The sequence below is a fragment of the Rhizobium sp. H4 genome (assembly GCF_003013335.1).
Lineage (GTDB): Bacteria > Pseudomonadota > Alphaproteobacteria > Rhizobiales > Rhizobiaceae > Rhizobium > Rhizobium sophoriradicis.
Genome location: NZ_PSOW01000002.1, coordinates 171716 through 282925, shown reverse-complemented (window position 1 = coordinate 282925; position 111210 = coordinate 171716). Strand labels below are relative to the sequence as shown.

Annotated in this window: 106 protein-coding genes and 3 pseudogenes (1 of these 109 running past the window's edge); 62 read left to right on the top strand and 47 right to left on the bottom strand. The window is 61.7% G+C overall.

Going from position 1 to position 111210, the window contains the following annotated elements; all coding sequences use genetic code 11:
• Nucleotides 1–183: 183 nt before the first annotated feature.
• A complete protein-coding gene (locus C4N04_RS04110) occupies nucleotides 184–645 on the bottom strand; it encodes a tRNA (cytidine(34)-2'-O)-methyltransferase (RefSeq protein WP_096762338.1) in 462 nt (153 codons plus the stop codon).
• A 384-nt stretch (nucleotides 646–1029) separates the two neighbouring features.
• On the opposite strand from C4N04_RS04110, the gene C4N04_RS04105 reads away from it, so the two are divergent.
• Nucleotides 1030–2886, top strand: coding sequence for an ABC transporter ATP-binding protein (locus tag C4N04_RS04105; RefSeq protein WP_077990044.1), 1857 nt, complete (start codon nucleotides 1030–1032; stop codon nucleotides 2884–2886).
• Between the two features lie 94 nt (nucleotides 2887–2980).
• Here the strand turns inward: C4N04_RS04105 and C4N04_RS04100 are convergent, their stop codons facing one another.
• Nucleotides 2981–3211, bottom strand: coding sequence for a CopG family transcriptional regulator (locus C4N04_RS04100; protein ID WP_077990045.1), 231 nt, complete (start codon nucleotides 3209–3211; stop codon nucleotides 2981–2983).
• Nucleotides 3212–3372: 161 nt separating this feature from the next.
• On the opposite strand from C4N04_RS04100, the gene C4N04_RS04095 reads away from it, so the two are divergent.
• Nucleotides 3373–5286, top strand: a complete 1914-nt coding sequence (locus tag C4N04_RS04095; RefSeq protein WP_086156323.1) for an ABC transporter ATP-binding protein — start codon at nucleotides 3373–3375, stop codon at nucleotides 5284–5286.
• Here C4N04_RS04095 and C4N04_RS04090 read toward each other — a convergent pair.
• The gene (locus C4N04_RS04090) at nucleotides 5242–6174 is read right to left on the bottom strand and encodes an endonuclease/exonuclease/phosphatase family protein (RefSeq protein ID WP_106795482.1); all 933 of its coding nucleotides are present in this window, start codon (nucleotides 6172–6174) and stop codon (nucleotides 5242–5244) included. The genes C4N04_RS04095 and C4N04_RS04090 overlap by 45 nt on opposite strands.
• Before the next feature lie 286 nt (nucleotides 6175–6460).
• Here C4N04_RS04090 and petA point away from each other — a divergent pair, with 286 nt between their 5' ends.
• From petA to C4N04_RS04070, 4 genes are all read left to right on the top strand, one after another.
• The gene (petA, locus tag C4N04_RS04085; RefSeq protein ID WP_009982651.1) at nucleotides 6461–7039 is read left to right on the top strand and encodes a ubiquinol-cytochrome c reductase iron-sulfur subunit; all 579 of its coding nucleotides are present in this window, start codon (nucleotides 6461–6463) and stop codon (nucleotides 7037–7039) included.
• Between the two features lie 14 nt (nucleotides 7040–7053).
• A complete protein-coding gene (locus C4N04_RS04080; RefSeq protein WP_038690382.1) occupies nucleotides 7054–8334 on the top strand; it encodes a cytochrome b N-terminal domain-containing protein in 1281 nt (426 codons plus the stop codon).
• Nucleotides 8335–8359: 25 nt separating this feature from the next.
• The gene (locus tag C4N04_RS04075; protein WP_038690380.1) at nucleotides 8360–9241 is read left to right on the top strand and encodes a cytochrome c1; all 882 of its coding nucleotides are present in this window, start codon (nucleotides 8360–8362) and stop codon (nucleotides 9239–9241) included.
• 275 nt (nucleotides 9242–9516) lie between these two features.
• Entirely contained in the window at nucleotides 9517–10062 is a 546-nt protein-coding gene (locus tag C4N04_RS04070) for an adenine phosphoribosyltransferase (protein ID WP_010058411.1), read from the top strand.
• Between the two features lie 27 nt (nucleotides 10063–10089).
• Here C4N04_RS04070 and C4N04_RS04065 read toward each other — a convergent pair whose 3' ends face one another.
• Together C4N04_RS04065 and C4N04_RS04060 are read right to left on the bottom strand one after the other, a co-directional pair.
• Entirely contained in the window at nucleotides 10090–10557 is a 468-nt protein-coding gene (locus C4N04_RS04065; protein WP_077990027.1) for a MaoC family dehydratase, read from the bottom strand.
• The gene (locus C4N04_RS04060; protein ID WP_106795481.1) at nucleotides 10554–11036 is read right to left on the bottom strand and encodes a MaoC family dehydratase; all 483 of its coding nucleotides are present in this window, start codon (nucleotides 11034–11036) and stop codon (nucleotides 10554–10556) included. Before C4N04_RS04060 ends, C4N04_RS04065 begins: the two co-directional genes overlap by 4 nt.
• A 194-nt stretch (nucleotides 11037–11230) precedes the next feature.
• Here C4N04_RS04060 and C4N04_RS04055 point away from each other — a divergent pair, with 194 nt between their 5' ends.
• Nucleotides 11231–12310 (top strand): hypothetical protein, encoded by a 1080-nt coding sequence (locus C4N04_RS04055; RefSeq protein ID WP_106795480.1) that lies wholly within the window; start codon nucleotides 11231–11233, stop codon nucleotides 12308–12310.
• A 20-nt stretch (nucleotides 12311–12330) separates the two neighbouring features.
• On the opposite strand, the gene ychF is transcribed toward C4N04_RS04055, so the two are convergent.
• Nucleotides 12331–13434, bottom strand: coding sequence for a redox-regulated ATPase YchF (ychF, locus tag C4N04_RS04050; RefSeq protein ID WP_106795479.1), 1104 nt, complete (start codon nucleotides 13432–13434; stop codon nucleotides 12331–12333).
• A gap of 324 nt (nucleotides 13435–13758) precedes the next feature.
• On the opposite strand from ychF, the gene clpS reads away from it, so the two are divergent.
• A complete protein-coding gene (gene clpS, locus C4N04_RS04045; RefSeq protein ID WP_004680128.1) occupies nucleotides 13759–14070 on the top strand; it encodes an ATP-dependent Clp protease adapter ClpS in 312 nt (103 codons plus the stop codon).
• 7 nt (nucleotides 14071–14077) lie between these two features.
• On the opposite strand, the gene C4N04_RS04040 is transcribed toward clpS, so the two are convergent.
• The 5 genes from C4N04_RS04040 to C4N04_RS04020 all read right to left on the bottom strand — a co-directional run bounded on the left by C4N04_RS04040 (nucleotide 14078) and on the right by C4N04_RS04020 (nucleotide 19240).
• On the bottom strand, nucleotides 14078–14539 hold the full coding sequence (locus C4N04_RS04040) for a GNAT family N-acetyltransferase (protein WP_106795478.1): 462 nt from the start codon (nucleotides 14537–14539) through the stop codon (nucleotides 14078–14080).
• Complete coding sequence (gene pth, locus C4N04_RS04035) at nucleotides 14536–15267, bottom strand: aminoacyl-tRNA hydrolase (RefSeq protein WP_106795477.1); 732 nt, start codon at nucleotides 15265–15267, stop codon at nucleotides 14536–14538. Before pth ends, C4N04_RS04040 begins: the two co-directional genes overlap by 4 nt.
• Nucleotides 15268–15357: 90 nt before the next feature.
• Nucleotides 15358–16071, bottom strand: a complete 714-nt coding sequence (locus C4N04_RS04030) for a transporter substrate-binding domain-containing protein (RefSeq protein WP_106795476.1) — start codon at nucleotides 16069–16071, stop codon at nucleotides 15358–15360.
• Between the two features lie 24 nt (nucleotides 16072–16095).
• On the bottom strand, nucleotides 16096–18447 hold the full coding sequence (locus C4N04_RS04025; protein ID WP_106795475.1) for an EAL domain-containing protein: 2352 nt from the start codon (nucleotides 18445–18447) through the stop codon (nucleotides 16096–16098).
• Nucleotides 18448–18631: 184 nt separating this feature from the next.
• Nucleotides 18632–19240, bottom strand: coding sequence for a 50S ribosomal protein L25/general stress protein Ctc (locus C4N04_RS04020; RefSeq protein ID WP_064684342.1), 609 nt, complete (start codon nucleotides 19238–19240; stop codon nucleotides 18632–18634).
• Nucleotides 19241–19616: 376 nt separating this feature from the next.
• Between C4N04_RS04020 and C4N04_RS04015 the strand changes: the two genes are divergently transcribed.
• Entirely contained in the window at nucleotides 19617–21149 is a 1533-nt protein-coding gene (locus C4N04_RS04015; RefSeq protein ID WP_106795474.1) for a hypothetical protein, read from the top strand.
• Between the two features lie 315 nt (nucleotides 21150–21464).
• Here the strand turns inward: C4N04_RS04015 and C4N04_RS04010 are convergent, their stop codons facing one another.
• The 6 genes from C4N04_RS04010 to lgt all read right to left on the bottom strand — a co-directional run bounded on the left by C4N04_RS04010 (nucleotide 21465) and on the right by lgt (nucleotide 27454).
• On the bottom strand, nucleotides 21465–22397 hold the full coding sequence (locus tag C4N04_RS04010; RefSeq protein WP_010058894.1) for a ribose-phosphate pyrophosphokinase: 933 nt from the start codon (nucleotides 22395–22397) through the stop codon (nucleotides 21465–21467).
• 105 nt (nucleotides 22398–22502) lie between these two features.
• Complete coding sequence (locus C4N04_RS04005) at nucleotides 22503–23321, bottom strand: hypothetical protein (protein ID WP_009997191.1); 819 nt, start codon at nucleotides 23319–23321, stop codon at nucleotides 22503–22505.
• Nucleotides 23322–23423: 102 nt separating this feature from the next.
• On the bottom strand, nucleotides 23424–24575 hold the full coding sequence (locus C4N04_RS04000; RefSeq protein WP_009997190.1) for a Xaa-Pro peptidase family protein: 1152 nt from the start codon (nucleotides 24573–24575) through the stop codon (nucleotides 23424–23426).
• Between the two features lie 5 nt (nucleotides 24576–24580).
• Nucleotides 24581–25375, bottom strand: coding sequence for a peptidoglycan editing factor PgeF (gene pgeF, locus C4N04_RS03995; RefSeq protein ID WP_106795473.1), 795 nt, complete (start codon nucleotides 25373–25375; stop codon nucleotides 24581–24583).
• A 112-nt stretch (nucleotides 25376–25487) separates the two neighbouring features.
• Entirely contained in the window at nucleotides 25488–26588 is a 1101-nt protein-coding gene (locus tag C4N04_RS03990) for a class I SAM-dependent methyltransferase (RefSeq protein ID WP_009997188.1), read from the bottom strand.
• A gap of 17 nt (nucleotides 26589–26605) precedes the next feature.
• Nucleotides 26606–27454, bottom strand: coding sequence for a prolipoprotein diacylglyceryl transferase (lgt, locus tag C4N04_RS03985; RefSeq protein WP_077991720.1), 849 nt, complete (start codon nucleotides 27452–27454; stop codon nucleotides 26606–26608).
• A 203-nt stretch (nucleotides 27455–27657) separates the two neighbouring features.
• Here lgt and C4N04_RS03980 point away from each other — a divergent pair, with 203 nt between their 5' ends.
• The 4 genes from C4N04_RS03980 to C4N04_RS03965 all read left to right on the top strand — a co-directional run bounded on the left by C4N04_RS03980 (nucleotide 27658) and on the right by C4N04_RS03965 (nucleotide 29989).
• A complete protein-coding gene (locus C4N04_RS03980) occupies nucleotides 27658–27918 on the top strand; it encodes an accessory factor UbiK family protein (RefSeq protein ID WP_009997186.1) in 261 nt (86 codons plus the stop codon).
• 390 nt (nucleotides 27919–28308) lie between these two features.
• Complete coding sequence (locus C4N04_RS03975) at nucleotides 28309–28809, top strand: YbjN domain-containing protein (protein ID WP_106795472.1); 501 nt, start codon at nucleotides 28309–28311, stop codon at nucleotides 28807–28809.
• 1 nt (nucleotide 28810) lies between these two features.
• Nucleotides 28811–29638, top strand: a complete 828-nt coding sequence (gene proC / locus C4N04_RS03970; protein ID WP_009997185.1) for a pyrroline-5-carboxylate reductase — start codon at nucleotides 28811–28813, stop codon at nucleotides 29636–29638.
• A 9-nt stretch (nucleotides 29639–29647) separates the two neighbouring features.
• Nucleotides 29648–29989 carry a tRNA-binding protein gene (locus C4N04_RS03965; protein WP_009997183.1) on the top strand — a complete coding sequence of 114 codons (342 nt, stop codon included), beginning with the start codon at nucleotides 29648–29650 and terminating at the stop codon, nucleotides 29987–29989.
• A gap of 8 nt (nucleotides 29990–29997) precedes the next feature.
• On the opposite strand, the gene C4N04_RS03960 is transcribed toward C4N04_RS03965, so the two are convergent.
• On the bottom strand, nucleotides 29998–30699 hold the full coding sequence (locus C4N04_RS03960; protein ID WP_106795471.1) for an MBL fold metallo-hydrolase: 702 nt from the start codon (nucleotides 30697–30699) through the stop codon (nucleotides 29998–30000).
• A gap of 285 nt (nucleotides 30700–30984) precedes the next feature.
• On the opposite strand from C4N04_RS03960, the gene C4N04_RS03955 reads away from it, so the two are divergent.
• From C4N04_RS03955 to C4N04_RS03940, 4 genes are all read left to right on the top strand, one after another.
• Nucleotides 30985–31602: a DUF1236 domain-containing protein gene (locus C4N04_RS03955; protein ID WP_096762349.1), complete on the top strand. Its 618-nt coding sequence runs from the start codon at nucleotides 30985–30987 to the stop codon at nucleotides 31600–31602.
• 468 nt (nucleotides 31603–32070) lie between these two features.
• Nucleotides 32071–32562, top strand: coding sequence for a MarR family transcriptional regulator (locus tag C4N04_RS03950; protein WP_106795470.1), 492 nt, complete (start codon nucleotides 32071–32073; stop codon nucleotides 32560–32562).
• Nucleotides 32563–33264: a response regulator transcription factor gene (locus tag C4N04_RS03945; RefSeq protein WP_038690340.1), complete on the top strand. Its 702-nt coding sequence runs from the start codon at nucleotides 32563–32565 to the stop codon at nucleotides 33262–33264.
• A 174-nt stretch (nucleotides 33265–33438) separates the two neighbouring features.
• Nucleotides 33439–34815 (top strand): ATP-binding protein, encoded by a 1377-nt coding sequence (locus C4N04_RS03940; protein WP_009993233.1) that lies wholly within the window; start codon nucleotides 33439–33441, stop codon nucleotides 34813–34815.
• Here C4N04_RS03940 and C4N04_RS03935 read toward each other — a convergent pair.
• Nucleotides 34812–35270, bottom strand: coding sequence for a helix-turn-helix domain-containing protein (locus C4N04_RS03935; RefSeq protein WP_106795469.1), 459 nt, complete (start codon nucleotides 35268–35270; stop codon nucleotides 34812–34814). The two genes, C4N04_RS03940 and C4N04_RS03935, sit on opposite strands and share 4 nt — an antisense overlap.
• A 35-nt stretch (nucleotides 35271–35305) precedes the next feature.
• Here C4N04_RS03935 and C4N04_RS03930 point away from each other — a divergent pair, with 35 nt between their 5' ends.
• The gene (locus C4N04_RS03930; RefSeq protein ID WP_106795529.1) at nucleotides 35306–36178 is read left to right on the top strand and encodes an oxidoreductase; all 873 of its coding nucleotides are present in this window, start codon (nucleotides 35306–35308) and stop codon (nucleotides 36176–36178) included.
• A 62-nt stretch (nucleotides 36179–36240) separates the two neighbouring features.
• On the opposite strand, the gene C4N04_RS03925 is transcribed toward C4N04_RS03930, so the two are convergent.
• The 3 genes from C4N04_RS03925 to C4N04_RS03915 all read right to left on the bottom strand — a co-directional run bounded on the left by C4N04_RS03925 (nucleotide 36241) and on the right by C4N04_RS03915 (nucleotide 38441).
• Nucleotides 36241–36702, bottom strand: coding sequence for a BA14K family protein (locus C4N04_RS03925; RefSeq protein ID WP_009997151.1), 462 nt, complete (start codon nucleotides 36700–36702; stop codon nucleotides 36241–36243).
• A gap of 148 nt (nucleotides 36703–36850) precedes the next feature.
• Nucleotides 36851–37066, bottom strand: a complete 216-nt coding sequence (locus tag C4N04_RS03920; RefSeq protein ID WP_003561293.1) for a cold-shock protein — start codon at nucleotides 37064–37066, stop codon at nucleotides 36851–36853.
• Nucleotides 37067–37550: 484 nt separating this feature from the next.
• On the bottom strand, nucleotides 37551–38441 hold the full coding sequence (locus tag C4N04_RS03915; RefSeq protein ID WP_106795468.1) for a DMT family transporter: 891 nt from the start codon (nucleotides 38439–38441) through the stop codon (nucleotides 37551–37553).
• Between the two features lie 260 nt (nucleotides 38442–38701).
• Here C4N04_RS03915 and C4N04_RS03910 point away from each other — a divergent pair, with 260 nt between their 5' ends.
• Nucleotides 38702–39022, top strand: coding sequence for a hypothetical protein (locus tag C4N04_RS03910; protein WP_245425530.1), 321 nt, complete (start codon nucleotides 38702–38704; stop codon nucleotides 39020–39022).
• A gap of 104 nt (nucleotides 39023–39126) precedes the next feature.
• On the opposite strand, the gene C4N04_RS03905 is transcribed toward C4N04_RS03910, so the two are convergent.
• The 4 genes from C4N04_RS03905 to C4N04_RS03890 all read right to left on the bottom strand — a co-directional run bounded on the left by C4N04_RS03905 (nucleotide 39127) and on the right by C4N04_RS03890 (nucleotide 45361).
• Complete coding sequence (locus C4N04_RS03905; RefSeq protein WP_077991733.1) at nucleotides 39127–40269, bottom strand: PQQ-dependent sugar dehydrogenase; 1143 nt, start codon at nucleotides 40267–40269, stop codon at nucleotides 39127–39129.
• Nucleotides 40270–40327: 58 nt separating this feature from the next.
• Nucleotides 40328–41089 carry a class GN sortase gene (locus C4N04_RS03900; protein WP_077991735.1) on the bottom strand — a complete coding sequence of 254 codons (762 nt, stop codon included), beginning with the start codon at nucleotides 41087–41089 and terminating at the stop codon, nucleotides 40328–40330.
• On the bottom strand, nucleotides 41079–43451 hold the full coding sequence (locus C4N04_RS03895) for a marine proteobacterial sortase target protein (RefSeq protein WP_077991737.1): 2373 nt from the start codon (nucleotides 43449–43451) through the stop codon (nucleotides 41079–41081). Before C4N04_RS03895 ends, C4N04_RS03900 begins: the two co-directional genes overlap by 11 nt.
• A gap of 236 nt (nucleotides 43452–43687) precedes the next feature.
• On the bottom strand, nucleotides 43688–45361 hold the full coding sequence (locus C4N04_RS03890; RefSeq protein ID WP_106795467.1) for a glycosyltransferase family 39 protein: 1674 nt from the start codon (nucleotides 45359–45361) through the stop codon (nucleotides 43688–43690).
• Between the two features lie 236 nt (nucleotides 45362–45597).
• Between C4N04_RS03890 and C4N04_RS03885 the strand changes: the two genes are divergently transcribed.
• The 5 genes from C4N04_RS03885 (at nucleotide 45598) to C4N04_RS03865 (ending at nucleotide 49528) form a co-directional block, all read left to right on the top strand.
• Nucleotides 45598–46800 carry a pyridoxal phosphate-dependent aminotransferase gene (locus C4N04_RS03885; RefSeq protein ID WP_077991744.1) on the top strand — a complete coding sequence of 401 codons (1203 nt, stop codon included), beginning with the start codon at nucleotides 45598–45600 and terminating at the stop codon, nucleotides 46798–46800.
• Nucleotides 46801–46896: 96 nt separating this feature from the next.
• Nucleotides 46897–47157: a type II toxin-antitoxin system prevent-host-death family antitoxin gene (locus C4N04_RS03880; RefSeq protein ID WP_010047316.1), complete on the top strand. Its 261-nt coding sequence runs from the start codon at nucleotides 46897–46899 to the stop codon at nucleotides 47155–47157.
• A 2-nt stretch (nucleotides 47158–47159) separates the two neighbouring features.
• A complete protein-coding gene (locus tag C4N04_RS03875; protein ID WP_077991745.1) occupies nucleotides 47160–47546 on the top strand; it encodes a type II toxin-antitoxin system VapC family toxin in 387 nt (128 codons plus the stop codon).
• A gap of 181 nt (nucleotides 47547–47727) precedes the next feature.
• Nucleotides 47728–48630, top strand: a complete 903-nt coding sequence (locus C4N04_RS03870; RefSeq protein WP_096762354.1) for a glycosyltransferase family 8 protein — start codon at nucleotides 47728–47730, stop codon at nucleotides 48628–48630.
• 28 nt (nucleotides 48631–48658) lie between these two features.
• The gene (locus C4N04_RS03865; RefSeq protein WP_009996310.1) at nucleotides 48659–49528 is read left to right on the top strand and encodes a hypothetical protein; all 870 of its coding nucleotides are present in this window, start codon (nucleotides 48659–48661) and stop codon (nucleotides 49526–49528) included.
• Between the two features lie 72 nt (nucleotides 49529–49600).
• On the opposite strand, the gene C4N04_RS03860 is transcribed toward C4N04_RS03865, so the two are convergent.
• Nucleotides 49601–50698: a calcium:proton antiporter gene (locus C4N04_RS03860; protein ID WP_077991747.1), complete on the bottom strand. Its 1098-nt coding sequence runs from the start codon at nucleotides 50696–50698 to the stop codon at nucleotides 49601–49603.
• Nucleotides 50699–50929: 231 nt separating this feature from the next.
• On the opposite strand from C4N04_RS03860, the gene C4N04_RS03855 reads away from it, so the two are divergent.
• Nucleotides 50930–51211 carry a DUF2188 domain-containing protein gene (locus C4N04_RS03855; RefSeq protein ID WP_077991748.1) on the top strand — a complete coding sequence of 94 codons (282 nt, stop codon included), beginning with the start codon at nucleotides 50930–50932 and terminating at the stop codon, nucleotides 51209–51211.
• Nucleotides 51212–51213: 2 nt separating this feature from the next.
• On the opposite strand, the gene C4N04_RS03850 is transcribed toward C4N04_RS03855, so the two are convergent.
• Nucleotides 51214–51729, bottom strand: coding sequence for a GrpB family protein (locus C4N04_RS03850; protein WP_106795466.1), 516 nt, complete (start codon nucleotides 51727–51729; stop codon nucleotides 51214–51216).
• Between the two features lie 155 nt (nucleotides 51730–51884).
• Nucleotides 51885–52786 (bottom strand): annotated as a pseudogene (locus C4N04_RS03845) (LysR family transcriptional regulator).
• 96 nt (nucleotides 52787–52882) lie between these two features.
• Between C4N04_RS03845 and C4N04_RS03840 the strand changes: the two are divergent.
• Nucleotides 52883–53923, top strand: a pseudogene (locus C4N04_RS03840) (NAD-dependent epimerase/dehydratase family protein).
• Nucleotides 53924–54008: 85 nt separating this feature from the next.
• On the opposite strand, the gene C4N04_RS03835 reads toward C4N04_RS03840, so the two are convergent.
• The 5 genes from C4N04_RS03835 to trxB all read right to left on the bottom strand — a co-directional run bounded on the left by C4N04_RS03835 (nucleotide 54009) and on the right by trxB (nucleotide 58875).
• Complete coding sequence (locus C4N04_RS03835; protein ID WP_106795465.1) at nucleotides 54009–54809, bottom strand: aminoglycoside phosphotransferase family protein; 801 nt, start codon at nucleotides 54807–54809, stop codon at nucleotides 54009–54011.
• Nucleotides 54810–54886: 77 nt separating this feature from the next.
• On the bottom strand, nucleotides 54887–56011 hold the full coding sequence (locus tag C4N04_RS03830) for an alkene reductase (RefSeq protein ID WP_106795464.1): 1125 nt from the start codon (nucleotides 56009–56011) through the stop codon (nucleotides 54887–54889).
• 125 nt (nucleotides 56012–56136) lie between these two features.
• Entirely contained in the window at nucleotides 56137–56430 is a 294-nt protein-coding gene (locus C4N04_RS03825; protein ID WP_077991754.1) for a metalloregulator ArsR/SmtB family transcription factor, read from the bottom strand.
• 551 nt (nucleotides 56431–56981) lie between these two features.
• The gene (locus C4N04_RS03820; RefSeq protein ID WP_004671024.1) at nucleotides 56982–57878 is read right to left on the bottom strand and encodes a LysR family transcriptional regulator VtlR; all 897 of its coding nucleotides are present in this window, start codon (nucleotides 57876–57878) and stop codon (nucleotides 56982–56984) included.
• Between the two features lie 22 nt (nucleotides 57879–57900).
• Nucleotides 57901–58875: a thioredoxin-disulfide reductase gene (trxB, locus tag C4N04_RS03815; RefSeq protein WP_106795463.1), complete on the bottom strand. Its 975-nt coding sequence runs from the start codon at nucleotides 58873–58875 to the stop codon at nucleotides 57901–57903.
• A gap of 231 nt (nucleotides 58876–59106) precedes the next feature.
• Between trxB and C4N04_RS03810 the strand changes: the two genes are divergently transcribed.
• The gene (locus tag C4N04_RS03810; protein WP_106795462.1) at nucleotides 59107–59574 is read left to right on the top strand and encodes an Lrp/AsnC family transcriptional regulator; all 468 of its coding nucleotides are present in this window, start codon (nucleotides 59107–59109) and stop codon (nucleotides 59572–59574) included.
• Between the two features lies 1 nt (nucleotide 59575).
• On the opposite strand, the gene C4N04_RS03805 is transcribed toward C4N04_RS03810, so the two are convergent.
• Together C4N04_RS03805 and C4N04_RS03800 are read right to left on the bottom strand one after the other, a co-directional pair.
• The gene (locus C4N04_RS03805; protein ID WP_106795461.1) at nucleotides 59576–60922 is read right to left on the bottom strand and encodes a sigma-54 dependent transcriptional regulator; all 1347 of its coding nucleotides are present in this window, start codon (nucleotides 60920–60922) and stop codon (nucleotides 59576–59578) included.
• Between the two features lie 4 nt (nucleotides 60923–60926).
• Nucleotides 60927–62801 carry an ATP-binding protein gene (locus tag C4N04_RS03800; RefSeq protein ID WP_077991760.1) on the bottom strand — a complete coding sequence of 625 codons (1875 nt, stop codon included), beginning with the start codon at nucleotides 62799–62801 and terminating at the stop codon, nucleotides 60927–60929.
• A 224-nt stretch (nucleotides 62802–63025) separates the two neighbouring features.
• Here C4N04_RS03800 and C4N04_RS03795 point away from each other — a divergent pair, with 224 nt between their 5' ends.
• Nucleotides 63026–64360, top strand: a complete 1335-nt coding sequence (locus C4N04_RS03795; RefSeq protein ID WP_096762360.1) for a dicarboxylate/amino acid:cation symporter — start codon at nucleotides 63026–63028, stop codon at nucleotides 64358–64360.
• Between the two features lie 368 nt (nucleotides 64361–64728).
• Here C4N04_RS03795 and C4N04_RS03790 read toward each other — a convergent pair whose 3' ends face one another.
• Complete coding sequence (locus tag C4N04_RS03790) at nucleotides 64729–65787, bottom strand: glycosyltransferase family 4 protein (protein WP_106795460.1); 1059 nt, start codon at nucleotides 65785–65787, stop codon at nucleotides 64729–64731.
• A gap of 27 nt (nucleotides 65788–65814) precedes the next feature.
• Nucleotides 65815–66291 (bottom strand): transcription elongation factor GreA, encoded by a 477-nt coding sequence (greA, locus tag C4N04_RS03785; protein ID WP_017965278.1) that lies wholly within the window; start codon nucleotides 66289–66291, stop codon nucleotides 65815–65817.
• Between the two features lie 252 nt (nucleotides 66292–66543).
• Between greA and C4N04_RS03780 the strand changes: the two genes are divergently transcribed.
• Nucleotides 66544–67776 (top strand): putative DNA modification/repair radical SAM protein, encoded by a 1233-nt coding sequence (locus tag C4N04_RS03780; protein ID WP_077991768.1) that lies wholly within the window; start codon nucleotides 66544–66546, stop codon nucleotides 67774–67776.
• The gene (locus C4N04_RS03775) at nucleotides 67776–69230 is read left to right on the top strand and encodes a UdgX family uracil-DNA binding protein (protein WP_077991769.1); all 1455 of its coding nucleotides are present in this window, start codon (nucleotides 67776–67778) and stop codon (nucleotides 69228–69230) included. The genes C4N04_RS03780 and C4N04_RS03775 overlap by 1 nt, the downstream gene beginning before the upstream one ends.
• A 100-nt stretch (nucleotides 69231–69330) precedes the next feature.
• Here C4N04_RS03775 and carB read toward each other — a convergent pair whose 3' ends face one another.
• Together carB and C4N04_RS03765 are read right to left on the bottom strand one after the other, a co-directional pair.
• Entirely contained in the window at nucleotides 69331–72819 is a 3489-nt protein-coding gene (gene carB, locus C4N04_RS03770) for a carbamoyl-phosphate synthase large subunit (protein WP_038690297.1), read from the bottom strand.
• A 171-nt stretch (nucleotides 72820–72990) separates the two neighbouring features.
• Nucleotides 72991–74019: a zinc-dependent alcohol dehydrogenase family protein gene (locus C4N04_RS03765; RefSeq protein ID WP_077991771.1), complete on the bottom strand. Its 1029-nt coding sequence runs from the start codon at nucleotides 74017–74019 to the stop codon at nucleotides 72991–72993.
• Nucleotides 74020–74503: 484 nt separating this feature from the next.
• Between C4N04_RS03765 and C4N04_RS03755 the strand changes: the two genes are divergently transcribed.
• The 4 genes from C4N04_RS03755 to C4N04_RS03740 all read left to right on the top strand — a co-directional run bounded on the left by C4N04_RS03755 (nucleotide 74504) and on the right by C4N04_RS03740 (nucleotide 78647).
• Nucleotides 74504–75424, top strand: coding sequence for a neutral zinc metallopeptidase (locus C4N04_RS03755; protein WP_009995918.1), 921 nt, complete (start codon nucleotides 74504–74506; stop codon nucleotides 75422–75424).
• 232 nt (nucleotides 75425–75656) lie between these two features.
• Entirely contained in the window at nucleotides 75657–75863 is a 207-nt protein-coding gene (locus C4N04_RS03750) for a hypothetical protein (protein WP_009995917.1), read from the top strand.
• Nucleotides 75856–77100: a TCR/Tet family MFS transporter gene (locus tag C4N04_RS03745; RefSeq protein ID WP_106795459.1), complete on the top strand. Its 1245-nt coding sequence runs from the start codon at nucleotides 75856–75858 to the stop codon at nucleotides 77098–77100. The genes C4N04_RS03750 and C4N04_RS03745 overlap by 8 nt, the downstream gene beginning before the upstream one ends.
• A gap of 143 nt (nucleotides 77101–77243) precedes the next feature.
• Complete coding sequence (locus C4N04_RS03740; protein ID WP_106795458.1) at nucleotides 77244–78647, top strand: MATE family efflux transporter; 1404 nt, start codon at nucleotides 77244–77246, stop codon at nucleotides 78645–78647.
• A gap of 15 nt (nucleotides 78648–78662) precedes the next feature.
• Here the strand turns inward: C4N04_RS03740 and C4N04_RS03735 are convergent, their stop codons facing one another.
• Complete coding sequence (locus tag C4N04_RS03735; protein WP_009995004.1) at nucleotides 78663–78983, bottom strand: antibiotic biosynthesis monooxygenase; 321 nt, start codon at nucleotides 78981–78983, stop codon at nucleotides 78663–78665.
• 239 nt (nucleotides 78984–79222) lie between these two features.
• Between C4N04_RS03735 and C4N04_RS03730 the strand changes: the two genes are divergently transcribed.
• The 3 genes from C4N04_RS03730 to C4N04_RS03720 all read left to right on the top strand — a co-directional run bounded on the left by C4N04_RS03730 (nucleotide 79223) and on the right by C4N04_RS03720 (nucleotide 84407).
• Entirely contained in the window at nucleotides 79223–80320 is a 1098-nt protein-coding gene (locus C4N04_RS03730) for a branched-chain amino acid ABC transporter substrate-binding protein (RefSeq protein ID WP_077991774.1), read from the top strand.
• A gap of 83 nt (nucleotides 80321–80403) precedes the next feature.
• Nucleotides 80404–82872: an adenylate/guanylate cyclase domain-containing protein gene (locus C4N04_RS03725; protein WP_077991775.1), complete on the top strand. Its 2469-nt coding sequence runs from the start codon at nucleotides 80404–80406 to the stop codon at nucleotides 82870–82872.
• 359 nt (nucleotides 82873–83231) lie between these two features.
• Nucleotides 83232–84407 (top strand): sulfite oxidase, encoded by a 1176-nt coding sequence (locus C4N04_RS03720; protein ID WP_183738707.1) that lies wholly within the window; start codon nucleotides 83232–83234, stop codon nucleotides 84405–84407.
• An 82-nt stretch (nucleotides 84408–84489) separates the two neighbouring features.
• Here C4N04_RS03720 and C4N04_RS03715 read toward each other — a convergent pair.
• From C4N04_RS03715 to carA, 3 genes and pseudogenes are all read right to left on the bottom strand, one after another.
• Nucleotides 84490–84705: pseudogene (locus tag C4N04_RS03715) on the bottom strand (hypothetical protein); the annotation flags it as partial.
• 11 nt (nucleotides 84706–84716) lie between these two features.
• Nucleotides 84717–86030: a hypothetical protein gene (locus C4N04_RS03710; protein WP_077991777.1), complete on the bottom strand. Its 1314-nt coding sequence runs from the start codon at nucleotides 86028–86030 to the stop codon at nucleotides 84717–84719.
• Nucleotides 86031–86398: 368 nt separating this feature from the next.
• A complete protein-coding gene (gene carA / locus C4N04_RS03705; protein ID WP_077991945.1) occupies nucleotides 86399–87604 on the bottom strand; it encodes a glutamine-hydrolyzing carbamoyl-phosphate synthase small subunit in 1206 nt (401 codons plus the stop codon).
• Nucleotides 87605–87874: 270 nt separating this feature from the next.
• Here carA and C4N04_RS03700 point away from each other — a divergent pair, with 270 nt between their 5' ends.
• Nucleotides 87875–88327, top strand: coding sequence for a GatB/YqeY domain-containing protein (locus tag C4N04_RS03700; RefSeq protein ID WP_077991780.1), 453 nt, complete (start codon nucleotides 87875–87877; stop codon nucleotides 88325–88327).
• A 1-nt stretch (nucleotide 88328) separates the two neighbouring features.
• On the opposite strand, the gene C4N04_RS03695 is transcribed toward C4N04_RS03700, so the two are convergent.
• Nucleotides 88329–89216, bottom strand: a complete 888-nt coding sequence (locus C4N04_RS03695; protein ID WP_077991783.1) for a hypothetical protein — start codon at nucleotides 89214–89216, stop codon at nucleotides 88329–88331.
• A gap of 322 nt (nucleotides 89217–89538) precedes the next feature.
• On the opposite strand from C4N04_RS03695, the gene C4N04_RS32465 reads away from it, so the two are divergent.
• The 16 genes from C4N04_RS32465 to C4N04_RS03620 all read left to right on the top strand — a co-directional run bounded on the left by C4N04_RS32465 (nucleotide 89539) and on the right by C4N04_RS03620 (nucleotide 105143).
• Nucleotides 89539–89673, top strand: coding sequence for a hypothetical protein (locus C4N04_RS32465; protein ID WP_280954329.1), 135 nt, complete (start codon nucleotides 89539–89541; stop codon nucleotides 89671–89673).
• A gap of 213 nt (nucleotides 89674–89886) precedes the next feature.
• Entirely contained in the window at nucleotides 89887–91887 is a 2001-nt protein-coding gene (dnaG, locus tag C4N04_RS03685) for a DNA primase (RefSeq protein WP_106795457.1), read from the top strand.
• Complete coding sequence (recQ, locus tag C4N04_RS03680; RefSeq protein ID WP_106795456.1) at nucleotides 91887–93752, top strand: DNA helicase RecQ; 1866 nt, start codon at nucleotides 91887–91889, stop codon at nucleotides 93750–93752. The genes dnaG and recQ overlap by 1 nt, the downstream gene beginning before the upstream one ends.
• A gap of 105 nt (nucleotides 93753–93857) precedes the next feature.
• Nucleotides 93858–95045, top strand: coding sequence for a glycine C-acetyltransferase (locus C4N04_RS03675; RefSeq protein WP_106795455.1), 1188 nt, complete (start codon nucleotides 93858–93860; stop codon nucleotides 95043–95045).
• Nucleotides 95046–95225: 180 nt separating this feature from the next.
• Nucleotides 95226–96263 (top strand): L-threonine 3-dehydrogenase, encoded by a 1038-nt coding sequence (gene tdh / locus C4N04_RS03670; protein WP_077991798.1) that lies wholly within the window; start codon nucleotides 95226–95228, stop codon nucleotides 96261–96263.
• Between the two features lie 10 nt (nucleotides 96264–96273).
• The gene (locus C4N04_RS03665) at nucleotides 96274–96621 is read left to right on the top strand and encodes a GFA family protein (RefSeq protein WP_106795454.1); all 348 of its coding nucleotides are present in this window, start codon (nucleotides 96274–96276) and stop codon (nucleotides 96619–96621) included.
• Nucleotides 96622–96796: 175 nt separating this feature from the next.
• Nucleotides 96797–97003, top strand: a complete 207-nt coding sequence (locus tag C4N04_RS31515) for a hypothetical protein (protein WP_125461986.1) — start codon at nucleotides 96797–96799, stop codon at nucleotides 97001–97003.
• Nucleotides 97004–97092: 89 nt separating this feature from the next.
• Nucleotides 97093–99150, top strand: a complete 2058-nt coding sequence (rpoD, locus tag C4N04_RS03660) for an RNA polymerase sigma factor RpoD (protein ID WP_004677699.1) — start codon at nucleotides 97093–97095, stop codon at nucleotides 99148–99150.
• Between the two features lie 344 nt (nucleotides 99151–99494).
• Entirely contained in the window at nucleotides 99495–99788 is a 294-nt protein-coding gene (locus C4N04_RS03650; protein WP_010033023.1) for a GYD domain-containing protein, read from the top strand.
• 86 nt (nucleotides 99789–99874) lie between these two features.
• The gene (locus tag C4N04_RS03645) at nucleotides 99875–101008 is read left to right on the top strand and encodes a DUF930 domain-containing protein (RefSeq protein ID WP_245425528.1); all 1134 of its coding nucleotides are present in this window, start codon (nucleotides 99875–99877) and stop codon (nucleotides 101006–101008) included.
• A 100-nt stretch (nucleotides 101009–101108) separates the two neighbouring features.
• Nucleotides 101109–101270: a hypothetical protein gene (locus C4N04_RS31755; protein WP_199852441.1), complete on the top strand. Its 162-nt coding sequence runs from the start codon at nucleotides 101109–101111 to the stop codon at nucleotides 101268–101270.
• A complete protein-coding gene (locus C4N04_RS03640; protein WP_106795451.1) occupies nucleotides 101267–102052 on the top strand; it encodes an APH(3')-II family aminoglycoside O-phosphotransferase in 786 nt (261 codons plus the stop codon). The genes C4N04_RS31755 and C4N04_RS03640 overlap by 4 nt, the downstream gene beginning before the upstream one ends.
• Nucleotides 102053–102139: 87 nt before the next feature.
• The gene (locus tag C4N04_RS03635; RefSeq protein WP_077991803.1) at nucleotides 102140–102940 is read left to right on the top strand and encodes an AraC family transcriptional regulator; all 801 of its coding nucleotides are present in this window, start codon (nucleotides 102140–102142) and stop codon (nucleotides 102938–102940) included.
• A 160-nt stretch (nucleotides 102941–103100) separates the two neighbouring features.
• Nucleotides 103101–104000, top strand: coding sequence for a DMT family transporter (locus C4N04_RS03630; protein ID WP_106795450.1), 900 nt, complete (start codon nucleotides 103101–103103; stop codon nucleotides 103998–104000).
• A gap of 3 nt (nucleotides 104001–104003) precedes the next feature.
• Nucleotides 104004–104696: a phenylalanine--tRNA ligase beta subunit-related protein gene (locus C4N04_RS03625; protein WP_106795449.1), complete on the top strand. Its 693-nt coding sequence runs from the start codon at nucleotides 104004–104006 to the stop codon at nucleotides 104694–104696.
• Between the two features lie 93 nt (nucleotides 104697–104789).
• Nucleotides 104790–105143, top strand: coding sequence for a DUF427 domain-containing protein (locus C4N04_RS03620; RefSeq protein WP_106795448.1), 354 nt, complete (start codon nucleotides 104790–104792; stop codon nucleotides 105141–105143).
• Nucleotides 105144–105162: 19 nt separating this feature from the next.
• On the opposite strand, the gene C4N04_RS03615 is transcribed toward C4N04_RS03620, so the two are convergent.
• The gene (locus C4N04_RS03615) at nucleotides 105163–105408 is read right to left on the bottom strand and encodes a hypothetical protein (RefSeq protein ID WP_097604746.1); all 246 of its coding nucleotides are present in this window, start codon (nucleotides 105406–105408) and stop codon (nucleotides 105163–105165) included.
• Nucleotides 105409–105461: 53 nt separating this feature from the next.
• On the opposite strand from C4N04_RS03615, the gene C4N04_RS03610 reads away from it, so the two are divergent.
• The 5 genes from C4N04_RS03610 to C4N04_RS03590 all read left to right on the top strand — a co-directional run bounded on the left by C4N04_RS03610 (nucleotide 105462) and on the right by C4N04_RS03590 (nucleotide 108258).
• Nucleotides 105462–106133 carry a DUF922 domain-containing protein gene (locus C4N04_RS03610; protein WP_106795447.1) on the top strand — a complete coding sequence of 224 codons (672 nt, stop codon included), beginning with the start codon at nucleotides 105462–105464 and terminating at the stop codon, nucleotides 106131–106133.
• Nucleotides 106134–106333: 200 nt separating this feature from the next.
• Nucleotides 106334–106687 (top strand): DUF1428 family protein, encoded by a 354-nt coding sequence (locus C4N04_RS03605; RefSeq protein WP_097604751.1) that lies wholly within the window; start codon nucleotides 106334–106336, stop codon nucleotides 106685–106687.
• Between the two features lie 92 nt (nucleotides 106688–106779).
• Nucleotides 106780–107202, top strand: coding sequence for a secondary thiamine-phosphate synthase enzyme YjbQ (locus C4N04_RS03600; protein ID WP_097604754.1), 423 nt, complete (start codon nucleotides 106780–106782; stop codon nucleotides 107200–107202).
• Between the two features lie 180 nt (nucleotides 107203–107382).
• Nucleotides 107383–107688, top strand: coding sequence for a hypothetical protein (locus C4N04_RS03595; RefSeq protein WP_106795446.1), 306 nt, complete (start codon nucleotides 107383–107385; stop codon nucleotides 107686–107688).
• A gap of 228 nt (nucleotides 107689–107916) precedes the next feature.
• Nucleotides 107917–108258 (top strand): hypothetical protein, encoded by a 342-nt coding sequence (locus tag C4N04_RS03590; RefSeq protein WP_039621117.1) that lies wholly within the window; start codon nucleotides 107917–107919, stop codon nucleotides 108256–108258.
• Between the two features lie 476 nt (nucleotides 108259–108734).
• On the opposite strand, the gene C4N04_RS03585 is transcribed toward C4N04_RS03590, so the two are convergent.
• Nucleotides 108735–109472 (bottom strand): SIMPL domain-containing protein, encoded by a 738-nt coding sequence (locus C4N04_RS03585; protein WP_106795445.1) that lies wholly within the window; start codon nucleotides 109470–109472, stop codon nucleotides 108735–108737.
• 474 nt (nucleotides 109473–109946) lie between these two features.
• Between C4N04_RS03585 and C4N04_RS32060 the strand changes: the two genes are divergently transcribed.
• The 3 genes from C4N04_RS32060 to C4N04_RS31750 form a co-directional block, all read left to right on the top strand.
• Complete coding sequence (locus C4N04_RS32060) at nucleotides 109947–110213, top strand: hypothetical protein (RefSeq protein WP_245425526.1); 267 nt, start codon at nucleotides 109947–109949, stop codon at nucleotides 110211–110213.
• Nucleotides 110214–110252: 39 nt separating this feature from the next.
• Complete coding sequence (locus C4N04_RS32055) at nucleotides 110253–110498, top strand: hypothetical protein (RefSeq protein WP_245425524.1); 246 nt, start codon at nucleotides 110253–110255, stop codon at nucleotides 110496–110498.
• Between the two features lie 447 nt (nucleotides 110499–110945).
• On the top strand, nucleotides 110946–111210 hold the 5' portion of the coding sequence (locus C4N04_RS31750; RefSeq protein ID WP_199852445.1) for a hypothetical protein. 98 nt of this gene lie beyond the right edge of the window; the window shows 265 of its 363 coding nt (coding positions 1–265); it begins with the start codon at nucleotides 110946–110948; its stop codon lies beyond the right edge, outside the window.

Here is a 111210-nt window from a genome sequence, read left to right as displayed (position 1 = left end):
TTATTCTTCCTTCATCTGTTGGCGAGACCAGGCTTGAGTGACGCCTCTCCAAGCCGCTGAAATCGCAGCCGTCCTGCGATATTTTTTGATTGCCCGGCTAATAAATATAGGCCGATCCGGCGGATTGGCAATGTCAATTTCCGACGCATTCCGGGGCTTGGGCCCATTCCGCGCTGGCCGCGCTCAAGTCCAGACGGTCTGGCGCATCGCTTCGCCGACGATCATCGCGGCCGAGACGGCGACGTTTATGGAGCGCTGGCCTTCGACCATAGGGATCAGGATACGGGCATCGGCCCTTTCATGCACATGGTCCGGGACGCCGGCGCTTTCCCGGCCGAGAAGCAGGATGTCGTCTGAACGGAAGGTGAAATCGGAGTAGCGATCCGCTGCCTTGGTCGAAGCGAGGATCAGGCGGCGGCTGGTCGTGGCGCGCCATGCTTCGAAGCGATCCCAACTGACATGGCGGGTCAGCGCGGCGGCGGCGATATAATCCATTCCCGATCGTTTCAGGTTGCGATCGGAAACGTCGAAGCCGGCGGGCTCGATCAGATCGACCGCGAAGCCGAGGCAGGCGGCAAGACGCAGGATCGTGCCGGTATTGCCTGCTATATCCGGCTGGTAGAGTGCCAGTCTGAGGTCGGTCATGATGCGCCGTTTGTTTCGTCGGGATGCGAGACACCTAAAGCAACCGGCATTCTGCTGCAACAGGGCGCATTTTGGCCCAGATACGGTCAATTTACGCCATTAAGGGGCTGGAAATTTCGCGATTTTCGCGTTATCGATGCACGTCTTCAATCGCCAGCAGGGAGGGCCGACATGAATATTTTGCTCATTATGCGCTTTCCCGCCGTGATGCCGATCAAGGCGACATGGCGCCGCTAGTGCGCGTTTCTTCCTGAAATCCCCTTTTGATCCATTGTGCGGCTGTTTCAGCCTCGCCCCTTGAACGTTCGGTTCCCATATGTGCTTGCAGTGCGCTCAGGTGGCGCGAAGCCGGGAGCCGAGACGCTGATGTTTCGGAGCAATTTCATGTTTGGCTGGTTCGAACAGCGACTCAATCCCTTTCCGAGCGAGGAGCCTGTCGCTCCGCCCAAAGGTCTTTTTGCCTTTTGCTGGCACTACAGCAAGCCGGCAGCACCCTGGCTCGGCCTGATGGCGTTGCTGACGGCGTCGATCGCCGTCGGCGAAGTGGCGCTCTTTCAATTTCTTGGCGACATCGTCGACTGGCTGACCAATGCCGACCGCGCCACCTTCCTGCAGACGGAAGGCCACAAGTTGTTCTGGATGGCGGTGCTGGTGTTGGTCGGCCTGCCGCTGGCGGCCGGCCTGGATTCCCTCATCATGCACCAGATGCTGCTCGGCAATTACCCGATGATGGCGCGCTGGCAGATGCACCGCTTCCTGCTGCGCCACAGCATGACGTTCTTCGCCAATGAGTTTGCCGGGCGTGTCGCGACAAAGGTGATGCAGACCTCGCTTGCCGTGCGCGAAACGGTGATGAAGGTCCTCGACGTCTTCGTTTACGTCGTCAGCTATTTCCTGACGATGATCATCGTCATTGCGGCCGCCGACTGGCGACTGATGATCCCGATCCTCGTTTGGCTCGCCATCTATATCAGCATCGTCTCTTATTTCGTGCCGCAGCTTCGCAAGATCTCGGCGCAGCAGGCGGATGCACGTTCGATGATGACGGGACGCGTGGTCGACAGCTACACGAACATCGCCACCGTCAAGCTGTTTTCGCATGCGGGCCGCGAGGAGGTTTATGCCAAGCAGGGCATGGACGAGTTCCTGCAGACCGTGCACAGGCAGATGCGCAAGGTGACGCTCTTCCACATCAGCGTCTACGTGAACAACTGCGTCGCGCTCTTTGTCGTCTCGGGCCTGTCGATCTGGTTCTGGCTGAACGGTGCGATTTCGGTCGGTGCGATCGCCATCTCCATCGGTCTTGCCATGCGCGTCAATGGCATGTCGCAATGGATCATGTGGGAAGTCTCGGCCCTGTTCGAGAATATCGGCACGGTCTACGACGGCATGGAGATGATGAGCAAGCAGCACGACATCGTCGACAAGCCGGGTGCGCCTGCCATGACGGCGAAGAAGGGCGCAATCCACTACGAACGCATCCGCTTCCACTACGGCAAGAGCAAGGGCATCATCGACAACCTGTCGCTCGACATCAAGGCGGGCGAGAAGGTTGGTCTCGTCGGGCGCTCCGGTGCCGGCAAGACGACGCTGATGAACCTGCTGCTGCGCTTCTACGACCTGGAGGGCGGCCGCATCACCATCGATGGCCAGGATATATCCGGCGTCTCACAGGAAAGCCTGCGCTCGCTGATCGGGGTAGTAACGCAGGATACCTCGCTACTGCATCGCTCGATCCGCGACAACATCGCCTACGGCCGACCGGAGGCGACGGACGCCGAAGTGATCGAGGCCGCCAAGCGCGCCAATGCTTGGGAGTTCATCGAAGGGCTCGTCGACATGCAGGGGCGCCAAGGGCTCGACGCGCAGGTCGGCGAACGTGGCGTCAAGCTGTCCGGGGGCCAGCGGCAGCGCATCGCGATCGCTCGCGTCTTCCTGAAGGATGCGCCGATCCTGGTGCTCGACGAGGCGACCTCGGCGCTCGATTCTGAAGTCGAGGCAGCGATCCAGGAAAACCTCTTCGCGCTGATGGAAGGCAAGACGGTGATTGCGATCGCCCACCGGCTGTCGACGCTGACCGAGATGGACCGGTTGATCGTGCTCGACAAGGGCCGGATCATCGAAGCCGGCTCGCATACCGAACTGATCGAAAATGGCGGCATCTACGCCGATCTCTGGAACCGTCAGTCCGGCGGCTTCCTCTCCGATCATGCGGAAGAGGCGGAAGAGGCGGCGGAATGATCAAAAGGCCCTCCCTGGGAGAGCAGGGAGGGCCTTTTGAGTTGTTAAACTGTTTTCTACTTGCCAATGGGGAACAGGGCGCCGTTTCCCCTGTTCAAAGACTGTCAGCCCAGTCAATCACCCGGTCATGTTCGACGACCACAATGGTGTTGGCGGCCGCGAGCGTGCGCAGCGTGCTGATGCGGCGGCGTTCCTCGGTGTCGAGCCAGGCGGCGATGGCCTCGGCGACGATCAGATCGCGCGGCAGCGCCAGGTCGGCGGCCAGGGCATCCAACCTTGCTGCGAGCGGAAGCGGAATATGCGCATCGAGCATTTTCGTTTCCATGGCCTTCCCTCCGTTGAAGCGCGATCCTATCGTCAGATTGTGACCGGTTGGCGAGCAATCAATGGCGATGCCGCCGATGTTACCGATCATTACAAAAATATAAGATTGCGACCCCTTATCATTCCCTTTGCCGCTCTGCCCATTCCGCCTATATCGCTTCCATGTTTCTGCGACCCATCTTCCGCCTGTTCGAGACCTGGATCGATCCGTTCCGCCCGCGCGCCAATCTTCAGCCGCCGCAGGCAACGCTCGGCTTCATCTGGTTCTATATCGGCCAGACGAGGATGCCGTTCATCGCCATGCTCATACTTGGCGGCGCATCGGCGGCAATCGAAGCCGCACTTTTCTGGTTCGTCGGACGCCTCGTCGATATTCTCGCCAGTATTACGCCCGGTGCCGGCTGGAGCGGTCTTCTCGCGGCCCATGGCGGCGAACTGTTCGGCATGCTCGCCCTGATCGGGCTGGTGCGCTTCGTCGTCGCCTTTCTGATTGCCCTCGTCGATCAGCAGGTGATCACCCCGGGCTTCTACAATCTAGCACGTTGGCAATCTTATCTCCACGTCTCAAGGCAATCATTGTCGTTCTTTCAGAGCGATTTTTCCGGGCGCATCGTCACCAAGGTCTGGTCGGCCGGCCAGGCAACCGGCGATCTCGTCACCTCGCTGATGGAAAGCGTCTGGTTTGTCGGAATATATGCGGTCACGACGCTGGTGCTGGTCGCCCGGCTGGACTTTTCCCTTGCCGCCGTCGTGCTGTTCTGGCTTTGCGCCTTCAGCCTGCTTGCCCGCCACTTCGTCCCGCGGATTCGCCATCATTCCCGCGAGACGGCGGAAGCCGGATCGATGCTGAACGGCAGGATGGTCGATTCCTACAGCAATATGCAGACGCTGAAGCTGTTTGCCCGCGACGAAGAGAGCGACCGCTACATGCGCCAGGGCTTCGATATCTATCAGGATACGGTGCTGCGCTTCACGCGGTTCATCACCGGGGTCAGGGCCTCGATGGCGCTGCTCTCCGGCCTGATGATCGTGACGATGGCAGGCTTGAGCGTAGATCTCTGGCTGCGCGGCATGGTCAGTTCCGGTGCGGTGGCATTCTCGCTGGCACTGGTGCTGAGGCTGAATTTCCTGCTCGGACGGCTGATGACGCAGTTCAACGGCATCATGCGCAATCTCGGCACCATCCAGAATGCCGCCGAGTTGATCTCCCAGCCACTCGGGCTCGTCGACCGCGCCGATGCGAAAAGCTTGGTGATCCGCCAGCCCGGCATTCGGTTCGAGAATGTCTCCTTCCGCTATGGCAAGGATCAGCAGCCGGTCGTCGAGAACTTCTCCCTGACCATCCGCCCGGGCGAAAAAGTCGGGATTGTCGGCCGTTCGGGCGCGGGAAAATCGACGTTGATGAACCTGCTGCTACGGCTCTACGACCTCCAGGAGGGCCGCATCCTCGTCGATGGCCAGGACATATCGGCCGTAACCCAGGAAACGCTGCGGATGCAGATCGGCGTTGTCAGCCAGGATACTTCGCTGCTGCATCGTTCAGTGCGCGACAATATCTTGTTCGGACGGCCGGACGCCGGCGAGGAGCGGCTGATCGAGGCGGCGCGGCGCGCCGAAGCCATCGATTTCATCGCCCGCCTGCAGGACCAGCAGGGCCGCAGAGGCTTCGATGCACATGTCGGCGAGCGCGGCGTCAAATTGTCGGGCGGCCAGCGGCAGCGCATCGCCATTGCCCGGGTGATGCTGAAGGACGCGCCGATCCTGGTTCTCGACGAAGCGACGTCGGCGCTCGATTCGGAAGTGGAAGAAGCGATCCAGTCCAATCTGCATCGGATCATGGAGGGCAAGACCGTCCTTGCGATCGCCCACCGGCTGTCGACGATCGCTGCGCTCGACCGGCTGATCGTCGTCGATCTCGGCCGGATCATCGAGGAGGGCAGCCACGACGAACTGCTGCGCCAGGGCGGGCTCTATGCCGAACTTTGGGCGCGGCAGTCCGGCGGCTTCCTCGCGGCGGACGAGGATCTCGGCTCAGGGGTCGATGGCGAATTCCGCCATGAGGCCAAAATGGTTTGATCCATAGCTGTCGGCGATGCGGCGGACCGATTTCAGCCGCAGGGGCGCTTTGCTGAAGATGTGGTCGATCGGAATGCCGAAGGGGCCTGCTGCGATCGGCCATGTCGCGGGTTCCAGCGACACCGTGCCCAGGCCCTGGCTGCGCATAAGAGACTGCACGTCAGGCGCCAGGATCGAAGTGTTAAAATCACCGGCGAGCACGAGCGGTCCCGGCAGGGAGGGAATAACCTCCGCAAGATCTGCAATTTCCAGGCCGTGGAATTCGTCGTAATAGGGCTTGGTCAGGTGCGCGGCGAGGAAATTGACCTTCCGGCCGTCGAAATCGATGGTCGAAATCGTCAGCCGGTTGCGCCAGAGGAGGCCGAGGTTACGGATGCGGGGCTCGATGAGCGGGCGCTTCGACAGGACGAGCGTATCGCATTGCTCCATGCCGATGCCGCAGCCGACGTAATAGGGGTAGGTCTTCAGGAGCCGCGGCAGTTCGGACAGCAGCGGCTCGGCCTCGAGGATATTGACGACGTCAGCGCCCGAGGCGATGACCATGTCGGCAATTGCAGGGCCGTTTGCGAAATTATCGTTCTCGATGTTGAAGGACATCAGCCGGAAGATAGCCGGGCGGCTCTCGTCGACGGCGGGCTCGACGAATTCGCGCGCCATCACCACGCCATGGACGGCAAGGACCAGCGACACGGCGAGCGTCAGCAGCGCATACCAGTGCCGCTTGACCAGGAGGGCTGCGAGGGAAGCGGCCGCTGCCGCCACAGCCAGATGGACCTGGAAGCTGTAAAAAAGGGAAAGCAGATAGAAATTCGTGACGTAGCGCAGCGAGACAATAGCGAGGACGAACGTGGTGAGGACGCTGAATACGCAGAAAATCGTGTCTCTCATTCGCTTTGGTCCGGCTCGCTGGCTTGGCTGCCGATGCGCCTATCACGCCGGCTTTTTTGTTGCAATGCAGCATAATCGCGAGCTGGTGTTTGCCTTAGAAAATTGATCGGAAATTTCCCGCGACATTGTGCCCTCGTGCCCTTGTCAAGGCTGGACATAATTTGCGATCAAGCTTAGAACGCGCCGGATTGCCGGGGAATCTATGGCCGAATTGTGTCTGGATCGATTCGTCGGCAGAGGGGGCAGGGCGGAATTCCGCGATAATTGCGCAGAGGATGGTTAAGCCGTGAGCGAACACGAAACGACAAGCGAGGCTTCGACAGAGCCCACTCGCCGTGATTTCCTTTATCTCACCACCGGTATGGCGGGTGCTGTGGGCGCCGCTGCGGTTGCGTGGCCGTTCATCGATCAGATGCGCCCGGATGCGTCGACGCTGGCGCTGGCTTCTATTGAGGTCGATGTCGCAAGCCTCGAGCCCGGCATGTCCTTGACCGTGAAATGGCGCGGCAAGCCGATCTTCATCCGCAATCGCACACCTGAGGAAGTGAAGGCCGCAGCCGATGTTCCGCTGGCCGACCTCAAGGATCCTGTTGCCCGCAATGCAAACCTTCCCGCCGAAGCTCAGGCGACGGGTGTCGACCGTTCGGGCGGCGCGGGCAAGGAAAACTGGATCGTCATGATCGGCACTTGCACCCATCTCGGCTGCGTTCCGCTCGGCCAGGCCGGCGAATACAATGGTTGGTTCTGTCCCTGCCATGGCTCGGTCTACGACACGGCCGGCCGCATCCGGAAGGGTCCTGCGCCTGAGAACCTGGCGATCCCGACCTTTTCATTCGTGTCCGATACCAAAATCAAGATCGGTTGAGGGGAGACTGATTCATGAGTGGCCATTCCAGCTACGAACCATCAACCGGCTTCGAGAAATGGGTCGATGCGCGCCTGCCGCTGCCGCGCATGGTCTATGACAGCTTCGTGGCATATCCGGTTCCGCGAAACCTGAACTATGCCTATACCTTCGGAGCCATGCTCTCCGTCATGCTGGTCGTGCAGATCCTGACGGGCATCGTGCTCGCCATGCATTACGCCGCCGACACGATGATTGCATTCAACTCCGTCGAAAAGATCATGCGCGACGTCAACCACGGCTGGCTGCTGCGCTACATGCATGCCAACGGCGCATCCTTCTTCTTCGTCGCCGTCTACCTGCATATCGCCCGCGGCCTCTATTACGGTTCCTACAAAGCGCCGCGTGAAATCCTCTGGATCCTCGGCGTCGTCATCTACCTCCTGATGATGGCGACCGGCTTCATGGGCTACGTCCTGCCCTGGGGCCAGATGTCCTTTTGGGGCGCGACCGTCATCACCGGCTTCTTCTCGGCCTTCCCGATGATCGGTGAATCGCTCCAGCAGTTCCTGCTCGGCGGCTTTGCCGTCGAACAGCCGACGCTGAACCGCTTCTTCTCGCTGCACTACCTGCTGCCCTTCATGATCGCCGGCGTCGTCGTCCTGCACATCTGGGCGCTGCACGTCACCGGCCAGACCAACCCGACGGGCGTCGAGGTCAAGACGAAGACGGACACGGTGCGCTTCACGCCCTATGCGACGATGAAGGATGCGCTCGGCGTATCGGTCTTCCTGCTGGTCTATGCCTATTTCGTCTTCTACATGCCGAACTTCCTCGGCCATGCCGACAACTACATCCCGGCCGACCCGTTGAAGACGCCGGCCCACATCGTTCCGGAATGGTACTTCCTGCCGTTCTACGCGATGCTGCGTTCGATCACCTTCAACATCGGCCCGATCGACTCCAAGCTCGGCGGCGTGCTGGTGATGTTCGGTGCGATCATCGTGCTGTTCTTCCTGCCCTGGCTCGACACGTCCAAGGTTCGCTCGGCGGTCTACCGTCCCTGGTACAAGCTTTGCTTCTGGCTGTTCGTGATCAACGCGATCATCCTCGGTTGGCTCGGATCGCAGCCGGCGGAAGGTGACTTCGTCTGGATCTCTCAGGTCTGCACGCTCCTCTACTTCGCCTTCTTCCTGGTTGCCATGCCGGTGCTCGGCCTGATCGAGACGCCGCGCCGCATTCCGAACTCGATCACCGAAGCGGTGCTCGAGAAGCGCAACAAGACAGCTGCCGCCGGTGCAGCGGCCAATGCGTAAGCGCGCGACGGAAGGGAACAGAAACATGAAAACGCTTGTTGCAAGCATTCTCTCGCTCGCTGTCGTTGCCGGTCTCAGCGGCGCGGCTCTGGCCGAGGAGGCGCCCGCCAACGGTGCGGCTCCGGCCCATCACGCCGAAGGTGAGACGCCGCATTATCCGCTGAAGCACCCGAAGGAGGAGGATTGGTCTTTCGCCGGTCCGTTCGGCCACTACGACAAGGGCCAGCTCCAGCGCGGCCTCAAGGTCTACACGGAAGTCTGTGCAGCCTGTCATTCGATGAAGCTCGTGCCTTTCCGCACGCTCGGCGAACTCGGCTATTCCGAGGCGCAGGTGAAGGCCTTCGCCGCGAATTATGAAGTCCAGGATGGTCCCAACGCCAGCGGCGAGATGTTTACCCGCAAAGCGGTTCCTTCCGATTACTTCCCGTCGCCTTTCCCTAATGCTGAAGCCGCGGCTGCTTCCAACAATGGCGCGGCTCCGCCCGATTTTTCGCTGATCGCCAAGGCCCGCTCAGTCGAGCGTGGCTTCCCGCAATTCGTCTTCGACATCTTCACCCAGTATCAGGAAAGCGGCCCGGATTACATCCACGCACTGCTGACCGGCTATGAAGAGCCGCCGGCGGGTTTCCAGGTGCCGCAGGGTGGACATTATAACCCTTACTTCAATGCTGCTGCCGTTCTCGCCATGCCGAAGCCGCTCTCCGATGGCCAGGTGACCTATGACGATGGCGCGCCGGCGACCGTCGAACAGTATTCGAGGGATGTCACCGCCTTCCTGATGTGGGCTGCCGAGCCGCATCTCGAAGAGCGCAAGCGCACCGGCTTCATGGTCATGGTCTTCCTGGCGATCTTTACGGTGCTGATCTATCTGACGAAGCGCTCGATCTACGCCAACAAGGAACACTGAGCGTTCCATTCCGAATTCGAAGGGCGGCTTGCGAGCCGCCTTTTTTGTTTGTTCCGCTCCCGCCAATTGATAGGGTGCGGGTGAAACACGAATGAGTTAGAGCACGATGTCGTCGAACTCGCTCACACTTTTCGGCGTCATGCTCTAATGCATGTCGCCCGGAGGTGTGCCACGCTTTCGGGACAACACGCAAAAAAAATGCGCTAAAGCGCGTCGCTTGAATCAGGTTTGACGCGGCGCGCTTTGGTTTCATGCCTCGCAGATATGGACTTTCGATGGACAAAAATACGACTTCGGAGCTTGCAGCCAGCATTCGCTCCATTCCCGATTACCCCAAGCCCGGCATCATTTTCCGCGACATCACCACGCTGCTCGGCAACCCCCGCGCTTTCCGCCGGGCGGTCGACGAACTTGTTCAGCCCTATGCAGGCACGAAGATCGATAAGATCGCCGGCATGGAGGCGCGCGGCTTCATCCTCGGCGGTGCGGTGGCGCATCAGCTTTCCTCAGGCTTTGTTCCGATCCGCAAGAAGGGCAAGCTGCCGCACGATACCGTGCGCATCGCCTACAGCCTCGAATATGGCGTCGACGAGATGGAGATGCACCGCGATGCGGTGCAGCCCGGCGAGAAGGTGATCCTGGTCGATGACCTGATCGCCACAGGCGGCACGGCGGTGGGGGCTACGAAGTTGCTGCGCCAGATCGGCGCGGAGGTGGTCGGCGCCTGCTTCGTCATCGATCTCCCCGATCTCGGTGGCCGCAGGAAGCTCGAAGAGCTCGGAGTCGTCGTGCACACGTTGGTCGAATTCTCCGGGCATTGATCCTTCTTCACCCCGGCACCAGCGGCGTCAGTCGAAATCGAGGACGCCGCTCTCGAAGCGCATCACAGCCTCGCCATTCTGATTGACGCCTTCGCAGAGGATCGTGTTGAGGTGCCAGCCCGGCCGCGACGCGAGCGGCCGGCTGGAGAGGAAGGCGACGGAATAGGTTACGACATCGCCCGCAAAGACGGGCCGCAGCCATTGTAGTTTCTGAAAGCCGGGTGAGGGGCCGAGCTTGGGTGACGTCTGGCCCTTTTCGGCGAGCATGACGCTTTGCCTTTGCCAGAAGGCGAGGAAGGTTCGCATCCAAGCGGCGGTGGTGTGCCAGCCGGAGGCGCAGAGGCCGCCGAAGAGGGTATTTTTCGCGGCCTCCTTGTCGACATGAAAACGCTGAGGATCATAACGTGTCGCGAAGCGGATGATGTTTTCCTCGGTAAAAGTGTATCTGCCGATCTCGGCCTTCTCGCCGACGGCGTAAAGCTCGGACATTCTCATCGCGACACCTCCGGACCCATACCGTCTTCAGGGCGCGTGCGGATCATGACCGAATTCTCCGAAAGGCAGACGAGTTCGCCGCGCTGATTTTCCACCACATGACGGAACTTGACGATGCCAATGCCAAGGCGCGAGCGCATCAGCCGGGCTTCGAGGACGGTCGAGTGGCCGTCCAGCGTGTCGCCGGCCAGCACCGGTTTTCGCCATTCCATCAGATCGATGCCCGGAGCGCCCTCGCAGTGCGCGTTCAGAATGTAGCTGTCGGCCATCATGCGCATCAGCATCGATGACGTATGCCAGCCGGAGGCGGCGAGCCCGCCGAGGATGCTGGCGCGGCCGGCGGCCTCGTCGAGATGCATCGGCTGCGGATCGAATTCCCTGGCAAATTCGATGATCTCCTCGGCAAGCACCGGCTTCGGACCTAGGGTGAAGCGCTGGCCGGGTGGGAAATCTTCGAAGAAAAGCTTTTCTGCCGACATTCGCTCCTCCGCCGTATGCAGGGCCTAGAACAGGATGATTTTAGGCCGAATCGGCCTAGAAATCTGAATCCTGTTCTACATTAAAGAGTTAGAGCATGATGTCGCCCGAAAACCGCTCACACTTTTCGGCATCATGCTCTAGTGCTTACAATAGCATCCGCGTGAGCTCAATGATTCCGGGGAGATAAACCGGCATGACGGGACTGAAGTCGATACTCGACGAGGCTGCGCGCCAGGGGCTGATTTCGCCGGAGGCAGGCGGACGGCTTCTGCCCTTCCTGACCGAGCGCGGCGTGGCGGTTGTCGAGCCGCAGCCGGCAGCCGCCGACGGACCGGCATGGTCGGACACGGAGACGCCGCGCTTCGTGCGCGGTTTTCACGACGTGCTGATCACCATCGGCGTCGTTGTGGCGCTCGCGGGCCTCTGGGGGCTTTCTGCACTTTATGCCGTGCTGCCCGCGATCATCGTCCTTTCTGAAATCCTGGTGCGCCGCCAGCGGCTCGCTTTGCCGGCCGTCAGCCTGACGATCGCCCTGTTCTGCTGGACTTGCCTGCTGATGTCGCGATTTTTCCCGCCGTGGACGCCGACCGCAACATCCTTCGGAGCGGAGGCGACGCAGTTCGTCGCAGGTTTCCCGATCATTCTCGGCGCCTATTATGCTCGCTACCGCGTACCGCTTTCGCTGGCGCTCTGCATCATGTCGGTGCTTGCCTTCGTCCTCACCCTGCTTTTGCGCCTGGTACAGTGGGCAAGCGGCAATCCGGCGTTTTTCCTCGATCATCCCGCCGTGCTGGCGCTGGTTGCCCTGATCTGCGCGGTAGGATTGTTTGCGCTGGCGCTCTATTTCGATCTCGGCGACCGGCTGCGGCGGACGACGCGTTCGGATATCGCTTTCTGGCTGCATCTCGGCGCGGCGCCGGCGCTGCTCTATAGCACCGTTTCCCTGCTGTCGTTCGGAGCAGATATTCGTATTGTCGACGTCGCGAACATGTCGTCGCGGACACCCGTCGTCGTTGCGACGGTGGCGGCGCTGATGCTGCTCGGTCTCATCATCGATCGCCGCGCCTTCGTCACTTCGGGACTGCTGTCGCTCGGCGTTGCGATCTTCGGCGTCTTCCGGCAGGGAAGCGCCACGGTCGACACCTACATCTTCACCACGCTGATCATTGTCGGCGCGGTCGTATTAATCATCGGCACCGGCTGGATGCCGCTTCGGCGGCTGGTGCTCAGGACACTGCCGCCGGCCATCGCAAACAGGCTGCCGCCGGGTTAAGGCGGCAGCGCTCTCTTATTTTAGGTATTGAAACGGAAATGGATGACGTCGCCGTCCTGGACGACGTATTCCTTGCCTTCGTCGCGCGCCTTGCCGGCATCCTTGGCGCCGACTTCGCCGTTATATTTGATGTAATCGTCATAGGCGATGGTGTTGGCGCGAATGAAGCCGCGCTCGAAATCCGAATGGATGACGCCGGCGGCCTGCGGCGCCTTGGTGCCGCGCTCGATCGTCCAGGCGCGCGTTTCCTTCGGGCCGACGGTGAAATAGGTGATGAGGTGGAGCAGCTTGTAGCCGGCGCGGATCAGCCGGTCGAGGCCGGCCTCGTCAAGGTCGAGGGCGGAGAGGAATTCCTTGGCCTCATCCTCGGGAAGCTGAGCGACCTCAGCCTCGATCGCCGCCGAGATGACGACGGTTTCGGCGCCTTGTTCCCTGGCCATGGCGGCGACGGCCTCGGTGAATTCATTGCCGGTCGAAGCATCGGCCTCGGCGACGTTGCAGACATAGAGCACCGGGTGCGAGGTCAGGAGGTTGAGGCCCTTAAGGATGGTGATCTCCTCGGCATCGAGCGTCGGCAGCAGGGTGCGCACCGGCTTGCCCTCGTTGAGCAGCTTCAGCGACGCTTCCATGATCGGCAGCATCGCCATCGATTCCTTGTCCTTGCCGGTGGCACGCTTGCGCGTCTGCTCGGTGCGGCGTTCCAGGCTTTCGAGATCGGCGAGCATCAACTCGGTCTCGATCGTCTCGGCATCGGCAACGGGATTGATGCGGCCCTCAACATGGGTGATATCGCTGTCTTCGAAGCAGCGCAGCACATGCACGATGGCGTCGACCTCGCGGATATTGGCGAGGAACTGGTTGCCGAGGCCCTCACCCTTCGAGGCGCCGCGCACCAGGCCGGCGATGTCGACGAAGGAGATGCGGGTCGGGATCAGTTCCTTCGACTTGGCGATATCGGCAAGCTTGCGCATGCGCGGATCGGGTACGGCGACTTCGCCGGTATTCGGCTCGATCGTGCAAAAGGGATAATTCGCCGCCTGTGCCGCCGCCGTCTTGGTGAGCGCGTTGAAGAGGGTCGATTTGCCGACGTTCGGCAGACCGACGATGCCGCATTTGAAGCCCATGGCTAAAACCTGCTGTTCTTGAATTTCTTGCTGGTGCCTATGGGATAAAGGAGCAATATGGTCAAGTCTTAGCGAGCTTTTAACCTTGCTCACTTGCCCAAGGAACGGCGCCGGCCTATTTTCGAGGGCGATCGCGGTTTCGATGCATTACGGATTTCGTCAGATGCACGGTCGCTCCTGCCGGCCGCACATCCGGCCTCAACCCGGCGGCCAATTTCCTCCTGATCGAGGAGGGCAGCCACGGCGCACCGTCGAAAATTCGTCATCGACAATGATTAGTTGTTTGAAGATTCCTGACCATGTCATCAACGGGTGGATTTTCCGATGAGTGACAACGACGTTGCCCTAAAACCGAAGACCAAGGTGAAGCCGAAGCTGGACAAGCCGAAGCTCTACAAGGTCATCCTCGTCAATGACGATTATACGCCGCGCGAATTCGTCATCGTCATCCTGAAGGTTGTCTTCCGCATGAGCGAGGAGACCGGCTACCGGGTGATGATGACGGCGCACAAGCTCGGTTCCTGCGTGGTCGTGGTCTGCGCCAAGGATATCGCCGAAACCAAGGCCAAGGAAGGCATCGACCTTGCCAAGGAGATGGGCTTTCCGCTGATGTTCACGACGGAGCCGGAGGAATAGCCGGGGCTCAGAGTCGGCGGATTTGATAGCCGGTCTTGTCCTGCACGAAGCCACAATTCTCGTAGAAGCGCAGCGTGGCCGGGTTCTTCGAGCCGGTGAGCAGCATCACCTTATAGCAGCCGGCCCTCCAGGCCTGTTCCACCGCATGGCCGATGACGGCACCGGCATAGCCGCGCCGGCGATGGTCGGCATGGGTGACGACATTTTCGATCAGCGCATAAGAGGCGCCGCCTCGCGTCAGGTTCGGCACGACGATCATCGTCACGGTGGCGGCTGCGAGATTGCCGGCAAAGCCGATGAATAGGGTCATGCCGGGCTGGGCGAGTATGGTGCAGAAGCGCTCTTCGGCCAGGGCCTTGTCGAGAACCGGATCTGTCGGGTTCAAATGCCGGTAGAGGACGGTCAATCCCGGAAGATCGTCGGCAGTTGCGGGACGGATGGCGAAATCCTGGTTCGGCATCGGATTCATTCCCCCTTATTGCCGAACATTTTCTTCAGCATCTCGGCCATCGGACCGGTGGCGGGGAGTTTCGGCTGATTGCTGCTGCGGGCCTGGCGGATATGCGACTGGCCTGCCGGCTTCTTCTCGCTGTCCTTGCCTTCCTTGCGCGGCTTTTCTTCCTCGGCCTTGCCGCCGAGCGCCAGCGCGATCTTGTTCATCAGCTGCGAATCCTCGTTTCGCACCAGCATGTCGGCATTGTCGGCCAGCGTGTCGAGAAGTGGTTCGAGCCAGACCTTGTCGGCCTTGGCGAAATCACCGAGCACATGGTTCTGCACCATTTCCTTGACGCCGGGATGGCCGATGCCGAGGCGCAGCCGCCGGTATTCCTTGCCGCAATGGGCGTCCAGCGACCTGATGCCGTTGTGGCCGCCATGGCCGCCACCGGTCTTCAGCCGCGCCTTGCCGGCGGGAAGGTCGAGCTCATCATAAATCGCGACAAGGTCGGCCGGCTGGAGCTTGTAGAAGCGCATCGCCTCGCCGACGGCCTCGCCGGAGAGGTTCATATAGGTCTGCGGCTTGATCAGCAGCACCTTCTCGCCGGCGAGTTCGCCTTCGGCGATCTCGCCCCTGAACTTCTTCGACCAGGGCGAAAAGCTGTGGCGCCGATGGATGGCGTCAACGGCCATGAAGCCGATATTGTGACGGTTGCCGGCGTATTTGCCGCCGGGATTGCCGAGACCCGCGATGATCAGCATGGCCTGTCATTCCTTGCTTGTTGTTCTGCGTTCACCACCCGGAAATGGGAGCAAAGTCAAGCGGAAAGGGCATCGGCCCGTCTGGCTGCGTCAGTCGGACAGGTTCATGCCGTATTTCAGGAAGATCTTTTTCTGTTCGCCATCGGCGATCAGCTTGTCGAGCGCTGATTGCATCTTGGCGCGCAGATCGTCCGGAAAGCCTTTTTCGCAGGCAATGCCCATCGGCTGGGCCGAGAGCACGGTCACCATCTCCACTGGCTGGTCGGCCTTCAGCTTGTCGAAATAGAGTTCGGAGATCGGCATCATGTCGATACGGCCGCTCAGCAGCTTGCGCAGCGTGGCGTTGAAGTCGCTGGCGACGTCGAGCTTGGTGAAGCCCTTCTCCTTCAGGATGGTCTCGGTGTAGTCCTCCCGCTGCGTGCCGATCGTATATTTCTTCGCCTCGTCGAGATTGCCGGCGGTGATGCCCGAGCCCTTGCGGGTGATCAGGATATTGCGATCGATCAGCAGCGGCTCGATCCATTTGAACAGCGGGTCGCGGGCGCCGTTGTGGGCGGTGGCGAAAACGCAGGTCATCGGCGCCGTGCGGGCGAGGCCGAAAGCGCGCGCCCAGGGCAGGACTTCGATCGTGTAGTCGACGCCGATCGCGGCCATCACCTTTTCGACCTGCTCGACCGTCGCACCCTTGATCTCCTTGCCGTCGCGATAGTTGAAGGGGGCGTAATCCTCGGTCGTGAAATTGATCGTCTGCGCATGGGCAGCGCAGGGCAGCGCCAGGCATGCAAGGAGCAGGAGCTTTTTCATCGGATCATCTCCTTCGTTCTTCGTTTACGAGGCGCGTGCGACGGCCGATTGCGCCATCATCAGTTCCTCGATGAGCTTGGCTGCGTGCTGCGGGCGATGGAAGAGGTAGCCCTGGCCATAGTCCAGCCCCATCTGGTGGAGCGTGCGGCATTCCTCTTCGGTCTCGATGCCCTCGGCGATGACGGTGCAGTTCATCTTGTGGGAGAGGGTCGTAATGCCTTCGATCAGCATGCGGCTCTTCTGGCGCACGTCATCATCGCCGTCGTTGATCGCGCGGGTAAAGGACTGGTCGATCTTGATGATGTCGACAGGGAAGCGGTTGAGGTAGCTCAGCGACGAATAGCCGGTGCCGAAATCGTCGAGCGCGATGCGGCAGCCGAAGCGGCGAAGCTCCGTGACGATCATGCGGATCTCAGGGTTGTCATGCATCAGCACTGCTTCGGTGATCTCGACGACGATGCGTTCGGGGCGGATGCCGTGGCGGCCGACAATCGCGGCAAGCCGGGCCGGCAGCGCCGGTTCGAACTGCAGCGGCGAGAAGTTGATGGCGATATAGGTGTCCTGCATGCCCGATATGCGGGAAATTTTCGCGAGGTTGGCGATCGCCTTCTCCATGATGACGTTGCCGACGCGGACGATCTTTCCTGTTTCTTCGGCGACGCTGATGATCTCGGCCGGCGGCATCAGGCCCTTCTGCGGATGGTTGAGGCGCATCAGCGCCTCGAAACCGGCAATGCCGCGGCCGTTCAAATTGACGATCGGCTGCAGGAAAGCGTCGAACCAGTTGTCGACGAGGCCGGCTTCGATATTGGCCTCGATTTCGGCGCGGCTGCGGGCGCGGTCGAGCATGGCATTGTCGAAGAGCTGCGCACCATTCTTGCCGTCGCGTTTCTTGGCATACATCGCCATGTCGGATTTCTGCAGCAGTTCGGCGGCGGTCGCGGCATGATGCGGATAGATGGCGATGCCGATCGAAGCGCTCAGATGCATGTCCGGGGCAAATGGCGTTTCGAAGACCGAGGCGATTTGCTCGCACATCGCCTTGGCGCGCCTTTCGGCGTCCTTCGCCGGCAGCAGGATGGCGAATTCGTCTCCGCCGAGACGAGCCGCCTCGTCGAAGGGAGCAAGATGGGTCTTCAGGCGCGCAACCAGCTCGATCAATGCCCTGTCGCCAGCGGCATGGCCCATATTGTCGTTGATCCACTTGAAGCGGTCGAGATCGACGAAGAGGCAGGCGAGCTCCTGGCCGGCGGCGTCTGCCGCAGCGATCTTGCTGTCGAGCACGGCTTCAAAACCCTGGCGGTTGAGAAGCCCGGTCAGGTGATCGGTGATTGCCTGGCGATGATTGCGGTCCTCGGACGCCTTGAGCTCGGTCACATCGGTCATGACCGACAGGGAGAGGCGATCTTGAGCGCCGGCGCCGGCTTCCGATTCCATGATAAGGACGTCCATGGTGCGGCCGTCCAGGCAGACGAACTTGACGGTAACCGCCATGCCGCTCTCGGCCCGGCGGCGCTTGACGAACTTGTCGCGGGTGTTTGCCGTGACGAGATCGGCGAAGTTGCGGCCGATGACGGCGGCGCGATTATAGCCGGTGGCAAGCAGCCAATAATCGCTGACGGCGGTAATGCGGTCTTCCTCGTCGAGCGAGAAGAGCATGGCGGGGGTGAGATTGTAGATATCGGTGGCGCGGCGATGGGCGAGCTTCAGCTCCTTCTCCTCGCTTTCGAGCTTGGTCTGCATCTCGTTGAAGCTGCGGGCAAGCCGTCCCATCTCGTCGTTCGACTGCCAGTCGACGTGATGGCGGGAGCCGAGCTGGCGGGTGGCCTCGATCGCTGCCGTCAGCCGCATCAGCGGCTGGATGACGAAGAAGCGGTTGCCGATCAACGCGGTGCCGAAAACGGTCAGAACTGCGAAGATGAAGATCGAAATGAAGACGACCTCTTCCTGCTTCAGACCGGAAAACAGGCCGATAGTGGGATAGTAGACGCTGATACTGCCGAGATTCTTCGGGCCATCGACGGTGTTGTAGATGATGGCACGCGACACCTGCACGAGCTTGCCGTCGAAGGAGCGGGGAATGGTGGACTGGCTGACGTCGAGCTGGCCTGACTGGTCGCGCACTTCGACCTTGACGATGGCGCCCTGGGAAACGACCGTCGCGCTGATCTGAGTGACGCTTTCTTCATCGAGGTCCCAGAGGGGCTTTGCCAGCGCCTGGGCATTGGCGACAAGAAGAACCGAGATATGGTCGCGTATTTCCTTGTCGGCCCGCTCCGAAGAAAGAAAAAGAAAGAGAACAAAGAGAGGAGCGACAAAAACAAGCAGCGCTCCGCAAACAATCCCAAAAAACCTGTTCTCAACGGAATTGTTCATGGTTCCGTTTACTCCCCCAGGCCGGCCATATTTGCTGTCGCGCGTTCGGGCCGGCTTCTTCGCAGCTGACGAGGCATGCTTTCACGAATATGTTAAATGTTGCTGAAACGGGGGTCTGCGGGCAACGAGAAGCCCGCCTTCCTGGGGGAGGCGGGCCATATGTATTATAAATGGAGTGAAGCGATCAGGCTTCGGTTTCGCCTTCTTCGGCGCTTTCGTCGACACCGGCAGCCGGAGCGACGATGGTCGCGATGGTGAAGTCGCGGTCGATGACCGTGGTCACGCCCTTCGGCAGGGTGACTTCCGAAATGTGGATACTGTCGCCGATCTTCTTGCCGCTGAGGTCAATGTCGAAGAATTCCGGGATCGCATCGGCCGGGCAATGAACTTCGACCGAGTGGCGGACGATGTTCAGAACGCCACCGACCTTGAGGCCCTGGGACTTCTCTTCGTTGATGAAGTGAACCGGGATTTCGACGGTCACCTGAGTGTTGCCGGAGACGCGGAGGAAATCGACATGCATCGTGAAATCGCGGACCGGATCGAGCTGGTAGTCCTTCGGCAGAACCTTGTACTTCTTGCCGTCGACTTCGATGGTCGCGACGGTGGTCATGAAACCGCCGGCGTGGATGCGCTTCGTCACCTCATTGGTGTTGAGAGCGATGGCAATGGGGGCCTGCTTGTCACCATAGATGACAGCGGGAATTAAACCGTTGCGGCGAAGTTCACGGGCGGACCCCTTACCAACCCGTTCGCGCGCCTCGGCCTTGAGCTCGTAAGTTTCCTGGCTCATGGCTATTCCTTTCGAGGTTATTTGGAGAGTTCGTCGGCGGGCAAAAGCCTTGTTCCGTCGAACCAGAGGCGGGTTTCCCCATCCTCATCCGCGTTGCCTCCAAGGGTGTCTACACGGACCGGTGGCCTATATTATAAGTCGCTCGGAAACGCAAGTTGCTGATTGCGGCGAGGCTGCCGCCTTCGCAGGCGTCACCGGCCATGTCTGGGAATGAGCCCCGGCAACATCAACAAGCGCAGGCCGGGCTTCGGCTCAAAGATACGAACCTCATGAAATCACTTCAAAACCGCGTCCGTCCAGGGCCACTTGGCTTGACATCGCCGGGCTTCGCATCTTTGGATGGCCGCTCAAAAAGCGGCTGAGGAGAAACCAGACTATGCGTCTCAAACTTGTCACGGCAACGAGCTTGCTTGCCCTTTGCGTTTTTACCACGGCCGAGGCCGTGGAGATCAATCAGGATGGCGCCAACACCGTCAGGGACACTCTGACAAAGTTGCTTCCAGATGATCTGGCGAAGAGCGGCTTCATCACCGTCAATCCGGCGGGCATGCGCTACGAGATCATTTATGATCTGGCGAAGCTGCTTGCCAAAGTCGATCCGGCGACCTTCACCATCAACGGCCTTACCCCGTTCTCGACATTCGCCACGCCGCTCGACAATGGGCTTTGGAACATCGAAGGCGACGACAGTTTCAACGTCTCCGGCCATTTTAGAGACCCGGATCAGAAAACTACGAATTTCACCTATTCCATCGCTTCGATCGTCTATAGCGGTGTTTTCGACCCAGCAATCAGCTATCTGCGCTCAGGCACCTTCGCGGTCAAGGACGTCAAGGTCGCCAGCAAGTCTGAAACCGAGGAAGTTCATGCCGCCATCGCCAGCATGGACCAGAAGCTGAGTTCGACGGACAGTGCAGGCGGCAACGGACGCATCGATTTTGTCGGCAGCGCCTCAATGTCTGGTTTTGTCGAGCAGGTTTCCGGTCTGCAAATGCCGCCCATCGAAATTCGTGCCGGCTCAATCAATGTCGATGCCAAGGTGAATGGCCTGCCGGCGAAGCAGATTCGCGAGATGGTCTTCTTCATGCTCGACCATCTCGATGAGAAGGAATTGAGCTCGGAAGATACCGACAAGATAAAGACAATAGCGAAGGAAGCATTTCCGCTTCTGACCTTGTTCAGCGAGACGATCGGGGTCAACGACCTGTCCGTCACGAACGAGATGGGCAAGGGCGGCGCCAAGGCATTCAACTACAACCTCGCAATTGAAGGCCCGAGCGACGCCATGCGTTTCGGCTTCGGCATGAACGCGGAGGAGATCAGCCTCGACACGCCGCTAATGCCGGCAAATTACGCGACATTCATGCCGACCAATTTCGATTTCCAGGTCGCTGTTCCGAACCTGGATTTCGCAAGCTTCGGCAACGACCTGATGGCGGTGGATTTCAATGACAAGGCACCCGAGAAGACCGGCGAGGAGATGGCGAAGAAGCTCTTCCGCGACGGCCTTCTCAAGGTGGAGTTCCCGAAGATCAGCGCCAAGTCGAATGTCTACGACGTCGATATGACGGGCAAGATCGAAGGCCGGGTCGACACCGAAAAGGACTATTCTATGGAGGCGACGATCCTGGCGCGCGATCTCGACAAGACGATCGCGGCAGTTCAGGAACTTGCCAAGACCGATCCCGATCTCAACCAGGTCTCCTTCGGCATCATGATGGTGAAGGGCTTTGCCAAGACCGATCCCGACGGTCGTTCGCGTTGGGACATCAGCGTCAGCCGCGACGGCGCGGTCACGGTCAACGGCCAGATGGTCAAGGGGCCGGACGCTCCGGATCAAGATCAGGGGCTGGAGCCAGACCAAGAGCAGGGCCAGGACGCGGTGCCTGCGCCGCCGCAGCAGCCTTGAGCGTCGTCAATCGGGATAAGAAAGAGGCCGGCCTTGCGCCGGCTTCAGCGTTTTGACCAACTCCGTTCTGACTCGGCGTTGAGCCACGGCTGTATGGTTGGTCTCGACGGGCTGCCCCACCCTAGCCCTTGCCGGGGTGGAGTCACGGTTCTCGACCCGTCCTGCGGACCCCCGTAAACGGGGCGAGGGGAGGTGCCGAATGCAGCGTCGAGGGTAAGGAAAGCCGGTACGGCATATCCCTTCGCCCCGCCTACGGGGCGGGCGGCGCTCACTCAGAACGACACTTTTCTACTGCTCTGTGAACGCCGGCTCTTTTTAATCGAAGAGGCTGGAGACGGATTCTTCCTGGCTCGTCCGGCTGATGGCTTCGCCGATTAGCGGAGCAGTCGTCACAACGCGAATATTATGGGCAGACTGCACGGCCGTCGTCGGCTGAATCGAGTCGGTGATGACAAGTTCACGCAGCTTGGACGAGGTGACGCGGGTGACGGCGCCGCCGGACAGGACGCCGTGGGTGATATAAGCCGTGACGCTAGAGGCGCCCTGGGCAAGCAGTGCATCGGCCGCATTGCAGAGCGTGCCGCCGGAATCGACGATATCGTCGATCAGCAGGCAGTCCTTGCCGGTGACGTCGCCGATGATGTTCATGACTTCGGATTCACCCGGCCGGTCGCGACGCTTGTCGACGATCGACAGAAGACAGTCCAGTCGCTTGGCAAGCGCACGGGCGCGAACGACGCCGCCGACGTCAGGCGAGACGACCATGACGTTGCTCAGGTCATAGTGGCTCTTGATGTCGCGCGTCAGGACCGGCAGCGCATATAGATTGTCCGTCGGAATGTCGAAAAAGCCCTGGATCTGACCGGCGTGGAGATCGAGCGTCATGACGCGGTCGGCGCCGGCTTCGGTGATCAGGTTCGAGACGAGCTTGGCTGAGATCGGGGTGCGGCCGGAGGCGCGGCGGTCCTGGCGGGCATAGCCGAAATAGGGGAGCACGGCCGTGATGCGGCGGGCTGACGAACGACGCATGGCGTCGATCATGATCAGCAGTTCCATCAGATGGTCGTTGGCAGGGTAGGACGTCGGCTGTACGAGGAAAACGTCCTCGCCGCGGACGTTTTCCTGAATTTCGACGAAGATTTCCTGATCGGCAAACCTTCGGACGCTGGCTTTCCCCAAGGGAACGTTGAGATAGTTGCAGATCGCTTCGGCGAGTTGCCGGTTCGAATTGCCTGCGAAAACCTTCATGTTGGTCCGCCTGTTATGCGCTGATAGCCGCGCTTTTTAGTCAGCTTCCCCGTGAATGCAAGGGCAAAGGCGCCACAGGCTTTGATATTTGCAAAAAGTTTGTGACTAACCGCCCCGCGCCTGCCGCCAGGAGGTGAATTCCGCGATGGTTTTCGAGGCGATCTGCTGCATTACCGAAGCCGGAACGCCCGCCCAGGGGTCGGCCGCGGCTGTCGGCACGCTTTCCTGCCCCTGGATGCGGTGCAGGCGGGCGCCGCCGCCGTCGAGAATGTCCCAGACATAGACCACGGTGACCTTGCCGTCGTCGCTGAAGGCGGAGAGATAGCCTTTGAGGATATAGTCGCTGCTCGTATCGTTCGAACTCTTGATGGAAAGGCCATGCGCCCGCGCCTCGGCGCCGAGCTGGCGCGAGAGCGGCGTTACAGCCTGCACCGGCGCGCCGATGATCGGCAGGAAACGCACGGTATTGCCGCGGGCGGAAGAGGCGCCGGGCGTGAGGGCGGCGGTCTGCTGCGGCTGCGCGTCAAGAGTCTGGCTGGTCTGCGCCTGAGACCTGGCACCGGTGGCGGCCGGTGCCAGCGCTTGTCCTTCGATCGGGGCGGAGGCGGCGGGCGAGGCTCCGCTCTTCGACAGGGCGTCTGCCTGCTCCTGCATCGTTGTCGGCGGGGCGCCGCTGCCGGACCGATAGGCTCCCTGCGATTGATTATAGGCCGGATGATAGCCATTCGGCTGCGAGCCCGCGGCGAAAACCGGTTGACGCGTGCCCGCCAAACCTTCGGCCTCACGCTGGCTCACGGGGCTTGACGGCGGGGCTCCGGAGGAATCGCCGATGCCGACCTGCGGCGTCAGCGCGTCGGTGGTATTGCAGGCGGTGAGCAGGGCCATGACGAACAGGAGCGTGGGCACAGTCGCAGCTCGCGTCATCCGGTGATCCGTCCTTCCCACAATCGCATCAGCCCGCCCGAATTTATGCGGGCGGGGATGGTCCTCTGTCAATTCCGGATTCTCATCCGTCAATCCCGGGCTTCAAAGGCCGATAAAATCGAGCGGATGACGAGACAGTGCGCGCGGCGCATCCGCTGTCGTCAGATAGGTCTGTCCGAGCGTCATCGCGGTCCCGGTATCGGAATCGGCGATGATCATGTGCACGAAGAGCGACATGTTTGGCTCGATCGGCTGCGGATTGCCGACATGGAACATCTGATGCTCCATCCAGGACGGAGAGAAGCGGGCTCCGAGCGAATAACCGCAGGCATTCAGCCGGTGGCGGGTGAGGCCGCGCTCGTCCATGATCCTGGCATGCATATCGAAGACGTCGCCGAAGGTGTAGCCGGGCTTCAGCACGGTCTCGATCGCTTCGATGGTTTCTCGGCAGGCATTGTAGATTTCGCGATGGCGTTGCATCGGCTCGCCGATGACGATCGTGCGCATCATGGCGGCATGATAATGCGCGTAGGTGCCGGCCCATTCGAGCGTCAGCTGGTCATTGGCGTCGAGCTTGCGGCGGCCGGCCTTGTAGCGGCAGAGCAGCGCGTCGGCCGCCGAACCGATGATGAACTCGTTGGCGGGATAGTCGCCGCCGCCGGAAAAAACCGCTCCCTGCATGGCGGCGAGGATGTCGGCTTCGTCAGCGCCCGGTTTCGTCAGCCGGATTGCGGCGTCGAGCGCGTCGTCGGCGAGCGCGGCGGCCCGTTCGACATAGGCGATCTCGGTCGGGCTCTTGATCAGGCGAAGACGGCTGACGAGATAGGAGGCATCGACGATCTGGCCGAAAGTGGTCAGCTGCGCGTCGAGCAGGCGGGCGACGCGGCCGGTCATGCCGTGCGTATCATATTCGACGCCGATGCGGGTGCCGAGCAGATCCATCTCGATCAGCAGGTTCTTCAGGTCGAGCGTCGGATCGGCATTGACCCGGTCGACCCAGATATGGATGTCGTCGAGGACCGAGGTATGCTTGGCCTGGCGAAGATCGGCCGAACGGGTGATTAGCGCCATGGTGCCGTCGCTCTTGACGATCAGCGTCTGGAAGAAGCAGTAGCCGAAAGTGTCGTAGCCGGTCAGCCAGTACATGCTTTCCTGGGCGAAGAGCAGCAGGGCGTCGAGCTTTTCTTCCTTCATCTTCTCGGTGAGGCGTGCAAGTCGGCTTGCGAACTCGGCCTTTTCGAAGTGCAGTGCCATTCTGCTCAAGTCTCCCTGATTGATATCGCTGAAATCTGGCGGCCGTAGTCCGGCTCCTTGCGATGTGTCGTCCGGCGATAGGAAAAGAAGCGCTCGCTGTCCGGATAGGTGCAGAGGCCGAGGCTTTCGGCTCGCACGCCGGCCTGGGTCAACCGTTCGATGGTCAGTGCCGGCAGGTCGAACATGGCGTGGCGGGGCGTCGCGGAGGGTATGAAGAAGCGTTCGTAGTCCGGATTTTCGGTGATGAAGCGGTCGACGAATTCCGGGCCGACCTCATAACTTGCCTGACTGATCGAGGGACCGAGGCAGGCGACGATGCTGTCGCGGTTCGCTCCCAGCGCCTCCATGGCGGCGATGGTATTTTCGAGCACGCCGGTCAGCGCACCCTTCCAGCCGGCATGGGCGGCGCCGATGACGCGATTTTCGGGGTCGGCGAAGAGGATCGGGCCGCAATCGGCGGCGAGCACACCGAGCACAATGCCGCGGGTTGCCGTCACCAGCGCATCAGCGTCGGGACGGGAGCCGTCATAGTCAGCGCCAACCGTGACGACATCGGGGGAATGCACCTGGTGCACGGTTGCCAGCCGCTCGATCGGCAGGTCGAACCAGGCGGCGACGCGACGGCGGTTCTCCATGACTTTTTGCCGTTCGTCGCTGGAGCCGAGGCCGACATTGAGGCCGCGATAGATCCCTTCGGAAACGCCGCCGCTCCGGGTGAAATAACCATGGCGGATGGCGCCGCCCGTCGCATCGTTCAGCAGCGCGCTTTCGATCGGTGCTGGAGAGGCCGCGTCCTGCATCTGTGATTCCGGGCTTTTTCGAGAGGTTTGTTATTGTCCCGAGCGCATCGCATCTGCGGCGCGCTTCAAGTTGCTGTTTCGCGCGGATGTTGGCTCAGCCGCGTGCGCCCTGTCAATCCACCGGACGAAAGGGCATGAGATCTACGGCCGGATGCGAGACGGCCATCGCCTTGAACAGTTCTCCCATCCGGCCTTCACCGGCGCCGGCAAGCCTGTCGACGGCCGTCTGGATGACCTGCTGGGTCTGCGGTTCGCGATCGCGGCCGAGTGCGGCGGCGCGCTCGAGGATGCCGAGGCCGGTCAGAAAGTCGCCCTGATGCAGGGCGCCGTTCAGATGCAGGCCGGCTGCCAGCGCCGTTTCGGCAAGCTGCTGGAAATCGACGTGGCTCGTCAGATCGGCTTCGCCGGGATGGGCAAGCGGCGGGTCGAATTCATGCATGCGCACTGCCTGCAGCGTATCGCCGAACCCGGTGACGAGATGGCCGTAGTCGATGACCAGCGCCGTGCCGCCGAAGGCGCGCAGCCGCTCGCAGATCGCCATCATCACGGCCTGCCGGGCGGGCGAGATCTCGAAAAGCGTGCCGAGCGGCAGGTTCTGCACCGGTTCGGGCAGCAGAGCCGGATCGAGGCCGGCGACGCCGGCGGCGAAGGTCAACTCACCGTCGGCGTCGAGCCCGACCATGCGCTCGCGAAAACCTGTCTGCGTGCGGATGAACTGGCGGATCGGGATCGCGTCGAACAATTCATTGGCGGCGATCAGGGTGAAGCCGGCCGGGACTTCGTCGAAGCCGTCGTGCCAGGCGATTTTTTCGCCGTAGTCTTCGAGCGTCTGCTTCTGGACGTCGCGCAGGCGCTCGCTGGTTTCGACAAGATGCACGGTCATGGTGTCGAAAAGCGGTGGGGCGATGCGCGAGATGACGCGCAGCATGTCTGATATCATCGTGCCGCGGCCAGGCCCGATCTCGACGAGGCGCACATCCGCCGGCGTGCCGTGGCGCTGCCAGGCATGGACGATGAAGACGCCGATCATTTCGCCGAAGATCTGGCTGATCTCCGGAGCGGTGACGAAGTCGCCGGAGCGGCCGAAGGGCTCGCGGGTGCGGTAATAGCCATGTTCGGGATCGGCCAGGCAGAGCGAGAAATAATCGGTGACGCTGATCGGACCGTTGGCCTGGATGATCGCCTTGATTTTTTCGCCGAGGGCGGTGCTCATCTCGTTTATCCGCCGTGTCAGAGCTGCAGCGCAGCCTGGCGGCGGGCGCGCAGCATCGCCCAGAGGCCGAGCAGAATCATCGGCGAGGAGAGAACCATGCCCATGGTCAGCCAGTTGGTGCCGAGGAGGTAACCGAGCTGGGAGTCGGGCTCGCGGAAGAATTCAACGAAGATGCGTGAAAGCGCATAGCCGCAGACGAAGACGCCGGAGATGAAGCCCGGGCTTTTCAGTACGCGCATGCCGTAGACGAGGGCGGCGAGCACCAGAAGCAGGACGATACCTTCGAGGCCGGCCTCGTAGAGCTGGCTCGGGTGGCGGGCGAAAGGACCGCCGGTCGGGAAAACCACGGCCCAAGGCACGTCGGTCAAGCGGCCCCAGAGCTCGCCATTGATGAAATTGGCGATGCGGCCGAAGAACAGGCCGAAGGGAACGACCGTGGCGACGATGTCGAACAGGCTCCAGACCGGAATTGCGTGGCGGCGGGCAAAGAGGATCATGGCAACCGTCGTGCCGGCCAGGCCGCCATGGAACGACATGCCGCCGTTCCAGATCTGAACCGCACGAACGGGATCATGCAGGACGGCTGTGAGATCATAGAAGAAGATATAGCCGAGGCGACCGCCGAGGACGACGCCGAGGGCTGCCCAGACGATGAAATCGTCGAGCTGCACTCTCGATATCGGCGACGCGTTGCCGGGCCAGAGACTGTCATTGGCGGCGATCCGGCGCGCATAGGCCCAGCCGAGCAGAATGCCGGCGACATAGGCGAGACCGTACCAGTGAATCGCCAGCGGACCGATCGAAAAGGCGATCGGATCGATGTCCGGGAAAGGCATGATGGCAAGGAGATCGGCGGCTATCGGCAAGGTTTTCCCATCCGTTGAAGTCGGCGGAACATGCCGCTGCGATCCCGGACGGTCAAGTCCATTGTTCGTGATCTCGCTTCCGCAACCCGGCCCGGCGACGACTATGCCGTGCAAAGCGCTTGCATCCCTGGTGGCGAAGCACTACCTCAATCTTCGAGGCCCTGAAGGGCCGAATTCACCGCATCCGAAGGGAGAAAAACGCCATGACGACCGGAACGAACCGCATCATGGATGAGTTCGCCAAGCTGATGACCGACGCGGCAGGTGCTGCCCAGGGAGTCCGCAAGGAGATCGAGACGGCTTTCAACGCCCAGGCCGAGCGTTGGCTGAACAGCATGGACGTCGTCAAGCGCGAGGAATTCGAGGCCGTGCGCGAGATGGCGATCAAGGCACGCGACGAAAACGAGGCGCTTGCCGCCCGCATCGCGGCTTTGGAAGCGAAGCTTGCCGGCGAGGGTCACTGATATCCCGGTACGGTGCAGACGCGGCGTTGCCTTCATGTCACACGTCGCGTCTGTCACAAAAAATTCCAGGTGAGTTTTCCACCTGTGGACACTGCCAAAAAAGCCAATTCGCAGAGTCGCTTATTCTCCCTTCTGAATTGAGTTTCGAAGAGCTTTCCACAACGGCCCGTCCGTATTTTCCTCTGAGGGGGCTGGCAGGTGGCAAGGGTCATTATAGACTGATTTTAAATGATGATTCGAAGCGACTTGGTAAGCTCCGGGCAGGTTATCTGCGTTAAGTCTGGCAGCGGTTCAACGATCATCCAGTGGTAGTTTCCGGTATTTGCGTGTGTCTTTCTTGTGTTCGTACACGAAGTTAGGTCGCATTCATTCCGGTCAAGAAGGTGCTGCATGAACCTGATGGAATTGGAAGGCGAGCGTCAGTCGAACCCGGTCGATATGATCGAGTACGTGGCCTCCAACAATGACTGGTCGTTCGAACGGTCCGGCGAGGACGAGATCGCGATGACGGTCGAGGGGCGCTGGGCGGACTATCATGTCTCCTTCTCCTGGATGGAGGAATTCGAGGCGCTGCATCTTGGCTGCGCATTCGATATCAAAGTCCCCGACATCAGGGTCAACGAGGTGGTCAAGCTGCTCTCGGCGATCAATGGGCAGGTGCTGATGGGGCATTTCGACCTCTGGCGCCAGGAAGACGTCGTCATCTTCAGGCAGTCGCTGCTGCTTGCCGGCGGCGCCGAGCCCACCAACCGCCAAGTGGAAGTGCTGCTTTCCAGCGCGCTCGACACCTGCGAGGCCTATTTCCAGGCCTTCCAGTTCGTCGTTTGGTCCGGCATGGATGCGGCCAAGGCAATGGAAGCGGTGCTGTTCGAAACGGTCGGCGAGGCATAAGATGCCAGCCAAGGCTTTCTCCGCGAAACATCCCGTCGTTCTGATCGGGGCCGGCAACATGGGCGGAGCGATGCTCTCCGGCTGGTTGAAGAGCGGCGTTCCGGGCTCGGCCGTCATCGTCGTCGATCCCGGCCCGTCACCGGCGATGCTGGCGACGATCGGCGAGGCGGGAGCGACCCATCTCGCGGCCGTTCCGGCAGCGTTGAAGGCAGGCGTATTGTTCCTTGCGGTGAAGCCGCAAGTGATGGAGGGGGTGTTGCCGGCGGTGAAAAGCGCTGTCGGGCCGGAGACGGTCGTCGTCTCGGTCGCTGCCGGCAAGACGCTCGGTTTTCTCGAAAAGCATCTCGGGAAAGCCGCCATGGTGCGGGCCATGCCGAACACGCCGGCCATGGTTGGCCGCGGCGTCACCGGGGCCTATGCCAATTCAGCGGTCAGCGATCAGCAGCGTGAGCGCGTCCATTCCCTTCTGCGCGTCTCCGGCCCGGTCGAATGGGTGCCTGGGGAAGCCGATATCGATGCCGTGACGGCGCTTTCCGGCAGTGGGCCGGCCTATGTCTTCTATCTCGTCGAATGTATGGCGGAAGCGGGCCGGAAGCTCGGCCTGCAGGCGGACCTCGCCATGCGTCTTGCGCGGGAAACTGTCGCGGGGGCTGGTGAACTTTTGCACCAGTCCCCCGACGATGCCTCGCGGCTGCGGCAGAATGTGACTTCTCCCGGCGGAACGACGGCGGCAGCACTCGCGGTGCTGATGGCCGAAAACGGCATGCAGCCTTTGTTCGACGCGGCACTCGCGGCAGCGCGCAAGCGGGCCGAGGAACTGGCCGGCTGAGAGACACCCATGGCCGAAGAGATCACCTACGCCGATTTCGATCGTGTCGACATCCGTGTCGGCACGATCGTCGAGGCCAGTCCCTTTCCGGAAGCGCGCAAGCCGGCGTTCAAGCTGGCCATCGACTTCGGCCCTGACATCGGCATAAAAAAATCATCGGCGCAGATCACCGTGCATTATACGCCGGAAAGCCTGGTCGGCCGGCAGGTGCTTGGCGTTGTCAACTTCCCGCCACGCCAAATCGGGCCGTTCCGCTCGGAAGTGCTGACGCTGGGCTTCGAGGATGAGAACGGCGCGATCGTGCTCGCCGCGGTCGAACAGCCGGTGCCGAACGGCCAGAAGATGATGTGAGCCTGAGCTCACATCCTTTCATCGGGCATTTCGCTTGATTTTCCCGCATCCGAGCCGTCACGCGCTCTGATCTCCTGCAGGAACGGATTGCTGCGCCGTTCATCGCCGATGCGGCTGCCAGGGCCGTGGCCGCAGATGAAGCCGACCTCGTCGCCGAGCGGCAGGACCTTGTCGCGGATCGAATCCAACAGTTGCTGATGATTGCCGCCCGGCAGGTCGGTGCGGCCGATCGAGCCGTTGAAGAGCACGTCGCCGAGATGGGCGAAATTCTGCGCGCGGTTGAAATATATGACGTGGCCGGGCGCATGGCCGGGCGCATGATAGACCTCGAACTCGTGGGCGCCGAAGGAGACTCTGTCGCCATCCTTCAGCCAGCGGTCCGGCAAGACGTTGCGCAAACCTGAAATGCCGTAGTTGGCCGCCTGGGTTTCGATGCGCTGCAAAAGCGGCAGGTCGTCCTGGTGCGGGCCGACGATGTCGACGCCGAGGGCCTCCTTCAACTCCTTGGCGCCGCCGGCATGGTCGAGGTGGCCGTGCGTCAGCCAGATTTCCTTGATGGTCAGGCCGCTTTTCTCGATCGCCTGGAGAATGAGCGGCACGTCGCCACCCGGATCGACGACGACGCCTTCCTGGGTGTCGGGATCGAAGAAGACCGTGCAGTTCTGCTGAAAAGGTGTCACCGGAATGATGCCGGCCTGGAGCATGCCCATAAGTGCCTCGCTTGGTGTCTCGGGTGCTCAGGTATAGTTAGAAACGGTGGCGAGGACAGCCGGAATCTGCCGCTCTCACGATCTGTTTCACGGCAAAAACACCGACTGCAACACAAATTTATAGGGCTGTCCGCCAATCAGAAGCAGCGGAAGAATCAAGTTTGTTTCGGTTTTTCAAAACCTTGCGCGGAGCTCTCCGGAGCCGCCGATTTGTCGGATGCAACGCGGGGGAACATCGTGGAACGCCGCGCGTTGTCCGGCCATCGAAACCAAGGAGACGCTCACATGACCTTGAAGAGAAACATCCTACTGGCTGGAGCCGTGCTCCTGGCGACCGGCGGTCTGGCGCAGGCGGAGATGGTGGCGACCACGGTCAACGACCTCAACGTCCGCGCAGGTCCGGGTCCTCAATATCCGGCAGTCGGCCTTGCCACCCGCGGCTCGACCGCAGTGCTCGATGGCTGTATCGAAGGCAGCCGCTGGTGCCGTGTCGACGTCAACGGCATACGCGGCTGGGTCTACGCCGATTATCTGCAAATGGAGTATGGCGGCACCCAGGTGATCGTCGAGCAGCATCGCGCCGAAATCGGCGTTCCCGTCGTCACGTACGAGTCGACCGCCAGCGTCGTCCCGGCTGACCCGCAGCCGGCGCCGGGCGACGAACTGATCGGCCCGGTCGGGGCTGTCGAGACCATCACTCCGCCGGAGACGGTTCGCACTTATATCGAAACCAATCCGACTGAGACGGTGCGGCTCGGCGGCGATGTCGTCGTCGGTGCGGAGGTGCCGGCTGATGTCACCTTCCAGACCATCCCCGACTATGAATATCGCTATACCAGGATCAATGACCGTCCCGTGCTGGTCGATCCCGGCACGCGCCGGATCGTCTATGTCTATCAGTGATATGATCGATCAAAGCTGAAGCGAGGCGGCCCGCGGGCCGCCTTTCGTTTGATGGATACTTCGCGACCCCCGGCGGTTCGCTGTCTCTTATCCGGCACCTTCAGCCGAGAACCTCGGCGGGTCATGGAAAAGACGTCGATATTGGCGTCTTCCAGGCGGCGAACGCCGTTGAACCATATTTCACCATCCAGCTGGTCGACGGGAACTGAAGCCGTCTTTGAACCTCCTCCGGCACTTCAAGCGCCATGCCTGTTGATTGTTGTCCCCATTACGTTTTATCCAAAGACGCAGGGGGAAATTGCGCGGTGCGCCGGAGTGCCGATGGGCCTTGGTTTCAATGAAATGCCAAGGAAATGAAAAATCCGTGCGGGGCTCGGTTCCCGCAGAAGCTGGCAGCGACGCAAATAGTCAACAAAAATTGACCCCGCGAAGACTTCCCGCAGTGCGTGGAAGAGAAAGGAATGCCGAGTGTCACGACAGACCGGTCCGAAAGCGGGCGAGCCGGAGCCGCTGGCCACGCCGATGGAAGATACCGAGACGATCGATTTCGAGATCATCGAGCTGTTCTTCTTCGCTTATCGCGACTTCGTTTCCGATCCCGACGCCATCCTCGAAAAGAGCGGTTTCGGCCGAGCGCATCATCGTGTCGTGCATTTCGTCAACCGCAATCCCGGCATGACGGTGGCCGATCTTCTCGACACGCTGAAGATCACCAAGCAGAGTCTTGCAAGGGTGCTGAAACAGCTGATCGATTCGGGCTATATTCGCCAGGTGGCCGGACCTGAGGACCGGCGACAGCGCAAGCTTTATCCAACGAAATCGGGGCGCGAGCTGGCGCTTGCGCTTGCAGAGCCGCAATCGCGCCGCATTGAGCGGGCATTCGAAGGAGCCTCTGCGCAGGTGCGGGAGGGCGTGAAGGCCTTCCTCGGGGGCATGCGGGACAGAAAGAAGGCGGATTGAATGGCGGTCAAAACAGGTATTTCCGATGATGCGGCGCATCTGCTGGTGGTCGACGACGACTCCCGCATCCGCGCGCTGCTCAATCGTTATCTTGCGGAGAACGGTTTTCGCGTCACCGTCGCGGCCGACGGCGCCGAGGCGCAGCGCAAGCTTGCGGGTCTCGATTTCGATCTCATCATCATGGACGTGATGATGCCTGGTGAATCCGGCATCGACGTCACCCGTGGGCTTCGCGCCATCAAGAACGTGCCGATCATCATGCTGACTGCGCTGGCGGAATCGGGCAACCGCATCGAGGGCCTTGAGGCCGGCGCTGACGACTATCTCTCCAAGCCCTTCGATCCGCGCGAGCTGGTGCTGCGCATCAACAACATCCTGCGCCGCAACGCCGGGGGTGAGGGGCTGAAAATCGAACAGGTCATGTTCGGGCCCTATACTTTCTCCTTGACCCGCAAGGAGCTGAAGAAGTCCAGCGAGGTGATCCGGCTCACCGATCGCGAGCAGGAAATCATGCTGCTCTTTGCGCGGCGCGCCGGTGACACGATCCCCCGCCACGAACTGATCGGCAACGACACCGAGGTCGGCGAGCGAACGATCGACGTGCAGATCAACCGGCTCAGGCGCAAGATCGAGGAGGATCCGGCCAACCCCGTCTGGCTGCAGACCGTGCGAGGGATAGGATACAGGCTGAGCATCGACTAAAGCGTCGCGACCTTTCAGATTCGCTTGTCGCGCTTTAGATCTTTGTTTTTGCGCGTATCGCAAAACCGCTGCACAGTTTTGCGCGACATGCTTTAGTTTGAGGAAGCGGAACATGATGCCGATAATGGTATACACTTTCCGGCACCATGCTCTGAAAGACCAGGACCGACGCTGATGGCGACAATCGACAGCTTGCGGCGGGAAGACCGCGCTCCTGCTGCGGGCTGGCGCTGGATCGGCCGCTGGCTGCGGCGCCGATTGCCGACCGGACTTTACGCACGCTCGCTGCTGATCATCATCATCCCGATGGTGCTCCTGCAATCCGTCGTCGCCGCCGTGTTCATGGAGCGCCACTGGCAGATGGTGACGGAGCGGCTGTCGCTCGCCGTCACCCGCGACATCGCCGCGATCATCGAGATCGTCGAGACCTATCCGCAGAATTCGGACTATGGCGAGATTATCCGGATTGCGCGTGACCAGCTCAACCTGCAGATATCGATCGAGCCCGACGGTGACCTGCCGCCGCCGCGGAACAAGCCGTTCTTCTCGATCCTTGACGGCATCCTCAGCGACGAAATCACCGACGAGATTCGCCGGCCCTTCTGGATCGATACGGTCGGCAACTCGAATCTGGTCGAGATCCGCATCAAGCTGGAAAACAAGATCCTCAGGGTGCTGGCGAAACGCAGTCAGACCTATGCCTCGAACACCCATATCTTCATCGTCTGGATGGTCGGCACGTCGCTGGTGCTGATCGGCATCTCGATCCTGTTCCTCAGGGGACAGATACGCCCGATCCTGATGTTGGCGCGGGCGGCCGAAAGCTTCGGCAAGGGGCAGAAGCCCGATAATTTCTATCCGCGCGGCGCCGACGAGGTCCGCCGCGCCGGCCTTGCCTTCATTCTGATGCGCGAGCGCATCGAGCGGCAGATCGAGCAGCGCACGGCGATGCTCTCCGGCGTCAGCCACGATTTGCGCACCATCCTCACCCGCTTCAAACTGCAACTGGCGCTCGCCGGCGACAATCCCGATCTGCATGGTCTGAACGATGACGTCAATGATATGCAGACGATGCTGGAGGCTTATATGGCCTTCGCGCGCGGCGAGGTCGAAGAGGATGTCGGCGAACTGAAGCTCAGCGAGATCTTCGCCAAACTCGAATCCGATTTCGCCCTGCACGGCAAGACATTCGCCTATTCGATCGAAGGCGACGACGAGATATCGGTCAGGCCGAACGCCTTCATGCGCCTTGTCACCAACCTGGCCTCGAACGCGCGCCGTTATGCCAACAGGCTCGACATCGAAGCCAAACACAACGCCAAATGGCTGACTGTTATCTTCGACGATGACGGACCGGGCATTCCGGAGAAGAACCGCGAGGACGTGTTCAAACCGTTCTTCCGGCTGGATGCGGCGCGCAATCTCGATGCGTCAGGGACCGGACTCGGTCTGGCCATCGCCCGTGACATTGCCCGCAGCCACGGCGGCAACGTCACGCTCGGCGACAGCCCGCTCGGCGGCTTGAGGGCGACCATCCGCATTCCCGCTTAAACGGTGGTTGCAGTGAGCTTAACGGCGTTGCGCGCATCGAAATCGCCGAGGCGCTCGACGATCCATCGCCAGAGCGTTGCGACCTGCATGAGGAGGTCACGGCCGAGCGGCGTCAATTCGTATTCGACGCGCGGTGGTACCTCGGGATAGAGGGTACGAATGATGAGGCCGTCGCTTTCGAGGGTGCGCAGCGTCTGCGTCAGCACTTTCTGACTGATGCCCTCGACTCGCTCCAGCAGACGCGAGAAACGTAATGGCGCGCCGGCGTCGGAGAGCACGTGCAGGATGCGCAGCGGCCATTTCGCCGCCGCCCGCTCGATCAAGGCGCGTGCTCGCGCATCCTGTTCATCCGTCATGTCACTGCAGAAATCGAATGTGTCGCAAGCCACCTTTGTTACCTCGAGGTGCGTATGGATCGTGTTGGTGCCTTCTTTCGATTGGAAACGATAGAACATACATGGGCAAGGAACCAATGAAGAAGAGGTTTCCGATGTCGAAGGTTTGGTTGATTACGGGGAGTTCGCGCGGTCTCGGCCGGGCGCTGGCGGAGGCAGTCCTGGCCGCCGGCGACAATCTGGTGGCGACGGCACGCAATCCCGCCCAACTTGCCGATCTTTCCGAGCGCTATGGCGGGCAGGTGTTGACGCTGGCGCTTGACGTGACGAACGAGGCCGCAGCGGCTGCAACCGTCGAGGCAGCCGTCAAGAGGTTCGGCCGTATCGACGTGCTCGTCAACAATGCCGGCTATGGCAACGTCGGCTCGATCGAGGATACCAGCCTTGCCGATTTCCGCGCCCAGATCGAGACCAACCTGTTCGGCACGATCATCATGAGCAAGGCGGTGATCGCCTTGATGCGGGGGCAGGGGGCGGGCCATATCATTCAGTTCTCCTCCGTCGGCGGGCGTATCGGGCCTGCCGGCCGCGGCGCTTATTCAGCGGCAAAATTCGGCGTCGAGGGTTTCTCCGAAGTGCTGGCGAAGGAGGTTTCGCCATTCGGCGTCAGGGTGACGGTGGTCGAGCCCGGCGGCTTCAGGACGGATTTCGCCGGCGCTTCGACGGTGCTTGCCGAGGGTCGGGCGGAATATGCGGAAACGGTCGGCGCCACGGTGCGCTTTCAGCGCGAGTATGACGGTCGTCAGCCCGGCGATCCTGCCAAAGCGGCTGCGGTCATTATCCACATTGCCGGTCTCGAAGAGCCGCCGTTCCGGCTGTTGCTCGGCAGCGATGCGGTACGCAACGTCGAGAAGGCGGATGCCGCGCGCATCGCAGCCGACCGGGAATGGCGCGCCGTCAGCGTCTCGACCGATTTCGAGCCTGATGCCGAGGTGGGAGCGATGCCTTGGGAGAAGAAGGCCGGGTGAAGGGGGTCCAAAAGCAAAAGCGCCGCTGAGAAGCGGCGCTTTGTACCAGAGAAGTCGAGCGTTCAGCCGGCGGTGCAGAAGTGGCTGCGGCCGTCATAACCGATATAGGTGCCCGTGCGCGGATCGAACGAGCGGTAGCGATAGGAGCAGTAACGCTGCCATTGCGGCGACCAGGGCTCCACCGCCGTGCGGGCCGGCGCATAGTATCGCGGCTGCTCGACATATCGCGGCTCTTCGACATATACGCGGCGGGGGGCGCGATAGACCGGTGCCGGCTCATAATAATCCGGTTCGTAGGCCGGGTCGATATAACGGCGCTCTTCGTACACCGGGCCGTTATTGGCATTGGCGATGGCGGAACCGACGATCAGGCCGGTCGCAAGACCGACCGCACCGCCGACAAGCGCATCGTTGCCGCCGTGGCGGCGCCAATGGCGATCGCGAGCAGATGCCTCGCCGATGGCGGAGAGGGTAAGTGCGGCGGCCGTTGCCGTCAGCAGGAGAGTTTTTGCGAGCCTGTTCATCAGCAGAGTGTCCTAATCCCGGGAACCGAACCGGTTCCTTTCTCGATAATGCTAGTCCTACCGTTGGCTAGCTGAACGAAGGCTGAATGACAAAACCCGGCATTGCTGCCGGGCTTCAACTCGAAATTCGACAGCCTTGTTAAGGGTTTCAGCCCGCAATCTGCAGATTGACGGCCTTGGGGCCCTTGCCGCGGCGATCCGGCTCCGTGTCGAAGCTTACCTTCTGGTTTTCCGTCAGACCGGCCAGCCCGGAGGCCTGGACGGCAGAAATGTGAACGAAGATATCGGCGCCGCCCCGGTCCGGCTTTATGAAGCCGAAGCCTTTGTCGGTATTGAAGAATTTTACAGTGCCAGTCTCGGCCATGCGTCAGGTCCTTTTCTCTCTGCCCGCCATCCACACGGGCAGCATCATAGCATTGCCTCCTTGCGGGAGGTGTTGGCAGGCAATTCTTGAAATGTGAGAAAAAGGTCCCCTCTACCTCGGCCTGCCCCAGACAGGACTTTCGCCTGCCTTTTTGGAACCGGCTGACCGGAATATTAGCGTTTCCGGCGCGCAAATACTTAAGGACTTCCCATGCTCGCAAAATGCCCGAACGAGGCAAGAGTGCGGCGTTTCCGGGATTTTGGCAAGCAAAAGTTTTCTAACGTGTCGTTCAGGGCACACTCCCGCCAACAGCCTGTTTGCACAAAACGCAAAATTTCCTTCGCCGGAGGGGGATGATTAACGCTTTATATCGTCCGCAATATAAATTTCGAGCAGATTTTGCCAAAAATGCAACGTGAACGCGTCTTTCCGGTTAGGCGAAATTTTTTTCGGATTGCTTATGCTCCCATATTTGGACGCGTGTTCAAGCGGCCCGCAGGCTCCGGCGGGTGAAGCTCGGCACGAGTTCGACCACAAGCATAGCGATAAACATTAGCGCGCAACCTGTATAGCCGGTCGCCGACATCGACTCGCCGAGCAGCAGCGCTGCCAGCGATGCGCCGAAGAGAGCTTCGGAAGAGAGAAAGATCGCCGCCTGCGAGGGCGTCGTGTAGCGCTGGCCGATCACCTGCAGCACGAAGGCCAGGCCGGAGGAGAAGATGCCGACATAGAGGATCTGCGGGGCTGCGGCCCATATGGCGGGAAGGCTGATCGGTTCGACGGCTGCGGCAATGATGAGCGCGCAGACCGCGGTGACGGCGAATTGCGTGGCGGAAAGCGCGAGCGGCCTTGCGGTCTCGGAAACCGTCGTGCCGGCAAGAGTGATCTGGATCGACCAGAAGACGGCGCAGACGACGGTCAGCAAATCGCCTGACGTCAGCGCCGAGAGATGACCGCCGGACAGGAGATAAATGCCCGCGACAGCCATCAGGGCGCCCGGCCAGATGATCCAATGCGGGGCACGGCGCAGGAAGAGCACGGCGATCAGCGGCACGAAGACGACATAGAGACCGGTGATGAAGCTGGAATTCGTCACCGTCGTCGTCTGCAGTCCTACCTGTTGCGTGGCGGCGCCGCCGAAAAGGGCAAGGCCGGTCAGCATGTAGAGTCCCGCATGCCGCTTGCTTGTCTTCGCCTTGGCCTTGCGCGCTTCGAAAAGGACGAAAGGCAGGACGGCAAATGTGGCGACGGCAAAACGCAGGCCGATGAACCAGAAGGGTCCGATCGCCTTCATCGCCGTCGACTGCGCGACGAAGCCGCCGCCCCAGATGGCGGCTGCAAGCAATAGGAGGAGATTCGCCTGAACGCGCGTCATGTCGTCCTCGAAGGGGGAAGGGGATGTGCCCCAGCGGTTAGCAGTTGTGTTTCCGTTCGGCAAGGGTGAGGTTTTGGCGGCTGACCGATGACGATCGGTAGCGTCTTGCGCGAACTCCACTTTGCTCTGAAACTTCTACCAGTTGGTGATCCGCTCTGTTCTCCAACCGCCCCGAGATCATGTTCCTGTGGAACAAAAGATGGTTGCGATGGCAATGCCTCCTGATTGCGTAGATGGTTAGAGCATATCAAGTGAATGTAATGGAGCGCTTTTTTATGGGCGGGAAATATTTAAGCTTTATTGCGCTGTTCGGTCTTCTGGTCGTTGCTACTGAACCGGCAAATGCCCGCGATGCTGTAAAAAGTGGAACAATAGAGCGGAACGGTTCGAAATTCAGTTACCGGGTTATCGTCCTAACTTCGAAAAATCGCAGAATTGAAGTCACTCACAGCGGGAAGAAATATATAGGCCCGCTGGCTGAGATGTCGTTTCGTGACCGCCATTTGCAGGTTTTCGAGATGGTGGCCAGGCTGATCAAAACCACCTGCCAGGACGGTGTCTCCTCGCTCGGAGATATTTGAGTGAGCAAGGATCCGGAACAGGATGAGGACCCTGAGGCTAGGCACCCTCAATACTTCATCTGGGAATATCGCTGTAAATAGCCGCCTCGAGGCTGACCGGGAACTCAGTCGTTGCTCGCCTGCGCCCTGGAAACCCTGAGCAGCGCGCCGTCGTCCTCGTCCGTCACCATTAGCAACGCGCCGTCGGGCGCGACGACGACGTCGCGGATGCGGCCGTAATTACCCTCGAACAAACGCTCCTCGGCAACGAAGGCGCCGCTCTTATCCCGCTGCATGCGCGAAAGCAGCTGGAATTTCAGCGCCGCTACGAGGAAGTCGCCATCCCATTCCGGGAACATGGCGCCGCGATAGACGGCGAGCGCGCCGGGCGCAATTGACGGATCCCAGTACTGCAGCGGCTGCTCCAGCCCTTCCTTGGCGGTACCTTCGCCGATCTCGGCGCCGGAATAGTCGCGGCCGTAGGTAATAATCGGCCAACCGTAATTCTTGCCCGCTTCGGGCTGGTTGATTTCGTCGCCGCCGCGCGCGCCGTGTTCGACCGTATAGAGCTTGCCGTCCTTGGCGTCGAAGGTGATGCCCTGCGGGTTGCGATGGCCCTTCGACCAGATCTCCGGCAGCGCCTTGCCGCCGTCCTTGAACGGATTGTCGGCGGGGATGCTGCCGTCGGCATTGATATGGATGATCGCGCCGGCATTGTCCTGCCAATCCTGGGAACGGGCGCGGTCGCCGCGGTCCCCGACGCTGATGAACAGTGTGCCATCACGGGCAATCGCGATCCGCGAGCCATAGTGAATGTTGGTGGATGTGAAGCGCCGCATGCCGAACAGAGGGGTTACAGCCTCGAGCTTCTTCTCGTCAGCAGAAAGCTTCGCGCTGAAGGCTCGGGTGCCGGAGCCCTGGTCATTCGCCATGGCGGCGGTGAAATAGAGCTTTCTGCTCGTGGCAAAATCCGGGGCGAGCGCCAGATCCAGTAGCCCACCTTGGCCGCGGGCACTGACCTTGGGCACGTTAGCAATCGGATCGGACAGTTTGCCGTCGCGGATAATGCGCATGCGGCCGGGCCGCTCGGTAACGATATAGCCGCCGCCGGGCAGTGCCTCGACCGCCCAAGGATGGTCGAGACCATCGGCGAGTTTTTCGACACGAACAGCGGGACCCTGTGTATTGACGGTATCGGCCGCGTTGGCCGATATGGCGCCTGCGAACGCCAGCGCTGCAGCGAAATGGAAGGCGGATACTCTCTTCATCTTGCTCCCCGTCGTCTCTTCATGCTGAACGTGGAGCGGGCAGGGGACGGCTTCAACCTCATTCGCTTTGCAATAACGGCTTTGTGTTTGCCGGTTGAACGGAGCCGGTCGCCTCGCCGTCGACCAATTCCGCTTCGACGATGTAGCGCAGCGACCCCGGTTCGGTCGCATCGAAGGGCCAGCAGGTGGTCAGCGCCAGGCGGCGACCGTCGGAGGCGGGATCGATGCCGCTCGCATCCCATGGGGCGATGCGGCCTTCGCCGGCCTTGAAGGTCAACAGCTTGCCGTCGCGGCGGGTGATTTCGATGGTATCGCCGGGCCTTACATATTGGAGCCAGCGAAAATGCGTGTCGCGATGGGCGGCGATGACGGAGGTGCCTTGCTCGCCCGGCTGCGGCGTGTTGGCGAGCCAGGCGGGACCGAAGGCGAGGGCCTCGCCGGAGGCGCCGGAGAGCACGATGGCCTCCTTGCCGAGGCGCGGCGCGCGCACCTTGGCTTCCGTGGTAAAATCGGCCCAGGGCCAGGGCTTCATCTCTTCGCCGTGCAGTTCGGCGGCGAAAGCGCGCTTCAGCAGGACCTGCGAGAGCTCCGCCTTCGCCTTCAGCAGGACACCGTCGCCGATCAGCGCCAGGCCGTAAAGGGCAAGACCTGAAATGGCGAAGGCGATCGTCTTTTCGATCGGCGAAAGGCGCCAGAGGAAGAAACCCTTCTTCTGGCGCGCCTTCGGTCTGTCATGGGCCGTGGCCGCGGCCATGGCGAGTTCCAGATAGGTCGGAAGTGGCTCGAATTCGGCCGCTTCCTCGTTGCCGCTAGAGGCCATCGCGCTTGGCTCCGGCCTTGACGAGGCCCTTGATGCGGCGGCGCCAGATGGCGAGCCCGCTCGCCGCCGTCAGCGCCAGCAACAGCATGGTAAGCCCGCGCATGATCTGCTCGTCGGCCCGGGTCGCCGTCTGCGGCAGGTTCACGGTCGAACTCTTCTGAGCGATCAGCGTGGCGGCTTTCGCCGTCGGCACTGCGGCCATCATGTTTGCGATCTCTGGCGATGCGGCAGGCTCCTGCGTGACGGCTACGGCTTGTTCCGGTGCTGCATTTCCTGCCGGATCCGCGGCGGCCCGGCGTGTCGCGCCGTCTGTTTCGCCGAAGATCTTTCCGAAGTCCCAGCCTTCGGGCAGGTTGATTGGCAGCTTTGCCGAGCCGAGCGGCTCGTTTACCGGCCGCGACGGCGTGACGTCGACGGCGACGAGGCTGGTGACGCGGGAGACGAGATGGTGGGCAAGCGCCACCGCCTCGATATCCTTGTCGAGCCCGGCAGGATCCTGGCGTTGATAGGCGCGGGCCTCGAAATCGTCGATCTTGCGCCGCGCCCAGAGCTTGGAGATGCCGTTGCCGTCGGCGGCGTGAGCGATATCCATCTCCACGCGCCAGGGCTGGTCGCCCGTCTTGCCGACGATCTGCAGCTTGCCGGCGGGCTTGTCCTGCTGCAGCTCCGCGGTCAGCACGACGGGCTCGCCGCTATAAAGATCCGGCATCGGGTTCGGCGTGATGTCCTCGGCTTCCACGCCTTCGAAGGTGGCGGCGATATCGGTCATGGCGGGGTTCTGCAGCTTGGCGAAGAGTTCGCCCATGCGGCTTGCCACCTGATCGGCCGAGCCGATCTGGGTGAAAGTGCCGCGGCCGATCTCGGCGGCCTTGGTCATGAAATAAGTGTTCGGCGCCGAGCCGATGCCGACGGTGAAGACGCGGGCATCGCCGCGGTTTGCGGTGATTTCCTGGAAGAGTTGCTGCTCATTGCCGATCGCGCCATCCGTCAGGAACACGACCTGGCGCAGCGCGCCGCTTGCGACCGGACCCTGGTTGCGCAACGCATCTTCAAGCGCGGGCAGCATTTCCGTACCGCCGTCGGCGGTCAGGCCCCTGACATAGGCAATGGCTCTTTCACGGTTGTCTGGGGTGGCAGAGACGAGGCCCTTGAAATAATCAGTCATCGTGTCGTCGAAACGGATGACGTTGAAGCGGTCGTCCGGGTTCAGCCTCGAGATGGCAAGGGCCAGGCTCTGCCTTGCCTGCTCGATCGACGGGCCGGACATGGAGCCGGAATTGTCGATGACGAAGACCACTTCACGTTTGGCCGGCGGTGCTGCCGCGTCTAGCGCCGTCGGCGGAGTGACGAAAGCGAGCAGATAGGTCTTGCCGTCCTTGACTTCGCGAAAGAGACCGGCGCTCGGCATCTTGCCTGGAGAAGCCTTCCAGGTGAGCTCGAAATCCTTGTCCGCCGGGACGGCATCTCCCTTCAGGCTGATCGTCCTCGCTTGGTCGCCGTCCTGTCCGATATCGACCGCGTGAAAGGACGATGTGACGTCACCGAGCGGAAAACCTGCCTTGAGGTTGACGGTCAGCGAGACCGGGTTGATTTTGGCATTCTCGCGCGGATCAAGCACCGGCGCTTCGATCTTCTCACGGTTTTCCACCGGGTCGCTCGGCGTGGCAAAGCCGGCGCCATTGTTGAATTCGACCGTCTGGACGATCGGCGCCGGATTGTAGCGCGGCGCGACGACCATCGGGAAGCGCAGCGAGAACTCGCCGCCCGACTGGCGGACCGCCTGCTGATACTCGATCTGCACGACGATCTCTTCGCCGGGGCCGATATTGGCGACCTGGTTGGTGAAGATGTTCGGCCGCTGCTGTTCGAGCAATGCCGTCTTCTTGCCCTCGGCCTTGGCCTGCTCGTAGATCTCGCGGGCTTCCTGGCGCGGCTTGATCTGGCCTTCGATGAAGCGTTCGCCGATCTGCATCTTCAGCGCGTCGACGGCGGAATTGTCCGGCAGCGGGAAGACATAGGTGCCCTCGACCCAGCCCTGGCTCGGGTTCTGGAAGCGCTGTGTCACCTTTACCCTGGCGATCGGGCCGGAGACATCGATGGTGACGTCGGTCTTCAACCGCGGCGCCTCGACAAAAAAGCCCGGCTCCTTCGACGGGAAGAGCAGCGAGCCGCTATTGACGTCGTTCGGGCGGACAAGGGCCGCTAGCTGACCGGATGTCTGCTGTGCCTCGGCCCGCGCGGCGGAGGCAAGTCCCAGCATTGCTGCAAGGCAGGCGACAAAGGCGGTGGCGGCGACTAGAAATGAAATGGAAATCCGGCGCATGCGCATGCGCCCGATGGCGAACTCATCTTCCAGAAACATTGGCGTACCCTCAATAACCAATTTTGGATAGCGCAATGATGCGGCTTCGATCTCGGCGCGCTCGCGACCGAATTGCGGCGGCGTGCGGCATTTGTTGCGGCTTATTCGTGGCGAAGGACGAATCCCCAAACCCCCTGATTTCTAAGGGCTTAGGTGACAAAAAATGCGACCGTTGCGATCGCGAGTGTGCCTGATGTGATGTGGTCGAAGGCGTGCCGCTAAAGACTGTGGCGGTCTCAGGGACGGGTGATCCTGTAGACCAGTAAATCATCTGAATCAGTAAGCTTGGTTGAGGTCCTGTCGAGATAGTCGATCAGGCCCTTATGATGCTCCACGAACAGCAGGTCCTGCTTGTCTGTGGCGTTCTTGGCCACGCCGAACAGATCCGCGCCTTGCGCGCGCAGCTCCTCGATCTGTGCGATCGCAGTGGCGTCATCCGCGACGAATTTCGACCACTCGGTATCGCCTCCGCCAGGCGGGAACACCCAGCCGCGCGCCCTGCTGTAGTAGACTGCGACGGGATCGCCGACTTCGGGCGCGATGGCGACGACGAGATCGCCCGGTTGCGCCAGCCGCGCCAGTTCCTCGCCCAGCAGCTTGCCCTTTATCGCGATTGGCTTCTTCATCGTCCTGACGAGGGGAAGGGTCGACCAGCCGAGCACGATGGCGACGATACAGATCAAGCGAAGCGCCACCGTCGGCGTTGGAAAGGTTCTCGATGCAAGCGTTGCCAGAAGAAGCGCGCCATGGCCGCAGAATATCGCGACCGGCACATGGAAGATGTGGAGGTTCCACACATTGCTGGTGATCTCGCCCGCCGCGGCCAGATAGAGGATCACAGCCGCCGCCAGCCATATATAGGGAATGGCCGAAAGGGCGCGTTGCTTCGGATCTTCGGCGCGGGTAAGCGGCATCCACAAGCCGACTGCGAACAGCACCATGAACGGATAGCCGTAGAACCACAAGACGGAGGTGTTCCATGCGGATTGGAAGTAGAACCTGTCCCTGACATATGTCCAGACGCCGTAATCCCAGATATAGCCGCCGCTGCCGGCGAAATGGAACGGCGGATAGCTGCGGGCCAGATAGATCGCCCAGCTGAAATAAGCGCCAATAACGACCAGGCTCAAAAGCCCCGACAGGAAGACTAAGCGCGCCTGCTTCCACTTCTTCTCCAGGATCCAGCAGACCATCAGATAGAAGATGACGGCGCCGGCAGCGATGCCCGGCGGCTTTGACAGCGCGCCGAGCGAGAAGCTGAGCGTGGCGAGCGGCAAGAGCCAGCCGCTGCCGCCGGCCCAGTATTTGACAAACAGCCAGACGCCAAGGGTCACCAGAGCCAGCATCGCCGGATCGGGAAGGAACGAGCTGTCGATCATGATCGCCGCCGGCATCAACGCGTAGGCCAGCGCCGCCGCGTGGGCGTGCCTCTCACCCCAGCACAGCGCCGTCAGCCTGTGCAGCGAAAACACCGTTACCAGCCCGAAGCAGGCTGCAACCACGCGGCCGAACCAGTCATGCCAGCCGAAGAGTTGGTAGAGCAGGGCGGTGAGATAGCTGACGATCTGGAACTCGCGGCCCTGATAGCTTGGCCCGGGCCCGGTCCAGCTGACCTCTGGAAAGAAGATGTTCCAGCTGCGCTGCTGGAAATTGTCGGCCATCATGGCCGTGCTTATCTCGCGCCAGCTGAAGCCGTCGACCAGCGGCAAGGTGATCTTGTGGAACCTGAAGACGATCGCAATCAGTAGAATTCCCAGCAGGATTGCCGTGTCGAGGTTAAGGTAGCCGCGAGCAGCCGTTTCCCGGTCGATCGTCTCCTGCGGGTACTGCCGACTTTCGGGCTGGTTCAATTCCAGGTCGTTGGGCGCGAGACGCAGTGGCGTGGAGGGCTTGCGGGGCGGCTTTGTCATGCCGGCAGTTCATCAGCAGCGGCTCAAAAAGCAATTCATCCAAATTGAGTATTGACCCTCGTCCTCGTGCTAAGATGGCACGAGTGCCGGCTCGGCCTGTTTGGCGAAAGGATCAATAAGAATCATTGCCCCCATCACGCCTTTGCGCTTGAAATGCCGTCATACATTGGACATAGAGCTAACCGCAGAACTCCGGTCCCGGCTTTCTGCCCGTTTCAACCATTAGGACCGATATCATGGCCTTCCTTGCCGATGCTCTTTCCCGTGTGAAGCCTTCAGCCACCATCGCCGTCTCCCAGAAAGCGCGCGAGCTGAAAGCAAAAGGACGCGACGTCATCGGGCTGGGCGCCGGCGAGCCGGATTTCGATACGCCCGAGAATATCAAGAAGGCCGCCATAGACGCGATCAACCGCGGCGAGACGAAGTACACGCCGGTTTCCGGCATTCCCGAACTGCGCAAGGCGATCGCCGCCAAGTTCAAGCGCGAAAACGGCCTGGAATATTCCTGGGAGCAGACGATCGTCGGCACCGGCGGCAAGCAGATCCTCTTCAACGCCTTCATGGCGACGCTGAACCCCGGCGACGAAGTCGTCATCCCGGCACCCTACTGGGTTTCCTATCCGGAGATGGTGGCGCTCTGCGGCGGCACGCCGGTTTTCGTTTCCGCCACGCAGGAGCATAATTTCAAGCTCCAGGCCGCCGATCTCGAAAAGGCGATCACGCCGAAGACCAAGTGGTTCATCTTCAACTCGCCGTCCAATCCGACGGGTGCTGCCTATACGCATGCCGAATTGAAGGCGCTGACCGACGTGCTGATGAAGCATCCGCATGTCTGGGTGCTGACCGACGACATGTACGAGCACCTGACCTATGGCGACTTCAAGTTCGTCACGCCTGTCGAAGTCGAGCCGAAGCTCTACGACCAGACGCTGACGATGAACGGCGTTTCCAAGGCTTACGCGATGACCGGCTGGCGTATCGGCTATGCAGCCGGCCCGATCCAGCTCATCAAGGCGATGGATATGATCCAGGGCCAGCAGACCTCGGGCGCGACGTCGATCGCCCAGTGGGCGGCCGTCGAAGCGCTGAACGGCACGCAGGACTTCATCCCGGAAAACAAGAAGATCTTCGAAGGCCGCCGCGATCTCGTCGTGTCCATGCTGAACCAGGCCAAGGGCATCGTCTGCCCGGTTCCGGAAGGCGCCTTCTACGTCTATCCCTCCTGCGCCGGCCTGATCGGCAAAACCGCGCCCTCCGGCAAGGTCATCGAGACGGATGAGGATTTCGTCTCCGAGCTTCTGGAATCGGAAGGTGTGGCCGTCGTTCACGGTTCGGCCTTCGGCCTCGGCCCGAACTTCCGCATTTCCTACGCAACCTCGGAGGATTTGCTCGAGGAAGCCTGCCGCCGCATCCAGCGTTTCTGCGCCGCCTGCAAGTAAGCGGACTGCGATACAACAGATCGACGGCCTGCCGGTGACGGCGGGCCTTTTTGTTGCGGCGTTGACGATGTGGCTGCATGTAGCTACATTTGCGCCATGAGGACCGTGACGATCCGCGACGCGAAGAATCGCCTGACCGAGCTTGCCCGCGAGGTCGAGGAAGGCGAGACCATTGTCGTGACGCGCAACGGCAAGCCGGTCTTCGATCTCGTCCCGCATCAGAAGCGAGGCGGCTTGAACCTGGAGGCTGGTGAGGCCTATCTCCGTTCCAAGGGCATCACGAGGACGGAGATGTATATCGCCGACGACTTCGACGATCCTCTGCCGGAAGATTTCCTTTTGAAGCCGCTGCCGTGAACATGCGGGTCCTGCTTGACACGCACATGGTGATCGCGATTGCGCAGAAGCAACTGACGGAACGTTTCCCGCGTGTCGAGCAGCTGCTTTCGGACCATGCCGCCAGCGGCTTCGTCAGCGTCGCCAGTCTCTGGGAAATTGCCATCAAGACGAGGCTTGGGAAATTGCAGCCAGGATTGCCCCTGGAGACCATTCCCATCTATCTCCGGGAGACCGGGCTGACGATCCTGCCCATGGACGTCCCGCATGTCATCACCGCCGCCGATCCAGAGCCTGAGACGCGCGATCCCTTCGACCGCCTGCTGCTGGCGCAGTGCAAGGTCGAGGGCTTGCAGCTTGCGACGGTCGACCGATTGCTCGTCGGCCATCCGCTGGCGCTGCGGCTATAGGCTTCCATCCTGATTGAAGACCTTGCGGCCGCGATTCCGCTTTGCCTCGCAAGTCGTTGAATTCCGATTCAAATCGTGAGGGGGAGCGCCGTCGGCGCGGGTGATCTCAGGTTGCGGGCGGCCGCCAAACCAACTAGATATCCGCCATCAAGTTCAAGTTGCCGCTTTGGGAGGCCGGATTTTGCAGCAGAGTGCCGTCATCGTCTGTTCCGACGTCAACATGCTGCCGGCTGCCTGCTGCACCCTGCTTTCCGTCAAGCGCAATCTGGCGAGGGCCTGTGAATTCCTGCTTCTCGGCATCGACCTGAAGCCGAACGAGGTCGCCGAGGTCGAAAGCTTCGCGCGCCTGCATGGCATCACGATCAAGGTGCTGCCCTATGCGACGCCGGATACGGCGCGCCAAGCGCGGGGCCGTTGGTCCGCCGCCACGCTGGCGCGGCTCTATATGGATCTGCAAATTCCGGAGAATATCGAGCGCCTGCTTTACCTCGACGCCGATGTGCTGGCGGTAGCGTCCGTCGACGAACTCTTCACCAGGGATCTCCAGGGCAAGGCGCTTGGCGCCGTCGATGACTATGTCATGGCCTTTCCCGAGAAGGCTGGCGCGCGGCAGCGCAAGATCGGCATGAGCGAGGGCGGGCGCTACTTCAACGCGGGCGTCTTGCTGTTCGACTGGTCGGTCTGCCGAGCAAAGGGGCTTTTTGCCAGGACCCGGGAGATCTTCGAGGAGCGCTCGCATCTGTTCGAAAACAACGACCAGGATGCGCTGAACGTCACATTCGACGGCGACTGGCTGGTGCTCGATCCGCGCTGGAACACGCAGACGGGATTGCTGCCTTTCGTCACCCGGCCGGCGATCCTTCATTTCACCGGTCGTAAGAAACCGTGGCAGGCGACCGTTCCCTGGGTGCACCGTCGGGTGGCCGCACGTTATGCCGAAGATCTCCGCAACACGCCGTGGGCCTGCTTCTGCAAGCAGCCGTCAGCGGCGGGCCGGGTTGCCGGTTTCTTCTCGCATGTGGGAAAGCAGATCGGTGGGCTGACGCGGCTTGCACGGATGCGTGCCTATTTCAGCAACAGCTAGATCGTCCTTGGAAAGTGCATGTGAGCCGATGGAATCAATTCCGAGCGATATCAGGACTACGGCCGCCGAAGATGGCGGGATGAATCTCTTGACACCGGAAGCGTGGAAGGCGCTGCTGTCGCGCTATTCCCACATCGTGCTGGTGGCAAACAGCGAAGCGGTCGATTTCGAACGGCTCAGAAGCGAGCTGCCGGAGACCGCGCTCTACGTCTTCTTCAACAATGTCTACAAGGTGCTCGACGAGCCCTTCGCCGGACATGCGGTGCTGGTTGCCCGCAGCGGCGTGATGGGCGCCAATATCGTCCACCGGCGGGAAGTGGGCGATGTCCTGCACTTCTTTGCCGGCGATGATTTCCTGGGTGTCATCAATATCCGCGTCTCCCCGGAGGAAAATTTCAGCGAGGAAAGCCGCTTCAACGGCGCCAAGGCTCGCCACCTCGATCTGACGCAAATGCTTGGCGATCTCTATCCCCAGGGCAAAATCGCCACCAGCGGCTTCGCGATGGCGCTCTGGCTCGCCGACCTGCAACTGCCGGGCAAGATCCTGCTTGCCGGCTTTTCGGCCAAGAGAAGCGAGAAGTGGAAGGTCTTCGACGTGCACGATTGGACGTTCGAACAGATCTTCCTGCGCCTCTTTGCCAGGATGGGCTCGATCTCGATGTTGGGCGGAGTCGATGCCAGCCCCTATTCGGCGCTCGGCAAAAGGTTTCCTAACGTCCCGCCGATCGAGATCGCGATGACGGCGGCTGAAGTCTTGTCCGAGCGCCTGCACAATGCGAACGGCCAGATCGACAGGCTGATGTCGGTCACCAAATCCATTCGCGCCATCGAAAACTTCTTCCGGCGCTTCAAGCCGAAAACCCGCAAAGAGCGCTACCTCGAAAAAACGAAGAAATGATTGCCGCCGGTTCTCGTCGGAGGGCGTGACCTGCCGAACGAGTTTCTTCGGCGATCAATCTCCGCGCCGTCTTCAAAGCCCCAGCGCCGTCAGCATGACGAAGGTGGAAAAGAGGATGAAATGCGTCATACCCTCGATGGCGTTGGTCTCGCCATCGTTGAGATTGATTGCCGCGGCAATCAGTGTGATCGCGACCATCACCGTCTGCACCGGAGTCATCGCCATGATGAGGGGCTGGCCGGTATAGAGCGCGATCGCCTCCATGGCGGGCACCGTCAGGATCACCGTCGACAGCGAGGCGCCCATGGCGATATTGACCGTCGCCTGCATCCGGTTTCTCAACGCCGCTCTCAAGGCGGTCAGGATCTCGGGTGCGGCCGAAATTGCCGCGACGACGACGGCGGTGACGGCGATCGGGGCTCCGCTGTCGCGCAGGCCCTCAGCCATGAAAGCCGACATGAACTCCGCGAGCACACCGATGATGACTATGCCTGCGAGGATGCTCACGATCGAGACCGCCGCCGACTCCTCGGTGTCGCGTTCGTCGTGACTTTCCTTCTTCCGCTCGGAGCGCGGATAGCTGTAACTGAAGAAATAGCTGTGCTGCCCGACCTGCATGCGCAGGAAGAGGCCGTAAAGCGCGATCATCGCGACGATGGTGAAGGCGGAATAATAGTGCCACTTATCGCTCGGCACGAATTCCGGCACAATCATGGAAATGCCCATGGCGGTGAGGATCATCACGCCGTAGGTTTTCCCCGAATTGTCGTTATAGGGCTGCTCGCCGTGTTTGAGGCCGCCGAGCAGGGCGGCGAGGCCGAGAATGCCGTTGATGTCGAGCATCAGGGCCGAATAGATCGTGTCGCGCACCAGCGTCGGAGAACTCTCGCCGGTCATCATGATGGCGAGGATGAGGACTTCGACGGCGAGGGCCGAAAGTGTCAGGATCATCGTGCCGTAGGGATCGCCGACCTTGACGGCGAGCAGTTCGGCGTGATGGGCGACGCGGATCGAGGCAAGCACGATGGTGCCGACCAAGGCCGCCGCGGCGAGCAGCGCGACACCGCGTCCCATTTCGATCACTGCGTGTTCAAGGAGATACGCGATCATCGCGGCGGCAAGCGCGGCGACGAGATATTTTTCCGCTCTAAAGCGTGAAGCGATGCCCAAATCAAAGCTCCCGTTGCGATTCATGCCTCTTAACTAAGTCACTGATTCAGGATGGGAAGCACGCCACCGCACTCTGCTATTTGCAGTCTTCGGCGTTTAATGGAATACTGAACGCCATCGGGGCCGGAAAGCAGATCGCGGCGTCCTCGTATTCTCGTCAAGCGGCCGCGATGATCCGGATCCTGTCCGGAGGCGTGCGAATGCGCAACATAAAGATGAGGAGACGGATGCATGGTCAAGGTGGTCTACGAAGTCGTGCCGCATGACGGCGGCTGGGCCTACAGACTGGGAGGCGTCTATTCCGAAGCATTCCCGAGCCATGCCGAGGCGCTCGAGGCTGCGCGCATCGTCGCGGCCGAACAGCAGGTCGGCGGCGATTCCGCCGAGATCAGCTGGCAGGACGAAAACGGCAAGTGGCATGAGGAATACGCCGAAGGCGGAGACCGGCCGGAAACGGAAGTGGTGGACGGCCTGTGGCAGGATCGCGGGGCCGGGGCCCCGCACGGCGCGTGACGCTAAGCATTGCCCTTCAATGCCCGCGCAACGATCGTGTCGACAAATTCACGCTTCTGCGCGGTATAGCGATCGCCGTCGGTCCTGAACTCGGCTGCCAGTCTGCGCTTGAGCGCGGCATACTCGCTCGCCGACGTCGGATGCGCGATGAGATAATCCCGGAAAGCCAGCCTGTTTCGATGTGTGCCGTTGCCGGCCGGGCAAAGGTAGACCCGTTCCGCCGGTAGCGAACCTCTCGATAAAAATGCCCAGACCTCGTCGTCATAGCGATTGCCGCGCGGTTCATAGCCTTCCGCCAGAAGCACCGCTGTGGCATCGGCGATATGCTCGAGGCCGGGAAGAACGATGTCGATATCGATGAGAGGCTTGGCGATCATGCCCGCTATCGACGTGCTGCCGATATGATCGATGGAGAGCGCCTGCGGCAGCCAGGTGAGCAGCCGGCCGCGGATGCGCCGGAAGTGCGCCGGCCATTGCGGATCGTAAGGCACGAGTTCAACCGGATTGTGAGGTGTCATCTTTATCCTGTTGGAGCAATGTCAGCAAAATGTGATGCGGCTGGTGCCGGGAATTGCAGGAAAAACAAGGGTAAGCGTAATAGTGAGCCGGCGGAGAGGCGCCGGATTTATTCAATTGTGCATGATTCTTTTCGGAAATCGATTCCGATTTGTGACTATCCGCTGGTCGAATACCGGTGGTAATCCTGCAGGCCGTTGACCAGCGCGTCGAAAGTGACGCGGCAGCGCGGCGAGGATTTCAGGCTCTCATGCATCGCAACCCAGGTGCCGAGCGGGATGTTGAAAGCATCGGCCAGGAGATGCACGAGATCAGCATTCTCCCGTGCAAGCCCGATCTGGCAGAGGCCGATGCCGACACCGGCGCGGATTGCGGCAAGCTGGGCGAGGTTGCTGTCGGTCCTGTAGGCGAATTTGATCCCATCGGGCACCGGATAGCGCTTCATCACCAGGCGGACATAGGCCGTCTGCCGGTCAAAGCCGATAAGCCGATGATGTGCGAGGTCAGCCACGCTTTGCGGAATGCCATATCGTTCGAGATAGCGGCGATGGGCATGGAAGCCGAGCGGAATATCGCCGATGCGGCGCACGACGAGCGCATCCTGCTGCGGTTCGGCCATGCGCACGGCAATGTCGGCCTCGCGGTTCACCAGATCCTCGATCGCATCGGAAGCCGAGAGTTCGATCTGCAGCTCGGGATGGGCGTCCTGTAACGGCCCGAGAATCGCAGGCAGCACTTCGACGGCGATGACCTCGCTGGCGCTGATCCTGATCGTTCCGGCGACGCGCTCGCGTTGGCTGGATGCGGTCCGCAACAGCGCGGCGGTGGTTGCCGCCAGCGTCTCGGCATAGGGCTCGAGCGCCAGTGCTGCGTCGGTCGGCAGCAGACCGTTCGGCGATCGGGTGAGAGCTCGGCGCCGATCGCCAGTTCTAAGGCATCGACATGGCGGCCTATGGTCGGTTGCGTCAACCCCAGTTCGCGGGCGGCGGCCGAAAGCGATCCGTGCTGGAGCACGGTGAGGAAACTGCGATAGAAATCCCAGCTTGGTTCGGAGTCCATATATATGTTTGTATATCTGATCTACTGATTTCGTCAATTTCGTTTATGTGAGGGCGGGAGCATATTCATTTCATGCGATCGAAGGAGATGCATGTGATGAGCAGAGAGACGAAAATGACCGCCCTTGTTCTCGGCGCGACCGGTGGGATTGGCGGCGCGGTTGGGCGAAAACTGCTGGGGCGCGGCTGGCGGATCCGCGCGCTGAACCGTGATGCGGAACGGGCGATGGGAAAATAGCCGGCATTCGAATGGGTGCAGGGCGATGCGATGAATGCCGGCGACGTCCAGAAGGCGGCCGAAGGCGTCGGGCTGATTGTCCATGCCGTCAATCCGCCGGGCTACCGCGACTGGGACAAGCTGGTGCTGCCGATGCTCGACAATACCATTGCCGCTGCCCGCGCTGTCGGCGCGCGCATCGTGCTGCCCGGAAACGTCTATAATTTCGGTCCCGATGCCCTGCCGATGCCGACGGAGCAGAGCCCGCAGCATCCGGTGACCAGGAAAGGTGCGATCCGGGTCGAGATGGAGGAACGGCTGAAGACGGCGGCGCAAGCCGGCATCGGCGCCATCATCGTCCGCGCCGGTGATTTCTTCGGCCCGGGAGCCACTGCCAACAGCTGGTTCTCGTCCGGCCTGGTGACGCCGGGCAAGCCGGTCGGCACGATCAAAAACCCCGGACGGCGCGGCGTTGGTCATCAGTGGACCTACTTGCCCGACATGGCGGAAACCATGGTGCAGCTCATCGAACGGGCCGATCGGCTGCCGTCCTTTGCCGTCTATCATATGGACGGCTTCTGGGATGCCGACGGCATGCAGATGGCAGAAGTGATCAGGCGCGTTGCCGGCGGCAAGGCGAAGATCGGACGTTTTCCTTGGTGGATCGTGCCGCTCGCCGCGCCCTTCCTTCCCTTGATGCGGGAGATCAACGAGATGCGCTATCTGTGGAAGGTGCCGTTGCGGATGTCGAACAGCAGACTGACGGCTGAACTCGGAAACGAGCCGCGCACACCGATCGACGAAGCCGTCAAGGCGACGCTCGTGGCGCTCGGCTGCCTGTCCGAACCGCAGCATCGTCAGACAGCGTCCGCCGTTATCGGGCATTCACTGCAGGGCGGACGTTATAGCGCGTTGCGTTAAATTTGATTCACGCAACGCGCTATAGCTCTTTGTTTTTATGCATGTCGTTATCCCGGAACCGCTCCACACTTCCGGGCGACATGCATTAAGCCGCAAGTTCGGAAAGGGCGAGCCGGGCGACCGTCAGAGCCGTCTCGACCTGAGGCGTGTTTGCGTCTCCGAGGAACCAGGCGGCCGAAAGTCCGGAATAGGCGGCGATCCATTGCAAAAGCCGCTTCGGCTCGAGCCTCGCTTCCACCGAGACGACGGCGAGCTGGCGGCGGAAACGGCTGGGATCGGTGATAACAGGCAGCTCCTCGTTGGCAAAGATATTGGCGAAATCGAAGCCGCGTTCGCCATGAAGGCGCTTCGGATCGATCGCCAGCCAGCCGCGTGTCTCGAAATCGAGAATATTGCCGTGGTGAATGTCGCCGTGGAGGATGGTGACTTCGCGCGGATCGGAAAGAAGGGCGTTGGCGACCGTCGAGCAATCGGCAAATGTGCCGCCAACTTTATCGGCCGTCGGTTCCAGTTCACGGAACCAGCGGGTGAGGGGTATCGGATCGGGAAGCGGCTTTGGGCGCGGCGCATGCAGCCTTGCGGCCGTCCGGCAGAGGATACGGCTGGCCTCGTCGTCTTCGCCATTCATCGCCATGGAAAGCAGCGAGCGTTTTCCCATTGCTCTTTCCAGTAGCACCGCGTCGCCCTCATGGGCATAGACATAGGCCGCGCCGTCGCCGTCCCACCATTGCATCAGCAGTGCGCCGTATCGTTCGTCGATATCGGCAGCCACTTTCAGCATGGCGGGCCTGTCCTGCCAGAGGACCGGCAGCAGACGGCTCGAATGGGTGATGATGGGCTCGCCGTCTGATATCAGCGACCAGCGTTCGAGATAGGGAGCGAACATGGCGACACCCTAGAAAGATGCGTTGCAAAAGGAAATCCCGCCTTCCGGCGAGATTTTGCAACTCGTAGCGTGAAGACTCACGCGACCTTTTCGAGAGTGGGGTAGTCGACATAGCCCTTGGCAGTGCCGCCATAGAAGGTCGACTGGTCGGGCGTGTTGAGCGGCAGATTATTCGCCAGCCGTTCGACGAGGTCGGGATTGGCGATGAAGGGCTTGCCGAAGGCGACGAGATCGGCGCGGCCGCTTTCGACGGCATCGACCGCCAGGTCGCGGTCATAGCCGTTATTGACCATCCAGTTGGCCTTGCCACCGGCCTTTTCATAGGTACGGCGCAGTGCCTTGTAATCGAAGGGAGGATTGTCGCCCTGCTTGTAATCACGGTCGCCGCCCGTCTGGCCTTCGATGACGTGGATATAAGCGAGGTCGTATTTGGCCAGTCCCTCGACGACATGGGCGAAGGTGGCCTGCGGATTGGAATCGTAGCTTTCGCCCGACGGCGTCACCGGTGAAATGCGGATCGCGGTGCGGCCGGCACCGACTTCGCTGACGACGGCATCCACGACTTCGAAGGCGAGGCGCGTGCGGTTCTCGATCGAGCCGCCATATTGGTCGGTGCGGTCATTGACGCCGTCACGAATGAACTGGTCGAGCAGATAGCCGTTGGCGCCATGGATTTCGACACCGTCAAAGCCGGCGTCGATGGCGGCGCGGGCAGCCTTGCGGTAATCCTCGACGATGCCAGGGATTTCGGAGGTTTCGAGCGCGCGCGGCTCGGAGGTGTCGGCGAAGCTGCCGCTGCCGTCGGCGTTGACCAGATAGGTCTTGGCCTTGGCGACGCGATTGGTCGAAGAGACCGGCTTGCCGCCATTCGGCTGCAGCGTCGTGTGCGAAATGCGGCCGACATGCCACATCTGTACGACGATCTTGCCGCCGGCGGCGTGAACGGCGTCGGTCACACGCTTCCAGCCTTCGAGCGCTGCCTTGCTATAAAGACCGGGCACGTCGGCATAACCCTGGCCTTGATGGGTGATCGCAGTCGCTTCGGTGATGATCAGTCCTGCCGTGGCGCGCTGGCGGTAATATTCGACGTTGAGGTCGTTTGGGATCGCGCCCGGCGAGCGGTTGCGAGTGAGCGGCGCCATGACGATGCGGTTCTTGACGGTGATGTCGCCAACCTTGGTGGGTTCGAAAAGCTTGGCCATGATGGTCCTTTCTTTTGCGGGAGGGATCACTCGGCGGGGGCAAGGGCGGCCCGGCCCCAGGCGGAGAGATGGTCGAGCGCCGCTGCGGCAAGGCCGATCGGGGCCATCAGGCTGCGGCGGAGATTTTAAAGGTCCTGCGTGAGCTGCTTGAGGAAGGCTGCGATCGTGTCTTCGTTGCGCTTGTAGAAGATCCATTGTCCCACGCGTTTGGTGGTGACGAGACCGGCGCGGTGCAGTGTCCCGAGATGGGCCGAAACCGTCGACTGCGACAGGCCGCATCGTTCGAATTGGCTGGCGCAGACCCCCATTTCGAAAGGATGCTGCTGCGTGAGGAAATGTTCCTCCGGATTTTTCAGCCAGTTCAGAATGGCCATCCGGGTGGGATGCGCGAGCGCCTTGATGATCTCGTCTCTGTCCATCGCCGTTTGTCGATCCATAAATCGTATTTTCTCGATATATGGATCGATGCTCGTCGATATGCAAATCACGGAGGCGTGAGGCGGCAGCCTCCCGCGTGTGCGCAAATTTTGAGCAAAAAAAGAGGGCCACCGGAAACCAGGGCCCTTATAAGTTGTGAAGGTCAATAACCTCCAGAGGGGAACAGCTAATGCGGTGGTACTGGGAGAGAAACCACGAAATGCATCAGCTGAAAGGGATATGGTGCTTCCTTAGGCAGGTTTCAATGCTTTTTTGTGCATGCCTGCTATGCACCGCACAATTTTTTTGCGGTGCGGCATACCTGGGTAAGCTAAGGCAAAAAAAGAGGGCCGCTGGAAAACCAGGGCCCTTATAATTGTGAAGGTCAAAAACCTCCAGAGGGGAACAGCTAATGCGGTGGAACTGGGAGGAAAAGCCACCATGTGCATCAGCTATGTGCGATATGGTGGTTTAATGGGCAAACGGCAACCCACATTTGTGCATGCCAGTCATGCGTCCCATGCATAGTATGGAAAACAATCCATAAATTTGATTAAAAATTCCAGTTTCTGGCCTTGCTGACAATGAAATCGCGGAAAGCCTTCAGCTTGGCGGCGTTCTTGATTTCGTCGGGATAGCAGAAATAGGTGTCGAAGGAGGGAACATCGGCGTTGATCGCCAGCTGAATCAGGCCAGGATCGCGTCCGACGATGTAATCCGGAAGGCAGGCGACGCCGATGCCGAGGAGACAGGCGCGCTTGATCGAGGTCTGGCTGTTGATCTGCAGATGCGGGATCCGCTTGTTGTCGGACGAGCGGCCGGCGACCTCGAGCCAGTTGACATCGAGCAGGTAGCTCGGCGCCGGCTCGCCGAAGGTGATGATGCGGTGGTTGTCGAGATCCTCGATCTTCTGCGGCTCGCCATGGCGGTTGATGTAGGAGGGAGCGGCATAGACGTGCATGTGCACGGTGAAGAGTTTGCGTTGGATGAGGTCGGACTGCTGCGGCTGACGCAGGCGGATTGCGCAGTCGGCATGGCGCATGTTCACATCCACTTCCTCATTGTCGAGGATCAGCTGGATCTGCACATCGGGATAAAGCTGCAGGAATTCCTGGATCTTGTCGGTCAGCCAGCCCTGGCCGAGGCCGACCGTCGTCGTCACACGCAGCTTGCCGGACGGCGTCTCGGTCGTCTCGGTGAGCTGCATCTTCACGGTTTCGAGCTTCAGCAGCACGTCATGGGCGGTGCGGTACAGCAGTTCCCCCTGTTCCGTCAGGATCAGGCCGCGCGCATGGCGGTGAAACAGCTTGGTGCCTACATCCTGCTCCAGCGCGCTCACCTGGCGGCTGATGGCGGATTGGGACAGATGCAGCTTATCGGCTGCGTGCGTAAACGAGCCCGCCTCGGCAGCTGCGTGGAAAATACGCAGCTTGTCCCAATCCAGTGGCATTCCCCCGCCTCTCATGCCGATCTTACTCCGCGGCCACGGCGACGGGCATGTGGCCCGTCAGATATCGCTCGGCTTCGAGCGCTGCCATGCAGCCCATCCCGGCGGCGGTGACGGCCTGGCGGAAGGTGTCGTCGGTCACGTCGCCGGCGGCATAGACACCCTCGAGGCTGGTCGCGGTCGAATCCGGCGCGGTCCAGAGATAGCCGTTGTCTTTCAGCTTCAGCTTGTCCTTGAAAAGTTCGGTTGCCGGCGCATGGCCGATCGCGACGAAGACGCCGTCGACCGGCATTTCTTTGATCGCGCCGGTTCTGACATCGCGCAGGCGCGCGCCGGTGACGGATTGCGGCATCGGGGGCTTGGCCGGCGTGCCTGTTATTTCGGCCACTTCCGAGTTCCACAGCACCTTGACGTTTTCCTTGGCGAACAGGCGTTCCTGCAGGATCTTCTCGGCGCGGAACGAGTCGCGACGGTGGACGACCGTTACCGACTTGGCGATGTTGGAGAGATAGAGTGCCTCTTCGACGGCGCTGTTGCCGCCGCCGACGACGATCACGTCCTTGTTGCGATAGAAGAAGCCGTCGCAGGTGGCGCAGGCTGAAACACCGAAGCCCTGGAAATGCTGTTCGCTTTCGATGCCGAGCCACTTGGCCTTGGCGCCGGTGGCGATGATCAGCGTATCGGCGGTCCAGACCTGGCCGCTGTCGGTGCGGGCGACGAAGGGCCGCTGGTTCATGTCAACTTCGGTCACCAGGTCGTTGACGATCTCGGCGCCGACATGTTTTGCCTGCTGAAGCATCTGCTCCATCAGCCAGGGGCCCTGGATCGGATCGGCAAAGCCCGGATAGTTCTCGACGTCGGTGGTGATCATCAGCTGACCGCCCTGTTCGAGACCGGCGATCAAAACCGGTTTCAGCATGGCGCGCGCGGCATAGACCGCGGCGGTATAGCCCGCGGGTCCGGAACCGATGATGAGCACCTTGGTGTGGCGGGCGGGCATGTCATTTCCTTTCGACTGGCAGGAGGGCGGCGGCTAAATAGCGAATGCGGCCGTTTCGCGGTCCATGCGCCATTTATGAACGACCAATGCTTTTATTCAAGGGCAGCCTTGCGTTACCAACAAGGCAAATCACCCTGCTGTGCAAGAATCCGTCATCGGCGTGAAACTTTCTTGCGTATTCCGCGGCTTTATATAGAAGCTCGCCGCGGAGAATTAAAGAAAGGCCATGATGTGGGTCGCACCGAGCTCGACGTCATCGACATAAAGATCCTCCGCGAGCTGCAGGCCGACGGCCGCATGACCAATGTCGAGCTCGCCGATCGCGTCGGTATTTCGGCGCCGCCCTGCCTGCGCCGGGTGCGCAAGCTCGAGGAAGCCGGCATCATCGAAGGCTATCACGCCATGCTGAACAGCCCGAAGCTCGGCTTCGATCTGGTCGCCTTCTGCATGGTCGGGCTCAAGCATCAGTCGGAAGGCAATCTCAAGGCCTTCGCCGCCGCCACCACCCAATGGCCGCTGGTGCGCCAAGCCTGGATGGTTTCGGGCGACAGCGATTTCCTGCTGCACTGCGTGGCGGAAAACCTGACCCACTTCCAGGATTTCGTCATCGAGGTGCTGACGGCGAACGAACATGTCGATACCGTGCGCACGATGCTGACGATCCGGCAGGTGAAGAAGCTCGGGCTGGTGGAAGTCTGAGCTATTTGCGCGAGGCATAACCGCCGCGGTTGATGCCGTGGCGCTGGAGCTTGTCGTAGAACGTCTTTCTCGGGATGCCGAGCGCCTCGATGGTGCGGCGCACGTCGCCGTCACTGGCCGCGAGCGCGTCGCGGATGATCTCGGCCTCGTAGCGTTCCAGCCGCTCGGGCAGTGTGCCGCCGGTCGGCTGCAGGGGAAGGGATGGCGCTCCGCCGCCTTCGACGCCGAGCACCACGCGTTCGGCATAATGGGAGAGTTCGCGGACGTTGCCGGGCCATGGATGCGAGGCGAGGTGGCGGCGAACCGCCTCCGAAAGCTGCGGCACATCGCGGCGGAAGCGCTCGGCGGCGCGGGCGGCAAAGTGGGAAAAGAGCAGCGGAATATCGTCGCGACGTTCCCTCAGCGGCGGAATGGAAATCGTCACGACATTCAGCCTGTAATAGAGGTCCTCGCGAAAATCGCCGCGCACCTCGGGGTCGCCAAGGTCGATCTTGGCGGCCGCGACGACGCGCAGGTCGACCGGGCGCACCTCGTTGGTGCCGAGCGGGGTGATTTCGCGCATCTCCAGCACCCTCAGCATCTTGACCTGCGTGGCGACAGGCATGCTCTCGATCTCGTCGAGGAAGAGCGTGCCGCCGCTTGCATGTTCGATGCGGCCGGTGCGGCGCTTCTGGGCGCCGGTAAAGGCGCCGGCCTCGTGACCGAACAGCTCGCTTTCGATGACGGTTTCGGGCAGCGCCCCGCAGTTCAGCGCCACGAAATTGCCCTTCCGGCGATGGCTCCACTGATGCAGGATCTGGGCGACCACTTCCTTGCCGCTGCCGGTTTCGCCGGCGACCAGCACGTCGACATCGGTATCGGCGATGTGGCGAAGGATCTTCCTGAGATTGTCCATGACGGGCGTCTGGCCGATCAGCGGCAAAGTCTCCTGCGCGTCGTCGGCAGCCTTGCGCAGCATGCGGTTTTCCAGAACGAGCCGACGTTTTTCGCTGGCGCGGCGCACGCTCTGGACGAGCCGGTTGGCCGGGAAGGGTTTGGCGATGAAATCATAGGCGCCGTCCTGGATGGCCTGGACGGCCATCGGGATATCGCCGTGGCCAGTCATCAGGATGACGGGCAGGTCGGCATCCAGGTCTTTGAGCGTGGCGAACAGCTGCAGCCCGTCGATCTCGGGCATGCGGATATCGGTGACGACGGGGCCGGCGAAGTCGGCCGGCAGGTCGGCCAGCGCTGCTTTGGCACCGTCATAGGCGGAAACGAAGAAGCCGGCGAGCTCCAGCGTCTGGGCCGTGGCGCGGCGCAGATCGCCGTCATCGTCGATCAAAGCAACGGGTATGGCCATGTCCATGATCTCAAGCCTTCCTCAGATGAACGATGAACCGGCTTCCCTCGCCATCGCTCTCAACTTCCATCCGGCCGCCGTAATCGCCGACGATGTCCTTGGAGATGACGAGCCCGAGACCGAGACCTTTTTCCTTCGAGGTGTTGAACGGCGTGAACAGGCCTTTGCGGATTTCGGGCGAAATGCCGGGGCCGTTGTCGGCAACCGTCAGCGTCACCGTCTCCGCATCGGCCGATGTCCTGACCTCGACGCGCCCCTCTTCGGCCTTCGGCGCTACGGCCTCCAGCGCGTTCTGAAGCAGGTTGATCAGCACCTGCTCGAGGCGGATCCTGCTGCCCATGACCTGCAGCTCGGCCGGCGGCAGCGCGATGTCGAGCGTATCCATGCGGCCGGCAAAGCGGCTGCGCAACAGCATCACCGCCCCCTCGATGACGTCCTTCAAGCCTGTCGGCTCGGCGCTGCCGCGGCCCTTGCGGGCGAAGGTCTTCAGCTCCTCGGTGATCGAGCCGATGCGTTCCGTCAGTGCGGCGATGTTCTGAAGATTTTCACCGGCGGGTGCCGTCTGGCCGCGGTCGAGGAAGGTGCGGGCATTGTCCGCATAGGCGCGGATGGTCGCCACCGGCTGGTTGATCTCATGGGCGACGCCGGCGGCAACCTGGCCGAGGATCGCCAGCCGGTTTGCCTGCACCAGGTCCTGCTGCACCGCCTGGAGCTTCTGCTCGGTGCTGCGATGACCGGCGATCTCGGCCTGCAGCCGATCCCGCGCCTGGCTGAGATCCAGCGTCCGCTCAGCCACGCGTTGTTCCAGTTCTTCGCGCGCCTGCTGCTCCCTGAAAATCCTCAGCGTGATCGTCTGGCGACGGCGCAAGAGGAAGGCTGCGCCCGCCAGGAGCGGCAAAAGCAAGAGCAGCGCCAGCATGCGCGTTTCGCGGACCGCCGCATCGACGGACGGTCCCAATGCAACAAGATGCTGCAGGTGCCAGCCGGTCGCAGGGATAGGCATCCCGACATTGAGAAAGCTGGTCTTACCGGCGCCGCCGGGCGTGACGATCTCAACGACAGCAAGCCCGTCGCCAAGGTGCCTGATGATATCGAGCGGCAACGGCTGAAGCGGCGCGTCACCGAATTGAAGGCTCTCGCGGATCGCGGTCAGCCGATCCTCGGCAATGCGGCCGATCGTCATGAACCGCCAGGAGGGAATGCTGGTGATGAGGACGATGCCGCGATCGTCGATGACGTAGGACGGGGCGCCCGAGGCATTCCAATCCGCCTCGACATCGTCGAATTCGACCTTGACGACGACGACGCCCAGGAGACCGTCGCTGCCTGATATCCGCTCGGAAATATAAAGACCGGGCTTCTTGCTGACGGTGCCGAGCGCGAAATGCTCGGCCTGCCCTTGAGCGACGGCGCCCTGAAAATACTCGCGGAAGCGATAGTTGCTGCCGACGAAGCTCGTCGGTTCGCGCCAGTTGCTGGCCGAAACCGCGATGCCATCCTTGTCGATGACATAGATGACGGCAGCCTTCGTACCGGCGGCCAGTGTCTCAAGCTTCCGGCTCAACTGCTCGAACGTGCCGGCGTCGCGTCCCGCCAGGGCCGCGGCGAGCGCGGTATCTTGCGACAGCACGAAGGGCAGCGCCCGGTATTTTTCGAGGACGGTGCGCAGCAGCGCCACGTTCATCCTCGCATCGGTGCGGGCCTGTTCCTCCAGGGCCGCTTCCGCCCGGCGCCGGCCGACCTCGCCGCTCACCAAGAGACTTGCGGCGACGGCTGAGAGAGCGAGTACCGCATAGGCCCACCACATCCGGCGAATGCGGTGGTGCAAGGGCAGAGAGGGCCAAAGCCTTTGCGAGACTGACAAGGACATGGCGGATTTGTGCATTTTTCCGCACGAGACGCAAATGGATTTGTGTGGGTTTTCGCATTGGCGGGTTAGGCGGCTGGCCCGCCAGAAAATTTATTGCCATAAATACAATGATTTAGGCGGATGGCGCGAAACTGGCACGGCGATTGCGAAGAACAGCGCAACAACGGCTGAGCTGTTGGATTGAAGCGAACGGCTCGGGAGGCCGGAGTTCGTTCCGGACGAGCCTTTAGGAGGACATCATGATCGCAGCACCACTCGATGCAGTCGCAGACAGCAAGGGCAAGAAGCCCTTCTACTCCCATCTCTACGTGCAGGTTCTCGCGGCTATCGCCGCAGGCATCCTGCTCGGCCATTTCTATCCCGAACTCGGCACCCAGCTGAAGCCGCTCGGCGATGCCTTCATCAAGCTCGTGAAGATGGTGATCGCTCCGGTCATCTTCCTGACGGTGGCGACCGGCATTGCCGGCATGAGCGACCTGAAGAAGGTCGGCCGCGTTGCCGGCAAGGCGATGCTGTACTTCCTGACCTTCTCGACGCTGGCGCTCGTCATCGGCATGGTCGTCGCCAATGTCGTCCAGCCAGGCGCCGGCATGAACATCGATCCGGCTTCGCTGGATCCCGCCGCCGTCGCCACCTTTGCCACGAAGGCGCATGAGCAGAGCATCGTCGGCTTCCTCACGAATATCATCCCGACGACGATCGTCGGCGCCTTTGCCGACGGCGACATCCTGCAGGTGCTGTTCTTCTCGGTGCTCTTCGGCATCGCGCTCGCCATGGTCGGCGAAAAGGGCGAACCGGTCATCAACATCCTCAACGCCCTGACGGCTCCGATCTTCAAGCTGGTCGCCATCCTGATGAAGGCCGCCCCGATCGGTGCCTTCGGCGCCATGGCCTTCACCATCGGCAAGTATGGCATCGGTTCGATCGCCAATCTCGCCATGCTGATCGGCACCTTCTACATCACCTCGCTGCTCTTCGTTCTCGTCGTGCTCGGCGCCGTCGCCCGCTATAACGGCTTCTCGATCCTGGCGCTGCTGCGTTACATCAAGGAAGAGCTGCTGCTGGTGCTCGGAACCTCGTCTTCTGAGGCCGCGCTTCCGGGCCTGATGAACAAGATGGAAAAGGCCGGCTGCAAGCGCTCGGTCGTCGGCCTCGTCATCCCCACAGGCTATTCCTTCAATCTCGACGGCACCAATATCTACATGACGCTGGCGGCGCTTTTCATCGCCCAGGCAACCGGCATCCAGCTCTCCTGGGGCGACCAGATCCTGCTGCTGCTGGTGGCGATGCTGAGCTCCAAGGGTGCGGCCGGCATCACCGGCGCCGGCTTCATCACCCTTGCCGCCACACTCTCGGTCGTGCCGTCCGTGCCGGTCGCCGGCATGGCGCTCATCCTCGGCATCGACCGCTTCATGTCGGAATGCCGGGCGCTGACCAACCTCGTCGGCAATGCGGTGGCGACGATCGTCGTGGCGCGCTGGGAAAATGAGCTGGATACGGTGCAGCTTGCCGCAGCGCTCGGCGGCCAGACAGAAGAGGGCGCTCCTGCAGGCGGACTTCAGCCGGCCGAATAAACCCGCCCGATCGTCGATAATCTTGCAGCGGCCCGTGATCCAACGGGTCGTTTGCTTATTGATTAAGCTCGTTCTCTACTCATCGTCATCCTCGGCCTTGTGCCACGCCTGTTCGGTTGCCGCGAATGGTTGCCCCTCACCATAGCCCTCTCCCCGTAAAACGGGGCGAGGGGACGTGCCCTGCGAGAGGTGGAGAGGGACGGGGAGGTCGCATCTATCCCCCTTCGCCCCGTATTACGGGGAGAAGGTGGCGGCAGCCGGATGAGGCGCAGGCGGCGATCTCTTAGGGCGACGATTTTAGACTGCTTGCTGAGAAACGTCTGATAACCAGATGCAGCATGCTTCAGCGGACCGTTTCCCGTTCCGCGTCAGCCGCGATTGCCGCCGAGAAGGCGGTCGTAAAGGGCGCCGATCGCGGTTGCTTCCTTCTCCAGCGCAAAATTTTCCCGGACATGGCGCAGCGCATTCTCGCCATGGGCGATCGCCAGCGCCGGATCTGCGATATAGGGAGCGATTGCCCGCGTCAGCGCCTCACCGTCGCCGGCGGCAACGACCGAGCCGGTCTCGCCCTCGGCGATGAGTTCGGAATAGGCGCCGGCGTCCGAGGCCACCACCGCGGTGCGCGAAGCCATGGCTTCGAGCGGCGTCAGGCCGAAGCCCTCGTTGCGGGAGGGGGCGACATAGAGCGTCAGGCGGCGATACCAGACCTTGATATCGGGCACTTCGCCGAGGAAGAGGATGCGATCGGCGAGCCCGGCGGCAGCGACATCGGCCTTGAGCTTGTCGCCGAAGCCCACGTGCTCCGCCGTCACCCGGCCGGAGACGACGGCCGTCCATTCGGGGTGCTGCGGCAAGAGTTCGATCATAGCCTTGACGAAGAGATCGGTGCCCTTCTGATGGCGCACACGACCGAAGCAGCCGACAAGGTAGCGGCCGGGCAGACCGGTCGCGGCAATGGCGTCCTCCGCCGTTTCCGGCGGGTGGAACAGGGACAGATCGACGCCGTGCTGGATGACCGTGTGCGGCACCTCGAGAAAGGAGCCGGAGCGATCGCTGGTTGCGATCACCGCATCCATGCGGCGGATCAGCCATTTCGTGTAGGCGGTGTGGCGACGCTGCGCGGCGGAGGTGAAGATGAGCTTCAGCGGCATGCGCAGGAGATGGCGGAGCAGGATGCCGACGGCCATCTCATTGTTGCGGCGGGCGTGCCAGATGCGCTGGCGCCGGCGTGCCGGCCTGCGCCACAGACCAGGGAGCTGTGACCATCTCAGTTTCGGCAGGTCCTCGGGCAGGCCCGGACCGAGGGGCGCGATCCTGATGCCGAGCCGGATCTGGCATGGGATGAGCTGGACGATGGTCGACGTGACGCCGGAGAGCCGGCGCTTGAAATTAGGCGCGATGATCTCGACGTCACGCATATCAGGCAAGGGAGGGGTCTCGTTTGTGGCGGGCGATCAGCCCCAGGAAACCTGGAGGATTTCGTAGGCCTTGGAGCCACCGGGCGCGTTGACCTCGATGGAATCGCCGACTTCCTTGCCGATCAGCGCACGGGCGATCGGGGAGGAGATGGAGATGCGGCCGGCCTTGACGTCGGCTTCCTGGTCGCCGACGATCTGGTAGGTCTTTTCTTCCTCGGTGTCCTCGTCGACGAGCTTCACCTTGGCGCCGAACTTGATCTTGTCGCCCGACATCTTCGTGAGGTCGATGACCTCGGCGCGCGCCGTCAGGTCTTCAAGCTCGCTGATGCGGCCTTCATTGTGGCTCTGGGCTTCCTTGGCAGCGTGATATTCGGCGTTTTCGGAAAGGTCGCCATGGGCACGGGCTTCGGCGATCGCCTCGATGATTCGCGGGCGCTCCTCCTGCTGACGCCAGCGCAGTTCTTCCTGCAGCTTGACGAAACCACCCTGTGTCATCGGTACCTTTTCAACCATTTTTCTGTCCTTCACTCCTTGCATCGGCACGTCAGGCGCAAACACAAAAGAAAACAGGTCCCGAAGGGGAGCTTCGGAACCGTGCCACAATCCTAGTTAAGCGCTTATAGCAGATCGCCAAGGCCGATTTCCAGAAAATTCGCATAAACGCAACGCAACCCCCGCGATATGAGCTGATGCGCCCGAAAATCGGGCAGTGATGGGATGGCGCCGGATTGACTTCTTATATTAGAACATATAGTGAACATAGGAATGAAGAAGTCGCTTGCCGAACGTTTGGCCATCCTGTCCGATGCCGCGAAATATGACGCTTCCTGCGCCTCCAGCAGCACGGTGAAACGCGATTCGAGCACAAGCGGCGGGCTCGGCTCAACCGAGGGATCCGGAATCTGCCATGCCTATGCGCCGGATGGTCGATGCATTTCGCTCCTGAAGATCCTGCTGACGAATTTCTGCATCTACGACTGCGCCTATTGCGTCAATCGTTCGTCGAGCAATGTCGAACGGGCGCGTTTTACGCCGGAAGAGGTGATGTGGCTGACGCTGGAATTCTATCGCCGTAACTATATCGAAGGCCTCTTCCTTTCCTCCGGCATCATTCGTTCGTCCGATTACACGATGGAAGAGATGGTCCGCATCGTCCGCGAATTGCGGGTGACCCATAATTTTCGTGGCTATATCCATCTGAAGTCGATCCCCGAGGCGTCGCCGCGGCTGATCGAGGAGGCGGGGCTTTATGCCGACCGGCTGTCGCTCAACATCGAGCTGCCGACGGATAACGGCATCAGCCGCTTCGCGCCGGAAAAGAAGCCCGCCAATATCCGGCGATCGATGGCTGATCTGAGGCTGAAGATCGAGGCCGCCGGCGAACCGACGCTGAAAAGCAAGAAACGCCAGCGTTTCGTCCCGGCCGGCCAGAGCACGCAGATGATCGTCGGCGCCGACGGCGCGAGTGACGCGACCATCCTTGCGACCAGCGGCCGGCTTTACAGCAGCTACGGCCTCAAGCGCGTCTATTATTCCGCCTTCAGCCCGATCCCGGATTCGTCGAAAAACCTGCCGCTGATCAAGCCGCCGCTGATGCGCGAGCACCGGCTCTACCAGGCAGACTGGCTTTACCGCTTCTACGGTTTCGGCATCGACGAGATCACCGCCAATCAGGCGGGCGGCATGCTCGATCTCAACCTCGACCCCAAACTTGCCTGGGCGCTTGCCAACCGAGGCGAATTTCCGGTCGATATCAACAAGGCCGAGCGTGAACGGTTGCTGCGCGTGCCCGGTCTCGGCACCAAGACCGTCAAGGCGATCGTTTCGGCGCGCCGCTTTCGCCGCCTGCGGCTCGACGATCTCTCTCGGCTCGGCGTTTCGATCAAGAAGGTCCAATCCTTCATCTCGGCGGAAGGCTGGTCGCCCCGCCGGCTGATCGATAGGCCGGACCTTCGCGCCATGTTCGAGCCGCAGCCTCAACAATTGTCGTTGCTGTGATGCGCCGGGTCGTGCTTGCAGGACGAGGTGATCTTGGCGAATGGCGCGATGCCGCACGTGCCTTGGCGGCGGCCGGCATAGTGCCTGAGGAGATCGACTGGCGCGAAAGAAGCGCGGAGGCGGATCTTTCGTTCCAACGCGACGCCATGCCGCCGGCGCCGGCAGCATCACGCAAGCCGATGACGGTGCCGCCCGCCTTCATCGAGCTTGCAGAAACAGTTCTCTGTCACTCCGATCCGGCGCGCTTCTCGCTGCTTTACCGCCTGCTTTGGCGGCTGCAGCTGGACCGGCAGCTGCTCGAGGTGACCTCCGACGAAGATGTCGTACGCGCCCGGCTGATGGCGAAAAACGTGCATCGCGATGCACACAAGATGACGGCCTTCGTCCGCTTCAAGGAGGTTGGCGCGGTTTCCGCGAGGCGGCGAAAATTCATCGCCTGGTTCGAGCCTGACCACCATATCGTCCGGCGGACGGCGCCCTTCTTCCAACGACGTTTCACCGACATGGACTGGCTGATCGCCACGCCCAAGGGGTCGGCCGCCTGGGACGGCGAGCGGCTGACGATCAGCGACGAACCTTGCGAGAAGCCCAATCTCAGCGATGCCACCGATGAACTCTGGCGCACCTACTATATCAATATCTTCAATCCGGCCCGGTTGAAGGTGAAGGCGATGCAGGCGGAGATGCCGAAGAAATACTGGAAGAACCTGCCGGAGGCCGATCTCATTCCTGGCTTGATTGCATCGGCCGAAAGCAAGGTGCGGGAGATGGCGGCAAGGGAGGCAACACAATCATTGCCTTTTCACGACCGGCTGCAGCAGGCTGCGCGCAATCTTTCCGCCGAGCCCGAGCTTCCGGCAGGCACACTGGAAGCACTGCGCGCCGAGGCTGCCGTCTGCACCCGCTGTCCGCTTCACGCCAATGCGACGCAGACGGTCTTCGGGGAGGGGCCACGCGATGCGGATGTCATGTTCGTCGGCGAGCAGCCGGGCGATCAGGAGGATATTGCGGGGCGCCCTTTTGTCGGCCCTGCGGGCAGGCTTTTCGATCAGGTGATTGGGGAGGCGGGCATCGACCGATCGACGCTCTACGTCACCAATGCCGTCAAGCATTTCAAATACGAGCCGCGCGGCAAGCGGCGCGTCCACCAGAAGCCCAATATGGGTGAGGTGAAGCATTGCCGCTGGTGGCTCGATCTGGAATTGGCGCTGGTCAAGCCGAAGCTGATCGTCGCCATGGGGGCGACGGCACTTGCGGCGCTGACCGATGTGAAAGGCCGCTTGCAGGATGTCAGAGGAAGGGCGATGGCGATCGAAGGAGGGCGCACGCTCTTCGTGACGGTGCATCCATCCTATCTGCTGCGCATTCCCGACGAACGGCTGAAGGCCGAGGAGATGGCGCGCTTTCGCGAGGATATGTTGGAAATTCAACGGCTTATGAAAGCAGCTGCATAAGTTGATTCTGGTTGAGCTCAGCGACAGCGCTCAAGGCGCTGTCGCTGTTCCAGTTCCGGATGCAAAACCGCGGCGCGGTTTTGCTGAAATTGCTCTGATCTCAGGCGAAGTAGCTTTGCAGCGGCCGGACTTCGAGATTGCCGGCCTTCAGCGCCTTGATCGCCTGAGCGGCGGCTTCGGCGCCGGCCATCGTCGTGTAATAGGGCACCTTTTGCATCAGCGTCGCGCGGCGCAGCGACTTGGAGTCCGAGATCGCCTTGTTGCCGTCGGTGGTGTTGATGACGAGCTGGACCTGGCGGTTGCGGATCGCGTCCTCGATATGCGGGCGGCCTTCCAGAACCTTGTTGATCTTGGTGGCGGTGATGCCGTTTTCGCCGAGGAAGCGGGCGGTGCCGCCGGTCGCCAAAACCTTGAAGCCCTGTTCGACGAGAATGCGGATCGCCGGCAGCACGCGCGGCTTGTCCTCGTCGCGCACGGAGACGAAGACCGTGCCGTCACGCGGCAGTTCGACGCCGGCACCGAGCTGCGACTTGGCGAAGGCCAGCGCAAAATCGGTGTCGAGGCCGATGACTTCGCCGGTCGAGCGCATTTCGGGGCCGAGCAGGGTGTCGACGCCGGGGAAGCGGGCGAAGGGGAACACGGCTTCCTTGACGGCGATGTGCGTCAGCTTGCGCGGATCGGGCTTCGTGCCGTAGGCGGCAAAGGTCGCATCGAGCTTCTCGCCGGCCATGACGCGGGCGGCGATCTTGGCGATCGGCGCGCCGATGGTCTTGGCGACGAAAGGCACGGTGCGCGAGGCGCGCGGATTGACTTCCAGTACGTAGACGGTGCCGTCCTTGATGGCGAACTGGACGTTCATCAGGCCGCCGACGTTCAGCGCTTTCGCCATGGCTTTGGCCTGACGCTCCAGCTCGTCGAGCAGTTCGACGGGCAGCGAGCGGGGCGGCAGCGAACAGGCGCTATCGCCGGAGTGGATGCCGGCTTCCTCGATATGCTCCATGATACCGGCGACGTAGACATCGGTGCCGTCAGAGAGGCAGTCGACGTCGACTTCGATGGCGTGGGTGAGGTAGCTGTCAAAGAGCAGCGGGTTCTTGCCCAGCAGGGTATTGATCTGGCCGGTCTTGTCGTTGGGATAACGCTGCTTGATGTCCTCGGGCACCAGTTCCGGCACCGTGTCGAGCAGGTAGGTCTGCAGCTGGCCTTCCGAATGCAGGATCTGCATGGCGCGGCCTCCGAGCACGTAAGACGGGCGCACGACCAGCGGGAAGCCGATTTCGGCAGCGACCAGGCGGGCCTGCTCGACCGAATAGGCGATGCCGTTGTTCGGCTGGTTGAGGTCGAGCTTCATCAGAAGCTTCTGGAAGCGGTCGCGGTCTTCGGCGAGATCGATCGCATCGGGCGCAGTGCCGAGGATCGGAATGCCGTTCTTTTCCAGCGCCTCGGCAAGCTTCAGCGGCGTCTGGCCGCCGAACTGGACGATGACGCCGACGACTTCGCCCTTTTCCTGCTCGGCGCGCAGGATCTCGATGACATCCTCTGCCGTCAGCGGTTCGAAATAGAGGCGGTCCGACGTGTCGTAATCGGTCGAGACGGTTTCCGGGTTGCAGTTGATCATGATCGCTTCATAGCCCGCATCCTTCAGCGCGAAGGCGGCGTGGCAGCAGCAATAGTCGAACTCGATGCCCTGGCCGATGCGGTTCGGGCCGCCGCCGAGAATGACGACCTTCTTGCGGTCGGAGACTTGGGCTTCCGAGCGGGCGGCGCCGACGAAGGGCGTCTCATAGGTCGAGTACATATAGGCGGTCGGCGAAGCGAATTCGGCGGCGCAAGTGTCGATGCGCTTGAAAACGGGGCGGACGTTCAGGCCGTTGCGCAGTTCGGCAACTTCCTTCGGGCGCTTGCCGGTCAGCGTCGCCAGGCGCGCGTCGGAGAAGCCCATCGCCTTCAGCATGCGCAGGTTGTCGGCATCGCCGGGCAGGCCGTGCTCGCGGATGCGGGCCTCCATGTCGACGATGTTCTTGAGCTCGGCGATGAACCAGGGGTCGATCTTGCAGCCCTCGTGCACCTCTTCGATGCTGAGACCCTGGCGCAGCGCCTGGGCGACCATGCGCAGGCGATCGGGCGTCGGCGTGCCGATGGCGGCGCGGATGGCGTTCTGGCTGGATTCACCTTCCTCGAAATCCGGGATTTCGATTTCGTCGAGGCCGGTCAGGCCGGTCTCAAGGCCGCGCAGCGCCTTCTGCAGCGATTCGGCAAAGGTGCGGCCGATCGCCATGACTTCGCCGACCGACTTCATCGCGGTGGTGAGCACGGGCGAGGCGCCGGGGAACTTTTCGAAGGCAAAACGCGGGATCTTGGTGACGACATAGTCGATCGACGGTTCGAAGGAGGCGGGCGTGGCGCCGCCGGTGATGTCGTTTTCGAGTTCGTCGAGCGTGTAACCGATGGCGAGCTTGGCAGCGACCTTAGCGATCGGGAAGCCGGTGGCCTTGGAGGCCAGCGCCGAAGAGCGCGACACACGCGGGTTCATTTCGATGACGACGAGGCGGCCGTCTTTCGGGTTGACGGCGAACTGGACGTTGGAGCCGCCGGTCTCGACCCCGATCTCGCGCAGCACCGCGATCGAGGCGTTGCGCATGATCTGGTATTCCTTGTCGGTGAGCGTCAGCGCCGGAGCGACGGTGATCGAATCGCCGGTATGGACGCCCATCGGATCGATATTTTCGATCGAGCAGATGATGATGCAGTTGTCCGCCTTGTCGCGGACGACCTCCATCTCATACTCCTTCCAGCCGAGCACCGATTCTTCGATCAGCACCTCAGTGGTCGGCGAGGCGTCGAGGCCGCCGCCGACGATCTCGAAGAATTCCGAGCGGTTGTAGGCAATGCCGCCGCCGGTGCCGCCGAGCGTGAAGGAGGGGCGGATGATGGCGGGCAGGCCGACATGATCGAGCGCCTGGGCGGCGATCGCCATGGCGTGGTTCAAATATCGCTGTTTGCGGTCGCTCTCGCCGAGGTTCCACTGGTTTTCCAGCTCGTCCAGCGCCTTGTCGAGGTCAGAGCCCGAGAGGCTCTCGCGCAGCTTGTTGCGCTCGGCCTCGTGCGTCTTGCGATCGAGGTCCTTGATGTCGGTGGCATTCGCCAGCATCGAGCGCGGCGTTTCCAGGCCGATGCGGGCCATCGCCTCGCGGAACAGCGCGCGGTCTTCGGCCATGTCGATGGCGGCGGGCTTGGCACCGATCATCTCGACATTGTAGCGGTCGAGCACGCCCATGCGCTTCAGCGACAGCGCGGTATTCAAAGCCGTCTGGCCGCCCATGGTCGGCAGCAGCGCGTCCGGGCGTTCCTTGGCGATGATCTTGGCAACGACCTCGGGGGTGATCGGCTCGACGTAAGTGGCGTCGGCGAGACCCGGGTCGGTCATGATCGTCGCCGGGTTGGAGTTGACGAGGATGACGCGGTAGCCTTCCTCCTTCAGCGCCTTGCAGGCCTGGGTGCCGGAATAATCGAACTCGCAAGCCTGGCCAATGACGATCGGTCCCGCGCCGATGATGAGGATCGATTTGATGTCTTGGCGCTTCGGCATGGGCAATATCCATTGTCTGGCTGCGCAAAAAGCCGGCCAGGGTGGGAGATCACCGGGTCGGGTCGCGCATTGAGGGTCTTTTCAGGCTAGAAGCGGCTTATAGGCAAATGTATTTGCAAACGGAACCCCATAAATCGCGGAATCGACAGGAATCCGAGATCGCGCGAAAGCCTATTTAACGCCGGGTACGACAAGGACGCGGATTTCGCCGCCGCGCGCCGGATTGGTGATCGCGTCCGGGGCCTCCTCGAGCCCGATCCGCCTGGATATCAACGGCTCGACTCTGACCCTGCCGGAGGCGATGAGATCGGCGGCGCGGGCATGGGTGAAGGGGTTGACGAAGGAGCTTATCAGCGCGACTTCGCGAAATAGCAGGTCGAAGGGTTCGATCTCGATCGTGGCACCCTGCGGCATGACGCCGAGAATGACGGCGGTGCCGCCGCGCCGGGCAAGCCGAGGCGCCTGCTGCATGGTCTCTGCCACGCCGGCGCATTCGAAGACGACATCGGCGCCGCCGGGCAGCAGCCCGTTCTCAGCGGTGATGCGGGCGATGAGATCGCCATCCCCGGGATCGACTGTGGTAGTGGCGCCGAGGCTTTCGGCCAGCCGCCGCTTTTCGGCGCTGCGGGTCACCAGCAAGATACGGGTCGCACCGGCAAGCCGCGCCAGTTGAAGCGTGAGCAGGCCGATGACGCCACCGCCGAGCACGATGGCCGACGAGCCGGTTTTCAGCCCGGCGAGATCGACGCCGTGAATGCAGCAGGCAATCGGCTCGCAGAAGGCGCCGTGGAGCGGATCGAGATCGGCCGGCAGAGCGAAGGCCTGGCTTTCAGGCATGCAGACATATTCGGCGAAGCCGCCGTCGCGGTGGATGCCGATGGCCCGCAGCTTTCGGCAGAGATTGACCCGGCCGCGCCGGCATTCCTCGCAGCCGCCGCAAGAGATGTTCGGATCGCCGGTCACGCGCATGCCGAGGCGGAAACCAGTCACGCCTGGCCCGATCGTCTCGATGATCCCGGCGAATTCATGTCCGAGCGTCACCGGCGCCTTCGATGGGAATTCGCCGTGAAAGATATGGCGGTCGGTGCCGCAAATGCCGCAGGCTTCGACGCGGACCAGCAATTCCCCGGGGCCGGGTGCTGGCTTTTCGACTTCGCAGAGTTGCAACTGTCCAATTGCTTGCAGACGCACGGCCTTCATTCGCAGTTCCTCCCGTGTTCTCCCTTGCTTCAGGAAGAGCGAAAGCAGGAGCCGCGTCAAGCGGTTGACGCATCTCCTTTTCGTGACGGGACGCAGGGCATAGCTGCGGCCGACCAGGGTTTGCTGGCTGTCACGATCAGAAGACGCCTGCCGACGGCGTTTGCTCCGTCAGGGAACAATATCCTGTGCTTCAGGTTTGCGGTCGAGAAGCTGGAGGCTGTGATGGTAGATCCAAAAGACAAGGAACCGGCGGAAGGCTCGCGGGAGACCGTGGATAAGGAGCTGGCACGTCAGGGGGTAGGCAAGTCGCATGGCAGTGCCGGCAGAAGTGGCGGACAAAAGGGACCGGCGCAACCCGGCTCGAGCAAAAAGTGAGCCGTTCAACCGCTTGTTTTGCATGCGGATGAAGCCGCTGGAATTCCTCCTGCCTGCGGTTATATAAATTCCTTGAGTGCAAGCACGGGCATTGCCGGGGAGAACGAAAATGGAATGGAGAGGCCGGCGTCAGTCCGACAATATCGAAGATCGCCGCAGCAATCCGAGGAGCGGCGGGTTCGGCCGCGGCGGCGGCTTCAATTTTCCTTCCGGTGGCGGCGTTCGCCGCGCCGGCGGCGGCTTGAGCATCGGAACGATCATCTTTCTCGTCGTGATCTATTTCATCTTCAAGCTGATGGGCGTCGACCTGCTGCAGGTGCTCGAAACCGGCGGCATATCGAGCGGCCCCGGCTACGAACAGAGCCAGTCAGAAGGAACACGCACGCCAGCCAACGACGAGATGACCGCTTTTATGCGCACCGTTCTGGCAGAGACCGAGGATACATGGAACGGCATCTTCCAGGCACAGGGCCAGAATTACGAGGAGCCGCGCCTTGTGCTCTTCTCGGGACAAACGCAATCGGGCTGCGGCTTCGCCTCAGCCGCGACCGGGCCGTTCTACTGCCCAGGTGATCACAAGGTCTATCTCGACACGGATTTCTTCCAGGAACTCTCCGACCGGTTCGGCGCTTCGGGCGATTTCGCCGAAGCTTATGTCGTCGCCCACGAGGTTGGCCACCACGTGCAGAACCTACTCGGCATCCTGCCGAAGTTCAACGAGGCCCGCCGGCGCATGAGCGAGGAGCAGGCCAATGAGATGTCGGTGCGGGTCGAGCTGCAGGCCGATTGCTTCGCCGGCATCTGGGGCAAATATACCCAGCAGAAGGGCATCCTGGAGGCGGGCGACCTCGAAGAGGCGCTGAATGCCGCCCAGCAGATCGGTGACGATACGATGCAGAAGCGGTCGCAAGGTTACGTCGTGCCCGAGAGTTTTAACCACGGCACCTCGCAACAACGCGTCAGATGGTTCAAGCGCGGCTTCGACAGCGGGCAATTGTCGGCCTGCGATACGTTCTCGGGGCCGGTTTGAGGTTGCTTAGCCAAGGTTTGCGAGCGTCGCCCCCTCATCCGCCTGCCGGCACCTTCTCGCCGCTGGGGCGAAGGGGACTTGCCGCAACGTCTCGATCCCCTCTTCTCCCCAGCGGGGGTCCCAAGGACGGGGTTGAGACCCGCGGCTCGACCCCCGGTCGGTGGCCCGAAGGGTCGGATGAGGGGGCCCACGGCAGGACCTTCGCTTCGGGCCCTTCGGGCTGAGCGTGGGGATGCGCAAGGACGCCGTCCCCGCCAGGTGGTTGCCGACCACCCCGCCGCGCCTGACGGTTGAGGGGTTTCATAAACTTCCCGTACAGCTCATCAAAAACTTTGAAATGTTCACGGATTGTTTCGTTTTCCTTTCTGAGTTATGTCACTTGGGCGGCGACGAGATCGTCTTTTCAGAAACAATCGCTGTAGAGATGCCTCATGCTTGACCCGAAATTCGTTCGCCGCGGCCTTTTCCTGGTCTTCATCATCCTCTTTCTCGACATTATCGGCATCGCCATCATCATGCCGGTGCTGCCGGCCTATCTGGAACAGCTGACCGGCGGCAGCGTCAGCGATGCGGCAATCGACGGCGGCTGGCTGATGCTCGTCTATGCCGGCATGCAGTTTCTGTTCGCACCGCTGCTCGGTAACCTGTCCGACCGTTTCGGCCGCCGGCCGATCCTTTTATTGTCGGTGCTGACCTTTGCGATCGACAATTTCATCTGCGGCATCGCCACCAGCTTCTGGATGCTGTTCGTCGGCCGCGTGCTTGCAGGCATCAGCGGCGGCAGCTTCGCCACATGCTCGGCCTATATCGCCGATATCAGCACCGAGGAGGATCGGGCGAAGAATTTCGGGCTGATCGGCATCGCCTTCGGCGTCGGCTTCACCATCGGCCCCGTCATCGGCGGTTTCCTCGGGGAATTCGGTCCGCGCGTGCCGTTCCTCGGCGCAGCCGCTTTGTCGCTTCTGAATTTTATCGCCGCCTGCTTCCTGCTGCCGGAAACGCTGGAAGCGAAGAACCGCCGCCGCTTCGAGTGGAAACGTGCCAATCCGCTCGGCGCGCTGCGCCAGATGCGCCATTACCCCGGCATCGGCTGGGTCAGCCTCGTGATGTTCCTGTTTTTCCTGGCGCATGCCGTCTATCCCTCCGTCTGGTCGTTCGTATCGACCTACCGCTATGGCTGGAGCGAGGGGCAGATCGGCCTGTCGCTCGGCATTTACGGCATCGGTGCGGCGCTCGTTATGGGCTTGGTCCTGCCGCGTGTCGTGCCTCTGCTCGGCGAATGGAAGACGGCGCTTCTCGGCCTCTGCTTCTCCGCCGCAGGACTGACCGGCTATGCCTTCGCCTGGGAGGGCTGGGTGGTTTACGTCGTCATCGTCGCGACCGTCATCGAAAATGTCGCCGATCCGCCGCTGCGCAGCATTGCCGCCGGCATGGTGCCGCCGTCGGCGCAGGGCGAGCTGCAGGGTGCGCTGACCAGCCTCAGCAGCATCACCACCATAGTCGGCCCGCTGATCTTCACGCAGATGTTCGGTTATTTCACAAGGCCTGAGGCGCCCGTCACTTTTGCCGGCGCGCCTTACCTCACGGCCGCCGTGCTCATCCTTCTGGCCGCCGGGGTATTCCTCACACGGGTTCGGGCGAGGGAGCCGGTCGACGCGCTGGAAGCCACTGGCTGATTGATCAGAAATGGTGATGCGATGATGAATTTTTCATCATCTGCTTGTTTTGGGGTGGTTCTTGCCCGGGCTTTGATCTAAGTCCGAATGATATTTCGCAGCAAGTTGCGACGACCACATATTTCAATCACAGGACTGGTGTCATGGACACGTCGATCGACGCGCGCAGCCTTGCGCCGACAAACGATAACCGTTGGGGCGCACATTTCCGTGCGACGCTGGCGCTCGGCATTCCGCTGATCGGCGCCCAGCTTGCCCAGCTGGGCATCCACACCACCGATGTGATGATCATCGGCCGCCTTGGCGCCGAGCAACTGGCGGCCATGGTGCTGTCGGCCCAGTTCCTGTTCACGATCCTCATCTTCGGCTCGGGCTTTTCCATTGCCGTCATTCCGATGGTGGCGCAGGCCTATGGCCGCGGCGACGTCGTCTCGGTGCGCCGATCGCTGCGCATGGGGCTCTGGGTGGTGATCGGATTCTGGATCATCGCGCAACCGGCCTTTTTCAATGCGGAACAGATCCTGCTTTTTGCACAGCAGAAGCCGGAGGTGGCCAAGCTCGCCCACGGCTATATCATGATTGGCCAATTCGGCGTGCTGCCGGCCCTTCTCTTCAACGTGATGCGGGCCCTCGTCAGCGCCATCGGCAAGGCGGGCATCATCCTCAACGTCACCATCGTCACGCTGGTGATGAATGCGATCTTCGCCTACGCCCTCGTGCTCGGCCATTTCGGCTTTCCAGCAATGGGGCTCGAGGGTGCGGCGATCGTCTCTGTGGTCGTACAGACGGCGGGCTTCCTCTTCATCCTCGTCTTTGTCCAGCGGCGGGAAGAGACGCGGCGCTACGAGATCTTTGTGCGGTTTTGGAAGCCGGACTGGCACGCACTGCTGGAGGTCCTGCGCCTCGGTTTCCCGATCAGCGTCACCGTGCTTGCCGAGGTCAGTCTGTTTACGGTCGCGTCGCTTCTGATGGGTTATATCGGCACCATCGAACTCGCCGCGCATGGCATCGCCCTGCAATGGGCTTCAATCGCCTTCATGATCCCGCTCGGTCTCAGCCAGGCGGCGACGGTACGCATCGGCGTGGCGCACGGGCAGGGCGATTATGACGGGCTGGTGCGCGCTTCGATCATGGTTGTTGTCATTGCCTGCGCGATCTCGGTGGTGGGTTCGGTGATCTTTGCCACCATGCCGCAATTCCTCGGCAGCTGGTTCCTCGACGTCAACTCGCCGGAGGCGCCGCAAGTGCTGGCCTATGCCGGGCCGTTGATCGTCGTTGCCGGGCTTTTCCAGCTCGTCGACGGGCTGCAGGTGATCGCTAACGGATTGCTGCGCGGCCTGAAAGATGCGCGCGTGCCGATGATCATGGCGCTGATAGCCTATTGGCCGATCGGCTTCCTCCTCGCCTGGGCCTTTGCCTTCCCGCTCGGCTTCGGCGGCATCGGCATCTGGTTCGGCTTCCTCGTCGGACTGGCGGCTGCCGCCGTCATGCTCTGCGCACGCTTCTATCTTCTCCTTCGCCGGGAAGGCGCGCCGGCTGGCGCCTGAGCCAGCCGTCCGGCCTTAAGCGGCGACAGGTTTGTAGCCGGCGATATCGGCGCGAATGCCGAGACGGGCAAACATTTCCTGCGGATCGAAATTGGCGGCCTTGTGGGCGGCGGCGACGGCTGCCCGCGCACGCTCGACGACCTCGGTATTTTCCCATTCGGCAATGGTGACGAAATTGAATTCACCGGGACCGGCGACCTGCTCCAGTACCCTGTGATCGATGAAACCCTCCTGTGCCTCCAGCAGCTTATGGGTCATCATCACCTTGACGAGAAATTCCTCGCGCGCCGCAGCCGGCACGACGAATTTATCGACACGATAGAAAGCTCCGCTCATCCCTTTTCTCCTACATCGGATGTCTGCGGGCGTTTGTAATTCCTCAAGTGTGGTTGAGGTCAATACGGAAGCGAAGACGTCCGGTCAGTGGAATTTCGGGGCGACCGCTTCCTGAAGCCGTCGCGTTCCAGCGTGACTGTATAAGAGGCAAGTGCGCTGCAGAAAGGCGGAGAGATCTGCGCCTGCGCGGGGGCTGTCGGCGGGGACTAAATTGGCGTAAGCTGTGAAGGAGGTACACCATGCGCAGCAGCATTACTGCAGCTATCGTCGCGCTCGTCGTTTCGCTTGGCAGTCTGGCGCGGGCGGAGATCCTGATCGGAGCGGCGGGCCCGGTCACAGGACCGCTCGCCTGGATTGGGGAGCAGATGCAGCGCGGCACAGAGATGGCGGTGGCCGACATCAATGCGACTGGCGGCGTGCTCGGGCAGCAGGTGCAACTCATCACGGTCGACGACTTTTGCGATCCCGAGCAGGCTGTGGCGGCCGCCCAGAAACTGGTGGCCGACGGTGTGGTGCTCGTCGTCGGGCATTACTGTTCCCAGGCCTCGATCCCGGCATCCAAGGTGTACGAGGCCGCGGGAATTCTACAGATTTCACCGGGTTCGACCAATCCGCTGCTGACCGAACAAGGTCGTGCCAATGTTTTCCGCGTCATTGGTCGCGACGACGCGCAGGGGGTGGTCGCCGGCAACTATTTGGCCGATCGCTGGGGTGACAAGAAAATAGCGATCCTTCACGACAACACTACCTATGGGAAGGGGCTCGCCGACGAGACCAGAAAGCAGTTGAATAAGCGGGGTGTCACCGAAGCGATCTACGAGGCCTTCACCCCTGGGAAGAACGACTATACGGCCGAGATCTCGGCGTTACAGGGCGCCGGCATCGCCGTGTTGTATGTTGGTGGATATTTGCCCGAGGTCGCGCTTATGGTTCGCGCTGCACGAGACCGCGCCTACGCACTTCAACTCGTCTCAGGCGATGGCATGGCGAGCGAGGACTTTGCACTGATCGCCGGATCTGCCGCCGAGGGTACGCTCTTCACGTTTAGCGCGGACCCACGGCGCGTCCCTCAGGCGGCTCAAGTCGTCGAGCGTTTCCGTGCCGAGAATTTCGAGCCCGCAGGCTACACACTGCTCAGTTACTCCGCCGTCCAGGTCTGGTCGCAGGCGGTGAAGAAGGCCGGTTCTCTAGGGCCGCAAGAGGTGATCGCCTCAATGCAAGGTAATCAATTCGAAACGGCAATGGGCCGGGTCGATTTCGACGACAAGGGCGACCTCACCGTTCAAAGCTGGATATGGTATGTCTGGAAGGGTGGCGAATACGTGCCGCTGGAATAGTCAACCGCCGGCCGGGTGGATCGCTTTAGACCAATCTGTGCAGACTTTGGTGGCTGCGCAAGCCAGACCTCGCGGTTGCCGCCATGTTTGAACGCGTCGGCATACGCGGGCGCTTGTTGCTCGCTTTCTTCGGCATCAGCACCTTCGCGGTGCTCGCGACCGCCGCAGCTCTCTATGCCTTCCTTCAGGTCGGCGACGTGGTCGATCGCATCACCAAGGAACGGGTGCCGACGGCGCTCGCCTCTCTCCAATTGTCGCGCCAGGCTGAGAGGGTCGCCTCCACCGCGCCGTCAGTTCTGGCGGCGACCAGCACGGTTCAGCACAACCAGGTCTCGGCTGCAATCGGAGTCGAGATGCGGCGTCTCGAAGAGTTGCTCGCCGCACTTAAAGGCACCGCATTCAGCGCGACGGCGGTGACGGAAATCGAAGACGCCGTGATTGGTCTGCGACGAAACCTCGATGCTCTCGACTATGTTGTGGCCGTTCGCCTTACCATGGTTCAGCGCAAGGAGGAGTTGCTGCGCCGCTTGTCAGACACGTCAAATGCAAGTCAGCGTCTCCTCGCGCCCGGCATCGTCGTGATGAACTCCAAGGTTCCCCAATGGCGCGCAGCGGTGGCTGATCCCGCCGCACCACCAGATACGCGTGCTGCGGCGACGAGCGACCTGGTCAAGGCAATCGCGGCCTACATCCCCCAGCAGAGGGCGCAACAGGAGATCTCGGCAGTCAACGACGCGCTGGTCAAAACTGCCAACGCGCCGACGCCGGGAGATCTGAAGCTGATCCTGTTTCCGCTGCGCCGGTCGCTCGCCGCACTCGAAACGGTCTCCACCGAGATCGACGAAAAGTTGCGGACCCGCTTCCAACAACGGCTGGACGAGTTGAAGTCGCTGACCGACGGTGAGAACGGGATCCCGAAGGTACGACAGGACGAGTTTGCTGTCCTTGCGCAGGGCGAAAAGCTTCTGGCTGAAAACAGCCGACTGTCGCGCGACCTTACCGCGGCAGTCGATCGCCTGGTTGCAAAGGCAAACCATGAGATCGCCGCGTCCGCCCTCGAAGCCTCGGTCGTCCAGCGCTACGGCACCGGCATTGTCCTTGGCTCCGCCCTTCTAAGCCTGCTGAGTTCGGTTCTAGTTGTCTGGCTCTATGTCGACCGCAGCCTTCTCGCCCGTCTGGGAGAGGTAAGCCAAAGCATGCTGGCCATCGCGGGCGGCAATCTGCATGTGCAGATGCCCGCCGGCGGCGGCGACGAAATCGGCCGCATGGCCGGGGCGCTCAGGCTGTTCCGGGACACTGCGGTCGAGGTGGAGGAAAACAGCCTGCGCGAAGTTGCGGAAGCGCGCCAGCGGCTTGTGGATGCCATCGAGAGCATCTCCGAAGGATTCGCTCTTTACGATGGCGAGGACAGGCTCGTGCTGAGCAATAGCCGCTACCGCGAGCTGTTGTACGCCGGTCTGGAGGAAATGACACCCGGCACGACATTCGAGCAGATTGTGCGCCGGTCCGCTGAAGGCGGCTACATCAAGGATGCTGAGGGGCGAGTCGAGGAGTGGGTTGCCGAGCGGCTTTCGCGGCATCGCAACCCTGGTGAAACGTCGGTGCAGCGGCGTCGCGACGGACGATGGATCATGATCAGCGAGCGGCGGATCACGGCTGGTGGCACGGTGGCCGTCTACTCGGACATCACCGAGCTGAAGCAACGGGAGGAAAACCTCGCCGAGAAATCCGCAGCTCTCGAGGCGCTTTCCAGCAAGCTGGCGAAATACCTGGCGCCGCAAGTGTATAACTCCATATTCACCGGCCGCCAGGACGTCAGGATCGCCAGCCAGCGGAAGAAGCTGACGATATGCTTCTCCGATATCGCCGGCTTCACCGAAACCACGGACAAAATGGAATCCGAGGATCTCACACAGCTCCTCAATCACTATCTGACGGAAATGTCGAAGATTGCTTCGGATCACGGCGCGACGATCGACAAGTATGTCGGAGACGCCATCCTGATGTTTTTTGGCGATCCGGAAACCCGCGGCGTCAAGGATGACGCGCTCGCCTGCGTGCAGATGGCACTCGCCATGCAAAAGCGAATGAGCGAGCTTGGCGAAATCTGGCGCGATATCGGAATTGAAACACCGCTGCGCTGCCGCATTGGCATTCACACAGACTACTGCACTGTGGGAAACTTCGGCAGCGAGGACCGGATGGACTACACGATAATCGGCGGCGCCGTGAATCTCGCCTCGCGTCTTGAGCAGGAAGCGTCGCCGGGCACCGTGCTCATTTCTTATGAGACGTTTGCGCAAGTGAAGGACACGATCGAGTGCGAGGAACTGGGGCATGTCCACGTAAAGGGAATAGCCTATCCGGTCGCCACCTATCGCGTGGTCGATCTGAAGGAAAATCTGGTCCGCAGCCGTCGTACTGTCCGGACCGAACTGCCGCACCTGAGATTGGAAGCCGAGCCCGAGCTTATGTCTACCGATGAGCGCGATCAGGCCGCCGCCGCACTTCGAGACACGCTCGATCGACTTTGTCACAAGCCTGGATCGTAGGCTCCGTTCGCGCGGGTTGTCGCCTCCACAGGCACCAAACTCGTCGACCAGCCCTCGGGCCAGCGTCGCAACTCGACCTTCCTGCAACGCTGGCTCGGCCCATGAAATGGCGCGCGGTCATTGTGCGAATCCGGACGAGGGACTGCTGTTGGCGCAACACCGACCCATGTTGTCGCTGCACTATGTCCGCTTTGCAGCAATAGCGACCGCTGGCTCGATGACCATTATGGGGGCGCGAAAGAGACGTGAGGCCCATAGCAGCATTCCGGCCCTTTGCTGCCGTTCGAGGTCGATCCGAGGAACCTGCGGTATGTGCTAGAGTGGGGACGGAACGCGAGAGACGCATTGCGAGGGGCGGTGTGATCAAACCGGAATTCGCGCGACCGAGTGCCAACGTTGTACTCTTGAAAGGGGAAACGAGGACGATGCCGACACCAGAGCAACCCAGTCTAATAGTTCGACAGAAATCCCCTGAGAATATCGAGTTTCCGTTTGCATCACTCTCCGATTGGCTGATCCCAACCGAGCTGTTCTTCGTGCGAAACCATTTCCCGTCGCCGGACCTCGATGCGCGAGACTGGAGATTGCGCGTTGGCGGGGCGGTGGAGCGGCCGATCGAACTCGACCTCGACAGCATCAAGGCGATGCGGAGCACGAGTTTCACTGCCGTCGTCGAGTGCGCAGGCAACGGGCGCGTCTACTATGTGCCGCCGAAGGAGGGGTTGCAGTGGCAGAACGGAGCCGTCGGCAATGCCGCGTGGACAGGTGTTCCTCTCCGCGAGATTTTAGAAATGGCGGGCGTTAAGCGAACCGCATGTGAGGTTCTGCTCGTAGGCGCAGACAGCGGCGTCGTCGACACGAACAAGAAAACGGCTTCTCCAGGCCCCATCGCTTTTGCGCGCAGCTTACCGCTTGAGAAGGCCATCGCTGACAGCACGATCCTTGCCTATTCGATGAACGAGGAGCCGTTGACGCGCGATCACGGCTACCCGCTACGCGCGGTCGTGGGTGGCTGGTTCGGCATGGCTTGGGTCAAGTGGATCACACATATCACGGTTGTGGAGCAACCGTTCCTTGGCTACTGGCAGGCGCGCGACTATTTCCGTTGGGAGCGCAGCCTCGGGGAACCCAGGCTGGTCCCGCTTGCGGAGATGGAGGTCAAAGCGCAGATCGCGCGTCCCGTGCAGGGCGCGCGTCTCGTCGCCGGCCAACCGTATCGGATTTTCGGAGCCGCCTGGAGCGGAGAGGCTCCTATCCGGCAGGTGCAGGTCTGCACCGGAGATGGCAGGGGCTGGCGCGAGGGAAGGCTCCTCGAAACAGAACGTCCCTTCGCATGGCGCTTGTGGGAGTACATGTGGACCCCTGAAGAAGCGGGGCGATACATACTGCGATGTCGCGCGATCGATGGTGCGGGGTGCGTGCAGCCCGACCTCCAGCGTTCCGACTGCGAGAGCTACGCGGCCAATTGGATCGTACCGGTGGAGGTTACGGTCGTTCCCGAGCCACAGACGTACGAGGAGGAATTCGTGATCTAATCACCCGCATGGGGCGGAATGGCGGCTTTCGGCGCAAAACAGCCGTTAGCTTAGATGCCGCAGCTTCTGACCACGATGCCGTTCAGCTTAGGAAGATATCTACGCCGTCCCCCGGAAAGACTGTAATGTGCGGGTGGTTCTCGAACAGCCTCGCCACTTCCTCGGCGGTCTCTGCCTCGACTACAAGATATCCACAAAAGGGGTTCACGGCTTTCGAGATGCTGTCTTTGGCCACACGAGTCGCTTTGCCCACCATGCCGCCGCGATCGCGGATGAATTTGGCATTCCCGTTTTCCCATCCCTCCAGCGTCAGCAGGCCCATTCGAGCTTCATCTCCTTGAGATCGATCTGGGCGACCCCGTTGCCGAAATTGAAGCCGCCGAAGATTTCCGAGATCTCGATGTAGTAAGGTGAGAAATCGGGATACCCCTGCATCGGAAACATCGTGCCGCCAAGGTGGGCTTGCCAGTCCAGAAAGCGCTCCAGTCCTTGTTCCTGGCCTTCCTCCGAATATGCGACGATATAGCCGCTGAGCTCGTTTTGGTGCCTGAATTCGCGCGCCGGCTTGCCAATATTCGGATCGCCTTCGCGCAGCGTGATCTCGATCGGCCAGCCGTAATCCAGCGCCTCGCGGCCCGGCAGGTTTTTCCATCCGTCTTGGGGCCGGGTCGCCGCTAGAAGCTCGTTGACGGCAAGTCCACCGGGCGAAAAGACGTTCTTTGCCTGCTGTTCGGCCACAGTTCTAGGCAGATTGAATTCTCCAAAATATTCAAGCGGCGATTTCGAGAGCCAGCCGGGGACGGGGGCGCCCTCGATTGTGGGTGGCACACCAAGCGGTGCAGCGAACTCCTCTTCCGTCAGCCAGAAGAGAACGTATTCGTTGTCCATGTATTTGATGTCGAAGCGGCGCGGATCGGCGTGGCGCGCGCCTCCGGCCACGTTTTCCCTTGCCGGCAGCGTCTCCCATTGTTCGTCGACGAAGAGCGAGATCGCCACGTAATTATCGCCAAGTGTGCGATATTGCGGCGGCAGTTTCACCGTGAAGGCGTGGCGAAGCGGCAGACCGTTTGTGGTGCTGACTGGCCATATCCTGGCATCGATGCCGGGCGGACGGCCGTAGCACCAGCCGCTTTCGGGACGGCGGGCGAGGTCGACAGGATCGGTCATCGTCAGATCGTAAGCCTCGGTGAGGTTGGGATCGGCATATTTATAGGGCCGCTCTGGATAGACCGCTGTCGGATCCGTGAGGCTGATGATCCTGACGACTTCCTCTCTGATGCCTACCCCGAGCATGAGCGTATCCGACAGGTTCATCTTCAGCATGGTCCAACCGTATTTCTCTCTCTCGTCAGAGATGCGCTCGGCGACGGGATAAAGCCGATGCAGCTCTTCGGCCGGCATTCCCATCCTGACGCCATGGATAGGCGGAAGTTCGAAGGGGGCACGGAAATGAACTTCGCCAAGCCTGCCATCGGCGGTAATGCGCGTGCCGAACTCCTCGATATGCAAATAGCCTTCCGCCTGAACGCCCGGCTCCTGCCAGCTCGTCCCCAAAGCCGCCTTCAGCTCCTCCACGGATACACCCGGCTGCATCGGCGCCAATCTCGCATTGTCTATCGGCATGCGCGTCCTCTCTCGCTGACCGTCCCGCGCAAGAGATAGGACGGGTTGTAAATAGGGCAATGACATAGCGGGAGGTTGGAGGCTAAGCGTGGCGCGGAAGGCGCTCCCAGTCGTTCTCGACGAAAGATCACGCCCCAAACCGCGCATTCTTTCTGTTCCTGCTTGTCTAGGACATCGCAGCAGGTTGCCTAGAACTGTTTTCTTCTGGGCCTGTGCGATCCGCCGCGAGGCTAGGTCATGTCAGGATCGAAAGATGCCCTGCCAAGACCGTTACGCTCACAGGCGATGTGACGTCGCCGCAAGCAATCCACATCACGTTGGTGGCTGCCGGTTTCGCGGGCCTTTGCGAAAATCGGCAGTTCTTGAAATCAGCGCTCGGCGAGCGCCGGTTCGCCCTTCTTCTCGCGCACCATGTTGATGAAGCGGCGGAAGAGATAGTGGCTGTCCTGCGGGCCGGGGGAGGCTTCCGGATGGTGCTGGACGGAGAAGACCTGCTTGCCGAGGACTCGCAGGCCGCAATTGGTGCCGTCGAAAAGCGATATATGAGTCTCTTCAACGCCATCGGGCAGCGACTTCGAGTCGAGCGCGAAGCCATGGTTCATCGAGACGATTTCGACCTTGCCGGTCGTGTGATCCTTGACGGGATGGTTGGCGCCATGATGGCCCTGGTGCATCTTCTCGGTCTTGGCGCCGAGGGCGAGGCCAAGCATCTGATGGCCGAGGCAGATGCCGAAGACCGGGATATCGGTCTTAACAAGCGTCTTGATCACGGGCACGGCATATTCGCCTGTTGCCGCCGGATCGCCCGGGCCGTTCGACAGGAAGATACCGTCCGGCTGCATGGCGAGCACGTCTTCGGCGCTCGTTGTCGCCGGCACGACGGTCACCTTGCAGTCGAGGCCGGCAAACAGGCGCAGAATGTTGCGCTTGACGCCGTAGTCGAGGCAGACGACATGATACTTGGCATCGGCCGCACCGAGCTCGCCGTAACCTTCATTCCAGATCCACGGCGTCTGGGTCCATTGCGAGGATTGGCCCGACGTGGCGATCTTGGCGAGGTCGAGGCCTTCCAGCCCGCTCCAGGCCTTGGCTTCGGCCTTCAGCGTCTCGATGTCGAAGACGCCGTTCGGATCGTGGGCGATCACTGCGTTCGGAGCGCCGTTCTCGCGGATCCAGGCGGTCAGGGCGCGGGTGTCGATGCCGCAGAGACCGATGATGCCGCGCGCCTTCAGCCACTGGTCGAGATGTTTGGCGGCCCGGTAGTTCGACGGTTCGGTGATGTCGGCCTTGAAGATGACGCCGACGGCGCCGTGGCGGGCGGCAGGCGTCAGATCTTCGATGTCTTCATCATTGGTGCCGATATTGCCGATATGGGGAAAAGTGAAGGTGACGATCTGGCCGAGATAGGAAGGGTCGGTCATGATCTCTTCATAGCCGGTCAGCGCCGTGTTGAAGACGACCTCGGCCTGGACCTTGCCCGTGGCGCCGATGCCCTTGCCTTCGATCACCGTGCCGTCGGCAAGAACGAGCAGGGCGGTCGGCTTTTCGATTGTCCAGGGTGCTGTCGCGGTCATCTTCATCCCGTTTCCGGCGGCCGATGCGCGTTGCCGCGCTCGCTGCCATTTGATCTCGCAGGCGTGTGGACGCGGCAATGCCGCGCGCTTCAGGCCTGATCACGAATTTTGGTGCAGGTGGCGGTAGATAGCCACGCAATCGCTGAGCGTCAATCTTTGTAACCGGGATTGCGGCCGTTTTCCTGCGCTTTATCGCGCCGATCGCGCAATTTATTTGATCCCCCGCATCAGCGTGGTTTATGAAGCGGCATCAAATCAGGAGAAAAGACCATGCTGCGCGATCAACTCGCCACCCAGCTGAAAGAGGCGATGAAGGCCAAGGATTCGGAGCGGCTTTCCACCGTCCGGCTGATTCAGGCCGCGATCAAGGATCGCGATATCGCCAATCGTGGCGCCGGCAAGGAGCAGGCGAGCGACGACGAGATCCTGCAGATTCTCGCCAAGATGGTGAAGCAGCGCGACGAATCGGCAAAGATCTACGAGGAGAATTCCCGGCCGGAACTCGCCGCCAAGGAGCGCGCCGAAATCACCGTCATCCAGGATTTCATGCCGAAGCAGCTTTCGGAGAGTGAAGTGCGCGCCAACGTTTCGGCGATCATCGCCGAGACCGGTGCCGTCGGCGCCAAGGACATGGGCAAGGTGATGGCCGCGCTCAAGGAGCGTTATGCCGGCCAGATGGATTTCGCCAAGGCGTCCGCGACCGTCAAGGAACTGTTGAACTGATTCAGACCACGCGTCTTGCCTGCGGTTCGATCAGGACCGCGGGTCCGAGCACCGCCTCGGCGGCGGCGTCGACGATGGCGAATTTCGCAGCCTGATAATTCCAGTATTCAAGGATGAAGCGGCGCGACAGCCAGAAGTCGCCCTTGCGGGACGGTTCGGTCCAGCCGACGCTTTCCATGGTTGCGGCCTGCGTCAGAAGCCGCTTCAGGTGCGTGTTCGATATCATGAATTGGTCGCGGATTTCCCGCAGCGACAGGGGGCCGACCGCGACGCGCTCGGCCGTCCGGGGAAATTCCGGAAGGCGCGAGATCAGGTAGTCCATCACCAGCCCGCCGGAATTTGCCCAGTTGAAGAGGTTGAAGGTGGGGCCTGGACTGCGCACCGCCTGGCTTCCGATGATTGCTTTTGCGATGCGCGGCTGGATCGCTGTCATCATCGCCGCCGGATCGGCGGCGATGATGACGGCGCGCTTACCGCCGTCGAGGCTGTCGAGGATCATCATGTGGGTGACGAGCCATCGGGTGAAATGCTGCTCGGCGATTTCGGTGGGTTCCAGATAGCGTGTGCGCTTGTCGGCACCAGGAGCCGGACGCAGGAAGCGATAGGCGAGCATTTCCTGCATGAAGGCTGCGGCCGTGTTGCGGCTGGCGATGTCGTTCTTGACTGCAAAATCGACGAAGCGGCCGGAATAGAGGCCGCTCTTTTCATAGTCGGGATGGCCATAATGAAGCGCAAAACCGGCATGGGCCATCAGCCAGCGCTGCTGTGCGGCGAAAATCGAGGCGATGCGTGGGCTCTCACGATAGATCGCGAGCATCTGATCGGCGCAGTGGAGGATCGCAGCGAGAAAGCGATCGTCCGCTGCAAGAGTTTCAGCGGTAAAGGCCATGGGAAGGGGTCCAGGAAAGTCGGCCCATACTTCCTTCACGCACGCGCCTGATGTCAACGGTTTTGTCAATAATCGGTTAATTTCAAAAGGGAATTTGTATCAGGGCAAGCCGAAAAATTAAGAAGGCAGGAGCTGGGGGCGCTCCTGCCTTCTTGCACTTTGCTTCCGCCGGCACGCAGGGCCGAAGCCCAAGCCGGAGGGTATTTGCAAAGGCACCCTTGCGAAGCGGCGCCGGGGGTAGGGATGGTGCTTCGCTCGGGGATCGCTTTGTTGAGATCGAACTTATTGCGGGGCGGCGGCCTGTTCAAATTACAAAAAAATAATGATTGCCGAAAATGTCGGTTTTGGAGATGTCGAAGCGGAGGCTCGGATGGCGCTGCAAAGAGCAGAGCGGATCGTGACAGAGGGTGATAATAATTTGTTTTCAAACGATTTATTTGAGGATCATGGGAAATGACCGCCTTTGCCGAAGCTTGCGCGACGGCGGAATTCTGGTCCCCCGGGGACAATAATGTCGCACCCCTGTCGCAGGGGCGATAACGTGTTTTTGATTGGATAAGCGACGCAATCAGGGACGCGTGCACTTGCCTGTGAATAGCGGGTTTTCCTGACAAGTTTCGTGGCATGGCGCGGCAAAGCAGCTTATATGGAGGCTGGCCAAGAGGTATAAATGCGCTTTTCCAACACCTTTCTCGATGAGATCCGTGACCGCGTTCCAATTTCGAACGTGATCGCGCGCCGTGTGAGCTGGGACAAGCGCAAGACCAACGTGTCGCGCGGCGATTACTGGGCCTGCTGCCCGTTCCACGGCGAGAAATCACCGAGCTTTCACTGCGAGGACCGGAAGGGCCGCTATCACTGCTTCGGCTGCGGCGTTACCGGTGACCATTTCCGCTTCCTCACCGAGCTGGAAGGCCTGAGTTTTCCCGAGGCGGTGCAGCAGATCGCCGATATGGCCGGCGTGCCGATGCCGCTTGCCGATCCTGTCATGGAAAAGCGCGAGAAGGAGCGCGGCTCACTGATCGACGTCATGGAAATGGCGACGGCCTTCTTCCAGGACCAGCTGCAGACCGCCAATGGCGCCAAGGCGCGCGCCTATCTGCGCGATCGCGGGCTGACGGGGCGCACCATCGAGACCTTCCGCCTCGGTTATGCGCCCGACAGCCGCAATGCGCTCAAGGAATTCCTTGCCGGCAAGGGCGTCTCGAAGGAGCAGATCGAGGCCTGCGGCCTCGTCGTTCACGAAAACGTGCCGGTGTCCTACGATCGCTTCCGCGACCGCATCATGTTCCCGATCCTCTCGTCGCGGGAAAAGGTGATCGCCTTCGGCGGCCGCGCCATGTCGGCCGATGCGCCGGCGAAATATCTGAACTCGAACGAGACGGAACTCTTCCACAAGGGCAATGTGCTCTACAATTTCGCCCGCGCCCGCCGCGCGATCCAGGGGCCTGGCCGCGGCGATCAGCAGGACGACAATGCGAGCGGCACCATCATTGCCGTCGAAGGCTATATGGACGTGATCGCGCTCCATCAGGCGGGCGTCGAGAACGCCGTTGCGCCGCTTGGCACCGCACTTACCGAAAACCAGCTCGAGCTGCTCTGGAAGATGGTGCCGCAACCGGTGCTCTGCTTCGACGGCGACGGCGCCGGCATCCGTGCGGCCAATCGCGCCGCCGAACTGGCGCTGCCGCATCTGAAGCCCGGCCGCTCCGTCCGCTTCGCGCTGCTGCCCGACGGCAAAGACCCTGATGATCTCGTGCGCGATGAGGGCCGCGCGCCGTTCGACAAGGTGATGAGCCAGGCAAAGCCGCTTTCGGAGATGCTGTGGAGCCGCGAGATCAACACCGGCAAGTTCGATACGCCCGAGGCGCGCGCCGAGCTCGAGGCGCGGCTGAAGCAGCTTGTGGCCGTCATCGCCGATGAGAATGTGCGCCGTCATTACCAGCAGGATATCCGCGACCGGCTGAACGCTTTCTTCCAGCCGCAGTTCCAGAACCGCAATAATAGCGAGCGGCGCGGTTTCGGCGGCAATTCCCGGGCGGGCCGCGACAATCCCGGCAAGGCGGGGCCGAAAAGCCCGAGCCTTATTTCCGACCGGCTTGCCCGCTCGGGCCCCGTGCGCGGCCACCGGGACAATACGGCGCTGCGCGAGAGCGTGCTGGCGCTCACCATCGTCAATCATCCGGCGCTGATGATCGACGATTATGATGAGATCGCCGCGATCGAATATGACAGCCGCGAGCTGCAACGGCTCTGGTCGGCGGTGCTTGGCGCAGCGGCCGCCGTTGCCGGCCCGCATCTGACGCGTGACTATCTGACCGAACGGCTGGAATTCGAAGGCTTCGGTCCGCTGATCAAGAGCCTCGACCAGCAGGTGCGAAATGCCCGGCTCTGGACGGCGACCGAGGAGGCGGCGATGGAAGATGCGCGTGAGGGTTATCGCCAGGCGCTCGCCTTCCACAAACGGGCCAAGGCGCTGCGCCGGCAGAAGATGGAGCTCGAACGCGAGATTGCGCTGGCCACCGAAGCCGGCGACGGCGAGGCGATCGTTCAGCTGATACGGGCCCAACAGGAAGTGCATCTGGAAGGCGTCCGCCTTGAGAACCAGGAGGCGATCATCGACGGCTTCGGCGTGCTTTCCGGCCGCGTCAAAGGGGCGGCGAACCACTGATGTCGCCGAGCGAACGGAACGAACCGGGCTTTTCCGCCTCCGACGCGCTGTTTTCCGCCGGCCGCCCGCCGCTCGAGGTGTTGAAGCAGGTTTACGGCTACTCTTCCTTCCGCGGCAAGCAGCAGCAGGTGGTCGAGCACGTCGTCTCTGGCGGCGATGCGGTCGTGCTCTTTCCGACAGGAGCGGGCAAATCGCTGTGCTTCCAGATCCCGGCGCTCTGCCGCGAGGGCGTCGGCATCGTCGTTTCGCCGCTGATTGCGCTGATGCGCGATCAGGTGGAGGCGATGAAGCAGCTCGGCATCCGCGCCGCCGCGCTCAATTCGTCGCTGTCGCGCGAGGAGTTTATCGAGGTCCGCCGCGCGCTTTCGGGCGGCAAGCTCGACCTTCTCTATGTGACGCCGGAGCGCATCCTGACGGATGGGTTCCGCGAGCTGATCGCCAATGAGAAGATTGCGCTGTTTGCCATTGACGAAGCCCATTGCGTCTCGCAGTGGGGGCATGATTTCCGGCCGGAATATCGTGAGCTCGGCCGGCTCGGCGAGCAATATCCCGGTGTTCCCAGAATAGCGCTGACGGCAACGGCCGATCCGCATACGCGCGATGATATCGTCGAGCGGTTGGGGCTCGACGCTGCCGAGATCTTCACCACCAGCTTCGATCGGCCCAATATCAGCTATGAGATCGTCGAGCGCGATCAGCCGCGCCAGCAGCTTCTGCGCTTCCTCTCCGACCATAAGGGCGACAGTGGCATCGTCTACTGCCTGTCGCGCGCCAAAGTCGAGGACACGGCCGACTGGCTGAACGGGCAGGGGGTTCGTGCACTGCCTTATCATGCCGGCATGGACCGGGCGCTTCGTGACGCCAATCAGGATGCCTTCCTGAAGGAAGAGAACCTCTGCCTGGTTGCCACCGTCGCCTTCGGCATGGGCATCGACAAACCGAATGTGCGTTACGTCGCCCATCTCGACCTGCCGGGTTCGGTGGAAGCCTATTACCAGGAGACCGGGCGCGCCGGCCGCGACGGCCTGCCGTCGGAGGTCTGGATGGCCTATGGCATGGCCGACGTCATTCAGCGCCGTCGGATGATCGACGAGGGCAATGCCGCCGTCGAGATCAAGCGGGTCGAGCGCGCCAAGCTCAATGCCTTGCTGGCGATCTGCGAAACCGCCTCCTGCCGCCGGCAGGCGATTCTCGCCCATTTCGGGGAAGCCCATGCCGGCCAGTGCGGCAATTGCGACACCTGCCAGAAGCCGGTCGAGACCTGGGACGGCACGGAAGCAGCGATCAAGGCGCTGGCTGCCGTATACCGCACCGGCGAGCGTTTCGGCGCCGGCCACGTCATCGACGTGCTCGTCGGCAATGTCAACGAGAAGACTGAGCGTTTCGGCCATGTCGATATGCCCGTCTTCGGCGCCGGCACGGACATTCCGGCGCGGACCTGGCAATCCGTCTGCCGGCAACTGCTCGCCATGGGGCTGATCCGGGTCGACCACGAGGCCTATGGGGCGCTCAAATTGGAGCCGGAAGCGCGCGCTGTCTTCAAGCACGAGCGACGGGTATTCTTCCGCAAGGACCGGCCTGCCTCGGAACGGCGTACGAAGAAGGCGGAACGCAGCGAGCGCAAATCGGCCCTGTCGGGCGCCGACGGCAACCTCTTCGAGGCGTTGCGGGCCGAGCGCATGGCAATCGCCAAATCGCTGGGCGTGCCGCCCTATGTCGTCTTTCCCGATACGACGCTGATCGCCTTCGCCACCGAACGGCCGCGCAGCCGCCAGGAACTGCTCGCCATTTCCGGCGTCGGTCAGGCCAAGCTCGAACGCTATGGCGACGCCTTCCTGGAGATCATCCTGGCGCATGACGATTGAACGGACGGACGGTGTTCTTCTCGCTCTCGGCCCAGCGCTGAAGAAGACAAGCCGATGGCGATATGCTAACTCCGAAGCTATAAAAAACATCAGGAAGGGCCGCCGATGACCTCGCCATTTCTCTCCCATCTCCGCGCCGAGATATCGGCGCTGAAGGATGCCGGCCTCTATAAATCCGAACGGGTCATCAGCTCCAAGCAGTCGGGCGAAATTGCGATTTCGACCGGCGAGCGGGTGCTGAACTTCTGCGCCAACAATTATCTTGGCCTTGCCGATAATGAGGAATTGGCCGAGGCCGGAAAAAAGGCGCTCGACCGTTACGGCTACGGCATGGCCTCGGTGCGTTTCATCTGCGGCACCCAGGAGGAGCATAAGCAGCTCGAGGCGCGGATTTCCTCCTTCCTCGGCATGGAAGACACGATCCTCTATTCCTCCTGCTTCGACGCCAATGGCGGCCTGTTCGAGACGCTGCTTTCCGAGGAGGACGCGATCATTTCGGATGCGCTGAACCACGCCTCGATCATCGACGGCGTCAGGCTGTCAAAGGCCAAGCGCTTCCGCTATGCCAACAACGACATGGCGGCACTCGAAGAGGAATTGAAGAAGGCCGAAGGCAGCCGCTTCAAGCTGATCGCCACCGATGGCGTCTTCTCGATGGACGGCATCATCGCAAATCTCAGCGGCGTCTGCGATCTCGCCGAGAAATATGGCGCCATGGTCATGGTCGATGACAGCCATGCGGTCGGCTTCGTCGGCAGGCACGGCCGCGGCTCGCCCGAACATTGCGGCGTCGAGGGGCGGATCGACATCATCACCGGCACACTCGGCAAGGCGCTCGGCGGCGCCTCGGGCGGCTATACCTCGGCGAAATCAGAGGTCGTCGAGTGGCTGCGGCAGCGCTCGCGCCCCTATCTGTTCTCGAACACGCTGGCGCCGGTTATTGCCGCCGCCTCTCTGAAAGTGTTCGATCTGATCGCAAATGGTGATGCCTTGCGCAAGCGCCTCTCCGACAATGCCGATCTCTTCCGCAGCGAGATGACGAAGCTCGGCTTCATGCTTGCCGGCGAAGGCCATCCGATCATTCCTGTCATGCTCGGCGACGCCAAGCTTGCCCAGGACATGGCAGGTCTGATGCTGAAGAAGGGTATCTATGTGATCGGCTTCTCCTTCCCCGTCGTGCCGAAGGGCCAGGCCCGCATCCGCACGCAGATGTCGGCAGCGCATTCCAAGGCGGATGTCGAGCGGGCGATTGCGGCCTTTGCCGAGGCAGGGCGGGAATTGGGTGTGATTTGAGGATGGGGGATTGCCCCTCACCCTAACCCTCTCCCCGTAAACGGGGCGAGGGGACGTGCCAAACGCAGCGTCGAGGATTGACGAAGCCGGTGCGGCATATTTCCTTCGCCCCGCTGGCGGGGAGAAGGTGCCGGCAGGCGGATGAGGGGCCGAAACAGGCACTGACCAAGGGATACAGATATGTCGAACATGATGAAGGCGCTGGTCAAATCGAAGCCCGAGGTCGGGCTCTGGATGGAGAATGTGCCGGTGCCGGAGGTCGGGCCGAACGATGTGCTGATCCGGGTGAAGAAATCGGCGATCTGCGGCACCGACGTGCATATCTGGAACTGGGACCAGTGGGCGCAGAAGACCATTCCGGTGCCGATGGTCGTCGGCCATGAATTTTCCGGCGAGATCGCCGAGATCGGCTCTGCCGTCACCCGCTATCATGTCGGCGAGCGGGTTTCCGGCGAGGGCCATATCGTCTGCGGCAAGTGCCGCAACTGCCGGGCGGGCAGGGGGCATCTCTGCCGCAACACGCTCGGCGTCGGCGTCAACCGGCCGGGGTCGTTCGGCGAGTTCGTCTGCATCCCGGAAAGTAATGTCGTGCCGATCCCGGACGATATTTCCGACGAGATTGCCGCGATCTTCGATCCGTTCGGCAATGCCGTGCACACCGCGCTCTCCTTCGATCTCGTCGGCGAGGACGTGCTTGTTACCGGCGCCGGGCCGATCGGCATCATGGGGGCGCTGGTCGCCAAACGATCCGGCGCCCGCAAAGTCGTCATCACCGATATCAATCCGCATCGGCTGGATCTGGCGCGCAATCTCGGCATCGACCACGTCGTCGATGCGTCGAAGGAAAATCTCGCCGACGTGATGAAGGCGATCGGCATGACCGAGGGCTTCGACGTCGGGCTCGAAATGTCGGGCGCTGCACCCGCCTTCCGCGACATGATCGACAAGATGAACAATGGCGGCAAGATCGCCATTCTCGGCATTGCGCCGGCGGGCTTCGAAATCGACTGGAACAAGGTGATCTTCAAGATGCTCAATCTCAAGGGCATTTACGGTCGTGAGATGTTCGAGACCTGGTACAAGATGATTGCCTTCGTCCAGGGCGGCCTCGATCTTTCGCCCATCATCACCCACCGGATCAAGATCGACGATTTCCGCGACGGCTTCGAGGCGATGCGGTCGGGCAACTCCGGCAAGGTCGTCATGGATTGGATGTGAGGAGGACAGGATGATTTATCAAGGAAGCTGCCATTGCGGCAATGTTGCTTTCGAGGTCGAAGGCGAGTTCAGCGAGGCGCTCGACTGCAACTGTTCGCTCTGCCGCCGGCGCGGCGGGCTTCTGGCCTTCGTGCCGCGCGACAAGCTGGTTCTCAAGACGCAGGACGAGAATATCTCGACCTATACTTTCAACAGGCATGTCATCCGCCATCACTTCTGCGCCAATTGCGGTATTGCGCCCTTCGGTGAGGCGGTAGGCTCGAACGGCGCTGCCATGGCGTCGATCAATCTGCGCTGCATTCCCGCGATCGACCTCGGCGCGCTGAAGGTTACGGCCTATGACGGTGCCGCGCATTAGAAACAGAGTGCCTGCCGCAAGCCGGGGAATATACTGCCGTCAAAACTGTAAAAGCGGCCGACACAACCGCTGCGGCGGGCAAAATCTATGCTGCCCTTGTCTTTTGTTCGGCGCTTCTTAAATAAGGTTCGCAATCGCAGCCGCGGTTCAAAGCCTGTGGATAAGGCTTTTTCCGATGATTCGTGAGCTTTTTTTATGGAAAAGCTTGACGAGGACAAAAAATGTGGGAATCACCGTTCGACTTGTTGAAACGGTGAACTGGGTCAAGGCGGATCGCGCAACCATGGCCGGAAATCCAAAAGCAAAAAAGCTTTGCTGTCCGGTGCCGGCGATCGTGGTTAATCAGGCTTTAAATGTCATCCCGTTAGGTGGGCATAGGTGATTCTAGGGCGGCGCGTGCGGCGCGTCAGGCCCTGAGACGGCCCATTCACCGTAGCGAGATTGGATAGCGTCAGGAAGGCGACGATATAAATGGCAACCAAGGTCAAAGAGAACGAAGACGCGGAAGTCGAACGCGACGGCGCAAGCGACGGCCCTCTTCTCGATCTTTCCGACGACGCGGTCAAGAAGATGATCAAGGCCGCCAAGAAGCGCGGCTACGTGACGATGGATGAGCTCAATGCCGTTCTGCCGTCCGAGGAAGTGACGTCCGAGCAGATCGAAGACACGATGTCGATGCTTTCGGACATGGGCATCAACGTCATCGAGGACGAAGAAGCCGAGGAAGCCGGCGCTTCCGGCGGCGGCGATGACGATGATGCCGGCGGCGACGAGGACAGCGAAGGCGGCGAACTCGCGCCTTCCGGCGGCACCGCGCTGGCGACCGCCAAGAAGAAAGAGCCGACCGACCGTACCGACGATCCGGTGCGCATGTATCTGCGCGAAATGGGCTCGGTGGAACTGCTCTCCCGCGAAGGCGAAATCGCCATCGCCAAGCGGATCGAAGCCGGCCGCGAGACGATGATCGCCGGCCTCTGTGAGAGCCCGCTGACCTTCCAGGCGCTGATCATCTGGCGCGACGAACTCAACGAAGGCACGACGCTGCTGCGCGAGATCATCGATCTCGAGACGACCTATTCCGGTCCTGAGGCCAAGGCTGCGCCGCAGTTCCAGAGCCCCGAGAAGATCGAAGCCGACCGCAAGGCGGCCGAGGAGAAGGAAAAGACCCGGCGCGCCCGCTCCGGCGACGACGATATCACCGATGTCGGCGGCGAAGGCCTGCCTCCCGAAGAGGAGGAAGAGGACGAGGACGAATCCAACCTCTCGCTGGCGGCGATGGAAGCCGAGCTTCGCCCGCAGGTGATGGAGACGCTCGATACGATCGCCGAGACCTACAAGAAGCTGCGCAAGCTGCAGGACCAGCAGGTCGAGCAGCGCCTGTCGGCCTCCGGCACGCTTTCTTCCGCCCAGGAGCGCCGCTACAAGGAGCTCAAGGACGAGCTCATCAAGGCCGTCAAGTCGCTGTCGCTCAACCAGAACCGCATCGATGCGCTGGTCGAGCAGCTTTACGACATCAACAAGCGCCTCGTCTCCAACGAAGGCCGCCTGCTGCGTCTGGCCGAATCCTACGGCGTCAAGCGCGATAGCTTCCTGGAACAGTACCAGGGCGCCGAGCTCGATCCGAACTGGATGAAGTCGATCGGCAATCTGGCCGCCCGGGGCTGGAAGGAATTCGCCAAGGGCGAGAACACGACGATCCGCGACATCCGTCAGGAAATCCAGAATCTGGCGACCGAGACCGGCATTTCGATCTCGGAGTTCCGCCGCATCGTCCACATGGTGCAGAAGGGCGAGCGCGAAGCGCGCATCGCCAAGAAGGAAATGGTCGAAGCGAACCTTCGCCTCGTCATCTCCATCGCCAAGAAATACACGAACCGCGGCCTGCAGTTCCTCGACCTCATTCAGGAAGGCAATATCGGCCTGATGAAGGCGGTCGACAAGTTCGAATATCGCCGCGGCTACAAGTTCTCGACCTATGCGACCTGGTGGATCCGGCAGGCGATCACTCGTTCGATCGCCGACCAGGCCCGCACGATCCGCATTCCGGTGCACATGATCGAGACGATCAACAAGATCGTCCGCACGTCGCGCCAGATGCTGCACGAGATCGGCCGCGAGCCGACGCCAGAAGAACTGGCCGAAAAGCTCGCCATGCCGCTCGAGAAGGTCCGCAAGGTCCTGAAGATCGCCAAGGAGCCGATCTCGCTCGAAACCCCGGTCGGCGACGAAGAGGATTCGCATCTCGGCGATTTCATCGAGGACAAGAACGCGCTGCTGCCGATCGACGCCGCCATCCAGGCGAACCTGCGCGAAACGACGACCCGCGTTCTCGCCTCGCTGACGCCGCGCGAGGAACGCGTGCTGCGCATGCGCTTCGGCATCGGCATGAACACCGACCATACGCTCGAAGAAGTCGGCCAGCAGTTCTCGGTCACCCGCGAACGTATTCGCCAGATCGAGGCGAAGGCGCTGCGCAAGCTCAAGCATCCGAGCCGTTCGCGCAAGCTGCGCTCGTTCCTCGACAGCTGAGATTTCGATGACATCTTGATGGGAATGCCGGGCTTTATGCCCGGCTCACCCTGCTGACGAAGCCGGCCAACTTTTCTTTCGTCATGCTTGGGCTTGTCCCGAGCATCTGCCTCCGTTTGGTAGGGCAGCAGATCCTCGGCACAAGGCCGAGGATGACGTCAAATGGCGACAAACAGAGCCAGGCCCCGTGCCCGGCTTTTGCTTTGTGATTAACACCAATGATCCCCGCGACTTCTTGTCCCCGTCTGGTGACAGGCCTATAATCCGGCCACGGGGAAAGGATCGATCGCGACACACGCGAGATCGTATGCCTGCGTGAACGATCCTCCGTTAGGAGGTGCGACATGACCACTTATATTCTTTTGATCGATTGGACGGACCAAGGCATCCGTACTGTTCGCGACTCGACAAAACGGCTCGACGCGGCGAAGAAACTGCTCGCCGGCGTCGGCGGCTCCATCAACCAGTTCTACCTGACGATGGGCGGCCATGACATGGTTGCCGTCTGCGAGGCGCCCGACGATGCGGTGATGGCGCATTTTACGCTGTCGCTCGCCATGGCGGGTAATGTCCGCACCGAGACGCTGAAGGCGTTCCCGGAGGCTGCCTATCGGGATCTCATCGGCTCGCTGGGCTAACCACTGCTCAAGCCAGTTCGGATACCAAGGCCCGGCTCTCCGGAGACCGCGTGGCGCTGAATGATGACGGGCCCGCCGACCAATAGTTGCGGCAGCGATCACGCGGTTTTTTGCTTTTGTGGCTTGATGCTGGCGGCTTTAAAGGCCACATCGCTGCTGTGACAGAAGAAGACCTTGAACCGGCAGAAGCGCATGAAGCGCCAAAACAGCGGCCTGAAATCCGCTGGGGAGTCGGCGCGTCCGTGCTTCTGCACGTGCCCATCGTCGCCCTTCTCATTTTCGGCCTGCCGAAGATCGAGCCGAAGCCTGCCGAGGACGAGAGCGTGAAGGTGGAACTCGTTCCGCCGCCGGAGGAGAAGAAGCCGGAAGAGAAAAAGCCCGAGGAAAAACCACCGGAGCCGAAGCCGCCGGAACAGGCGAAGAAGCAACCGCCGCCACCGCCACCGCCGCCGCCAGACGCTGCAAAGCCTGAGCCGAGCACCCCGATGCAAAGCATCTCTCATTCAGTTGCTGAGTTTGCCGACAAGGATACTGTGCCGGGACAAAAGGAACAGACATTGCCGCGGCAGTCGGAAGCACCGAAGCCGTCGATTGCCGACATGAACCCGGCAAAGGCATCCGTCGAGCCGCCGCAGCCTGAGAATTCCGAGGTTTCGAAGACAATGCCTGCGGCGAATTCAGTGCCTCAGGATATCGAGTTGCCAGAGACGCAAATTGCTGAAGTCAATCCGGAAAAGGACGAGCCGGATGACGCCGGATTGGACGAGGAAAAGACGACGTTGGAGCAAGCGGAGCGCCGAAAGGAATCGGGGCCGACGGCTTCTTCTACGGCGGAAGCTAAGGTCAAGAAATCGGAAGAGCTTACGGAGGCCAAGATACTGTATTCCGAGAAGGCAACGTCTGATCCGATGATTAAGAACGCCATTAAGAATCTACCTCGAGCTGCGCGCATCAATGCGCTCTGCCAGACCGAACTTCAGCAGCAGTTGATCCATGCAGGCGGGTATAATCCGGATCTCCTGCCTTCTTTTCCGCGTGTCACCAAGGGAAATGTTCTCAACGGTGTGGGCGGCGCCTTCCAGAGTTCAGGCTCGTGGTACGACGTTACCTTGATATGCCAAGTCGACAATGATGCCAGGAAGGTAATATCCTTCCGTTTCGACGTTGGAGACAAGATCCCAAAAAGCCAATGGAAAAGCCGGGGCTTTCTGAAGTACTGATCTTCACGTGGCACAAGCCCGCCCGCAACCAGCCACACGCAAGCAACCGCATCTAGCCTCTCCCTACGGCCGTGATGGTACGGTGAGAAGGGACAATGATATGTCGAACGAGATCGAGCGTTTTCTGGAGCGTCAGGATGAAGCCGTCAGCGTGCTGTTCCTGGAAAACAAGGGTGATGAGCTGACCGATATTCTGGTGGCGGCGCTCGAAGAGGCGTTCGAGATCCTGCTCGAAGCCGCACCCGCCGAAACGCTGCATTGACAATTTCCAAGACATTGCCGGCAGCGCTTGGCGAGCGGCTCTCCGGCTACCGGTTCGAACGCGATGCGCTCGGCCGTTCCGCGGCAAGCGTTTTCCGGCTGGAAGGCGAGGGCCTGCCGGCGCTCTATCTGAAGGTCGAGGCGGCCGGGCCGTTCGGCGAGCTTGCCGATGAAGCCGCCCGGCTATCCTGGCTTAAGGCCGCCGGCCTGCCATGTCTCGATGTCATCGCCCGGGAAAGCGACGGCAAGCGCAACTGGCTGCTGATCGGCGCCCTGCCGGGGACCAATCTTGCCAGCGCATCGGCGCTGACGCCGCTGGCGCGCGTCGAACTGCTGGCGGCCGCACTTGCCGATCTCCATCACCTGCCGATCACCTCCTGCCCGTTCGATCATCGGCTGGAAAAGCGCCTGCCGGCCGCAGGCGCGCGCATGCAGGCCGGGATCGTCGACGAGACCGATTTCGACGAGACGCGGCTCGGAAAGAGCGCCGAAACATTGTTTGCCGAACTCGAGGGCCGGCGGCCGGACCGTGAGGACCTCGTCGTTACCCATGGCGATGCCTGCCTGCCCAATTTCGTCGCCTCCGGCGGCCAATTCTCCGGCTACATCGATTGCAGCCGCCTCGGCGTCGCCGACCGCTATCAGGATATTGCGCTCGCTTGCCGCAGCATCGCCGATAATTTCGGTGCGGCGCTGGTGCAGCCCTTCCTTGATCGTTACGGGCTGACGGCGCCGGATCCGGCGCGCCTCGATTATTACCAGCTGCTCGACGAGTTCTTCTGACGCTTCAAAGACGCGTGGCGCTTGCCAAGCGTTGCGCCCGCTCCATCCGGCTGGCAAGATGCCGGCGATCGGATCTGCGGGCAGATAATGGCGAAAAACCAGTTCAGGATGCTGCGCTCGGCGCTGGCCGGGGTCGAAGCGGTGGAAGCGCAAACGCATCACAGCTTCAGCAGGCACACGCATGAGCAGTTCGGCATCGGCCTCGTCTCGTCAGGGGCGCAGAAGTCGCGCAGCGGGCGCGGCATGGTCGAGGCTGCGGCCGGCGACATCATCACCGTCAATCCGAACGAGGTGCATGACGGAGCGCCGATCGGCGCGGCGCGCTCATGGCGCATCCTCTATTTCGACCCCGAGATCGTCACCCATCTGTCGCGCGAGATCGGCGGCGGGGCAGGCCGGCAGGAAATCCCCCATCCGGTCATCCGCAACGGCGCAATCGCCGCCCGATTCGAGAGCCTGTTTGGGGCGGTGACCGGTGGCGGAGCGGACGGGCTGCTCCTTGAGGAATTGCTGCTGGAGCTTGTCGCCGATGTCATCCGGGAAGACGGCGATCGCGAGGAGCGGCCGCCGGTGCCGGCCGCCATCCGGACGGCGCAGGCCCTTATCGACGACGATCCTCTTGCCGCCGTCTCGCTCGCCGATCTCGCCCGGGAAAGCGGCCTCAGCCGCTTCCAGGTGCTGCGCGGCTTCGCCAAGGCGACGGGGCTGACACCGCATGCCTATCTCCTCCAGGCCCGCATCCATCGCGCCCGCCGGCTGATCGCTCGGGGCACGCCGCTTGCGGAAGCGGCCTTTGCCAGCGGCTTTGCCGACCAGAGCCACATGACGCGCGTTTTCGTGCGCAAATACGGCCTGTCGCCGCGGCTCTATGCCGGCGCCTTTCTCTGAGCCGTGCCGCAGGCCGCGCGCCCTCTCTCCCGCCTCATCCTGAGGCGCCCCGCAAGGGCCTCGAAGGACGGGGCTGGCCGAGGCTCCGCCGCCCTGCAATTTCGTTCAAGACCCCAACCGGTTCCTGCTGTTTCCTCGGCGCATCCAACAGGAGGCAGGAATGTCGAGACAGGTTCAAGGTTATGTCTATCTGACGCTGGCGATGCTGACGGTCGGCAGCACCGTCATTGCGAGCAAACTCATCGCCGCCGGCCTGGCGCCATTTACCGCCACCGCCTTGCGCTTCGCGCTCGCCTTTCCCGTCTTTCTCGTGCTGATGCGGGTGACCGGCACGCGGCTGCCGAAACTTCCCCGGCGTGACCGCCTGATCCTCGCCATCCAGGCGGGCGCCGGCAGCGTCGGCTATACGACGCTGCTGATCACCGGCCTCAGCCTGACGTCTGCCGCCGATGCCGGCGTCATCATCGGCACGCTGCCGGTGGTCTCGGCGGCAATTTCCATTCTGCTGCTCGGCGAGCGGCCGCAGCCCGCCCTGCTTCTCGCCGTGGCGCTGGCGACCGCCGGAGTGTTTTCGATCGCCTTCACGCCGGAGGCGGCCAGCGGGTCGCTGGCCGGCAATGCGCTGATCCTGCTGGCGGTCGTTTGCGAAGGGCTGTTCATCCTGTTGAACAAGCGGCTGACCGCCGATATTCCGCCGCTTGCCCAATCGACGCTGATGAGCGGCATCGGCTTTGCCGTCGCCGTCATTCCGGGCGTGTTCGAGGCGCCTTCCGCACACGGCTTTTCCGCAAGCGCTGCGGCGGCCGTCGTCTATTATGCGCTGGTGCCGACCGTCGCCGGCTTCCTGCTCTGGTATGCCGGGGCCGAACGGGTGAGCGGCACGGAAGCCTCGCTCTTTACCGCGCTCGCGCCGGTGTCCGCCGTCCTGCTCGCCTTCGTCACCCTCGGCGAGCCGGTCGGCTTCGGCCAGCTTGCCGGCATAACCTGCGTGCTTACGGCGGTGCTCGGGCTCGGCCTGGCTGGAAACCGCACCGCAACCCAACCCACCGAGGGGAGATAGGCCATGCGTTTCAACCATGCCGCCGCCATGTGGCAGACCTTTCCCGAGCTTCGCGCCGGCGCGCTCTATGCCACCGGCATCGATGCCGGTGCCGACGTCGAAGCGGCGATAACAAGCTTCGGGGCGATCGCCGACACCCGGCTTGCCGGCGCCCAGGAAAGCGAATTTCCGGAAATCCAGGCCTGGCGGCGCGGCTTTTCCCGCATGGGGCTGAAGCCGACGCAATATCGCTCGGCCTCCGAAGCGCTGCTGCGCCGGTTCCGCCAGGAGCAGGCGCAGCAGCGCCTGCATCCGCTCGTCGATCTCTGCAATGCGGTCTCGCTCGCCTTCGCCATTCCCATTGCCGTCTTCGACGTCGAAAAGATCGGCGGCGATCTCGAGGTCCGGCCGGCGACGGGTCACGAGACCTATCTGACCTTCGGCGGCGACATCGAACATCCCGAGCCGAACGAGGTGATCTTTGCCGACAGCGAGGGAAGGGCGCATGCGCGGCGCTGGACGAACCGGCAGAGCGGGCTTTCGGCGGTGCGGCAGACGACGCGGTCGGTGCTGATCGTTGCCGAGGCGCTGCATGCCTCGGCCGAGGCGGATATCGCCAGGCTGGTGGCGACGCTCGCGGATCATCTGGCGAAGGCCTGGCCGGCGGCGCCGAAAGCGGCGCTGCTGAGCGCAGCATCGCCGCGTTTCGAATTCTGAAGCGGATCGCGCCCGGGACGGAGCGTTCACACCTTGGGCCGGCGGCCTGCCCGCCCTATCTTCCCGGGATCGATCGCTTCTGGAGACAACCGCATGTCAGATAAATCGATCAAGATCCCCGGGCCGGACCATCCGATCACCGTCGAGCACAATCCCTGCCGCGTCGTCGTCACGCTCGGCGGCAGGACGATCGCCGACAGCCGCGACGCGCTGACGCTGCGCGAAGCCTCGCTGCTGCAGCGCACCGATCACCGCACGCATTGCCCCTATAAGGGTGACGCCGCCTATTACAGCATCATTCCGGGCGGCGAACGCGCCGAGAATGCCGTCTGGACCTACGAGGTGCCGAATGCCGCCGTCAGCAACATCAAGGGCCATCTCGCCTTCTATCCCGACCGCGTCGACAGCATCGAGGAAATGGCCTCGCCGGAAGCCGGTACCTTCTGAGGCGGGCCGACGCCAGCCGTTATCGCAGGACGTCGAGCCATTCATTGCTGAAGACGAGGCTGGCGACCGTGACCGGTTCGCCGCTTTCGTCGCGGACGGTGACGGCGATCGTCAAGCGATCACCCGCGGGCAGTTCGTCGCGGGCCACATCCAGCAGGATGCGGGTCACCTCTTTTGGAATGTCTTCACGCGATTTCAGCTCGGTGCCGTGCTCGTCGCGCGTTGGACCTTCCCCATTGTGCAGATCGAAATAGTAGCGAGCCATGTTCTTTCCTGCGCGTCAGAGGAGAAATCACCGGTGAAGACAATTGTTCCCCGATGAATGACGCGTTGAAAGCTTCGATCGCTCCCGTTAGGGTCGCGCCAAAACATTGTTCGGGGATGCGCGTGAGGGCAAAATTCATATCTTGCATGTTGGCGGCGGTTTTCGCTTCGCTGCCGGCGGCAGCACTGGCCGAGGGATGGCAGGCGGTGGAAGAAGTGCGGCCCTATGCGATCTCGGGCATGTCGGGTGCGGCACTCTACGAATCGATCGGCGAGCACGGGCCGAAGGCCGGGGTCACCGGCCGGGTGATCGCGCATACGACGTTCAAGCTCACCTGGACCCGCAAATATGAACCGCAGGGCAATGCCTGCGTGATCACGACCAACCGGCCGAAGCTCATCATCACCTATACGCTGCCCAAGCCCTCGGCCGCGCTGCCGCCAGCCGTCAAGAGCAGCTGGGACGGTTTCATATCGGGTGTTGCCGCACATGAGCGGGTGCACGGCGAGACCATCAAGGAGATGGTCAGGGAAATCGAGGCGACGAGCATCGGCTTGACCGCTGCCGACGATCCCGACTGCAAGAAGATCAGGATCGAACTGACGCGGCGCCTCGGCGAGATCTCCGCACGGCAGCGCCAGCGCGGCCGTGACTTCGACAAGGTCGAAATGGGCGATGGCGGCAATATCCAGCAGCTCATCCTCAAGCTGGTGAACGGGCCGTGACTGCCTGAGAAGCCTGCCTGCCGCTCCACCCCTGGACCAGCCTCGCTGAGCCCCTATCTCTCCCCGCTAATGCATGTCGCCCGGAAGTGTGCAGCGGTTCCGGGACAACGACATGCATTAAAACAAAGAGTTAAAGCGCGTCGCATGAATCAAAATTTGACGCGACGCGCTTTAACGAGGATGGATCGAGGAGACATGCAATGTCCTATGTCGATGGTTTCGTCGTGGCGGTGCCGAGGGAGAATATCGAGGCCTACAAGAAATTCTCGACCTTCGCCGGCTCGCTGTGGAAGGAATATGGCGCGCTCGAATATGTCGAATGCATCGGCGACGACGTGCCCTATGGCGAGCTGACCTCCTTTCCCCGCGCCGTGCAGGCCAAGGAGGACGAGGTGGTGGTTTTCTCCTGGATCACCTATCGGTCCCGGCAGGAGCGCGACGATATCAATGCCAAGGTGATGGCCGATCCGCGGCTCAAGGGCGATCAATGGCAGATGCCGTTCGACGGCAAGCGGATGATCTATGGCGGTTTCGAGACGCTGCTGAAGCTCTGACACCGGCGCCGTCACCTGCCGAGCCGGCCATTGACTCGGCCGTCATGGCGCGCCAACTCGCGGGAGAAATCATTGCGAGACGGAGAGCGCCCGTGCCCCAGACAATCCTCACCTTGGCCACCCGCGGCCAGGGCCTTTACGAATTCACCGACCAGGCGGAAGCCTTCGTCGGCGCCTCCGGGCGGGAGGAGGGGCTTCTCACCGTCTTCGTGCGCCACACCTCCTGCTCGCTGCTGATCCAGGAAAATGCCGATCCGGATGTGCGCAGCGACCTTCTTTCCTTCTTCCGCCGCCTCGTGCCGCCGGCCTCCGATCCGTCGATGGGCTGGGTCGTACACAGGGCCGAAGGGCCGGACGATATGCCGGCCCATATCAAGGCGGCGCTGACGCAGGTGTCGATCGGCATTCCCGTCGCGCGCGGCCGGCTGATGCTCGGCACCTGGCAGGGCATCTACCTCTTCGAACATCGCGACCGCCCGCACCGGCGCGAGATCGTGCTGCATCTCGGCTCCTGAGGGAGATCGGCGCCGGACGCAAATGGTCGCTCGACTCCCATCGGGCGAAAACCGCTCATCTTCTTGTGAATGCAAACTGAATGGCCGGTTCGAACGCCATTCAGCTTGCAGCGTTTACTGTCGAGACAATCCCCTCAGGGAGAGGTTGAAAAAACAAAGACCAATCGACGGAGACAGCTGATGACGCATTTCCTCACCAAGGCTTGCCTTGCCGCAGTGCTTGCCCTTTCATCCATTCCGGCGACGATCTCCACGGCCGCTGCCGCCGGGCCGCAGACGAACTTCATCGTCGAGGCGCAATATCATCGCCCGATCCGCGGCTGCTCGCCGATGCATGCAGTACGCAAGGCGCGGGACTTCGGCTTGCGCAGAGCCCATATCACCCGCATGTCGCCGCGCGTCGTCGTCGTTGCCGGGCGTGACCGCCGCGGCTGGGACAGGATGGTCTTCGCCAATGTCCGCGGCTGCCCGCTGATCCGCCGCTGACGAACCGGTCCGAACGGGCTGCAGCGTCCTTTGTGTTTCAAAAAGACACGCGGCGCGTTGCGAACCCGGCCGGCAAGCGCTGATACGAGGCTTGCCGGCCATTTTGCCTTGACGGCGACACTTTCAGCCGTCTCTTCTCTGATCTGTATAAGTGATTCCCGGAGATGCCTCAGGCGTGATGGGGGACGGCGGCTTGGCCGCACCGACTTTAAAACGAAAGGTTTTTCGATGATGCAGTTTCTGGCAAAGGCGGGTCTTGCCGCCATGCTGATAACAGGCACCCTTGCCAGCACCGCGGCCCCGGCCGCTGCGCAGTTCAGTATCATTATCGGCGATCCGGAGCGTGAGCCGCCGCGCGATTACCGCCGTCCGCCTCCGGGCTTCGATCGCCGGCCGCGCGGCTGTGATCCCAGGCTCGCCGAAGATCTCGCCCGCGATTACGGCCTCCGCCGCGCCCGCGTCGTCGACATCACCCCGCGCCGCGTCATCGTCCAGGGCTGGACCCGCCGCGGCCCCGACGAAATGAGCTTCGGCAACGTCCGCGGCTGCCCGGCGCTGCGCCGCCGCTGATATCCGCTGGAATACCCGCCTCGTCTCCCCGATGCGGCGGCTACTGCATAATTCCTTAGATCGGAATGGATCCAAGGATAAAGTTATGCAGCAATTGAAAGTGTTGCAGCGTCCTTTGCACGTCTGAAAGACGTGCGGCGCTGCAAGTACCGCCTTTGCCAGTCTCCCCGATCGGCAAGGGCGGTTTTCTTTTTGTGGAATGCCTTTGCGCGCGGTAGACCCCTCCCCAGGGGAGGGGCTAACTTGCTGCACCGCTTCGCATAATTTCCATTGGAGCAATTCGTGGAACGCTAACAGCCAGAAAGACGTCTCTTTTTGAGGGCCGCCGCGGGCCGCAGCTAGCCCCTCCCCCTTGTGGGGAGGGGTTGGGGAGGGGTCGTTCACAGGCCACAAGCCCGAACACGTCGAAAGACCAACTGGCCGACCTCATCAGCAGTCTGAATGCCGCACGCCGGAAGACGCGCGGCGCCTTCATTTCAATGCTCGATCGCAAAGGTCACTGTGACGCTGACATGGTAGGTGGTCTCGCCGCCCTGGACGGGAACGGCCGCGTCGGCTTCCTTCATCATCGTGGCGCGATAGGCCGGCTGCGGCAGCGGGCGCGGCTCATTCTCGTTGATCTCGATGACACGGCCGAGCTTGACGCCGGCCGCTTCGCTCAGCGTCTTCGCCTTCTTGACCGCTTCGGCGACGGCGTTCTTGCGCGCCTCTTCGAGCGCTGCTTCCGGCTTGTCGTTGGTGAACTGGATGTCGCCGCCCTGGTTGATGCCGAGGGTGACGGACTGGTCGATCACCTGGCCGAGCTTGGCGAGGTCACGCAGTCTGACGGTGACCGCATTGATGGTCTGGTAGCCGATCAGTTGCGGCTGCTGCTGCTGGCCGTCGACCGGCTGCGGATAATTATATTGCGGCTGGATGGAAAAGCCGGAGGTCTGCAGATCGCGCTCGGCGATGCCGCCGCTCTTCAGCGAGTCGAGCACGTCTTTCATCGCCTTGTTGTTCTCGTCGAGCGCTTCGCGGGCGGTTTTCGCCTGCTTGACGACGGAAAGAGTAACGATGGCCATGTCGGGCGCCATGGGCGATTCGCCATCCCCCGTCACCGAAATCACCGCCTCGCGCGGCTTTGCCTCCTGCGCCGATACAGGCGCTGCCGCCGCCAGCGGCAGGGCCAGAAGGGCAGTCATCAGAACAGTCTTGGACAGGTTCGGCGCCATGTTTCATTCCCTAGTTGTCGTTTCCCGGATGAACTTTCTGTCGGTTGATTGTGAAGCTATTGCGGCGGAACGGAAGGGTGCGCGTGTGGTGAGAGAAAAATATGTGGGTGCGGAGTGGAGCTCGAATTGGGCGCGACAGTGAGCAACGGAGAAGGTGTGCCGCCAGCCCCCTCTGCCCTGCCGGGCATCTCCCCCACAGGTGGGGAGATTACAAGTGGCCAAACCTTCGCGTCCGTCTAGCGTTTCGCCATGCTGTGACGCCGATTGTTGGGGAACCTGGTGCGCCCAGCCAATCTCCCCACCTGTGGGGGAGATGCCCGGCAGGGCAGAGGGGGCAGCCACGGCACAGCCTCTCCATTCCTGCGGGTTCGTCAAAGGCGCACCAGCTTCCCAATTCCCCCAAACCTGATAGCAAATACGGCGGGTTAAGAAACAGGGGCTTCCGGACACGCTGTGCCCGGCAAGGGGGACAATATGCGCTTCATAACAATTCTATCAATCGGCCTCGTCATCGGCCCGGCGGGCTGCACTCAGGTGGCCGAAAAGGCGGAGAACGCCGCCAACCGCTCCTACACCAGCTATGCGCTCGGCAAACCCTATACTGACATCGCCAATCTCGGCCAGTCCCCGATGGCGCATCTTTCCGGCTCTGCCGCCACCTACGGCCCGATGATCGGCGCGACGCCACTGAAAAACGGCATGACGGTCTACCGGCATATGGCGCCTGCCGCCAAAACCTAGACCGGCACGAATTTCGCCGGCCTGGTCGGCAGCTCGACCGTGTCGCAAAACAACCGGCTGTCCTATTACCTGGTGGGAGCCGACGGCCTCGTCAAGGATTGGGCGACGGGCTCGGTGCAGGGCAGCGCCAGCGACTGCGTGCAATATATCGGCGGCATCATCAACCGCTGCAGCGACATGCGCCAGCTTCAGGCTTCGCTCGCGCTCTACGATATGCGCGTGGCGACCAAGGGCGGTCAACCGATATCGAGCTGGGGCGAGCCGGCAGCGCCCGCGGTGAACTGAGCATGCGCATCCGTGGTTCCGCGGGTCGAGCCCTGAGACCCATGGAGGGCAGGGGAGTCTGCGCTGCAAGGATCGCAACTGCGTGCTGGTCTTAGGAATTGCCGCCCTTTTACGCGGTTCTCGTCCAAAGCAGCTCGCGCATTTTGCTGGAATTCCTCCTGATGTCCCGCTTCCTGCCAATCGCGTCTCCCACCCTTCGTCATACTCGGGCTTGAGCCACTGCTGTCCGGATCACGCGAATGATTGCCCCTCACCCTAACCCTCTCCCCGTAAACGGGGCGAGGGGACGTGCCCTGCGTGAGGTGGGAGAGGGACCGAGAGCTTGCCGCATATTCCCTTCGCCCCGCAAGCGGGGAGAAGGTGCCGGCAGGCGGATGAGGGGCAGCCCTATGCTTGGGGGCATGGGTCCTCGGGTCAAGCCCGAGGACGACGGAGGGTGGGGAGCTTGTGTGGCTAGGACCGCAACTGCGTGGTGAACGCATTCTTTCCTGCGGTTCGCTATCCCTGGCGGGAAAGCCTTACATCATCCGGAACCGGATTGCCGTCACCGCTGAAGGATGCAGCGCTGAATTAAGCGCCGAAATCATCCATGAAAGAGGGATGGATGGCAGGCTTGCGTTCTTCGCGGGCTTCGCGAAAACGCTGGGGAACAGCACCGAGACCGGTCACGAAACGGGACAGGAGATTGCGGTTGAAAAGTTTCTGTATGGCA

Excerpts from the sequence above, each read along its gene's own strand:
- C4N04_RS04110 (WP_096762338.1), bottom strand. The coding sequence starts at position 645 with ATGACCGACCTCAGACTGGCACTCTACCAGCCGGATATAGCAGGCAAT.
- C4N04_RS04105 (WP_077990044.1), top strand. The coding sequence starts at position 1,030 with ATGTTTGGCTGGTTCGAACAGCGACTCAATCCCTTTCCGAGCGAGGAG.
- C4N04_RS04100 (WP_077990045.1), bottom strand. The coding sequence starts at position 3,211 with ATGGAAACGAAAATGCTCGATGCGCATATTCCGCTTCCGCTCGCAGCA.
- C4N04_RS04095 (WP_086156323.1), top strand. The coding sequence starts at position 3,373 with ATGTTTCTGCGACCCATCTTCCGCCTGTTCGAGACCTGGATCGATCCG.
- C4N04_RS04090 (WP_106795482.1), bottom strand. The coding sequence starts at position 6,174 with ATGAGAGACACGATTTTCTGCGTATTCAGCGTCCTCACCACGTTCGTC.
- C4N04_RS04080 (WP_038690382.1), top strand. The coding sequence starts at position 7,054 with ATGAGTGGCCATTCCAGCTACGAACCATCAACCGGCTTCGAGAAATGG.
- C4N04_RS04075 (WP_038690380.1), top strand. The coding sequence starts at position 8,360 with ATGAAAACGCTTGTTGCAAGCATTCTCTCGCTCGCTGTCGTTGCCGGT.
- C4N04_RS04070 (WP_010058411.1), top strand. The coding sequence starts at position 9,517 with ATGGACAAAAATACGACTTCGGAGCTTGCAGCCAGCATTCGCTCCATT.
- C4N04_RS04065 (WP_077990027.1), bottom strand. The coding sequence starts at position 10,557 with ATGAGAATGTCCGAGCTTTACGCCGTCGGCGAGAAGGCCGAGATCGGC.
- C4N04_RS04060 (WP_106795481.1), bottom strand. The coding sequence starts at position 11,036 with ATGTCGGCAGAAAAGCTTTTCTTCGAAGATTTCCCACCCGGCCAGCGC.
- C4N04_RS04055 (WP_106795480.1), top strand. The coding sequence starts at position 11,231 with ATGACGGGACTGAAGTCGATACTCGACGAGGCTGCGCGCCAGGGGCTG.
- ychF (WP_106795479.1), bottom strand. The coding sequence starts at position 13,434 with ATGGGCTTCAAATGCGGCATCGTCGGTCTGCCGAACGTCGGCAAATCG.
- clpS (WP_004680128.1), top strand. The coding sequence starts at position 13,759 with ATGAGTGACAACGACGTTGCCCTAAAACCGAAGACCAAGGTGAAGCCG.
- C4N04_RS04040 (WP_106795478.1), bottom strand. The coding sequence starts at position 14,539 with ATGAATCCGATGCCGAACCAGGATTTCGCCATCCGTCCCGCAACTGCC.
- pth (WP_106795477.1), bottom strand. The coding sequence starts at position 15,267 with ATGCTGATCATCGCGGGTCTCGGCAATCCCGGCGGCAAATACGCCGGC.
- C4N04_RS04030 (WP_106795476.1), bottom strand. The coding sequence starts at position 16,071 with ATGAAAAAGCTCCTGCTCCTTGCATGCCTGGCGCTGCCCTGCGCTGCC.
- C4N04_RS04025 (WP_106795475.1), bottom strand. The coding sequence starts at position 18,447 with ATGAACAATTCCGTTGAGAACAGGTTTTTTGGGATTGTTTGCGGAGCG.
- C4N04_RS04020 (WP_064684342.1), bottom strand. The coding sequence starts at position 19,240 with ATGAGCCAGGAAACTTACGAGCTCAAGGCCGAGGCGCGCGAACGGGTT.
- C4N04_RS04015 (WP_106795474.1), top strand. The coding sequence starts at position 19,617 with ATGCGTCTCAAACTTGTCACGGCAACGAGCTTGCTTGCCCTTTGCGTT.
- C4N04_RS04010 (WP_010058894.1), bottom strand. The coding sequence starts at position 22,397 with ATGAAGGTTTTCGCAGGCAATTCGAACCGGCAACTCGCCGAAGCGATC.
- C4N04_RS04005 (WP_009997191.1), bottom strand. The coding sequence starts at position 23,321 with ATGACGCGAGCTGCGACTGTGCCCACGCTCCTGTTCGTCATGGCCCTG.
- C4N04_RS04000 (WP_009997190.1), bottom strand. The coding sequence starts at position 24,575 with ATGGCACTGCACTTCGAAAAGGCCGAGTTCGCAAGCCGACTTGCACGC.
- pgeF (WP_106795473.1), bottom strand. The coding sequence starts at position 25,375 with ATGCAGGACGCGGCCTCTCCAGCACCGATCGAAAGCGCGCTGCTGAAC.
- C4N04_RS03990 (WP_009997188.1), bottom strand. The coding sequence starts at position 26,588 with ATGAGCACCGCCCTCGGCGAAAAAATCAAGGCGATCATCCAGGCCAAC.
- C4N04_RS03980 (WP_009997186.1), top strand. The coding sequence starts at position 27,658 with ATGACGACCGGAACGAACCGCATCATGGATGAGTTCGCCAAGCTGATG.
- C4N04_RS03975 (WP_106795472.1), top strand. The coding sequence starts at position 28,309 with ATGAACCTGATGGAATTGGAAGGCGAGCGTCAGTCGAACCCGGTCGAT.
- proC (WP_009997185.1), top strand. The coding sequence starts at position 28,811 with ATGCCAGCCAAGGCTTTCTCCGCGAAACATCCCGTCGTTCTGATCGGG.
- C4N04_RS03965 (WP_009997183.1), top strand. The coding sequence starts at position 29,648 with ATGGCCGAAGAGATCACCTACGCCGATTTCGATCGTGTCGACATCCGT.
- C4N04_RS03960 (WP_106795471.1), bottom strand. The coding sequence starts at position 30,699 with ATGGGCATGCTCCAGGCCGGCATCATTCCGGTGACACCTTTTCAGCAG.
- C4N04_RS03955 (WP_096762349.1), top strand. The coding sequence starts at position 30,985 with ATGACCTTGAAGAGAAACATCCTACTGGCTGGAGCCGTGCTCCTGGCG.
- C4N04_RS03945 (WP_038690340.1), top strand. The coding sequence starts at position 32,563 with ATGGCGGTCAAAACAGGTATTTCCGATGATGCGGCGCATCTGCTGGTG.
- C4N04_RS03940 (WP_009993233.1), top strand. The coding sequence starts at position 33,439 with ATGGCGACAATCGACAGCTTGCGGCGGGAAGACCGCGCTCCTGCTGCG.
- C4N04_RS03935 (WP_106795469.1), bottom strand. The coding sequence starts at position 35,270 with ATGTTCTATCGTTTCCAATCGAAAGAAGGCACCAACACGATCCATACG.
- C4N04_RS03930 (WP_106795529.1), top strand. The coding sequence starts at position 35,306 with ATGTCGAAGGTTTGGTTGATTACGGGGAGTTCGCGCGGTCTCGGCCGG.
- C4N04_RS03925 (WP_009997151.1), bottom strand. The coding sequence starts at position 36,702 with ATGAACAGGCTCGCAAAAACTCTCCTGCTGACGGCAACGGCCGCCGCA.
- C4N04_RS03920 (WP_003561293.1), bottom strand. The coding sequence starts at position 37,066 with ATGGCCGAGACTGGCACTGTAAAATTCTTCAATACCGACAAAGGCTTC.
- C4N04_RS03915 (WP_106795468.1), bottom strand. The coding sequence starts at position 38,441 with ATGACGCGCGTTCAGGCGAATCTCCTCCTATTGCTTGCAGCCGCCATC.
- C4N04_RS03910 (WP_245425530.1), top strand. The coding sequence starts at position 38,702 with ATGGAGCGCTTTTTTATGGGCGGGAAATATTTAAGCTTTATTGCGCTG.
- C4N04_RS03905 (WP_077991733.1), bottom strand. The coding sequence starts at position 40,269 with ATGAAGAGAGTATCCGCCTTCCATTTCGCTGCAGCGCTGGCGTTCGCA.
- C4N04_RS03900 (WP_077991735.1), bottom strand. The coding sequence starts at position 41,089 with ATGGCCTCTAGCGGCAACGAGGAAGCGGCCGAATTCGAGCCACTTCCG.
- C4N04_RS03895 (WP_077991737.1), bottom strand. The coding sequence starts at position 43,451 with ATGTTTCTGGAAGATGAGTTCGCCATCGGGCGCATGCGCATGCGCCGG.
- C4N04_RS03890 (WP_106795467.1), bottom strand. The coding sequence starts at position 45,361 with ATGACAAAGCCGCCCCGCAAGCCCTCCACGCCACTGCGTCTCGCGCCC.
- C4N04_RS03885 (WP_077991744.1), top strand. The coding sequence starts at position 45,598 with ATGGCCTTCCTTGCCGATGCTCTTTCCCGTGTGAAGCCTTCAGCCACC.
- C4N04_RS03880 (WP_010047316.1), top strand. The coding sequence starts at position 46,897 with ATGAGGACCGTGACGATCCGCGACGCGAAGAATCGCCTGACCGAGCTT.
- C4N04_RS03875 (WP_077991745.1), top strand. The coding sequence starts at position 47,160 with ATGCGGGTCCTGCTTGACACGCACATGGTGATCGCGATTGCGCAGAAG.
- C4N04_RS03865 (WP_009996310.1), top strand. The coding sequence starts at position 48,659 with ATGGAATCAATTCCGAGCGATATCAGGACTACGGCCGCCGAAGATGGC.
- C4N04_RS03855 (WP_077991748.1), top strand. The coding sequence starts at position 50,930 with ATGGTCAAGGTGGTCTACGAAGTCGTGCCGCATGACGGCGGCTGGGCC.
- C4N04_RS03850 (WP_106795466.1), bottom strand. The coding sequence starts at position 51,729 with ATGACACCTCACAATCCGGTTGAACTCGTGCCTTACGATCCGCAATGG.
- C4N04_RS03835 (WP_106795465.1), bottom strand. The coding sequence starts at position 54,809 with ATGTTCGCTCCCTATCTCGAACGCTGGTCGCTGATATCAGACGGCGAG.
- C4N04_RS03830 (WP_106795464.1), bottom strand. The coding sequence starts at position 56,011 with ATGGCCAAGCTTTTCGAACCCACCAAGGTTGGCGACATCACCGTCAAG.
- C4N04_RS03825 (WP_077991754.1), bottom strand. The coding sequence starts at position 56,430 with ATGGACAGAGACGAGATCATCAAGGCGCTCGCGCATCCCACCCGGATG.
- C4N04_RS03820 (WP_004671024.1), bottom strand. The coding sequence starts at position 57,878 with ATGCCACTGGATTGGGACAAGCTGCGTATTTTCCACGCAGCTGCCGAG.
- trxB (WP_106795463.1), bottom strand. The coding sequence starts at position 58,875 with ATGCCCGCCCGCCACACCAAGGTGCTCATCATCGGTTCCGGACCCGCG.
- C4N04_RS03805 (WP_106795461.1), bottom strand. The coding sequence starts at position 60,922 with ATGGACATGGCCATACCCGTTGCTTTGATCGACGATGACGGCGATCTG.
- C4N04_RS03800 (WP_077991760.1), bottom strand. The coding sequence starts at position 62,801 with ATGCACAAATCCGCCATGTCCTTGTCAGTCTCGCAAAGGCTTTGGCCC.
- C4N04_RS03795 (WP_096762360.1), top strand. The coding sequence starts at position 63,026 with ATGATCGCAGCACCACTCGATGCAGTCGCAGACAGCAAGGGCAAGAAG.
- greA (WP_017965278.1), bottom strand. The coding sequence starts at position 66,291 with ATGGTTGAAAAGGTACCGATGACACAGGGTGGTTTCGTCAAGCTGCAG.
- C4N04_RS03780 (WP_077991768.1), top strand. The coding sequence starts at position 66,544 with ATGAAGAAGTCGCTTGCCGAACGTTTGGCCATCCTGTCCGATGCCGCG.
- C4N04_RS03775 (WP_077991769.1), top strand. The coding sequence starts at position 67,776 with ATGCGCCGGGTCGTGCTTGCAGGACGAGGTGATCTTGGCGAATGGCGC.
- carB (WP_038690297.1), bottom strand. The coding sequence starts at position 72,819 with ATGCCGAAGCGCCAAGACATCAAATCGATCCTCATCATCGGCGCGGGA.
- C4N04_RS03765 (WP_077991771.1), bottom strand. The coding sequence starts at position 74,019 with ATGAAGGCCGTGCGTCTGCAAGCAATTGGACAGTTGCAACTCTGCGAA.
- C4N04_RS03755 (WP_009995918.1), top strand. The coding sequence starts at position 74,504 with ATGGAATGGAGAGGCCGGCGTCAGTCCGACAATATCGAAGATCGCCGC.
- C4N04_RS03750 (WP_009995917.1), top strand. The coding sequence starts at position 75,657 with ATGCGCAAGGACGCCGTCCCCGCCAGGTGGTTGCCGACCACCCCGCCG.
- C4N04_RS03745 (WP_106795459.1), top strand. The coding sequence starts at position 75,856 with ATGCTTGACCCGAAATTCGTTCGCCGCGGCCTTTTCCTGGTCTTCATC.
- C4N04_RS03740 (WP_106795458.1), top strand. The coding sequence starts at position 77,244 with ATGGACACGTCGATCGACGCGCGCAGCCTTGCGCCGACAAACGATAAC.
- C4N04_RS03735 (WP_009995004.1), bottom strand. The coding sequence starts at position 78,983 with ATGAGCGGAGCTTTCTATCGTGTCGATAAATTCGTCGTGCCGGCTGCG.
- C4N04_RS03730 (WP_077991774.1), top strand. The coding sequence starts at position 79,223 with ATGCGCAGCAGCATTACTGCAGCTATCGTCGCGCTCGTCGTTTCGCTT.
- C4N04_RS03725 (WP_077991775.1), top strand. The coding sequence starts at position 80,404 with ATGTTTGAACGCGTCGGCATACGCGGGCGCTTGTTGCTCGCTTTCTTC.
- C4N04_RS03710 (WP_077991777.1), bottom strand. The coding sequence starts at position 86,030 with ATGCCGATAGACAATGCGAGATTGGCGCCGATGCAGCCGGGTGTATCC.
- carA (WP_077991945.1), bottom strand. The coding sequence starts at position 87,604 with ATGACCGCGACAGCACCCTGGACAATCGAAAAGCCGACCGCCCTGCTC.
- C4N04_RS03700 (WP_077991780.1), top strand. The coding sequence starts at position 87,875 with ATGCTGCGCGATCAACTCGCCACCCAGCTGAAAGAGGCGATGAAGGCC.
- C4N04_RS03695 (WP_077991783.1), bottom strand. The coding sequence starts at position 89,216 with ATGGCCTTTACCGCTGAAACTCTTGCAGCGGACGATCGCTTTCTCGCT.
- C4N04_RS32465 (WP_280954329.1), top strand. The coding sequence starts at position 89,539 with ATGATTGCCGAAAATGTCGGTTTTGGAGATGTCGAAGCGGAGGCTCGG.
- dnaG (WP_106795457.1), top strand. The coding sequence starts at position 89,887 with ATGCGCTTTTCCAACACCTTTCTCGATGAGATCCGTGACCGCGTTCCA.
- recQ (WP_106795456.1), top strand. The coding sequence starts at position 91,887 with ATGTCGCCGAGCGAACGGAACGAACCGGGCTTTTCCGCCTCCGACGCG.
- C4N04_RS03675 (WP_106795455.1), top strand. The coding sequence starts at position 93,858 with ATGACCTCGCCATTTCTCTCCCATCTCCGCGCCGAGATATCGGCGCTG.
- tdh (WP_077991798.1), top strand. The coding sequence starts at position 95,226 with ATGTCGAACATGATGAAGGCGCTGGTCAAATCGAAGCCCGAGGTCGGG.
- C4N04_RS03665 (WP_106795454.1), top strand. The coding sequence starts at position 96,274 with ATGATTTATCAAGGAAGCTGCCATTGCGGCAATGTTGCTTTCGAGGTC.
- C4N04_RS31515 (WP_125461986.1), top strand. The coding sequence starts at position 96,797 with ATGATTCGTGAGCTTTTTTTATGGAAAAGCTTGACGAGGACAAAAAAT.
- rpoD (WP_004677699.1), top strand. The coding sequence starts at position 97,093 with ATGGCAACCAAGGTCAAAGAGAACGAAGACGCGGAAGTCGAACGCGAC.
- C4N04_RS03650 (WP_010033023.1), top strand. The coding sequence starts at position 99,495 with ATGACCACTTATATTCTTTTGATCGATTGGACGGACCAAGGCATCCGT.
- C4N04_RS31755 (WP_199852441.1), top strand. The coding sequence starts at position 101,109 with ATGTCGAACGAGATCGAGCGTTTTCTGGAGCGTCAGGATGAAGCCGTC.
- C4N04_RS03635 (WP_077991803.1), top strand. The coding sequence starts at position 102,140 with ATGGCGAAAAACCAGTTCAGGATGCTGCGCTCGGCGCTGGCCGGGGTC.
- C4N04_RS03630 (WP_106795450.1), top strand. The coding sequence starts at position 103,101 with ATGTCGAGACAGGTTCAAGGTTATGTCTATCTGACGCTGGCGATGCTG.
- C4N04_RS03625 (WP_106795449.1), top strand. The coding sequence starts at position 104,004 with ATGCGTTTCAACCATGCCGCCGCCATGTGGCAGACCTTTCCCGAGCTT.
- C4N04_RS03620 (WP_106795448.1), top strand. The coding sequence starts at position 104,790 with ATGTCAGATAAATCGATCAAGATCCCCGGGCCGGACCATCCGATCACC.
- C4N04_RS03615 (WP_097604746.1), bottom strand. The coding sequence starts at position 105,408 with ATGGCTCGCTACTATTTCGATCTGCACAATGGGGAAGGTCCAACGCGC.
- C4N04_RS03610 (WP_106795447.1), top strand. The coding sequence starts at position 105,462 with ATGAATGACGCGTTGAAAGCTTCGATCGCTCCCGTTAGGGTCGCGCCA.
- C4N04_RS03605 (WP_097604751.1), top strand. The coding sequence starts at position 106,334 with ATGTCCTATGTCGATGGTTTCGTCGTGGCGGTGCCGAGGGAGAATATC.
- C4N04_RS03595 (WP_106795446.1), top strand. The coding sequence starts at position 107,383 with ATGACGCATTTCCTCACCAAGGCTTGCCTTGCCGCAGTGCTTGCCCTT.
- C4N04_RS03590 (WP_039621117.1), top strand. The coding sequence starts at position 107,917 with ATGATGCAGTTTCTGGCAAAGGCGGGTCTTGCCGCCATGCTGATAACA.
- C4N04_RS03585 (WP_106795445.1), bottom strand. The coding sequence starts at position 109,472 with ATGGCGCCGAACCTGTCCAAGACTGTTCTGATGACTGCCCTTCTGGCC.
- C4N04_RS32060 (WP_245425526.1), top strand. The coding sequence starts at position 109,947 with ATGCGCTTCATAACAATTCTATCAATCGGCCTCGTCATCGGCCCGGCG.